Source organism: Bradyrhizobium brasilense (assembly GCF_029714345.1).
Classification (GTDB): domain Bacteria; phylum Pseudomonadota; class Alphaproteobacteria; order Rhizobiales; family Xanthobacteraceae; genus Bradyrhizobium; species Bradyrhizobium australafricanum.
Genome location: NZ_CP121669.1, coordinates 5,472,227 through 5,585,457 on the forward strand (window position 1 = coordinate 5,472,227; position 113,231 = coordinate 5,585,457).

Consider the following 113,231-nt stretch of genomic DNA (forward strand, 5'->3'; position numbering starts at 1 on the left):
TTCTCCAGCGCATCGCACAGCGCGCTGCCGACACCCTGCCCGACCGCGCTCGGATGCACATAGAGCATGTCGATGAGATCGGCGCCCTTCAGCGAAGCGAAACCGACCGGCGCGCCCTGCAAGGTCGCGATCAGCGTGAGCTGGCCGGCGAGCTTCTTGCCGAAAGCCTGCTCGTCGTCGGCGGCCATCGCCCAGGCTTCCTGCTGCGCCTCGCTGTAGTCGTCGCCGGTCAGGTCCATGATCGAGGCCGCGAAGATCGCCGCCAGAAGCGGCGCGTCGTCGGGCAGATACGGGCGCAAGGCGGGCGCGGAGCGGCTCATCGCGCGACCTCCCAGGTGGTGATCGGCTTTCCTTCGGCATCCTTTCCGTCCTTGATCGCCACGCCCATCGCGGCGAGCTGATCACGGATCCGATCGGATTCCTTGAAGTCCTTGCGGGCCCGCGCCGCAGTGCGCTCGGCGATCAGTGCTTCCACCGCGGCGGCATCGACACCGCTCGCCTGCTGCTTGCGGGCCTCCCACGCGGCCGCGCTCTCCGACAGGAAGCCGAGCAGCCGGAGCGAGCCGGCAAACTCCCTGCGGCTCTGCTCGCTGCTCGACGCAGCGCCGCGCAGGCCGTGCAGCACTGCCATCGCCTGCGCCGTGTTGAGGTCGTCGTAGAGCGCCTCGACCATCGCTGGCGACGGCGCGCCGGGCTCGGCGTCGGCCGCGACCGCGTACCAGTCGTCGAGTGTCTTCGCGGCCTCCTCGGTGGCCTTGGCGGTCCAGTCGAGCGGCGAACGATAATGCGTCTTCAGCATGGCAAGCCGCAGCACCTCGCCGGGCCAATCGGCCAAGAGATCGCGGATCGTGAAGAAGTTGCCGAGCGACTTCGACATCTTCTCGCTTTCGATCTGCAGGAAGCCGTTGTGCATCCAGACATTGGCCATGCGGTCGGAGTGGAACGCGCAGCAGGTCTGGGCGAGCTCGTTCTCATGGTGCGGGAACACCAGGTCGATGCCGCCGCCATGGATGTCGAACCTCTCGCCGAGATGCTTCCAGGCCATTGCCGAGCACTCGATGTGCCAGCCGGGCCGGCCCTCGACCCCGATGCCGGCGGGCGACGGCCATGACGGCTCGCCCGGCTTCGACGGCTTCCACAGCACGAAGTCGGTGTTGTCGCGCTTGTAGGGTGCGACATCGACCCGGGCGCCGGCGATCATCTCGTCGAGCGAACGCTTCGACAGCGCGCCGTAACGCGGCAGCATCGAATTGGCCGCGTTCATCGCCTGCGGCGAGAACAGCACGTGATCCTCGGCGACATAGGCAAAGCCACCGGCGACCAGCTTCTCGATGATTGCGCGCATCTCCGGGATATGCTCGGTGGCGCGCGGCTGCACGGTCGGCGGCAAGCAGCCGAGCGCGGTGACGTCGTCCTGATACTGCTGATAGGTCTGCTCGGTGACCTTGCGGATCGCCTCGTTCAGCGGCACGCCGGGATAATCCCGCGCGGCGCGGACATTGATCTTGTCGTCGACGTCGGTGATGTTGCGGACATAGGTCACGTGGTCAGCGCCATAGCGATGGCGCAGCAGGCGAAACAGCACGTCGAAAACGATGGCGGCGCGGCCGTTGCCGATATGGGCGAAGTCGTAGACCGTCGGTCCGCAGGCGTACATGCGGACGTTGTCGGCATCGAGCGGCACAAACGGCCGCTTCTCCCGTGTCAACGTATCGTAGAGGCGCAAATCCATGGAAACCGTTCCCTTGCGGCCGGGCGGTCCAATGCTCTCATGTGTTGAGAAAAGACGGCCTCAGCCAGCGAATCGCTAGCTCATAATCTCGCGGCAAATGCTGCAGATGGCGAGGTGGCCGTTCATGGTTCCACCATGTCTCATGGCCCCATTATTGCGTCAAGGGGCTGTTTTCGGGCGGTTTGACACCCGCCCCGCACCGAAAGCACGTCAACGCCCTCATGGTTAATCATTATTAAGGATTTGGGCGTATCCGGTCGCTTGCGGATTCCCTGCCATTTTCACTGGTGCACCATGCGGCCTGTTTCAGCATTGATTGCCTGCACGCTCTTTCTTGCTCCGTCCTTCCTTGTTTCCTCGGCCGCGCTGGCCGACAGCCGCGTCTTCATCGTCGCCAACCAGGCGGACGGCTACGGCATCGACCAGTGCCTCGCCCGCGGCGACCGCTGCGGTGCCTCCGCCGCCCGCGCCTACTGCCGCTCACGCGATTTTGTGCAGGCCACCAATTACCGCCGCGTCGATCCCGACGAGATCACCGGCGCGGTTCCGCACGCCGCGAATGAAAAATGCAACGGCAACAGCTGTGGTGAATTCGTCGCCATCACCTGCCAGCGCTGAGCCAAGCCGCTGGCCAGACGGGGTTATTGCCACACCGGCGCCCCGGAAACGACGTGACGCTGCCCCGAGAAACGGCTATTGCAGCGGCCTTGCCGCGCGCTTTGGCGTTGATCGCCGCGCGGCGTCGTTTTAATGGCCGGATATGCCCAATAGCTCCCGTTCTCGCTTCTCCCGCTGGTTTCTGAGTTGCGCCGTGCTGGCCGGTATGTCCCTGCCCGCCATGCATGCCTTGGCGCAAGTGCCGCCCGGCCCGCCCGGTCCGGCTCCGCAAGCCGCGCCACAGCCCAATCCGCAGGCCAATCCGATGTGCGGCCGGCTCGAAGGCCAGCTGGCGGCGATCGACCGCGGCGGCGGCTCCGGCGACCCGGCCAAGGACGAGCAGATCCGCCGCTATCAGGACGCGGCAACCCGGCAGCAGGGTGAGCTCGATCGCGTGACGGCGCAGGCCCGGCGCATGGGCTGCGACAGCTCCGGGTTCTTCTCGCTCTTCAATAACAATTCGGCGCAGTGCGGTCCGGTCAACACCCAGATCCAGCAGATGCGCGCCAATCTCGACCAGATCACCGCCAATCTCGAGCGGCTGCGTTCCGGCGGGCTCGGCGGCGCCGACCGCGAGAACCAGCGTCGCTCGGTCCTGACCGCGCTGGCGCAGAATAATTGCGGCCCGCAATATGCCGCGGCCGCGCGTGGCCCCGGCAACTTCCTCGAGAACCTGTTCGGCGGCGGTGGTGGCGGCAATCCCAACAATCCGCTGCCCCCGCCTGACGCGCAGTATGGCGCCCAGTCCGGCACCTTCCGCACCGTCTGCGTCCGCACCTGCGACGGCGCCTATTTCCCGATCTCGTTCGCGACGGTGCAGGCGCGCTTCGCCGCCGACGAGCAGATCTGCAAGGCGCAGTGCCCTGCCGCGGATGCCAGCCTGTTCACCTACCGAAATCCCGGCGAGGACATCAACCAGGCGGTCTCGATCAGCGGCGTGTCCTACTCGTCGCTGCCGAACGCCTTCAAGTACCGCACCGAGTTCAATCCGTCCTGCTCGTGCAAGCCGGCCGGCCAGAGCTGGGCCGAGGCGCTGAAGGCGGTCGACGACAAGGCGTCCGCCGAGCAGCAGGGTGACATCATCGTCACCGAGGAGAGCGCGCGGAAGATGCAGCAGCGCGCCCAGACCAAGGCCGCCGCCGGCAAGAAGGGCGCGCCCGCAGCCGCAGCTCAACAGCAGCCCGCCGCCGCTGACGCCGCGGCACCGGCCGCGCCGGCGAGCGACGGCCAGATCCGCACCGTCGGCCCGACCTTCATTCCCAAGCGGTAAAGAAGAGTTCAGCCCTCGAACGCTTCCGCCGACGCGCGCGAGGTGCGCGCCACCAGCGTCTCGTCGGGCGCCGGCAGCGCCTTGCCGAAATCGCGGAAGCGGTTGGTGATGGGATAGCGGCGGTCGCGGCCGAAATTCTTCCGCGTCACCTTCACCCCCGGCGCCGCCTGCCGCCGCTTGTATTCGGCGATGTTGAGCAGGCGATCGACCCGGGCCACCACGTCGCGGTCGAAGCCGGCTTCGATGATGGTCGCCAGCGGCTCTTCGCGCTCCACCAGCCGTTCGAGGATCGCGTCCAGCACCTCGTAGGGCGGCAGCGAATCCTGGTCGGTCTGGTTCTCGCGCAACTCGGCGGTCGGCGGCCGGATGATGATGTTGACCGGGATCACCTCGCCTGACGGGCCGAGTGCGCCGTCCGGCTTCCAGCCATTGCGCAGGCTCGACAGGCGGAACACCTCGGTCTTGTAGATGTCCTTGATCGGATTGAAGCCGCCGTTCATGTCGCCGTACAGCGTGGCATAGCCGACCGACATCTCCGACTTGTTGCCGGTGGTCACCACCATGGCGCCGGTCTTGTTGGAGATCGCCATCAACAGCGTGCCGCGGGCGCGCGCCTGCAAATTCTCCTCGGTGATGTCGCGGTCCAGCCCCTTGAACACCGGCGCCAGAATCGTCTCGAAGCCGTTCACGGCATCGGCGATCGGCAGGATCTCGTAGCGGATGCCGAGCGCCGCGGCGAGCTTGGCGGCATCGTCGAGCGACACCTGCGCGGTGTAGCGGAACGGCAGCATCACGCCGCGCACCTTGTCGGCGCCGAGCGCATCGACCGCGATCGCCGCGCACAGCGCCGAGTCGATGCCGCCGGAGACGCCGAGCAGCACGCCGGGAAAACCGTTCTTGCGGACATAGTCGCGCAGACCGAGCACGCAGGCCGCGTAATCGGCCTTGTCGCCCTCGAGCTGCGCCGTGATCGGCCCGTTGCAGCGCCAGCCGTCGGCGGTCTTGCGCCAGATCAGCGTCGTGATGTTCTCCTCGAACGCCGGAAGCTGCGCCGCGACGGAAAGATCGGCATTCAGCGCGAACGAGGCGCCGTCGAAGATCAGTTCGTCCTGGCCGCCGACCTCGTTGAGATAGACCAGCGGCAGCCCGCTCTCAGTGACGCGCGCGACGACGATCGACAGCCTGAGGTCGGCCTTGTCGCGGGCATAGGGCGAGCCGTTCGGCACCACGAGAATCTCGGCGCCGGTCTCGGCGAGACATTCGACGACGTTCTCGTATTCTTCGGACTCCTCGAGCCAGATGTCCTCGCAGATCGGCACGCCGATACGCACGCCGCGCACCGTCACCGGGCCCGGCGCCGGGCCGCGCGCGAACAGCCGCTTCTCGTCGAACACGCCGTAATTCGGCAGATTGGCCTTGAAGCGCAGCGCGGCGATGCGGCCGCCGTCGAGCAGCGCGCAGGCATTGTAGAGCTTGCCGTCCTCGACCCACGGCGTGCCGATCAGCATCGCTGGGCCACCATCCCTGGTCTCGCGCGCCAGTTCCTCGATCGCGGCGCGGCAGGCCGACTGGAACGCCGGCTTGAGCACCAGATCCTCCGGCGGGTAGCCGGCGATGAACAGTTCCGACAGCACCACGAGGTCGGCGCCGTCGGCCTTGGCTTTCTCGCGCGCGGCGCGCGCCCTCGCGGCGTTGCCGGTGACGTCACCGACCGTCGGATTGAGTTGCGCCAGGCTAATCTTGATCTGTTGTTCGCTCATACGCTTAAGTTGTCCTGCACAACAGCAAACTTCAATCACCTTCCGGTCATGGTGCGATTGCAGAAATCGCACCATGACCGGCGGGAGCTTCTTTTGAGCATGATCTGATCGGAAAACCGGTTCCCACGTTTCCGGATCATGCTCGGGAATCAGAACGCGCCCATGCGTTCGGCGAGGGCGAACAGCCAGAACAGGCCGGCCATGACGAGTGCGACGCCGACCGCGGCCGAGCCCATGTCCTTGACCCGCCCGATTTGCGGATCGTGATCCATGGTCAGCCGATCGGCGAGTTTCTCGATCGCGGTGTTGAGCAGCTCGATGACGAGCACCAGCACCACGGTCGCGACCAATTCGACCCGGCGCATCACGGTGGCGCCGACCAGCCAGGCCAGCGGCAGCGACAGCGCCAGCGCCACCACCTCCTCGCGAATCGCCTGCTCCGAGCGAATGGCGAATGCCAGCCCGTTGCGCGAGTTGATGGTGGCTCGCCAGAACCTCAGCAAGTCACGCCCCCAAGTCACAACCCTGCGGCGGCCGGCATCGGTTTGACCTTGCCGGCGCGCTCCTGCTTCAGGAGTTCGGCGATCAGGAAGGCCATGTCGATCGACTGTTCGGCATTAAGACGGGGATCGCAGACCGTGTGGTAGCGGTCGTTGAGGTCCTCATCGGTGATGGCGCGCGCGCCGCCGATGCATTCGGTGACGTCCTGTCCGGTCATCTCCAGGTGCACGCCGCCGGCATGGGTGCCTTCAGCAGCGTGGATCTGGAAGAACGACCGCACTTCCGACAGCACGCGATCGAACGGCCGCGTCTTGTAGCCCGAGGTCGAGGTGATGGTGTTGCCGTGCATCGGATCGCACGACCACACCACCTTGCGCCCTTCCCGCTGCACGGCGCGGATCAGGCCTGGCAGATGGTCGCCGACCTTGTCGGCGCCGAACCGGTTGATCAGGGTCAGGCGCCCCGGCTCATCGTCGGGATTGAGGATGTCGATCAGCTTCAACAGTTCGTCCGGCTTCAGCGACGGGCCGCATTTCAGGCCGATCGGGTTCTTGATGCCGCGGAAATATTCGACATGGCCGTGATCGAGCTGACGGGTTCGGTCGCCGATCCAGATCATGTGGCCGGAGGTCGCGTACCAGTCGCCGGTGGTGGAATCGACCCGCGTCATCGCCTGCTCGTAGCCGAGCAGCAGCGCCTCGTGGCTGGTGTAGAAATCCGTGGCGCGCAGCTCGGGATGGCTCTCGAGGTCGAGGCCGCAGGCGCGCATGAAGTTCAGCGCATCCGAGATACGGTCGGCCAGCTCCTTGTAGCGGCGTGATTGCGGCGAATCCTTCAGGAAGCCGAGCATCCACTGATGCACGCTGCCGAGATTGGCGAAACCACCGGTGGCGAACGCGCGCAGCAGGTTCAGCGTCGCCGCGGATTGCCGATAAGCCATCAGCTGGCGCTGCGGATCGGGAATGCGCGCTTCCGGGGTGAAGGCGATGTCGTTGACGATGTCGCCGCGATAGCTCGGCAGCTCGACGTCGCCCTGCTTCTCGGTCGGCGACGAGCGCGGCTTGGCGAACTGGCCGGCGATGCGGCCGACCTTCACCACCGGCAGCGCGCCGGCATAGGTCAGCACGACCGCCATCTGCAACAGGACGCGGAAGAAGTCGCGGATGTTGTTGGCGCCGTGCTCGGCAAAGCTCTCGGCGCAGTCGCCGCCCTGCAGCAGGAAGGCCTCGCCGGCGGCGACCCGCCCCAGCGCCTTCTTCAGGCTGCGCGCCTCGCCCGCGAACACCAGCGGCGGAAAAGTCGCCAGCTGGGCCTCGACATCGGCCAATGCCTTGGCATCGGGATAATCGGGCACCTGCAGCACCTTCTTGGCGCGCCAGCTATCGGGTGTCCACCGCTCGGACATGAGGTCAACTCCTGAGCAAAAACCGCAACTTAATCACGGCATGACGAAAGCCCGGCTTATACACAGGGCCCCGCTCTCCCGCTAGAAGGATTCCTGCAATCTGGTCAAGCCCTTGCAGGGAAATCCGAATTCGCATTTGGTAGAGCATAGCATGAATGCCGGGGAAATCGCCGTGGCCTCCGCCGCGCTGGACGACGTTTTTAGCGACGACATCGTCGTGCCGGCCGCAGATGGCTATCCGCTCGCCGCGACGCTGTTCCTGCCGCGCGGCACCCGGCGCCACGCTGTCCTGATCAATTCGGCGACCGCCGTGCCCCGCAAGGTCTATCGCGGCTTTGCCGGCTACCTCGCCCGCCGCGGCGCGGCGGTGCTGACCTACGACTACCGCGGCACCGGCGATAGCCGGCCGATGGCGGCGACCGGCCTCAACAAGCCGAAATCGCTGGCCGGCTTCAAGGCCACAATGGCCGACTGGGCCGCGCTCGACGCCACCGCGGCGGTGAGCTGGATGCGCGAGCGCTACCGCAACCTCCCCTTCGCCTATGTCGGCCACTCCTTCGGCGGCCAGGCGCTCGGGCTGTTGGCCAACAATGCCGAGATCCCGCGCGCGCTCCTGATCGCATCGCAGGCTGCCTATTGGAAGCTGATGGCCTCGCCCGAGCGCTACCGCGTCGTCGCCTTCATGAACGGCGTCGGCCTGCCGCTGGCGCGCACGCTCGGCTACCTCCCCGCCTGGGCGGCCTCGGCATGGACCTGCCGAGGGGCGCGTTCGAGCAATGGCGGAGCTGGGTGATGCGGGAGCGCTATCTGCTCGATGATGCCACGCTGACGGCGCGCGACAATTTTCCGAAGTTCAAGGGCAAGCTCCGCGCGCTTGTCATGACCGACGACACCTGGGCGACGCGGCCGGCCGTCGAATTGCTGTGCTCCGCCTTCACGTCGACCACGCCCGAGATCATCTCGATCCGCCCCGCCGACGCCGGCGCAAAAGCGATCGGCCATCTCGGCTTCTTCCGCAGCGAACACCGCGATGCGCTGTGGCGCGGCGCCGCGGAGTGGATTGAGGCGGAGGGGTAAGCGCAGCACTCTCCGGCGTCGTCCCTGCGAAAGCAGGGACCCATACGCCGCGGCCTTTGTTGTCGTCGGGACTCGTCGTTCCGGCGCCGCGCAACAATTGAGATTTGGGGTAATGGGTCCTGGCCTGCGCCAGGACGACGATGAGGATGGTTCTCGCACGATACGATGCACCTGATGCGTAGCTCATCTCGCGGTCATCGTCCGCCTCGACCGGCGATCCGGTATTCCAGAGACGCTGGTGCTTGAACCGAGAGGCCGCGGCGTACTGGATCGTCCGCATGCGCGGGGGATGACACCAAAGAGAATGAGAGCTTGCTGCTCTTTCCACACGTCGTCCCTGCGAAAGCAGGGACCCATAACCACAGGGCTTTGTTGTTGAAACGGGTTGTGGCTCCAGCGCAGCAAGCCAACTGACGTCGGCGGCTATGGGTCCCTGCTTTCGCAGGGACGACGCCGCATATATTGCGCTGCTGGTGAGTCATAATTTCGCATTCTCGCGACATGAATCGCGCGAGCTTTGCTCTTCAAACTCGGATTCGCGGTCAAGATGATGGGTATCGCTTCGCTCCACCCATCCTGCCAGCCTCACACCACCTTCCGCGGCGCCGCCGTCGCAGCATCGCCCGTGTTCGGTGTCCCGGTCGGCTCGATCAGCAGCAGATGCACCTCTTCCCGCGCGACGGGGCGATGCTCGACGCCTTTCGGCACGATGTACATCTGGCCGGGCGTTAGCGTCACGGTGCGGTCGCGCAGCTCGATGTCGAGGATGCCTTTCAGGACGAGGAAGAAGTCGTCGGTGTCATCATGCTTGTGCCAGACGAACTCGCCCTGCACCTTCACCACCATGACGTCGCAGGCGTTGAATTGCGCCACGGTGCGCGGCGACCAGTGATCGGAGGTTGTCGACAGTTTCTGCGAAAGATCGATCGCGCCGCTCATGATGCCTCCGGGTCCGGGCCAGCCTGCCGGACTCGTTAGCTCAGCCGTGCGACGCACTCAATGCACGCCCCTTAGCCTCTCCGGATACGCACTCGGCCCATTGTGCCTATTGATGTCGCAAGGCGCTTCGCCGTTGGTGGCCCGCCGCGCCAGCAGTTCCTTTTCGGCCTGATACCAGAGCTGATCCATCTTGCCCGGCGGCTCGCCGGCGTCCTTCCATAATTCGTAGGCGCGGGTCCGGATCTCCTGCTCGGTTGGGCCTCTCATGCGCGGCTCCCTCAATTTGAGACATCAAACTGTTTGAGAGTGGAACGGACAGCATAGCGCAAGGTTCCAGGGTGCGCGAGACGGCCGCGCGCCGATGGCGCATCGCCTGTGCACAAGCGCCGTTGCGCAGACCATTCGCCGGAAACCGCGTTCGATTTGAGCGCGCGAAGCGGCCCTGAGGAAAAGTCCCGGGTGGATGTGCATGTCAACAAGGGTGCCCTAATTCCCGGGCACGAAGCGCGGCCGTCGGCGCCGGTCTTGCGGAGGCGCGCTACCCCTTCTGAGGTATGAAACCTTTGCCCCGCTTCCGCAGACAAAAACTCATCAGGATTTTGCCAACCTTCCTGGGGCTAGAGACAGCGCCGTCCGCATGTATTTTAAGCGGGCGGCGTTGGGCTGTCAGGCAGGGCTCATTCCCCGTTCCCCATCGCCAGGAGAACACCAGGACGGCAGCGCCGGCCTGCGGGCTACCGCTACTCCGCCGCCTGGCGCACGTGGCGCGCGGTGGGCGTCCGCATCGTCACCAGCTCTTCGGAAGCGGTCGGATGCAGCGCGATGGTAGCGTCGAAATCGGCCTTGGTCGCCTTCATCTTGACGGCGATCGCGACGGCTTGGGTGATTTCGGCGGCGCCATCGCCGACGATGTGACAGCCGAGCACGCGGTCGCTCGCGCCGTCGACCACGAGCTTCATCAGCACGCGGGTGTCGCGGCCGGACATCGTCGCCTTGATCGGGCGGAAATCGGTCTTGTAGATGTCGACGTGGCTGAACTGCGCCCGCGCCTCCTCTTCCGTGAGTCCGACGGTGCCGACCTCCGGCTGCGAGAACACCGCGGTCGGGATCGTGGCGTGGTCGACCTCGACCGGGCGCTTGCCGAACACCGTGTCGGCGAAGGCATGGCCCTCGCGGATCGCAACCGGCGTCAGATTGGTGCGGTGGGTGACGTCGCCGACCGCGTAGATGTTGTCGACCGAGGTCTTCGACCAGCCGTCGACCTGGATGCCGCCATTGGCGGGATTGATGGCGACGCCGGCGGTCTCGAGCCCGAGATTGGCGACATTGGGATGCCGGCCGATCGCGAACATCACCTGGTCGGAGGCGATGCTCGAGCCGCTCGACAGATGCGTGGTGAAGTCACGGCCGTGCTTGTCGATCTTCGCCACCGTGCAGCCGGTGATGATGGTGATGCCGCGCTTCTCCATCTCGGCGCGGACATGCTTGCGCACGTCCTCGTCGAAACCGCGCAGGATGTTGTCGCCGCGATAGATCACCGTGACGTCTGAGCCGAAGCCGGCGAAGATGCCGGCGAATTCCAGCGCGATGTAGCCGCCGCCCTGGATCACGATCCGCTTCGGCAGCTCCTTGAGGTGAAACGCCTCGTTGGAGGAGATCACGTGCTCGATGCCGGGCACGATCGGTCCGTGATTGGGCGCGCCGCCGGTCGCGATCAGGATGTACTTCGCCGTCACCTTCTCGCCGGTGGCGAGTCTGATGGTGTGGGCATCCTCCAGCACCGCGCGGGTCTTCGCGATCCGTGCGCCCGACTTCTCGACGTTGCTGGTGTAGGCGCCCTCGAGCCGGGCGATCTCCTTGTCCTTGTTGGCGACGAGAGTGGCCCAGTCGAACGAGACCTGCCCGATGCTCCAGCCGAAGCCGGCCGCGTCCTCGATCTCGTCGTGGACGTGGCTGCCGATCACGAACAGCTTCTTCGGCACGCAGCCGCGGATCACGCAGGTGCCGCCCATCCGGTACTCTTCGGCGACCATGACCTTCGCGCCGTAACCCGCGGCGATGCGGGCAGCACGAACGCCGCCCGAACCACCACCGATGACAAACAGGTCAACGTCAAACTCGGCCATGGTAAATCTCAGCTCTAATCGCCGGAATTCGGCTTGATCAACTGCTTTCCCTCATCTTGAGGGCATCTAGTCTTTCACCGCCGTCATTGCGAGGAGCGATAGCGACGAAGCAATCCATCTCTCCGCTTGTGGGACAATGGATTGCTTCGCTTCGCTCGCAATGACGTAGATTAGTGCGGCGCACTCAACTTGACGCCCGTCATGCTGAGGCGTCGTTTAGATATCCTTGCCGCGCTTCTTCATCTCGGCCTTGAACTGGGCGTTGACGATCACGCCAAACTGCTGCGCCCACTGCTGCATATATTGCAGCGAATCGTTGATGGCCTTGGGCTCGGAGGTCAAAAGCTTCTGACCGAGCGGCGTCTTGTAGAAGATCACGAGATCCTTCAACTCCTGCTCGGTGAACTCGGCGGCGTAGAGCTGCGCCATGCCCTCGCCGATTTCCTTCTCGCTGCCAGCAAGATTCTTGGCGATGACCAGCGCGACCTCGTTGAGATCCTTCTGGTAGTTCAGGTACTGCTGCAGCAGGCCGGTCTTGGTCTTCTCGATGATGCCCGGAACGGCGCCGGCATACATCACCGAGACGTTCTTCATCGTCAGGATTTCCTTGGCGTATCCGATCGCCGCGGGGGTCGACTGCTTGACGTCCTTGGGCATGGGGGGCAGCTGCGGCTGCTGCGCCATCGCCGGTGCGAGCGCCAGTCCAGCCGCCAGGGCCGCAGCCGACAAAAGTCCCGAAAAACGCTTCATTCCAAGTCTCCTTGCTTGCGGCCTCATGGCCGTTCAACAACCCGAATTCCCTGCGCGCCGGCCAGCACGGCGACGCTGCCAAGCCCGATGAACAGGCCGTGTTCGACCACGCCCGGAATCACGCTGAGCAAACCGGCAAGACGCGGCGGATCGCCGATCCGGCCGAGATGGGCATCGACGATCCAGTGGCCGCCATCGGTGACAAAAACGTGACCGTCCTTGCCCTTCCGGATCAGCATTTCGCCGGACACGCCGGCCTCTGAAAACGCCCGTGCCATCGCGGCCTGCGTTGCGGCGAACCCGAACGGGATCACCTCGACCGGCAGCGGAAAGCGACCCAGCACGTCGACCCATTTGCTGTCGTCGGCGATCACGATCATGCGATCACTGGCGGCCGCGACGATCTTCTCGCGCAGCAGCGCCCCGCCGCCGCCCTTGATCAGGTTGAGCGCCGGGTCGATCTCGTCGGCGCCGTCGATGGTGAGGTCGAGATGGTCGATCTCGTCCAGCGTGGTCAGCGGAACGCCGCAGCGGATCGCATCCGCGCGGGTCGCTTCCGAGGTCGGCACGCCGATCACCTTCATGCCCGACCGGACCTTCTCGCCGAGCAGCTCGACGAAATGCTTCGCGGTCGATCCGGTGCCGAGCCCGAGCTTCATGCCGTCGCGTACCTCTTCGAGCGCGCGCGCCGCCGCCTGGCGTTTCAGTGCGTCCATGTCCACGTGCCGATAGCCCCTCGGTTGTCCGTTACGGGCCGCCATCGGGTGGCCCGGCGGGCGCATATCTAGCGTCGTTTTGCAGGCAGGAATAGCGGCAAGCGGACCAGTCTTTAGGCCGAAACGGCGTCCATCGCGGCCAAAATCGCCGAAAAGCGCTGTTCGACCTCGGCCCGCATCCCGGGGTGGGTGAAAATGTAGAACTGGTCGTCGCGGATCGCGGCCAGCACCTGCCCTGCAACCGACGCCGGATCGAGACCGGCCTCCAGGCGTCGCGCGATCTCGGCGACGACAGCGGCCATCGGGCTTGCCGGATCGAGCTGACGGGTCGGGCCGTACTGCTCCGGGCGGTTGCGCCCGCTCTCGCCGATTCGGGTCCGCACAAAGCTCGGACAGAGCACGCTGACGCCGATCCCGAGCGGCCTGAGCTGCATGGCGAGCCCTTCGGACAGGCTGACGACGGCGAACTTGGTCGCCGAATACGGGCTCAAGCCGAGCCCGGCATTCATCCCGGCCATCGAAGCCGTATTGACGATATGGCCACCCTCGCCGTGCCCGCGGATGTGTGGCAGGAAGCTCCTGATGCCGTGCACGACGCCCATCAGATTGACGTCGATCACCCAGCGCCAGTCGTCGACCGAGATCGGGTCAATGCCGCCGCCGGCCGCGACGCCGGCATTGTTGCAGACGACATGGACCTTGCCGAAGGCGCGGAACGACGCCTCCGCCGCGCGATCGACGCTTAGGGGATCGGCAACGTCGCAGACCACGCCATGAGCATCCGCACCGCCGGCGCGCAGCGCATCGACGGCCTTGTCCAGCGGACCGGTTTCAATGTCGGCGAGCATCACCTTCATGCCCTCGCGGGCAAAGGCGGTTGCCATCGCAAGTCCGATTCCGCTGGCCGCGCCGGTGACAAAAGCGGCTTTTCCGGCAAGTTCCCGCATCTCACCCTCCCTATCTCATGACGTGCCCACATCTACTCTTGCATCGCAGCGCCTGGCCCGATAGCCAAAAGCATCATGTCCGCCGCCTCTCCCCCCATCGTCGTATTCGATCTCGACGGCACGCTGGTCGACACCGCGCCCGATCTGATCGGCGCGCTGAACCATGTGCTCGACCGCGAGGGCCTGCGGCCGGTGCCGCTGGCGGCCGCGCGCAACATGATCGGCGCCGGCGCGCGCAAGCTGCTGGAACGCGGGCTCGAGGTGGAAGGACGCGCGGTCAGCGTCGGTGACCTCGACCGCTTGACCGCGGATTTCGTCGACTATTATGCCGAGCATATCGCCGACGGCTCGCGCCCGTTCGACGGGCTCGAGGCCGCGCTCGACCGGCTCGAGGCAAAGGGCCATCGCTTTGCGGTGTGCACCAACAAGCTGGAATGGCTGTCGAAGCTGCTGCTCGACCGGCTCGGCCTGACCAAGCGCTTCGCCGCGATCTGCGGCGCCGATACCTTCGGCATCGCAAAACCCGATCCGACGTTCCTGCGCGAGACGGTGGCCCGTGCTGGCGGCCGGCTGCCCCGCGCCATCATGGTCGGCGATGCCGGCCCCGATGTCGGGGTCGCAAGGCGCGCCCAGGTCCCGGTGATCGGCGTCGATTTTGGCTATACCGACGTTCCGATGACCGAGCTGAAGCCGGACCGGCTGATCAGCCATATGCGCGATCTGCCGGACGCCGTCGCCAGCCTGAGCGCGGCATAAACTTTCCGCAACACACTGATATCGCTTGGCAATATTTAGCCATGCGATTCCACCATTAACCATCCTTTAACGAGCAGGGCCCCCGCTGTTGCGCCTCTGTTCCGACGCACCTATGGTCCGCTCCGGGGATTGTGGCTGATTGCCGCAGTAGAGTGTGGATCATGCGTCGTATCATCGTAATTGCGGCCGCCGGGCTGAGCCTGGCCGGCTGCTCCTCCTTCTCATTGGATTCGTTCAAGTCGGCGCCACCGCCGATGCCGGTGCAGCTGGATTCGAACCCGCCGGGCGCCGACGCCGTGACCTCGCTCGGACCGGGCTGCAAGACGCCCTGCACCGTGTCGATCCCGGCGCCGGAGACCAACTTCTCCGTCACCTTCAACATGCCGAAGTTCCAGCCGGCGACGGTTCCGGTCACCGTGACCCGCGTTCCCGGCGACTTCACCACGCCGGCGACCACGACGCTGGATCCGAGTCCGGTGTTCGCCGAGTTGCAGCCGGCCGGACCGCCGCCGCGCGCGGCGAAGAAGCCGATACGGAAGAAGAAGCCGAAACCGGCTGCCGCTGCGGCGCCTGCCGCCGCTCCGGACTCCGCGTTCCCCGCCCCGAGCGCGGCTGCGCCGGCGCCGGCCGCGGCTCCGTCGCGCTAACGCGGGCGGCTGCACCGGATTTGCACTGCACAAGAGCCCGGCCCAAAGCCGGGTTTTTGTATTTGGCCTAGACACATCCGCGATTGCGATCATGCATCGCGCGATATGCCTCGCCTATCGCTTTGCATGTTGCGGATCATCCATACGATCATCCCTTGGGACGCATTGTGACCACGCGCCAACATGCATAGATTGCGGATGCCGGAGCCGATCACGGCGCGGCAGGCAGGAAACAGATTGCAAGGCCCGAACTAAATGAACGGATCCACGCAAGCACATTCCGACACGCTGTTTCGTCCGATGACCGATCCGTTCGGCCGGACCATCCGTTATTTGCGCGTCTCCGTCACCGACCGCTGCGACCTGCGCTGCTTCTACTGCATGTCGGAAGACATGACCTTCCTGCCGAAGGCAGATCTCTTGACGCTGGAAGAGCTCGACCGCCTCTGCTCGGCGTTCGTCGCCAAGGGCGTGCGCAAGATCCGCCTCACCGGCGGCGAGCCGCTGGTCCGCCGCAACGTGATGGGCCTGGTGCGTTCGCTGTCGCGGCATCTGACCACGGGCGCACTCGACGAATTGACGCTGACCACCAACGGTTCGCAGCTGGCGCGCTTCGCCCAGGAACTGGCCGATTGCGGCGTGCGCCGTGTCAACGTCTCGCTCGACACCCTCGACCCCGTAAAATTCCGGGCCATCACCCGCTGGGGCGACATCGACAAGGTGCTGTCGGGCATCGAGGCGGCGCGGTCGGCGGGACTCGCGGTCAAGATCAACGCGGTCGCGCTGAAGAACCTGAACGAGGACGAGATACCGGCGCTGATGGAATGGGCGCACGGCAAGGGCATGGGCCTCACCTTGATCGAGGTGATGCCGATGGGCGACATCGGCGAAGGCCGGATCGATCAGTACGTGCCGCTGTCCTTGCTGCGCGCGCGGCTCGAGAAGCACTACACGCTGACCGATCTGTCCGACGACACCGGCGGCCCCGCCCGCTACGTCCGGGTCGCCGAGACCGGCGGCAAGCTCGGCTTCATCACGCCGATGACCCATAATTTCTGCGAATCCTGCAACCGGGTGCGGATCACCTGCACCGGCACGCTGCACACCTGTCTCGGCCACGAGGACGCCTCCGACCTGCGCCGGCCGCTGCGTGCCTCCGCCGACAACGATTTGCTGGCGGCGGCCATCGACCGGGCCATCGGACTGAAGCCGAAGGGGCACGATTTCATCATCGACCGCCGCCACAACCGTCCGAGCGTCAGCCGCCACATGAGCGTGACCGGCGGCTAGTCTTCAAGCTCCCTCCCGACGCGCGGCCTGTCCCCCGATTACCAAGGCGGGACAACAGTTTGCCGCGGCGTCAATTTGTCCATTTTCCGATTGACGGCGTTCCATGGCGCTGATTTGGTGAATCAGCTTTCACGCTAGTCTGGCCAGCATAGGCCGCTGCCCTCCGTCGGCTCCTGTCGACGATTCCCGGCAGCCAAGAACGGCTGAAGCGGATTTCGGGGGAGGACGAACGTTTGCAACTGCTCCTGAAAGTGAGCCGTGGCTCCGTGCGCATGCGCGCGGCGGCCAGATGATGCTTGAAGAGATATTCGGCGCGCGGATGGCGCGACCGTGGAGATCGTGATGCGCCCATTGTTGGCATTAAGTCAGGCCATCGACCAACTCAACGAGAAGATCGGCTACATCTGCAACCTGCTCGTGCTGATCTCATGTCTGGTCAGCGCCGGCAACGCCATGATCCGCTACGCGTTCAGCTACTCCTCGAACGGCTGGCTCGAGGCGCAGTGGTACATGTTCGCGATCCTCGTGATGTTCGGCGCCTCCTACACCTTCAAGCGCAACGAGCATGTCCGCGTCGAGATCATGTATCTGATGCTGTCCGAACGCGGCCAGCTCTGGCTCGACCTGATCGGAACGCTGTTCTTCCTAATCCCGGCCTGCCTCCTGCTCGCCTATCTGTCCTGGCCGTTCTTCTACCAGGCCTATGCGGTCGGCGAGATGAGCGGCAACGCCGGCGGCCTCTTACGCTGGCCGATCAAGTTCGTTATCCCGTCCGGCTTCGTGATGCTTGCGCTGCAAGGCGTCTCAGAGGTGATCAAGCGGATCGCCGCGCTGCAGGGCTACGTGACCATCGACGCGAAGTATGAGAGGCCGACTCAATGATCACGCTGGAGATGATGCCGCCACTGATGTTCGGCGGCCTGATCGTAGCGATGCTGATCGGTTATCCGGTGGCGTTCACGCTCGCCGCGGTCGGCCTGTCGTTCGGGTTCCTCTCGATCTATCTCGGCTTCTTCGACCTCAACTTCCTGCAGGCGATCCCGGGCCGCATCTTCGGCAGCGTGCTGTCGAACGAGCTGCTGCTGGCGATCCCGTTCTTCACCTTCATGGGCGCGATATTGGAGAGATGCGGGCTCGCCGAGGACATGCTGGATTCGATGGGCCAGCTGTTCGGCCCGATCCGCGGCGGCCTCGGCTATTCCGTGATCATCGTCGGCTTCATCCTCGGCGCCATCACCGGCACGGTGGCGGCGCAGGTGATCGCGATGGCGCTGATTTCGATGCCGGTGATGATCCGCTACGGCTACAATATCCGCTACATCACGGGCGTGCTCGCCGCCTCCGGCACCATCACGCAACTTGTCCCTCCCTCTCTCGTCCTGATCGTGCTCGCCGACCAGCTCGGCAAGTCGGTCGGCGACATGTATCTCGGCGCCTGGGGCCCATCGGTGTTCCAGATCCTGCTGTTCGCCGGCTACACCTTCCTGCTCGGCATCTTCAAGCCGAGCCATGTCCCCGCGGTGCCGATCGAGGCGCGCACGTTGACCGGCTGGGCGCTGTGGAAGAAGTGCCTGCTCGGCATCATTCCCTCCGCCGTGCTGATCTTCGTCGTGCTCGGCACCATGATGATGGGCCTTGCGACCCCGACGGAGGCCGGCGCCATGGGCGCGGTCGGCGCCATCGTGCTCGCCGCCATCCACCACAAGGATTTCAGCGCCACCGGCAACAAGGTGCTGATAACAGGCGTGATCGCCGGCGGCATCGGCACCATCATCGCGATGCTCTACAGCGAGAACCTGATCTTCAAGCTCGCCTTCGCGATCACCTACGCCGCGGTGGTCTGGATCTGCCTCGAGGCCGTCAAGATCCGGGACCTGCGTGACCTGATCAAGCAGGGCTACGAGACCACCATGCGGATCACCTGCATGGTCACCTTCATCCTGATCGGCTCGACCTGCTTCTCGGTCGTGTTCCTCGGCGTATCCGGCGGCACCTGGCTCGAGCACCATCTGACCTCGCTGCCCGGCGGCGTCTGGGGCTTCCTGATCTTCATCAACCTGTTCATCTTCTTCCTGGCGTTCTTCCTCGACTTCTTCGAGATCGCCTTCATCATCCTGCCGATGATCGCGCCGATCGCGCAGAAGGTGCTGGCGCCGGTGGTCGGTCCCGACGCCGCACTGATCTGGTTCGGCGTGATGCTCTGCGTCAACATGCAGACCTCGTTCCTGCATCCGCCGTTCGGCTTCGCGCTGTTCTATCTGCGCGGCGTGGCGCCGAAGGAAGTGAAGAGCTCGGACATCTACTGGGGCGCAATGCCCTGGATCGGCCTGCAGGCGATCATGGTGGCGCTGGTGATCGCGTTCCCGGTCGTCGTCACCGGACTGCTCGACAAGCCGCTCGATGTCGACCTCAACAAGGTCAAGATCGAGGTGCCGCAGATCGACCTGCCGCCGCTCGACTTCGGACAGCCGAAGCAGTAGCCGGCATCAGCGCATTCGGCGTGCCTGGAGCATTTCGGTTCTGATTGAATCAGAACCGAAGCTCTGGATTCTTGTCTTGTCGCGTTTTCTTCACGCGAACCGGTGTCCACTTCGCTCGAAAACGCTCTTGCGGGCGCGAGGCACGCCGCTGTTGACGGCATCGGCGAGGCCTGTGAAGACGGGGATACGGATCGTCCTCCAACTCACAGATCGTCGCCCATGCCCCAATTGCGTCCCGCCCACTCGCTCATTCGCCCGCTGATGCTGTCGCTTGGTTTGGCGCTTGCCGCGCCCGCAGCGCATGCAGCCGACCTTCGCGCGCTGGCGCAACAGGAACAGCAGCCGCTGCTCGACACCCTGCGCGACCTCGTGCAGATCGAATCCGGCAGCAAGGACATCGAGGGCCTGAACCAGCTCGCCGAGCGGATCGCCGGCCAGCTCAAGCAGCTCAGCGGCACGGTCGATATCCTGCAGACCACCGATATCTACCGCCTCGACGACACGCCCGAGAAGATCGGTCCCGCCGTGCAGGCCGTCTTCAAGGGCACGGGCAGCGCGAAGATCATGCTGATCGCGCACATGGACACGGTGTATCTCAAGGGCATGCTGAAGGACCAACCCTTCCGCATCGATGGCGACAAGGCCTATGGGCTCGGCATCGCCGACGACAAGCAGGGCGTCGCCACCATCCTCCACGCCGTGGCGTTGCTGCAGAAGTTGAACTTCAAGAATTACGGCACGCTCACCGTGCTGATCAATGGCGACGAGGAGATCTCTTCGCCCGGCTGGCGCAGCACCATCACCCGCATCGCCGCGGAACAGGATGCAGTGTTCTCGTTCGAGGGCGGCGGCACTGACGGCACGCTGCGCCTCGCCACCAGCGGCATCGGCTCGGCCTACCTCACGGTGCACGGCAAGTCGTCACATGCCGGCGCCAGGCCCGAAGGCGGCGTGAATGCGCTCTATGAGTTGTCACACCAGGTGCTGCAGATGAAGGACCTGTCCAAGCCGGAGCAGGGTCTGAAGCTGAACTGGACGGTGTCCAAGTCCGGCACCAACCGCAACGTGATCCCCGCCGAAGCCACCGCCCAGGCCGACGCGCGCGCGCTCAAGGTGGCGGATTTCGACGAGCTCGAGAAAGCCCTGCAGGACAAGATCAAGAATCGCCTGCTGCCGGACTCCAGGGTGGACGTGAAGTTCGAGGTGCGCCGCCCGCCGCTCGAAGCGAGCGACGCCTCGCGCCGCGTGGCCGGCCACGGCAAGACGATTTATCAGGAACTCGGCATGTCGCTGAACGTCGCCGAGCGGGCCACCGGCGGCGGCACCGACGCCGCATTTGCCGCCCTCAAGACCAAGGGCTCCGTGGTGGAAGGCATGGGCCTGTCGGGCTTCGGCGCGCACTCCAACGATGCCGAATACGTGCAGATCAACAGCATCGTGCCGCGCCTCTATTTGACCACGCGCATGATCATGGACCTGTCCGACGGCAAGGTGAAGTAGACCGGCAAGGCCGCGGCACGTTCGCGGGCCGGCTCAGGACGCCGCCGGCTCCGCCTTGGCGAGGCGGAAGCGCAGCGTGAACTGGGCGCCGCCGGACGGCAAGTTCTCCACCCTCACCGTCGCATCGTGATCGTCGACGACGCCGCGCACGATCGAGAGCCCGAGCCCCGCGCCGTCGGTGCGCTGGCGATCGCTGCGCCAGAAGCGCTGGAAGATCAGGCCCTGCTCGGCGGGCGCAATCCCCGGCCCGCAGTCGCGCACCTGCACCGAACCATTGTCGTGCACCTCGACATCGACCGAGGTTCTCTCCGCGGTGTACTTGATGGCGTTCTCCGCCAGATTGAAGATCGCGCGCTGCAGCATCTCCGCATTGCCCCTGACCTGCACCGGACTGTCAGTGCCGCGCAACGCGATGTCCTTCTGCTGCGCCAGCGCGTAGGGCGCGATCGAGCCGACCACCTCGGCGCACACCGCGCGCAAATCCGCGGTCTCGCCGGGATCCAGCACCAGCGTGTCGAGCTCGGCGATCTCCAGCAGCTGGCTGACGATGCGGCTCATGCTCTCGATGTCGGCATGCAGCTCCCTGGTCCCCTTGGCCGCATCGAGCGTCTCGATCCGGGTCCTGAGGATCGCGAGCGGCGTGCGCAGCTGATGGGCGGCATCGGCCGTGAACTGGCGCTGCACGTGAAAGCCTTCCTCAAGGCGATCGAACGCTTGGTTGACGGCCGTCACCAGGGGCAGGATCTCGCTCGGAATTCCTTCCGTCGGAAGGCGGATATCGGTCCTTGCCGGTCCGATGCTCCTCGCCTCCTCCGAGGCCCGCAACAGCGGAATCACCGCGCGGCGGAAGATCAGGATGTCGGTGGCAAGCAGGATCAGAAGGATCGGGATGGTGATCCAGCCGACTCGCCGGAAGAAGTTGGAGACGATGTCGTCGATGATGACGTCGCGATGCGACAGGTCCTCGGCGACCAGGATGCGCAAGGTCTGGCCGCCGAGCAGCTTGGTGACGCTGGCACCGGAAATCCGGTTGGCGGACGCCGGCAGTCGCGGCGCCTCGCGATGCGACGAGAACAGCAGATGACCGTCGGCATCGTAGATGTCGTAGCGGTAGCGGCCGTAGGCGTCGGAATAGAGCCCCCTCAGGCTGTCCGGCAGGTTGAGCTGCACCTTGCCCGTGGCATCGACCGAGAGGTTCTGGCCGAGATCGGCGGCCTGGTCGCGCATCGCTTCGCGATGCAGCTGATTGATCTCCGAATTCAACAGCCACAGCAGCAGCAGCGGCAGGAAGATCGCCGCGACCGCGACCGCCACGATGTGCAGGAACACGATCCGCGACGTCAGCGACTTGAAGCGGAACACGCCTACTTCTCCTCCGCCATCAGATAACCGACGCCCCGAATGGTATGAATGATGACCCTGGCGCGGTGCTCGGCGAGCAGCTTGCGCAGCCGCGACACGTAAACCTCGACCGCGTTCGAGGCGACCTCGCCGGCGAGGCCGAAGATGTGGTCCTCGACATTCTTCTTCGGCACCACCCGCCCCTGCCGTCGCAACAGGATCTCCAGCACCGACGTCTCGCGCGCGGAGAACACGTGCGGAGCGCCGTCGACGAACACCTGCTTGCTCTCGGTGTCGTAGACCAGATTGGCGAGCTTCAGCGAGGAGCCGAGCAGCTGGCCGGGCCGACGCAGGATGGCTTCGAGCCGCGCCACCAGCTCCTCCAGCGCGAACGGCTTCGCCAGATAGTCATCCGCGCCGCTGCGCAGGCCGCTGACCCGATCCTGCAGGCCGCCCCGCGCAGTCAGTACCAGGACCGGCAGCGGGTCGGTCTTGCGGCGAAGCTCCGACAACACCGACAAGCCATCGCCGTCGGGCAGACCGAGATCGAGGATCATGGCGGCATAACTGACGCTGCGCAGCGCGTCGCGCGCCTCGGCAACGCTGTTGACGACATCGGACTCATATCCCGCCGCCATCAGCCCGCTGGCGAGCAGCCGCGAGAGCTCGACATTGTCCTCGACGATCAGAAGGCGCATCGCAGCAATCCTGACTTCATTCAATCGATCTTCTGCTTGCTGTCGTCAAAACAAGACGCATGCGAAGGTGACGTCTCGATGGCGACACAAGCGCATGTTGCTCCAGCTCGTGCTACTGCCCTGAAAACAGATACCGCCTCCCCGCTGCAATCAAAATCTACGCCAGGCGCCTTTGATTGCGCCCGTGTAAGGCTGACGTCAGCTAGCCATGATAACATAACGGATTGCGCGTTCGCGCCCGGAGATCGAGAACTGGCAGCTGCCGCCACGGCCAGCGACCGGCGGTCATGCGTCTTCGCAAGCCGCGTCGCGCCGCGGCCGCGATCGCGGCATGGAAAAGCCCCGGCGCTTTCGCTCCGAGGCTGATTTCCTGTCCAACTCGCAGCGGTCACGCCTGCGAGTGGCGCGCCATGAAGTTGTCGTAGCCGACCTCGGCGACCTGGAACCATTGATAGCCGTTGTTGGAGAACGAGGTCAGCGAGTCATAGACCTTCTTGAAGTTGGCGTTGGTCGCCGAAACCTCGGCATGCAGCTCCTTGGCGGCCTTGAAGGAAGCCTCCATCACCGCAGCCGGGAACGGACGCAGCTTGGTGCCGACCGCGAGCAGCTTCTTCAGTGCGATCGGATTGGCCTGGTCGTAACGCGCCATCATCCAGTTGTTGGCGAGATGGCCGGCCTGCTCGAGCACGAACTGATAATGCTTCGGCAGCGCGTTCCACTTGTCGAGATTGATCATCGCCACCAGCATGGGGCCGCCTTCCCACCAGCCGGGGAAGTAATAGTTCGGCGCGACCTTGTAGAAGCCGAGCTTCTCGTCGTCGTAGGGACCAACCCACTCGGCCGCATCGATGGTGCCCTTCTCGAGCGCCGGATAGATGTCGCCGCCGGCGAGCTGCTGCGGCACCGCGCCGAGCTTCTGCATCACCTTGCCGGCAAAGCCGCCGATGCGGAATTTGAGACCCTTGAGATCGTCGACGCTGGTGATCTCCTTGCGGAACCAGCCACCCATCTGGCAGCCGGTGTTGCCGGCGAGCAGCGAGGTCACGTTGTAGCTCTTGTAGAACTCGTTGAGCAGCTCCTTGCCGCCGCCCAGCATGAACCAGGCCTGGTTGAGGCGCATGTTGGGTCCGAACGGCACCGCGGAGCCGAAGGTGAAGGTCGGGTCCTTGCCGAAATAATAATAGGGCGCGGTGTGCCCCATCTCGACGGTGCCGTTCTGCACGGCGTCGAGCACCTGCAGGCCCGGTACGATCTCGCCCGCAGCAAAAGTCTGGATCTGGAATCTGTTGTCGGTGGCTTCGCCGACCGCCTTCGCCATCAGCTCGGCGCCGCCGTGCAGCGTGTCGAGCGACTTCGGCCAGCTCGTCGTCAAGCGCCACTTGAGCTCCGGCATCGACTGCGCGATCGCGGGAGCTGCGACCGTGGCGGCGCCGGCGACGCCCAGACCCGTGACCTTGATGAAATCTCTTCGCTTCATTTGAATCCTGCCCTGTTCGATTGTGTTGTCCGAGCGTCGACTGCTTTCGATCGTCGCGCCGCTTTTCTTTTTGCCGTCATGACCGGTGACCGATCAGACGCCGCCTTCGTGCCGAGGCTTCGGATGCGAGCATGGAACATCCCCTTCACGAATGCCAGACGCAAAAAACCCGGCCTCCTTGCGGAGGCCGGGCAATGCGTTCGCGTCGCGCGAACGCTCGTCCGAAAGGCTAGACGCCGATCAGCCGCGGGTGCGCGAGCGGATCATGAAGCTGTCGAAGGTGTATTCGGCGACCTGCCACCACAGATACTGGTCGGAGCGGTAGGCCTGCATGGCCTCGATCGACTTCTTGAAGTCGGCATTCTTGGCCGAGATTTCACCCCACAGCTCGTTGGTCGCCTTGAGGCAGGCCTCGAGCACCTCGTTGGTGAACGGACGCAGCTGCGTGCCGCCGGCAACCAGCCGCTTCAGCGCGGAGGGGTTCTGCATGTCGTAGCGCGCGGCCATCCAGCTGTTGGCGTTGGCGGCGCCGTTGGCCAGGATCGCCTGGTAGCTCTTCGGCAGCGCGTTCCACTTCTCCAGGTTGACGAAGGAGTGCACGGTCGGACCGCCTTCCCAGAAGCCCGGGTAGTAGTAGTACTTGGCGACCTTCTGGAAGCCGAGCTTCTCGTCGTCATAGGGACCGACCCACTCGGCCGCGTCGATGGTGCCCTTTTCGAGCGCCGGATAGATGTCGCCGCCGGCGAGCTGCTGCGGCACCACGCCGACCTTCTGCAGCACCTGGCCGGCAATGCCGCCGATGCGCATCTTCAGGCCCGACATGTCGGCGACGGTCTTGATCTCCTTGCGGAACCAGCCGCCCATCTGGGTGCCGGTGTTGCCGGTCGGGAAACCGATCACGCCGAACTTCTTGAAGAACTCGTTGCCGAGCTCCTGGCCACCGCCCTGGTACCACCAGGAGTTCTGCATGCGGGCATTGAGACCGAACGGCACCGACGCGTAGATCGCGAAGGTCGGGTCCTTGCCGACATAGTAGTAGGCGACGGTGTGCGACATCTCGACCGTGCCGTTGGAGGTCGCGTCCAGCGCCTGCAGGCCGGGGACGATTTCACCCGCCGCGAACACCTGGATCTGGAACTTGTTGTCGGTCATTTCGGCGACGTACTTCGACAGCTCGACGGCGCCGCCATAGATGGTGTCCAGCGACTTCGGGAAGCTCGAGGTCAGGCGCCACTTGATTTCAGGCGAGGACTGCGCGATCGCCGGCGCGGCAACCGCCGTCGCGGCAGCACCGGCCGCAGAAACTTTCAAAAAATCACGACGCTTCATCGTAAGACTTCTCCTTCAGGGGCGTTTCCCAGTGACCGCAAGCAGTTCTCCGGCAGGCGCGTGAAGGGCTTGCCGAGGCGCTCTGGGTCGGCCCTTTAACACGGAAGGTGGCGTCACGGAAACGCGACAATGGCATGACCGCGCCAATTAAACGAAAGTCTGATGAGGCTGGAAATCAGCCGGAAAATGCGCCTTCAGGCAGCGACGATGACGCCTGGCAGGTGGCCGCGGAGCCGCCGCCGACCGCGCGGTAAATCGCCGCGTGCGGACCGTCCGGCCCGCTCTCAACTGCCGGGTTACCCGGAGCAATCAGCGCCGCGTCGTCGCCCGCGCCTTCTTGGCTTGATCGGCCAAATACCGCCCGCGCCGGATCCAGCTTTGCGCGGTTGTCTTGCTGACGCCATACGTCTTGGCGATCGCCTCGGCAGCCTCGCCGATCGAGTCGGATTTCTTGGCCATGTTGAACGCCAGCCGGGAGGCCTCTGCGCGCTTCTCCCGCGTCAGATGTTTGCGGTGCTGTTTGTTTGCTTCGCGTGATGCTGCCATGTCGATGGTCGCCTCACGGCCCCTTCCAGCAGTTTTGGCTTCACCCGTGGCCGCCTTCCGCTGATCGAAGGGTGGTACGATTCGGCCACTCCTGCATAAACATACAGGCCGGAACCGATTCAGCAATCGTCCAGAGGCACCAAGGGCCACGGGCCTGTGAAGAAAGCCGCCGGGCTCCCGACACTTCGCGGCCGATCGGCTCGGCGGGACAGCAGCGCAGGCTCAGGCTGCCGCGATGACGCCTTGCAGCTGCTCGCGGACCTTGCCGCCGATCGCGCGGTAGATCGCCGCGTGCGGGCCGTCCGGTTCGCTCTCGACCACCGGGTTGCCGGCATCGGAGGCGGTGCGGATCGCGATGTGCAGGGGGATCTCGCCGAGGAACGGCACCCCCAGCTTCTCGGCTTCGTGGCGGGCGCCGCCATGGCCGAAGATATCCGAGCGGGTGCCGCAATGCGGGCACTGGAAATAGCTCATGTTCTCGACGATGCCGAGCACCGGCACGTTGACCTTCTTGAACATCGCAAGCCCGCGCCGGGCGTCGATCAGCGAGAGGTCCTGCGGGGTCGAGACGATGACGGCGCCCTTGAGCGGGACGTTCTGCGCCAGCGTGAGCTGGGCATCGCCGGTACCGGGCGGCATGTCGACCACAAGCACGTCGAGCGTGCCCCAGGCGACGTCGCGCAGCATCTGGGTGATCGCCGACATCACCATCGGTCCGCGCCAGATCATCGCGGTGTCCTCCTCGACCAGGAAGCCGATCGACATGATCGACAGGCCGAAGCGCTGCAGCGGGACCATCTTCTTGTCGTCATTGAGCTGCGGCTTCTCGCGGATGCCGGTCAGCCGCGGCACCGATGGGCCGTAGATGTCGGCGTCGAGCAGCCCGACGCGCAGGCCGAGGTCGCGCAGGCCGAGCGCGAGGTTGAGCGCCGTGGTCGACTTGCCGACACCGCCCTTGCCGGAGGCGACGGCGATGACGGCGGAGATGCCGGGGATCTCGGCCTGCCGGGCCATCGGCGATTGCCCGCCGGGCGGATGCGGATGGCGATGTGCGGCCGCCGGCGGGACGCCGCCTGAGGGCCGCGCCGCCGGCGCCGCAGCGCCCGCCTTGCGCTCGGCGGTCAGCGCGATCATCGCGACGCTGACGCCGGGAATGGCGCGCACGGCGTTCTCGGCCTGCGCACGCACGCTCTCCCAGGCGCGGGCCTCCGCGGCGTCGACATTGATCGAGAAGAACACCTTGCCGTCGGTGACCGTGATCGCCGACAGCACATTGGCGTTGGTCAAGGCCGTGCCGCGTGGCGACATCACCTTGGCAAGGCAATCGAGAACCTGTTGCTGCGTCACGCTCACCGCGCATCTCCTGGAAAGTTCAAGAGACCGACCCATAGAGCGTTGCAGCGCAAAAGGCTACCTCGCTCCGACGTCGTCCCGCCGCTCGGCTGGCGCAGCCGAGCCGCCTTCCTTGGCGGCCTCGTAGTTCAGCTCGATCATGACCCCGTTGGGGTCGTTGACGAAGATCTGCCAGAGATCGCCGCCGGGAACCTGGCGCGAGTCGAATTCCATCCCCTTGGACTGAAGCCGCTGCCGCATCCCATCAAAGCCCTGGCTGGCAAAGGCGACGTGATGGACGACGCCCGAGTCAGGCTTTTGTGCCTCGTCGGTCGCCGAAATATCGACCAGATGCACGACCGCCTTGCCCTCGCTGTACATCCACGCACCGGGGAACGCGAAGTTCGGCCGCGCGCCCTTTTCCAGGCCCAGGATGTCCTCATAGAACCGCACCGTGGCGGAGAGATTCCGGGTCCGGATATTGAAATGATCGAGCACACCGACGCTCATGCCCATGCGATACACTCCCTTTTTTGTGAAGTTCGTTGGTGGCCCAATCCTAGCACAAAACCGGGTTCTGCCATCCCACCAAGGCCGTTGCCCTCCGCTGCACAGGGGGTATGGTGCGGCTCCTTCCATGGACGGAATGCCCTGCCCGCCGCGAATTTGCCGGCAGGCGAAGGGCGATCACCACGGCAAATCACAAGGTAACAGATATGGCTAAAGTCGCTTTTCTCGGTCTCGGCGTGATGGGTTTCCCGATGGCGGGACACCTCGTGAAAAAAGGCGGCCATGAGGTCACCGTGTACAACCGGACCGCGGCGAAGGCGAAGGAATGGGCCGACAAGTTCGGCGGCAAGACGGCGCCGACCCCGAAGGCCGCCGCCGAAGGCCAGGATTTCGTGATGTGCTGCGTCGGCAACGACAACGACCTGCGCGCGGTCACGATCGGCCCCGACGGCGCCTTCGCCGGGATCAGGAAGGGCGCGACCTTCGTCGATCACACCACCGCCTCCGCCGAGGTCGCCCGCGAGCTCGATGCTGCCGCCACCAAGGCCGGCTTCAAATTCGTCGACGCGCCGGTGTCCGGCGGCCAGGCCGGCGCCGAGAACGGCGTGCTGACGGTGATGTGCGGCGGCAGCGAAGACGCCTACGCGGGCGCCGAGGCGATCATCACCGGCGCTTACGCGCGGATGTGCAAATTGCTCGGGCCGGCGGGCGCCGGCCAGCTCACCAAGATGGTCAACCAGATCTGCATCGCGGGTCTGGTTCAGGGGCTGTCGGAGGGCATCCACTTTGCCAAGAAGAGCGGCCTCGACGTCGCCGCCGTGATCGAGACCATCTCCAAGGGCGCGGCGCAGTCCTGGCAGATGGAGAACCGCTACAAGACCATGAACGAGGGCAAGTACGATTTCGGCTTCGCGGTCGAGTGGATGCGCAAGGACCTCTCGATTGCGCTGGCGGAGGCCCGCCGCAACGGCGCCACCCTGCCCGCCACCGCGCTGGTCGACCAGTTCTATGCCGAGGTCGAGAAGATGGGCGGCAAGCGTTGGGACACGTCGAGCCTGCTGGCCCGTCTGCAGCGCTAACGCTTCCCACCATCTCGTCATGCCCGGGCTTGTCCCGGGCATCCACGTCTTTGGATCCACGAAAAGCAAGACGTGGATGGCCGGGACAAGCCCGGCCATGACAACATGGAATTGTCAGACCCGGCATGCGCGTGTGCGCCTGCCATCGCGCCCCCGCGCAAAAGTTAATTTAACTCCCCGTTTACGCTTTTCCTTAGCTCTTTAAGGCAACGCTTAATGATTTAGCGTCACAGATAGACAATGCAAAAAGCCCGCGCGGTTCGTGGGCAGGATTTGTGTTGTTGATGAGTAATCCCGCAGAAAAGCCTGAAGTTGTAGCGCTTCCGGCAGGACCTCAGGTGACGGTGCCGGTGAACAGCCGGCGCGTCGCCGCGCAGCGGGTGCGCGAGGCGCGGGATCGGTTAACGTCAACCAGTGGAACCCGCCCGGCGTTCGACGCCGAACTGCTCCGCCAATACGCCCAGACCCGGATCTCGGCGTCCTACGTCGTGATGCTGCTCGTGGTGGCAACTGGCGTGCTGTTTGGCCTCTGGATGAAGCCGATCGTGGCCGGCGCCTGGACGGTCGGCATCCTTTGCGTCCATCTCGCGATCATCCGCAGTTGTTCCCGCTTCCTCGCCGAACCAACCTCCGTCGCGGTCACCCGCAAATGGCGGACCCGCTTCGTGCTGCTCGACTTGCTCTACGGCCTGTGCTGGACCGCGATCCTGATCCACCCCGCCGGGCGCGATCTCGCCTCCAACACCCTGATGATGTTCTTGATGCTGCTGGTGATCGCGGTCTCCAGCATGCTGGCCGCGAGCCTGCCGATCGCAGCCCTTGCGGCAACGGTTCCGGTGACGGTCGGGATCGCGCTCGACCTCGTGCTCAACGGCGCGTTCGACAATTACGTGCTGGCACTGCTGGCGCTTGCGGCCGAAGGTTATTTCGCCCTGCTCGCGCACCGCCTGCATTCGACCACGCTGGCGACGCTGGAGGCCCGCGCCGAAAAGGATGCGCTGATCGGCGAGTTGGAACAGGCCAAGGCGATCTCGGACGAGGCGCGGCACCGCGCCGAGTCCGCCAACGTCGCCAAGTCGCGCTTCCTCGCCCAGATGAGCCACGAACTGCGCACGCCGCTCAACGCCATCCTCGGCTTCTCCGAGGTGATGAAGAGCGAGATTTTCGGCGCGCATACCGTGCCCGTGTACAAGGAATATTCCGCCGACATCCATAATTCCGGCGTGCACCTGCTCAATCTCATCAACGAGATACTCGACCTGTCGCGGATCGAGGCCGGCCGCTACGAGCTGAACGAAGAGGCCGTAGCGCTGGTGCATGTCGTTGCCGACTGCCACCATCTCCTGAAGCTGCGCGCCTCCAGCCGCGGCATCACCATCCACGAGGTGTTCGAGCACGGCATGCCCAGGATCTGGGGCGACGAGCGCGCCATCCGCCAGGTCGTGCTCAACCTGCTCTCCAACTCGATCAAGTTCACCCCGCAGGGCGGCGAAATCTGGCTGAAGGTCGGCTGGACCGCGTCGGGCGGGCAATATCTGAGCGTCAAGGACACCGGCAGCGGCATCGCCGAGGACGAGATCCCGGTCGTGCTGGCCTCCTTCGGCCAGGGCTCCAACTCGATCAAGTCGGCGGAACAGGGCGCGGGCCTTGGCCTGCCGATCGCGAAAAGCCTGATCGACATGCATGGCGGCACCTTCACGCTGAAGTCGAAGCTGCGCATCGGCACCGAGGTGATCGTGACCTTGCCGCCGGAACGGGTGATGAGCGCGCTGGCGCCGATGGCAGAAGAAGCGCCGCCGATGCAGCCGCCGGAGCCCGTCGAGCCCGCGATGGGCGCCGACCGGAAACGCGTGCGCCGCAAGTCGATCATGAGTGCCGGCACCGGATTGTAGAGCATGTCGCGGAAGATCGTGACGCGGTTATCGCTAGAGCCCTTTCCGTTCCGATGGATTCGAAACGCTTTGGCAATAAACCCAAGGCGTTCGCGCCAGGACCATGCTCGCGACAAAAAGCCGAGGCGTGATGCAGCATCCCACGTCAGCCGGCTTGCACTGGCCGCCGAAACCGTTCAACACTTGAACAATGAGCTCAGAGACGCCGTGTATCGCAGTCTGCATGATGGACCCCAGAACGAAGCTCTGCTTCGGCTGTGGCCGCACGCTTCCGGAGATCGCGCGCTGGCACAAGATGGACCGCACGGAGCGGCTGTCGGTGATGGCGACGCTGCCGGCGCGCATGGCCGAGGCTGGGCTCGAGCGCATGGAGCCGCGTCCGAAGCGCGCGTGATCGGCGTTGCGGCGGGAGTGGCGCCGTGACCCGTATCCTCCTCGTCATCGTGCTGCTGATGGCAACCGCCGGCGCCGTCGTTGCCTATGGCGACCCCGAGCAGATCGCCCGCGCCAGGGAGAATCTGACCCAGATCTTCGGCCGCAGCATCACCGCCTCAGCCTCGACCTCCAGCTCCGCCCCCGCCGTGCAGATCGCGCGCGGCCAGGGCGGCGAGTTCGCGTTCCGCGCCAAGATCAACGGCGTCAGCGCCCCGATGGTGATCGACACCGGCGCGACCTCGGTCGTGCTGACCTGGGAAACCGCGAAAGCGATCGGGCTGCCGATCGATATGCTCGAATACAATGTCGACCTCGAGACCGCCGGCGGTCACACCAAGGCGGCGCGGCTGACGCTCGACCGGCTCGCGGTCGGCAAGCTGGTCGAGAAATCGGTGCCGGCGCTGGTGGTGCAGCGCGGGCAGATGAAGACCAACCTGCTCGGCATGAGCTTCCTCGACCGGCTCGAGAGCTGGGGCGTTCGCGCCGACACGCTGAGCCTGACCGGCTACCCCGACGTCACCGGCAGCATCAACACCTCAAGCCGCCACCGGCGCCCGCGCACGGCCGTCGACTAGCGCGACGGCGCCTACTCCACCGCTACCGGTCGTCGTCGTGGATCGACGACGGGTGCCGGCACAGCGGCGTGACCTGGATCTCCATGAACGGAAACAGCGGCAGGCTCGACAGGATGTCGTGCAATTCCTGCGCGCCGGACACGTCGAAGATGCTGACATTGGCGTAGCGCCCCGCCACCCGCCACAGATGGCGCCAGGCCCCCGTACGCTGCAGCTCCATGGCGCGGACTCGTTCCGCCTGTTTCAGAGCGTCGACCTTCTCGACCGGGAGATCGTGCGGAATCCGCACATCCATTTCGACGTGGAACAGCATGACAAGTGAACCCCTTCTGCGACAAGATGGAACGGCGTGGAGCCGCCACGCAACTGTGGCGGCTCCATTGATCCGTCTAACAGATCGTCAGCCCTGCACCAGACCGCGGCTGACGAGGTTGATGTCGTCAGGATTGACGAGATCCTTCGCCGTCCAACCGGAGACGTCGTAGTCGCTCATGCAATTGCGGACGAAATCCTGCATGGCGCCGAGATCGCCGGTGGCGCTCGCGGCCATCAGCGTCTCGACGCGCAGGTTCTCGTAATTGCCCGCATAGTTGCGCTCGTAGAGCTCATGCCGGCCGCCGAACTCGGAGCCGACAGCGTCCCAGAGCAGCTTCAGCAGCTTGATGCGGTCGATCGCGGCATAGCCGTTGGAGCCGCGCACGAAGCGGTCGAGATAGGGCCGGATCGCCTCGCTCTCCAGATCAGCCGAACTCGACGGCAGATAGATCAGGCCGCTCGCGACATGACGCTCGATCAATTCCTTGATCCGCGGATAGGCCATCGGCGCGAACACGCGATAGGCCAGCCCGTAGTTCAGGTTCGGCAGGTTGTAGCCATCGGTCCCCTGCCAGGCGATCGGCGATTTCACCATCGCATCCGCAATGCCGTGGAACAGATTGCGCCAGGCGATCACCTCGCCCACCGCCGTCTGCACGCCGCGAAAGTCCTTCGACCCGGTCGCCTCGACCGCCATCGAGAACAGGCCGGCGATGAAGTCGAGCTTGACGGCAAGCCGCGTCACGCCGTGCAGCGTGAACCGCGGGATGAAACCCGAGGCCGGGAAGAACTGGTTGATCTTGTCGACATCGCCATAGATGAAGACGTTCTCCCAGGGCACCAGCACCTTGTCGAACACGAGGATCGAGTCGTTCTCGTCGAAGCGGCTGGACAGCGGATAGTCGAACGGCGAGCCGGTCGCCGCCGCCGTGAATTCGTAGGACGAGCGGGCAATCAGCTTGATGCCCTTGGCATCCATCGGCGCCGTGAAGATCAGCGCGAACGACTTGTCCTTGATCGGAATACCGTAGTGGGCGATGAAGTTGTAGTGCGTCAGCGCCGAGCCGGTCGCGACCACCTTCGCGCCCGAAACGATCAGGCCGGCGTCGGTCTCCTTCTCGACATGCATGAAGACGTCGCGCACCTCCTCGATGGCGCGGTCGCGATCGATCGGCGGATTGACGATGGCATGATTCCAGAAGTCCAGACGCTCCTGGGTCCGGGCATACCACTTCTTCGCATTGCCGGCGTAATCGCCATAGAAGCTTGAATTCGCCCCCAGCGTGCCAAGGAACGACGCCTTGTAGTCCGGCGAGCGGCCCATCCAGCCGAACGCAACCTTCTGCAATTCGGCAATCGCATCGCGGCCCTTGACGAGGTCGTCGGCCGTCTTCGAGCCGAGGAAGAACGGATGGGTCAGCTGTCCCGAGCCGGTGTCGGTCAGGACGCCGATCTGATCCTTCTTCTCATGGAAACGGTCGTACCAGCGCGCCACCATCCGCGCCGAATTGCGGAAGGCTGGATGCTGGGTGACGTTCTTGACGCGCTCGCCGTAGATGTAGATTTCGCGGCCGTCCTGGATGCTGTCCAGGAATTCCGTGCCGGTATAGACGCTGGTGGTCGACGCAGGCACGTCGGCCCGCAGGGCTGCTGCAGTAGTCATGGGCTTCTCCTCCGCTTGTGTCGCTGGACCGGCGGCGTTGCCACACCGGCCTTAAGACCATCTCGTCACGCTCTTGAACGGCGTGACATCGGAGGAAACGCTACGCGCTCACCCGGAGCGGGCGAAAGGTATCACACCATACCGCGCAGACCGGCCCGGCTCGGGCTATGACTCGATGGCACGGACCGGACGGCAAGGATCGTTCGGCCGGCGCAAGGCCGCAGCTGATGCAGCACGGCAAGGGAGCGAACCATGGGCAAGGGTTTTGACAGCAGCGCTGTCGCTTTCCATCGCGATGGGGAATTGGCCCTCGACGCCTGCGTCGTGACCATCGGTGCATTTGACGGCGTTCACCGCGGCCATCAGGAACTGCTGCGGCAGACCATCGCGGCAGCGCGGCGCCGCAGCATTCCAGCCGTGGTCTACACCTTCGATCCGCCGCCAAAAGTGTATTTCGGCCAGGCCGAGCCGCTGATTTCGCTTCGCGAAAAGCTCGAGCGCATCGCAACATTCGCGCCCGACCACGTCGTCGTCGCCGATTTCAACCAGATCTACGTCCGGCGCACCGCACTCGATTTCCTCGCCGAGTTGCATAAGCTGCAACCGCGTGAAGTGATCGTTGGCGAGGATTTCCGCTTCGGGTCCTGCAAGGGCGGCACCGCCCTGCTGCTGCGGCAGCACTTCAACACGCGCATCCTGCCGCCGGTGCGCTGTGGCAATGGCGAGATCGTCTCCAGCAGCCGGATTCGCGCCTTGCGACGATCCGGCCTTGCCGCCGCCGCGGCAACGCTGGAAAACTGGAGAGATATCGTGACCGCGCCACCGGCCAACCGATCCGGTTTGGCCCAACTCGAGGTCGCAAGCCAATGACCGCCATCGATCCGCGAGAGTTGCGCAACGCCTGTGGCCAGTTCGGCACCGGCGTCACCATCATCACGACGCATTGCGAGGGCCGCGATCACGGCATGACGGCCAACGCCTTCATGTCGGTCTCGCTCGATCCGCCGCTGGTCGCGATCTCGATCGCGAAGAGCGCGAAGATGCTGTGCAACATCCAGAACACCGGCCGCTTTGCAGTCAGCATCCTCGCCGAGGGCATGGAGGATTTCGCCTGGCATTTCGCCGGCAAGCCAAGGCTCGACGTCTGCAACGTCTTCGAACGCCGCAGCGAGCTGCCTGTGATCGCCAACGCGGCGGCATACTTCGTGACCGATCTCGCCGATGAGATCGTCGCCGGAGACCACACGATCTTCCTTGGCCACGTCCGCGAGATGTCGCTGGAGCCCAGCAAGAAGCCGCTGCTGTTCTTCCGCGGCCGCTTCGGCGGCCTTGCCGATCCGCACCCTGCGCCCGCGACGCTGGAGAATGCCGCTTACGAATTTGTCTGGTGAGACCAGCAACCGATATTCCCGAAAACGGGAATGCAAGTTTGAGCAAACTGCAAGAAAAGGAGGAAACGACCATGCTGAACGTCAACAAGGACACCATCACCGACCACGTGATCGCCGCGCTCTCCAAGGACATTCCGGATCGCAACCGGCAGATCATGACGAGCCTGATCCGCCACATGCACGACTTCTGCAAGGAGGTCGACCTGACCTTCGCCGAGTGGTTCGCCGCATGCGAATTCCTGCGCCGCGCGGGCGACATCTCGGACGAGAAGCGCAACGAGTTCATCCTGATCGCCGACATCCTCGGCGTCGAGGTGCTGGTCGACATGCTTGACCATCGGGTCACCGACGGCGAGAGCGAGTCGACCGTGCTCGGACCGTTCTATCGGGAAAACCCGCCGGTGCTGCCCAAGGGCGCCTCCATCATCAAGAAGACGTTCGACAACGCGCAGACCGTCAAGGTCTCAGGGCGCATCAGCGACACCGCGGGGCGGCCGATCGAGGGCGTCACGATCGACGTCTGGGAAGACGCGCCGAACGGCCTCTACGACCTGCAGGATCCGGAACAGCCGGCCTACAATCTGCGCGGACGCTTCACGACCGACGCCAACGGCGAATATGCCTTCGTGGCGCTCCGCCCCGAGCCCTACCCGATCCCCTATGACGGCGCCGGCGGCGAGCTGCTGAAATACATGGGCCACCATCCCTGGCGTCCGGGCCACATCCATTTCATGCTTTCGAAGGACGGCTATCAATCGCTGATCTCGCAGATCTACGATTCCGAGACCAAGTACCTCGACAACGACTCGGTGTTCGCCGTGAAGCAGAGCCTGATCGGCAAGTTCGCCAAGGCCCCCGCCGGCGCCGACACCGATCTGGTTCTCAACTTCGACTTCAAGCTCAAGAAAGCCGCCGTCGAACGGCTCGTCGCGGCCGAGTAAGACCCGTTACGTCCTGCCAGGCCCATCTGCCTGGCAGGGCTCACTCTGAACTGACCTGCGAGGACATATGAGTCGTGCCGTGATCGAAATCGCCGAGCCCGTGGAGCGCGTGCAGGCTCACGCAAAGGACACTGCGATCCGCAGTATCCGCGCCACCATCGTGGAGGCGCCGACCCGCCGCCGGCACAAGCTCTCGAACACCGAAGTCACCCATCAGGGTTACGTGCTGGTGCGCGTCCTGCTCGACAACGGCGTGATGGGCATCGGCGAAGCATCGACGCTCGGCGGACCGCGCTGGGCCGAGGAGAGCGTGGAGTCGATCAACGCCGCGGTCACGAACTATCTGGCGCCGGCGCTGCTCGGACAGCCTGCGCTCGCCTTCGAAGCCAATGCCTTGCGCATGAGCAAGGCCGCCACCCGCAATTTCGCCGCTAAGGGCGCCATCGAGTCCGCCCTGCTCGACGCCACCGGCAAGACGCTGGGCCTGCCCGCCAGCGCGCTGCTCGGCGGCGCCGTGCGCGAACGCATGGAGGTGATCTGGGCGCTGGCCTCGGGCGACAGCGGCCAGGAGGTCGAGGAAGCCAAGGAGAAGCTGCGGCGCCGCGAACACCGCCAGTTCAAGATCAAGTTCGGCTTCAACCGCCCTCAGGTCGATCTGAAGCGGCTGCAAGCGTTGCGCGCCGGCCTCGGCGAGGAGGTGCGCCTGATCGTCGATGTCAACCAGGGCTGGACCGAGGCCGAATGCATCCGCTTCATGCCCGCGCTGGAGGAGCTGGATGTTGCCCTGATCGAACAGCCGGTGTCGGCGCTGCAACTGGAAGCGATGGCGCGGGTCGCGGCCCGCACTTCGATCCCGTTGCTAGTCGACGAAGCGGCTTTCACCAAGGAGGAAATCGCGCGCGCGGGCGCGATGGGCTGCGGCAGCGTCTACTCGCTGAAGCTCGTGAAGAGCGGCGGCCTGTTCGAGATGAAGCGCGCCGCTGCGGTCGCGGCCGCGCACGGGCTCGAGCTTTATGGCGGCTGCCTGCTGGAGAGCAGCATCGGCGCGGCGGCGCATCTCGCCGCCTTCGCCAGCCTGCCCAGGCTCGAATGGGGCACCGAGCATTTCGGTCCGCGAATCCTCGTGGAGGATCTGGTCGTCAACCCGATCAGGTTCGACGAGTTCGAAATCTGCGCCCCTGATGGCCCCGGTCTCGGCGTAGAGGTCGACGAGGACAAGATTCGCGCTTTCGCCCGGAAGGACTAGCCGGATGGCGTCGTTCCCGCGGACAATTGACAATCCACGGACCCACGCCCAGTCTTCGCGTCGGAACCATCGTCTCGATCGTGCGCACATGACCACGCGATATCGAACCCGGCAGGATTCTTCCGCCGCTTCCGCGGAAGCGCGCGAACAGGCGTTCGGCTAGCCGTGACCGATCGCGACGATGTCATGGATCTCAGGCGGCTGGTCTATTTCGTCGCCGTCGCCGAGGAATTGCATTTCGGCCGCGCCGCATCGCGGCTTGCGATTGCGCAGCCGCCGCTCAGCCGGCAGATTGCGCAACTCGAGAGCGATCTCGGCGTCATGCTGATCGACCGGAGCCGCAGCCAGATCCGGCTGACCCAGGCCGGCAGCGTTCTGCTGGAACGTGCGCGCGACGTGCTGGAACGGCTCGACCGGACGCACCGCGAGATCAAGCGGATCGGCGAAGGCTTTTCCGGGCACCTCCGCGTCGCCTTCGTCGGATCGGCGACCTATGGCGTGTTGCCGAGCGTGATCCAGGCGTTTCGGTCGGCCTATCCTGACGTCGAGCTCGCGCTGTCGGCGATGAACAACGCCGAGCAGAAGCGCGCGGTGATCCAGCGCGAGATCGATATCGCCATCGCCCGCCCCTCGCTCGACGACGAGGAGCTGAAGTCGGAGCCGCTGCTGCAGGAGCCGCTGATCCTCGCGCTCTCAGACACTTCGCCCTTGCTCGAGCAAAAGGTCCCGCGGCTGGCGGCGCTGAAGGCCGAGACGTTCGTCCTCTACCCGCGCAAGCCGCGCCCGAGCTTCGCCGACCACATCCTCAATATCTGCCTCGAAGAAGGCTTCATTCCGAAATCGCAGGTGCTGGCGCAGGACTACCAGACCGCGATCAGCCTGGTGTCGGTCGGCGTCGGCATCGCGCTGGTGCCGAAATCGGTCTCGGAGGCGGAGCGGCCCGGCGTCGCCTACCGTGCCTATGAGGGACACAATCCGGGTACTGCGCTGTCGCTGAACTACCGGCGCGACAACCGGATGCCACATCTGTTCAATTTCCTGAAGGTCGCACAGGACGTCACGCGGCGTCAGCGCAAGCCGTAGAGCGTTTTCGAGCGAAGTGGATACCGGTTCGCGTGAAGAAAACGCGTCAAAACAAGGAATCTGGCGCCCTCAGGCAGCGACCGCCGCCGGCGCGCGATCGTCAACGCGTGCGATCGCCTCGCGCAGCACGTCGATGTCAGCCCCCGGCCGAACGCCGTTCTCCGCGAGGTGCCTGCGGAACGCACGCGCACCGGGGACGCCATGGAAGGCGCCGACGAAATGCCGCGTGATCGAATGCAGCCGCGTGCCCTCGGCAAGCTGCCGCTCGATATAGGGCAGCATCTCCGCGAACACGTCCTTCATCGTCGCGTGCGGCGCAGTCTCGCCGAACAGCTCGGAATCGACGGTGAGCAGCCGCCACGGCTCCTGATAGGCCGCCCGCCCCAGCATCACGCCATCGACATGCGCCAGATGCCGCATTGCCTCGGCAAGGCTGGTGATGCCGCCGTTGATGATGATGGGTACATCCGGCAACGCCGCCTTGAGGCGATAGACCCGATCGTAGTCGAGCGGCGGGATGTCGCGGTTCTCCTTCGGCGACAATCCGTTGAGCCAGGCCTTGCGCGCGTGCACGACGAGCGCATCCGCGCCGGCGGCAATCACCCCGCGCGCCAGCGTGTCGAGCGCGACCTCCGGATCCTGGTCGTCGATGCCGATCCGGCACTTCAGCGTGACGGGAATCCGCACCGCACGCTTCATCGCCGCAACGCCTTCGGCGACCAGCGCGGGCTCGGCCATCAGGCAAGCGCCGAAGCGGCCATCCTTCACCCGATCGGAGGGACAGCCGACATTGAGATTGATCTCGTCGTAACCGAACTGCTCGCCGATCTCTGCGGCGGTCACGAGATCGCGCGGATCGGAACCGCCGAGCTGCAGCGCCACCGGATGCTCGCTGGCATCGAAGCCGAGCAGCCGGGCCCGGTCGCCGTGGATGATGGCGCCGGTCGTCAGCATCTCCGTATAGAGCCGCGCCCGCCGCGACATCAGCCGATGGAAGACCCGGCAATGCCGGTCGGTCCAGTCCATCATCGGGGCGACGGAAAATTTCCATGTCATCTCAATTGCCTAGCCGCAACATCGGTTCAATGCAACATGATGTTTCGGAGCGCTGCCCGGCCGAAACAGGCCCGGCCCAACCAAAATATCGAAAACAACCCCATGCAAAGTAGCTTCGCCATTGCAGGGAGCTCAACGGAGGCGGTCAGAACTGTACCGGCTACCCGGGAAGTCGACAGACATCCGGATGCAGCAGCGGCGCCTCCTTGATCCAGATTTTCGCGCCCTGCGGGCCCACCGTCGCCTTCAGGTCGACGCCGGCGGGTAGCCGACCCCAGCCCTGCGGCTGCAGCGTCTCGCCCCCGATCGTTAGTCCCCCCGATAGAATAAAGAACTCGAGCCCGCGCGCGTTCGCAAGGCTGATCGTCTCACCCGGTCGCCAGTCTTCAAGGCGGACCTCTTCGTCGCCGTCCTTAAATAGAATGCTGACGCTGCTTGCACCGGGGCGCGGCGCAACCTGCTGGCCCTCACCTGGCTGACGCACGACCTGGGTCTGGTCCTCGTCCCGGAACTGCCAGAGCCGCACGAAGATGGTGCAGCCGTCCTTCGAGGCGGGGACATGTGACGTCCCCGGAGGGTTGCGGAAGTAGCTGCCCGCGGGATAGTCGCCATGCTCATCCTGAAAGGTACCTTCAAGGACGACAATCTCTTCTCCGCCGCCATGCGTATGACGCGGGAAGGCGCTACCGGGAGCATAGCGCACGATCGAGGTGGCGTGCGCGACTTCGCCGCCAATGCGGAACAGCATGCGCCGATCCACGCCGGCCGACGGACTGGCCACCCAGTCCAGCTTCGAGGCGTGAACGATAACGGGCTTCGACAGATCATCGTTGATGCGCATCGTTACTCTCCCTCAGCTAGCGCCATCCGAAACCCACCGCTTCGCCATTTCGGATCTCTTGGCCAGTGCAGGTCCCTAAACCAGGACGACCCGTGTCCAGTCGCCCTTGGCCAAACCATCGAAGCCGCGCGCGATGGGCACCACCATGTCCGCGGCGGGTCCCTTCGGGTTCTCGATGATCCTCGCCAAGGCCTCCGCGTCGCCGGCCATTGCAAAGGCGAGCGCGCTGTGCATGTCGGCAAAGATGATCCCCGAGTTGGGAAACCACTTCGCCGCATACTGGCTGATCTCGCTCCACAGTTCCGGATATCGCGGCTCGCCCGCCATCTCGGCGCGCGCAAGGAACGAGGCGCAATCCGTGAGGACATTGATTTGCGGCCCCCACGAGCCGCCCGGATGCAGCGCCTCACGATAGATCTGCCAAGCTTGATCCCGCCTGCCGGTCTCCAGCGACCACAGGGCAAGATGCCAACTGATATGGCAATGCAGTTGCGCCTCGCGCGGGTAAGCGGCGTTCCATTGCTCGAGATAAGCCAGCCCCTCCTCGCGCTGTCCTTTCTCATAGAACAGATGGGCCTTGATATGCGCAGCGTGAGCGTTGCGGGGACAACCACGAAGTGCGGTCTCGATATTCCTGAAACCACTGTCGAGCCTGTGCAGCTCGATTTCGGCAAACGCGAGCACCGTTCGAAACCACCAGTCATCGCCGTAATGGCTTGCAAGCGGCTCCAGCATCGCCAGTTGCTCAACCTCGCGGCCTGACTTGCCCGAGAAGCCGATCAAGCCGAAGACACCGGTGGCCGGTGCCAGCACCATGGCATCGCGCGGCCACTGCTTGATATGTTCGGCGATCGCCGAAACCGCCGCAGCGCCTTGACCACTCAGGATCTTGGCAAAGATCGCAATATGACCTTGCTCGCGCGAAGTCGTCGCCGGCGCTAGCGCGATCGCGCGTTCGCGCGGCGCTTTGACTTCGTTGCCGCGACCGAGCAGTTGCAGGGTTCGCGCAAGCGCGATGTGCGCCAGAGCGAAACCTTCGTCGGCGGCGATCGCGTCGCGGAATGCCTGGTCAATTCCCGATCCGGCCGAGAGCAGCTTGTCGACGCCGGCGACATATGCGTCGCGGGCGGCGGCAGAGCTTGTGCTCAAGGGGTTACCGTACCGGTCTTCAAGAATGCGCACCCGATTTCCCATCGAACTCTCGGTCATTTTGATGACACTCCCTCCATGGAAACCTGCTTGGCCTTGGCTTGCCGCCGGCGGCGCTCGTCACCCAGCTTGAGCAGCCGCTCTCGATCCTCTGGATTTACTCTTCCATACCGGGGCCGCCAAAGGGAACCCTCCTCCTTCCACGCAAATGGCGCTTTCACAGTCGTTCGCGGCGCCGTCGCCGTGTCAAAAAGGGCGAGCGCCTGGCGCATGATTTCGCGCTGCATGTCCGGTCGCCAGGGATGCCCGCAAGGATTGCCCAGCGGGAAATCCGTGAAAAAGAACCGTGGCGCGCCGCAGTGCTCCACGACATCCTGCGCCGAGCCGACAATGACCGTCGGGATGCCGTTCGCTTCCAGATGCCGGGCCACCAAGCTTACGGTCTGATGACACACGGGGCAAAGGGGGCAAAGGATCGCAGCATCAGCCCCGTCTTTTCGAACCCTTGCCAGGATTTCAGGTGCATCCTCCGCGTTCGTTTTCCGTTGGCTGTATTCTGTCGGCACGCCGTGAAAATGCCGGGTCAGTCCAACGAGGGCGCCTTCGCCGACCAGTCCGAAGGCGGCTTCTACCGGCAGGAAGCTGCCCGGGTCGTTGGTGTGGGTCGACTCCTTGTCCCACGCAACGTTGTCGGTAAACAGCTTCCTCGGCGGCGGCGAAACCACACCCGACCACACCCGTTTGACGCCGTCAAAATCCGGCGGACTGGCCGTGGTAATCAGTGCGATACGCAGGTCCGACGACGGTTTGGCAGGTTTGGTGAAGGGGACATCATCATAGGTCGCCCAGACATAGTCGTTGTCGTAACCAAGGGCACGGTAATATTGGCGCGTTCGCTCCATATATTGAACTGGGGATTCCGCTACGCTCATGTGGATTCTCCTCGAGACGCTAACTTGGTCGTGCGGCGGGCCGGTATGAAAAGCCGATGAGTGCCAGCAACGCGGCAAGCAGTGGTGCGAACGACAGCATCAGGACGGTCGACCAGCCGAAGGACGACAGCAGCCCGCCCGAAAGGAAGGAGCCGACGGTCATCGTGCCGAAGACCACGAAGTCATTGAGCGACTGAACGCGCGCCTTTTCCTCGGGACGATGGCACTCCAGAACCATCGCGGAGGCGCCGATGAAGCCGAAGTTCCAGCCGATCCCGAGCAGGCTCAGCGTCGCCCAGAAATGCACAACATCGATGCCGAGCAGGCCCACCGACGAAGAGGCCGCAATCAGCATCAGCCCGACCGCGACGATCGCGGATGCGCCGAAGCGCGTGATCAGGCGGCCGGTCCAGAAACTCGGGGCATACATCGCGATGACGTGCCACTGCAGACCGACATTGGCCGATTCCTGAGGCAGCCCGCAGAGCTTCATCGCCAGCGGGGCAGCGGTCATGAGGAAATTCATGAGCAGGTAGGAGACGACCCCGCAGATCACGGCCAGGATAAAGCGCGGCTGCCGGGCAATGACAGCGAGCGGCCTTCCGGCGTTGAGATGCGTTGCAGTCAGTGGAGGAAGCTCAACGCCCGCCAGAATGACCGCGGAGAGCGCGGCAACCGTCGCCTGGCCGACAAACGTCGCGGCAAAGAGGTACGGCGCCCACAGGTTCATGGTGTGCGTCACAAGCTGTGGACCGATCACACCGGCGAACACACCGCCAGCCATCACGGCCGAGAGCGCGCGCGGACGCCGTTCAGGTGCTGCGCAATCGGCCGCCGCAAAGCGGAAAGAGAGCACCACGGCCGCATAGACGCCGCCAAAGAAGGTCCCGGTGCAGAATAGCGGGAACGACGCGTTGAGTACCGCCAGGAGCGCAATCAAGCCTGCGAGGACGCCGCTGCCTGCACCGAGCAGGAATGTCGTGCGCCGGCCGTAGCGCTGCGCGACAACGCCCGCCGGCAGCGTGCACAGAGCCATGCCGACGACAAAAACCGAGACCGGCAGCGTCGCAAGTGCTTTGGTGGGCGCCAGCATGTCGCCGACCACGGCCCCGGTTGCGTAGACGACCGTGGAATTGGCGCCTGCGAGGGCCTGGGCGACAGCCAGCCTTGCGACATTGTTGCGCTCTCGGCGAATGGCGGTCGGCGCCTCATGGCTGGGAGCGGAAAAATTGAAGTTCACGCTGCGGCTTGCTCCGCCGTTAGATGTCCGTCGACGGGACGTCGCCGATCAGACCGGTGGCCGGTCCACCGGGCCGTGGATCACCGCGTGGGAGTTAAGGAGAAATCGCTGGACTTTTCCTTCTACAGATTGCCAATTTATGTCGATGAAACGTCACATTTCGCCAAGGAACGCCGGCTGGAGGACGGTCGATGCCCCGCAGGGCCTCGGATCACCGAAGCCTTTGATCGTTCGGGTGCAGTCCCTTCCCGCGAGGAGCTACTTCGCCGAACACAGTCACAGCTGGAATCAGCTGGTCTACGCGATCTCAGGCGCGCTCACCGTGAAGGCGGATGGACGGCGCGTCGTCATTTCTCCGGAACAGGCCGTCTGGCTGCCGGCCGGTACGAAGCATTCGGTCGGCTCGCTGATGGGAGCGGAATTCCGGAGCCTCTGGGTCGCCAATACTGCCAGCCAAGGCATGACGTCCGGCACGACCGTCATCCATGTGTCCCCGCTCCTGCGGACGCTCATCGTGGAAGCCGCGTCGCTGAAAGGTGAGGATCATTGCTACGCCGCTCGCGTTATCGCGCTCATCCTCGATCAGTTGCGGCGGGCGACGCCGATCTCGGCAGCGTTACCTTGGCCCACCCACCCGGGCTTGCTGGCCCTCTGTGAAACCCTCTACGCCGATCCTGCGAATCCGCGCCACGCCGATAGATGGGGGCGTGAGATTGGCATGTCGCAGCGAACCTTGACGCGACACTTCGAGCGCGAAGTCGGCATGAGCTTGCGTGCATGGCGTCAGCGTCTGCGCCTGCTCAAGGCTATCGAATTGTTGGGCAGTGACCTGCCGATCACGGAGATCGCGTTGCGTCTGGGTTATTCATCGGCCTCAGCATTCATATTCATGTTTCGCTCTGAAATGCGCGTTAGTCCCCTGCAACATCGGCGCAATCTAAGCCACGCAGCCAGCAGAGGGACTTCATCAAGGCATCGATCCGGACCTCAAGGTTCGCCCCACCGATCGCGCTGACCCTTCAGCCGCAGGGACTCGTTGGAAACCGCGGTTCAGTTCGGAACAGGCGGAATACGGTCGTCCGGACCAGGGGGACGCTCGCTTGTGCGCCGCTCTCAATGGCGAGGTAAGCGCGAGCCGTCCCTGCCCCGTCATCCAGCGAAAACGACGACCATGATCGATCCCCAGGTTGTCAGCAGAATATTGGAGATCGGATAGGCGGGCGTGTAGCCAAGCACCACAACGGAGCTGCCCGAGCGCTCCTGAATGGCCGCCATCGCGGCCGTCACCGTCTGTGCGCCGGTCAATGCACCGAGCAGGAGGATCGGGTTCATGCGCAACACGAAATGGCCGAAGCAGAAGCCGGCGATCTGCGGCAACAGGGTGACGATCATGCCGCCCAGCAGCAGCCCGATGCCCGACTCGCGTATCGCGGAAAGGAAGATCGGCCCGGCATGAATCCCGGTCAGACCGACGAACGCAGCCAGTCCGAGCGACGTCATCAGGCTGATGGCGCCGTCGGGGATCCGGCCGAAATAGGGCAGACGCGTACGGAGGTAGCCGACCAGAAGTCCGGCGAGCAGCGTGCCGACGCTGGTGCTCAGCGAGATGGTGATGCCGCCGACCGAAAAGCTTATGAGAACGCCAAGGAGGCCGCCGAGGAAAATCGCGAGCCCCAGCACCACGAAATCGATCGTGGTGCTCGGCGCGACGATGACGCCGATGCTCTTGGCCGCGTTCTGCACCACGGCTTCGGGACCCACGATGCCCAGCAGATCGCCGCGCTCCAGAACCGTGCCCGCAGCGATCGGAAGCGCTTCACCGCCCCGGCTCACGGAGCGCAGATAAAGGCCGCGCGTCCAGTCTTGTTCAGACGCCTGCTGGAGGCTGCTGCCCGCGAGCTTCGCGTTGATCAGGAACACGTCCGCCGCGACCACGGGGATATCGAGGAGCTCCCGGTCCTCGACCTCCTCCCCGCGCGGTCCGATCAGTTCGACGATGATCTGGCGCGGCGCCGACAGCGCGACGACATCGCCTGCCGCCAGCACCGTTGCAGGCTCCGCCTCGAGGACGCGCTCGCCGCGACGGATACGGTGGATGAATACACGTTGCCCGGGCACGCGCGTTTCGGCGGCCGCAACTGTCAGTCCGACGATCGCAGCGTGAGCATCCAGCCGGTAGGCGCGCAGTTCGAACTTGCGCCAGGCCGACGCGAGGCCGGGCTTGGCGCGCGTGATGCCCAAGGTCTGCTCCAGCTTGAGCGCCTCCGCCTTCAGATCGATTTTCAGCAGCGCCGGAACGACAATGGTGCAAAACGTGATCACGCCGGCATAGCCGAAGATGTAGCAGACCGCATCCGCGACCGCGATATGCGAGACAAACAACGCGCGCTGTGCCTCGGACACAGGCAGGGAATTGACCGCGTCGGTCGCCGTACCCATTGCAGCGCTCTGGCTGAGCGCGCCCGACAGGAGCCCGGCGGCAAAGCCGGGGTCGAGCCGCAGCACGCGTGCCACGACGATCGCCGCCGCAAGACCGGTGAGGCTCACGACAACGGCCATCAGCATCGGCTTCAGCCCGTCGCGCTTCATCGCCAGCACGAATTGCGGACCGACCGAATAGCCGACCCCGAACAGGAACAGCAGGAACAGGAACGATTTGGTCATGCTCGAGACGGGCACATGCGCGAAATCGCCGACCGCGAGTCCTGCGAACAGCGCGCCCGTCACCGGGCCAAGGCTGAACGCGCCGATCTTGAAGCTCCCGATCCAGTAGCCCGCCGCGATCACCAGGAACAGCGCGAGCTCCGGATAACGAACGAGAAATTGCGCCAGCCAGCTCAACATCGTCTCAACACGGTCCCGGGCCGCGACTATGTCATCATCATCACCAGCACCATGCCCCAGATCGTCAGCAGCGTGTTTCCGACCGCGTAGGTGACGGTGTAGCCAAGACCGGGAATCTGGCTCTTCGCTCGGTCGTTGATCATGCCGAGCGAAGCGGTCGTGGTGCGCGCGCCGGAGCAGCATCCGAGCAGGATCGCGTCGTGGAAGCGGAACACGTATTTGCCGACGAACATCGCCAGGATCAGCGGCACGGTGGTCACGACGACGCCCCAGAGGAACAGGCTGAAGCCGAGCTTTTGCAGGCCGGCGACAAATCCCGGGCCCGAGGAGATTCCGACTATGGCAATGAAGACGTTCAGGCCGACCGAGTTCATGAACCACACGGTGGGTGACGGGATGCGGCCGAAGGTCGGATGCACGGACCGGAGCCAGCCGAAGAACAGGCCGGAGATCAGCGCGCCGCCGGAGGTGGACAGCGTCAGCGGCACGCTTCCGATCTTGTAGACGAAGGCGCCGACCAGGGCGCCGATCGCAATCGCGGCGCCGATGAAGGCGACGTCGGCAACGTCGGTCGCGCGGTCGGGCCGGCCCAGCATCCTTGTGGTGGCGGCGACGTCGGCCGTGCGGCCGACCAGCGTCACGATATCGCCCCGATTGATCTTGGTGTTCGGCAGGATCGGAATCTCGGTCGCGATCGCGCCGCGGACGATCCTGCGCAGGAACACGCCGCGGGCGCCCGGTGCCTTCGCCAGTTCCTCCAGCGTCTTGCCGTCAACGTCCTTGCTGGTCACGTAAACATCGACGCCCTCGATCGGAACCGCCAGCAGCTCGCGATCGTCAACTTCCTCGGCCTGCTCGCCGATCAGTTGCACCAGCACATCGCGGCGGCCGGCCACGGCTACGACATCGCCTGCATGAATCACGGTGTCGGAGGTCGCCTCCACGATCTTCCCGCCTTGCCGGAGCCGGAGGACGAAGATGCGATGATCGGGGATCAGCGCCTCAGCCTGCTCGACGGTCTTGCCGACGACGGGCCCACGCTCGCGAACGCGGAAGGCACGCAGATCGAACTGGTGCCAGGCCGTGCCTGGCCCGCCCAGCTCCTTCTTGCCGCCATGCTCCTCCTCATATTGCTTGCATGCGGTCTCGAGATCGATCCCGAGCAGCGCAGGCCCGAGCAGCGCCAGCACGATCGCCGACCCAACTGTGCCGAAAATATAGGTCACGGCATAGGCGACCGGCATGGCATCGAGCAGCTTCTTGGCTTCGTCGGCGGGCAGACCAAGGCGATTGATGGCGTCGGTCGCGAGCCCCATCGACGCGGAAATCGTCTGCGAGCCGGCATAGAGCCCGATGGCCGATCCGACGTCGTAACCGGCGAGCTTGGCGCCGAGATACGCAGACAGCAGACAGAAGACGCAGACCACCGCCGCGAAAACCGCCTGCGGGACGCCGTCCTGCGCGATGCCGCGCACGAATTGCGGTCCGACACCGTAACCGATTGCAAACAGGAACATCAGAAAGAAGAACGGCTTAAGCGGCCCTGATATGGTGATCCCGATCTGGCCGATGATGACAGCGGCGACCAGTGTCGCGGTGACCGCGCCCAGTCCAAGCCCCTTGTAGGTGAAGGAACCGAAATAGTAGCCCAGGGCCAGCGAGAGGAAGATCGCAATTTCGGGATAGGTGCGGAGCGTCTGGAAGAGCCAATCGATCATGATGTCACCCGTTCATGCTGTCCCGGGGCTTCGGCGTGCGCCCGCTTCGATCTCGTGCGGGGGTGCCGAAAAGGGCGAGCAACCGTATCGGTCGACATCAGACGGCGGTTGGCGAGCTGGATGTTGATCTATGTCAACTGCCGCTGCGAGAGCCTCGCGATTTCATGATCTTGCCGACACTACGCATGCGCCGCGCACTTGCATCGTGAGCGGCGATCCGTCGCAGCGATCGCATCGCCTGTTGACTTAGATCAAGGCTCGTAACCGGTCGCCGATCATGCTGCGCGCGATTGCGCAGGCAACAGAGCCTGTCGCCTCCATTCCAACAGCCTGCATCGCCCCCGGGAGTGTCAAATGGCCGATCTTCTGACCCTGAAGAAATTCGAGGCGTTGAGCCCCTTCGAGATCAAGGACGAACTGATCAACCTCGCCAAGAGCAATTCGAAGCGGAGCCAGATGCCGTTCCTGAACGCCGGGCGGGGCAATCCAAACTGGGTGGCCACGACGCCGCGCGAAGGCTTCTTCCTGCTGGGACAATTCGCCATCACCGAGAGCAAGCGGGTGATGGAACATCCGGCGGGCATCGGCGGCATGCCCCAGGCAAACGGCATTGCCGCGCGGTTCGAGGCCTGGCTCAAGCAGCACAAGGACATGCCGGGCGCGAGCTTCCTGACCGAGATGCTGCCCTTTGCGGTCAAGAAATTCGGCTTCGCCCCCGACGCCTTCGTCCACGAGCTGGTGGATTCGATCATCGGCGACAATTACCCGGTGCCGGACCGTATGCTGGTGCACAACGAAAAGATCGTGCACGAATACCTGATGTGGGCGGTTTGCGGCGAGCCCCGGCCGGCCGGGAAGTTCGACATCTATGCGGTCGAGGGCGGCACGGCGGCGATGTGCTACCTCTTCAAGTCGCTGAAGGCCAACCGGCTGCTGGTGCCCGGCGATACGATCGCGCTGGCGACGCCGATTTTCACGCCCTACATCGAGATGACGCACCTGGAAGACTACGACCTGAAGGTGGTTCAGATCAGGGCTCCGCAGGAGAACAAGTTCCAGTTCACCGACGAGGAGATCAAGAAGCTGGAGGATCCGAAGATCAAGGCCTTCTTCGTGGTCAATCCGTCCAACCCTCCGGGGATGGCGTTGAGCAAGGAGACGGTTGCCAAGCTGGCCAATCTGGTCAAGACCAAGCGCCCCGACCTGATGATCCTCACCGACGACGTCTACGGCACCTTCGTGCACGGCTTCCGTTCGCTGCTGGGCGAGCTGCCGCACAACACCATCGGCGTCTACTCCTATTCGAAGTATTTCGGCTGCACGGGATGGCGGTTGGGGGCCATCGCCATCAACGAGGACAACATCTTCGACAAGATGATCGCCAAGCTTCCGGACGAGGCCGTCAAGGCGCTCGACAAGCGCTACGGGCCGCTTACGCTCGAACCGCGCAAGCTCAAGCTGATCGACCGCATCGTCGCCGACAGCCGCGACGTGGCGCTCAATCACACCGCAGGATTGTCGTTGCCGCAGCAGGTGATGATGAGCCTGTTCTCGCTCGCGGAGATGATGGACGTGAACAAGGCCTATCAGGCGGCCTGCATGGAGATCGTCAACAAGCGCCTGTGGTCGATGCTCGACGGCCTCGGGCTGGCCGACAAGCTGAGCCCGAATCCCAACTATGATGCCTACTACGCCCTGATCGATTTCGAGTTCTGGGCCCGAAAGAACATCGGCGACGATGCGGTCGAATACCTGAAGAAGACCGTCCATCCGCTGGACCTGGCGTTCAGGCTGGCCGAAGCCCACGGGATCGTGCTGTTGAACGGCGGCGGATTCGATGCGCCCGAATGGTCGCTTCGCGTGTCGCTCGCGAATCTGCCTGACGATGTCTATGATGATATCGGGCGCGGCGTTCGGACGATCGCCAGAGGCTATCGCGACGCCTACGAGGCAGCGAAGGGCGGAGCCGCAAAGCGCTGACAGCGGCGCTTGCCGCGCATTGAGCGTCTGATCCGGCAGTGATGAAGCAAAGCAAGAGCCCCGGCGATGGTGCCGGGGCTCAATTTACATGGGATCGCGAAGATCAGTATCTCGCGACGACCGGCCCGCCGAACCGATAGTTCAGGCGTATCGTCAGCAGATCCACGTCCTGTCCGATCCGGTTGGCAGCACCCGCCACGATGGGATTGACGACCGAGAACGTGTTGTTCGCATCGCCCATGAAGAGGCGGTCATATTCGAGCCCGACGGACCAGTTCGGGGTGAAGCCGTATTCGAAGCCGACGCCGACCGAGCCGCCCCAACGGGTCGATGTCGCCGACGCGACCCCAATTCCGCCGACCGTGGTCCAGATGTCATAGCGATTGCTGGTGACCGCGGCACCGCCCTTCACGTAGAACAGCGCGGCATCCCAGGCCCAGCCGAGCTGGCCGGTGAAGAGACCCAGTCCGTCGGTCTTCGTTGTCGTCGAGAACCTCGGATCGATCAGGCTGAGGCGCGAGCTCTTCAGGTCCGCCCAATCACCCTGTCCTTCCAGGCCGAAGACAAACTGCCCTGCCTGCCAGCGATAGCCGAGTTGTCCGCCGAAAACGCCACCGGAGCGCGAGCTGCACCCGTCGGCCACGACACCTCCCAGGGCGGGGAGGAAATCCCAGCAGGTGCGGCTCTCACCCCAACCGCCATTCGCACCGATATAGAAGCCGGTCCAGTTGTAGACCGGCGGAGGGACCGGCACAGGCGCCGCCTTGACGGCCATGTCAGCCGACAATGCCGGCGTGGCCATGCCGACAATCGCGGCGACAGAAAGCAAGAATCTCTTCATGGAACGATCTCCGGGTCTCTTCGCGTTAATCGAGAAAAGCAGTCCTTGCGCCCACCCAATCGGGGCAATGGTTGAAGCCTAGATGTGAGTCACGAATAAGCACGTGCCAAAATGGCAACACTCAAGGGCAATCGAACAGCGTGCTCGGGCTCCGCGTTCAACTTCGGTGCAGCACGAAGCTCGTTCTGGCGAAGAGGAGCCGGCTCACTGTTCGACGAGCCAATCGGCGATGTTCTGCGAGGGGATCAATTGCCTGGGGAGGTGAGGATTGATGGTGCCGGCAAACACGACCAGCCCTTCGTCCAGTTTTGACCGTGCGAATGCCTTGGCTTCCGATTCGCTGGCAAATGTCCTGGTCTCGCGAGGACTGCGCGCCCTTCGAGCCAATAGACCACGTCGGCGAATTTCATAAGTGACATACCAGATGGCCGACACCGCGACACCGGGCAAGAGCAAACAGCCCTAGCGACACACCATCAGGCCGGTGGCCGCGCCTTGACCTCGGTCAAGGGCGCGGTCCGTAAAAATACGGGCGCCGCAGCCCGGGTTGAGGGAGAAGCGGTTCGATCGGAAGCGCGCGTGAACCGCGACCAGCCTGCCGACCGCTGGCATTGCCGGCTTCACCTCCGACCAAGAAGGACAGGGATGCTGTCCGCTGCCTGCGCGTTCGCAACGACGATGATCAGCGCCAGTTCTTTTGCATCGCATTCATCACGGTGTCTGTCTTGTGCGACTTGCAGTACTTGCCGATGACCTTGCCGTTCCGCTCGACGTAGCGAAAATCGACGACGGTCAGGTTCTTCGATGCGCTGAAATAGCCCGACATCCAGGAGCTGATCAGCGTTTGTCGTTCCTGGTCCGACTCCAGCAGTTGCTTGCAGGTAATGAGGGACAGATCGACGACGACTTGCGCTTTGGCCACGACGCTCGTGGCGAGGAATGCAACGGTCGCAATTGCAAGAATCGATGGTTTCATTGTTATCTTCCAACCCTGTTTGATCACTGGCCGGCCGTAGAGCGCTCAAGGCCGGCCATCACGGTCTGAGTGGGATTGGTGGCGCACCACGCCTTTACGCTTGCGACATTTCGCGCATACGCGTTGAGATCGACGAAGACGTATCCCTTCTTTTGATTGAACCAGCCACTCATCCAGGCAGAAAATACGGAAGAATCGCCCGGGGACATGGCGAGGTATTGCGAGCAAGTGATCCGCGCCATATCGATGCTGGTCTGCGCTTGCAGCGGACCCGACAACGCCGCACCGGCAAGAGCCAGGCACACAGTGATTTTGTTCATTCGATTTCTCCCAAGCTCCGTGCACAGTGATTTCTATCCAGCGATCTGCGCCCTCACTGACAGACAAGGACCGGAGTCTTTGCTTGCGTCAGCACCTTGTTTGTCACACTGCCGATGAGAAGCTTGGAGAGCCCGCTCCGCCCGTGCGATGACATAACGATGAGATCGCAGCCCTTATCCGCGGCTGCTGCGATGATGGCTTGATGGGGTTGCCCGCTCTCGGCCTGGCTTGCCTCGCAGGGAACGCCGGCCTCCCTGGCCGCGTGTGCGGCGCGATCCAGCGCGCTCGTGGCCTCTTCCTTGCGTATCTCGGCAAATCTCGCGAGCAGATCACGGTACCGCCCTCCTATTTCCGAGAGCGGCTCAACGACGAAGATGACCGATACTTTGGCTCCGACGGATTTCGCCAGCGCCAACCCGTGCTTCACCCCTTGCTCCGCCAGTTCCGACCCATCTGTCGGAATGAGAATGTGCCGGTACATGCCTTCACCTCGCGGTTATCTGGATTATCGCCGCCCGCCGAATGCAAGCTGAACCTGAGCCTCGGACCTGGCCTTGAGATAGATCAATCCATCGCTCAGCGCCGCACACCGGACGCTGGTCGTCGCGCGGCGGAGGCACCTTCCACCTGCGGCCATCTGAGGCAGGGCGAATCGAGCCCGAGCTCAGCGCAGCGAGATCGTGAGCCCGCCCAGATTGGCGGCGAATTCCAATCCTGCCTTCGGCCCTTTGAGCATCAGAGCCACGCCGTGTTCATTTCGCAGGCTCACCCCGCCTACGCCACCGGCCCATGCGCCACCCGCTCCGACCAGCGCGTAGCTGCCGGCGAAATCGTTGACGTCCCTGATGCCTGAGGCGGTGCCCTCCAGCCAGGTCACCGACGCACCGGCGGTCACGCCGAGGCTGAAGCCGGACGCGATGAACCGATAGTGCCGCCCGCGATAGGTCAACGTGCCGCTGCCGCCGCCGCCGCCCACGACGAGCGCGGCCTTCACGAACTTGACCTGGACGTGGCCAACGGCCTGGGCGAAGCATGGCGCGACCAGCAGGACCATCGCGACAAACGCCAGTATGACGGAACGGATCATGGATCGCGTCACTGAAGCCCCCTCCTCGCTCAGGGATTTGTCGGATCCACTTTCTTCCAGGTCTGGTCCGGATCGAAAGCGATCATGCGCTTGGCGAGGAAATCGGTGCGTGAGCCGAGATCCTTTTGGTAGACCGTGCCTGCGTGGTTGACCAGGAAGGTCATGACGCCGGAATTGCCGTACTCGGCGGGATAGGCGACCAGCGCGAATCCACCGATCATCTTGCCCTTCACGACATAGTTCAGCGCGCCGCCCGGGGCGTCGGAGCCCTGTGCCTTCAGGATCCGATAGTAGTAGCCGTGGTACGGCATGCTCTGCTCGCCGACCTTGTAGCCTTCCGCGGCGGCCTGGGCCGCCAGTTCGCCGAGCGGGCTTGGATCCTTGTCGTCGCGCCAGAACAGCCCGTCCGTCTTGCCCGGCCTGCTGACGATGCGCTGGGCATAGGCGCCCACACCCTCGCCGCGATCCTTCTCTGCGTATTCGTTCTGTGCGTCGACATAGGCAAGAGAGGTCTGGATCGCGGCCAGCTCGTTGCGGCCGATCCTGCGGTAGAGGATTTCGCGACGTCCCGCGGCGGCGTCGAAACTCCAGCCGTCATTGTTGTTGACGAGCGGGATCGGGAACGGGAAATCGTCCCTCCCCAGAATCAAGGTGGCTTTCTTGTTGCCGTCAGCCTTGATCGAATGCTTAGCGTCGTAGGCAGAAAGAAAGCTCTCTCGCGCATTGGCGTCGGCGACGTCGTCGCCCGACTCGATGATATCGGCGGCATCGCGGCCCAGCACCTTCAGCATGGCCCGGCTGGTGCCGGTCTTGACGGCGGTTGCCAAGGCGGACGCCGCGTCTTCCGGATTGGGGAAGCCTTGCTGCGCGCGCGCCGGAGTCAGCAGCAAGGCGAGTGCTGTTGCCGTGGCCACGCCGATGGAGGCAATACGATCCAGTCGCGAGTATGAGGGGCCTGTCATCGTGATGCCTCCGACGGGGATGGAATCTTCGCGCCGGCGGCAAGCCAATCGTTGTAGCTGCGGAACTTGAGTCCGAGCTTGTCGTAATAGACCCTGAGATAGCCGTCGGCACCGCGCGTCACCGCCGCCGGCATGACCTGCTCGACCTCCTGCGCCATCACGCCGACATAGGCTTTGCTGCTACCGAGATAGCTGAAGCGATAGTAGCCGAGGCCGTTGGCGAGATGTCCAAGCAGTTCGATATCGTGCTTGAGCGCGATGTCGGAGCGTCGTCCACCGCCACCGCCGCCGCGGAAGCCGCCACCTCCGCCACCACCGCGGAAGCCGCCTCCGCCCCCGCCACGGCCGGCAAAACTTGCGCCGCCGCCGCCGCGCGGCATGCTGGCCATACTCGATCGCCCGCGCGCCGATGCCGCCGCAGCTGCCCGTCCGGACGATACGTTCATGGCGCCACCGCGACTGCCACCGCCACGATTCGCCGCAGCTGCGCGGTTACCGGCATTGCCGCGGCTGGCGGCCTTGGCGCGATCGCCGCCGCCCTTGGCCTTGTTGCCGGCACCGGCGCGGTCGCCGCCCTTGGCGCGATCGGCGGCACCGGCACGGTCACCGCCTTTGCCGCGATCGCCCGCACGGTCTCCGCCGCGGTCGCCTCCACGGTCTCCAGCCCGATCTCCCGCACGATCTCCGGCGCGATCTCCGCGATCTCCTGCCCGGTCACCGGCGCGATCTGCGCCCGGGCGATCGCCGCCCGGCTTGAGAACCTGCTGACCATCGCGGCCGCGAAAATCCATCCGATCGCCGGCACCGGCCCGATTGGCGTTGCCGCCGAAGCGCTGCTGGACGTTGCTGTTGTTGTAGCGGACGCCCTGGCGATGCGCCGGATTATGCTGCCAGCTGTTCCCGATATTGTTGACCCGGTTGAAATTGTTCACATAGACGTTGCGATTGCCCCAGTTGAAGCCGCCGCCCCAATAATTACCCCAGCGTCCGATCGCCCATCCGGCGCCGAAGGCAAGACCTGCCGCGATCACCCCGGCGCCGATATAGGACGGATAGCCGAAATAATACGGCGGATAGTCTGCATAGGGCCACGCGCCATAGACCGTCGCGGGATCGTAATAGGGCACGTAGACGGTGTTCGGATCGGTCTGCTCGATGACGATGACCTGCTTGCTCTCCTGGGTCTGGACGCTGACCTTCTGCTGCTTGGTCGTCACCAGCTTGTTGTTGGCCTGCGCCTTGCTGCGCAGCCGCTGGATCGCATCCATGACGTCGGGCTGCTGCGCCAGCACGGCATCGCCCAGATTCTTCGTCCAATCGATCTTGTCGCTCATCATCGCGAGCACGTCGGCGGTGCTTGCGAGCGCCTTCACGCTGTCATCCCAGGCCTGCTTGTCGACCTCGGCCTTCAGGGCATCCCCTTTCAGGCTCTTCCGCTCCTTGAGCCAGCGATCGGCCTGCACGACCTCGAGCGGATAGGTCGACGCCGCCAGCACGTTGGCGAGTAGCGAGTCCGGGTAAAGCGCGATCGGCGCCACCAGGGCTTCCAGCTGTTCCGGCTTCAGGAGCTGATCGGCAGGCTGCGTCGTCGTCGCCGCGGCCGGCTGGCTGGTCTGGGCCGGCGGCTTGTCGGCAGTCTGCGCGAATGCGGCAACGGACGTCACCGACACCAGCAAAACCGCCAGCAGAGTCTTGCCCCAACGAAACATCGCGACCTCCATCGACACCAACGGTCAACAGCATCGGCCACGGTCCCGTCCCCTCCTTGATCAAGATCAAGGAAATGCCCTTCCGTTCAGCTTTCGGTTCAGCTTTCGACTTGATCCGGCTGTCGCGACGCAAGGTGGATGCGGCGATCGTGAATCAGGTTCTCGAGCCGATGGGCCGCAACGTTCACCGCCGTGACGGCGCGCTCGGCCTTGTCGTCCGCGACCGGCTGGTCGCGCTGCGTTCGCAGCAGCTGGTCGATTTCGTGCTCGATCTCTGCCAGCTCCGACTCACGCCCGGCCGCCCGGACCCGAGGCCCCAGCGCGTAAAGCGTGTCGAGCGCCTCCTCGCGGCTCGGTGTCTCGACCGGTCGGAGGAATTTCCACGCGGCCGCAAGCACGGACGCCAGTCCACCGGCGATCATCGGCGCCAGGAAGATCGCATTGCCCCACTGGTCGAGAAAACTCTCCCTGGTCCCCTCATAGACCGCCGCCGCCCCCGGATGCACCGGGATGTAGGCGCCTGCGTCGGTATCGGGCGTAGCGATCTGGGAGAGTGCCGGCAGCTCGGCAAGCAAATCCCGTCGCGCATTCATGATCGACTGCGTCAGGTCGCCGATCAGGTCATTCCCGAGCTTCTTCTGCGCCACCAGATAGAACGACGTCTGCAGCGTCGTCAGGTCGTCGGCAGGAACAGGCGGCGAGCCGCGCAGGGTCCCCTTCGGCACGTCGAAGCTTTCATAGGCGCGCTCTTTTTCGGCGATGGCTCCGGCGGACTCGATGGCGATCATCACCGGGCCGGCTCGCGTGGTGCGCGAGAAGACATTGCGCAGCTGCGAAAGATACTTTTCGGTCAAAGGTATGACGAGCAGAATCGCCCGTACTTCCTTGGTGTCGAGCGCCCGGCGCGCGTCCGCGGGGGCGAGCGGCTTGAACGTCACGCCCGCGCGCGTCAGATCGTATTCGTCGGTCAGCACCTTGATCAGCTTCTGATTGGCTTCGGCGCCGATCACACCGATCGCGGCGCGTTTCAGCTCCCCCACGTCAGATATCGCAGCGCCGGGCGGCGCGACCAACAGGACGGTGGCGTGGGCCAACACGATGACGGCCTGGGCCTGCGAGAGATCGCCGACGTCTCCACGGACGACCGCAAGGTCCACCTTTCCGGACGCGAATGCCTTTGCGGACTCGAGCGGTCCCGGCGTCTGGACCAGGCTGAGCCGGACTGGCGCTTTCGACTGGGCGAACTTTCCCGCGATCGCCGAGACCAGCCTCCCGGCCTCGCCGTCCAGCGACCCGACGGCGATCGTCAAGGTCGTCGGCTGCTCGTACCAGCGATAGGCCAGCAAGCCTGCGCCCCCAACCAAAAGGACGAGGCCGGCCACCAGGGCGATGCGCAATGACCTCGGCAACCTGCTGGGATCCACGACACGCTACCCAATCGGTCCGGCGTCAGCCGACAACGGTCCGGCGGCGCTGAGCCAGCGCGGGGAGCGGACGCCTCTAGATCTTGCAACGATGATAGTTGACCTCCATCCCCTCGATGCCCGGGAACTGGCGCGTGATCGTATCGTCGTCGACGGCCTTAAGGAAGAACTGCACATTCGATACCATGATTCCGGATGCGCAGCCGACGATGATGTTGATGTTCTGGCCGTCGTCCTTGCGCGATTTGATCTTGCAGTTCTCGAACTTGCCCCGCAGGCGATCGGGCTCGGCGATGAATCCGCCGCCATAGACGCCAGAGAAGTTCGTGAAGGTCAGCTGGTTCGCCCTGCCCTTGTGGGCGAACACCTTTCGGCATTGCTCGGCGCTCGTGGCCCAGGCGCCCGTGAGATCGAAAGCGTGCGCGTAACCCGGCAATCCGAAGATCATGCCCGTCACCACGATGGCGCGAAACTTACAGTCCGGTTTCATATCTGTCTCCCTGTTCGCGCCCGTCAGTGACCGCTTAACACCAGCGTCTTGATCGGCAGCAGCAGAGCCTGGATCCGAAGCAGCAAGGCATGAACGAGTGCAGTCGCGTCGACGGCGTGCAGGGCAAAGCCTTTCAACGTGCCGGTTTTCGGATCGTCAATCACGTCATGATTGCTGGTGTAGGCATTGACGATGCAAGTGCTGCCCGGTGTCACGCCATCAAGGCCGCCCTTGTAAAGCGGCTCCAGGAACACGAGGATCGAACCTGGCTTTTGCAGGTTCTGCGGGTCGATCAACAGCTCGCTGGCCCGAAACTGGCCGGCGGCGATGAAATCCTGCACGCTGGTGACGACCAGCGGAATGATCACCCAGGGTTTCGACATACAGGTGGCTTCCGCGACCATGCCGGGCTTCATCACCTGGGCCTCGATCTGCCCGAATCCCGCCTGCAATCTGTTGCGGCCCGCCTCGTCCGGTATCAGGATTCCGGCCGGCCGCATGATCTGGGCGACGAGGTCCCCGGGGCGAACCAGGAATTGTTCGACGCGGCCGTCGACGCCGGCACGGACGAAAGTCTTGTCGAGATCCACCTGCGCCTGCGCCCGCGCGGCCTCGGCGCTCGCCTTCTCGGCCGGCAGCAGCGTGGAGACCCGTAGCGTCGCCGATTCCTTGACGGCGCTGGCGGCATCGACGCCGGACTGCCGCTGATCAACCAGCACCTGCAGTTTCTCGATGTCACGTTGCGGCACAATGCCGGGATTGCGGCGCTGCAACTCGCTCTTCACGTCCAGCTCGTCCTTGGCCTGCTGCAAGGAAGCTTTCGCCTCCCCGATCTGAGCGTCCGCCTTGACGACGTCGGCCTGCGCCGCGATCAAAGACGCATCGACCTCGGCGATCTTTCGCTTGGCGGTCTCGAGCGCGGCCTCCTGCTTCGAACTGTCGAGCCGGAACAGAACGTCACCCTTCTTCACCGGCGCGGTGAAGTCGACATTGACCTCGACGACACGGCCGGAGCCTTCGGGCAGGATCGGCACGGTCCTGAAGTAGATCGCTGCGGAGGTTGTCGAGGGATGAAAGTAGAAGATCATCGTGATCAGCGAGATCGTGAGCATCAGGCAGCCGGTAATTCCCCATCTCAGTTCGTACCAGACAGAGAAGAACGTGATCTCCTTGCCGAACCGCTTGCCTTGCCGATAGCGGCGGTAGAGGTAATCCGGCAGGATCGTCACCAGCGAGCAGATCATCAGCTCAAGCATGGTTGTGCACCTCTTGCTTCGCGGCCGTCCGGACTTCGGGACTGCCGCCAGGTACGGACTCGGCTTCCGGTTCGGCAGCGCCCGGCGTGGCGTCTGCGATGCGCTCGACGGAATCGGCGATGCTGCGCATCGGCGTGCCGAAATCCGGCAGGTCGATGAGTGCCAGCAACAGGCCGGCGACCCAGAAGATATGCATGTGGGTGAAAAGCGATATCAGGCCGAGGACGGCGACGATCTCAAACTGAAGCTTCTGGCTCTTGTGCGCCATGCGCTCCGGCAGGCTGTGCAGCTTCCAGTACAGAGTGCCAACCCACAAGACGGTGGCTACGAGGAAAATGCCCATCACCACCATCAGGGTGTCCGACCCGTCGGCGCCGGGAATGAAAAACGGCAAATGATGGGGGGCCGCCGGATGCATCTGCTCGCTCAAGCCAAGTCTCCCGGTCGCAATAACACCGCAAGCGAATCTTGATCGACACTGCTGACGATCCTATCGCGCTTGCTTGATCTGGATCAAGGAAGCCGGTCGGCTCATCTCTACCGTTCCGGGGGCAAGGTGGAAGATCGGGCTTAGGAGTCCCCAGCCATGCGAGACAAGATCGATGATCTGATCCCCAAGGCACACGAGATCCAGAAGCAGGCAGCGCTGAAGGAAGCGGAGAAAGCCGGGGAGGATGCCAAGCGTGCGGCCGCTATCGAGGCCGAGAAGCGCGCGTTGATCGAGCGGCTGAGCAAGCCCTCCGGGCTTAGCGAGGACGAGAAGGTCAAGCTGGCGTCGACGGTGATTCAGCGGGCGGTGCGCAACGGGTTGAGCGAAGTACAGGTCTATCGCTTTCCCAATACGCTGTGCACCGACAAGGGGCGAGCCATCAATCAGATGGAGTCCGGCTGGGAGAAGACGCTGACGGGTATCCCTAAGGAAATATACCAGCTTTGGGCTGACTACCTGCAGCCGCGCGGCTATCGCATCCGCTATCAGATCGTCGATTACCCCGGCGGCATGCCCGGCGACATCGGAATCGTCATTTCCTGGGGCGACTAGTTGAAAACGATGGACGGATATCCATGGCGAAAGACAAGCCCGCTGGGAAGATGAAGCGCAAGGACTATGAGGAAGAACTGAACAAGCTGCAGATCCAGCTCTGCCATCTCCAGGAATGGGTGAAAGCGAACAATCTCAGGGTCATCATCCTGTTCGAGGGACGCGATGCGGCCGGCAAGGGCGGAACGATCAAGGCCTTGACCGAGAAGGTCAGCCCGCGCGTGTTTCGCGTGGTCGCCCTGCCCGCGCCCTCGGATCGTGAAAAGTCTCAACTTTTTATCCAGCGCTATATGCAGCAGTTTCCGGCGGCCGGCGAGATCGTGATCTTCGATCGCAGCTGGTACAATCGCGCAGGCGTCGAATATGTGATGGGGTTCTGCTCGCCGGCGGAGCACAAGCGGTTTCTCTCGCTCTGCCCGCAGATGGAGCAATACATCATCGAGGGCGGCATCATCCTGATCAAGCTGTGGCTCGAGGTCGGGATGGACGAGCAGGAGCGCCGCTTCAGGGCGCGGATCGACGATCCGCTGCGGCAGTGGAAGCTGAGCCCGATGGACACGGAATCTTACCGCCGCTGGTATGATTACTCCCGTGCGCGCGATCTGATGTTCAAGGCGACGAGCTCGAAGCACGCGCCCTGGAACGTCATCCGTTCCGACGACAAGCGGCGGGCGCGGCTGAACTGCATCTCGTTCCTGCTGAAGACAATCCCTCACGGACGGGTCAAGCGCGACAAGGTCAAGCTCCCCAAGCGCTCCAGCAAGGGTCGCTACAATGATCAGACCGGACTGCGCGGAATGAAATTCGTCGAGGAACGCTACTAAAGCTCCAGGCCGCGCCGTGCGCGGCCTGGACTACTCCGGACCTACTTCAAGCGGATGGAAACCCCACCCACGGCGGCCGAGACTTCGGCGCCGACCTTCGGACCGCTGAGCTGCAGGATCACGCCATTGGCGTTCTGCAGTTGCACGCCGCCGGCGCCCGCGGCGATCGCCCCACCGGCGCCTGCGGCACTGTAGGAGCCTTCGATCGAGGCGGGCCCTCTGAGATTGAGGGCACGCCCGACCAGCTTGGTGGTCGAAGCGCCGATCGTGAAGCCGACGCTCATGCCCGATACCGTGAACGGATAGTGCTTGCCGCGCAGCGTCAATACGCCCTCGCCGCCTCCGACACCAACGATGAATCCACCCTTGGTGAAGATGACGGCGACCGAGCCGGTCTCAGCCAGTGACGGCGTGCTGAAGCCGGCCAATCCAACCGCCAGCGTAGCAAGAACTCCGATCAAACTCACTTTCCTCATCATGTCCCTCCAGGAACCGGTTGCGTTACGACTTGTTGCGCAAGACTCATCGCCGCAAGAATGCGAAGACGCCTTGCGGACTCTCCTTCGTCTATGATGCAGCCTTGAACTTCGGCGCGGCCGCTCGCGGCTTGCCCATCCTGGCCAGTGCCTCGGTCGTCACGAGCTTCAAGCCCTCGGCCGCGTCGTAGCCATGGATCTCCTTCACGTCCAGCTTGCGCATGAAATCGATGGTCTCCTGCGTGATGACCTGGCCAGGGACCATGATCGGGAAGCCCGGCGGATAGGGAATCACGAAGTTGGCGGAGACGAGAGCGGGCCCGTTCTTCAGGCGCCTGTCGATCTCGGGATCGTTCAGGCGAATATATTCGCATCCTGCGGCGTCGTAGGCCGAATAGAACCCGCCGCGGATGTCGCCCTCATTCGTCTTCGCGCCGGCATCGCCGCGATAGGCGTCGTGGAAATGCGAGAAGTTCGGCAGATCGGGGACGTCCTTCATCAGGCTGGTGACCCGCATGTCGAAGTCGACCCTGGCGTTCGCGCCGCCCTTGGCCAGGCCGCGATCGATTTCGCCGGAGATTTCGGCCAACACCCGGACGAGATGCGCGACGTCGCTTCGGGTATTGTTGATGTTGGACTGGATCAGGACCGAGTTGCGCGAGGTCTTGTTGACCTGGATGTTGTAGCGGCTGGCGAGCAGCCCCTTGAACGACGTTCCGTCGTACCCGGCGGTGCCGCAGACCAGCGTCATGCGGGTCGGATCGAGGCAGAACTCATCGTCGTTCAGGCTCTTCAGGGCGCTTGCCCAATTGGTCCCGGCCGCCAGATAGTCGGTGAAGCCGCTCTGGCGGTATTGCTTCGGCACCATGGCATCCGCGCCGAGAACGCGGAAATATCTCGAAATCAACGGATTGGTGTTGACCGCGTTGCGGATGGCGAACGCGATCTCCATGGCATTGGCCACCAGTCCATAGCCCTCGAGCTCCATCTGCCGGCGCGAGACATCGAGGCTCGCGATCAGCTGCTGGTTCGGGCTGGTCGAGGCGTGCGTGAATACGGCCTCCTTGAACTGCGCTTCGACGGTGTGAAATTCGATGTCCTTGACCGCCAGCATCGAGCCCTGGCGGATCGCCGACATCGACTTGTGCGTCGAGTTGGTCTGGTAGACGCGCAGCCGGATCTGGCGCGGATCGGGGATCAGCCTGGTCTTGAGCAGAACCTCGTCGGACGGATTCTTGCCGAACTCGGCCTGCTGCTTCTCATAGGCGGCGACCGACTTGGGATCGCGCATCCAGGCTTCGATCTCGTTCGCCGCACCCATCGCGGTTCGCCGCCTCAGGAACGGCGAAAACCGCGCGAAGCCGAACCAGGCCTCGTCCCAGAGGAAGATCAGGTCAGGCTTGATCGCGAGGCATTCCTCCATCACCCGCCGCGTGTTGTAGATGTGGCCGTCGAAGGTGCAATTGGTCAGGTCGATCAGCTTGACCCGGTCGAGCCGGCCGTCCGCCTTCGCGTTCAGAAGCGCCTGCTTGATCGTCTGCAGCGGCACCGCGCCATACATCGAGTATTCCGTCATCGGGAATGCCTCGACGTAGAGCGGCTGTGCGCCCGCGAGCACCATGCCGTAATGGTGCGACTTGTGGCAATTGCGGTCGACGATTGCGATGTCGCCGGGACCCAGCAGCGCCTGCACCGCCATCTTGTTGGACGTCGAGGTGCCGTTGGTCACGAAGTAGACGCGGTCGGCGCCGAGCGCGCGCGCGGCCTTCTCCTGCGCCTTCTTGATGTTGCCGGTCGGCTCCAGCATGCTGTCGAGGCCGCCGGTGGTCGCGCTGCTTTCGGCAAGGAACAGGTTCAGCCCGTAGAATTCGCCCATGTCGCGGATCCAGTCCGACTTGAACACGGACTTGCCGCGCGCGATCGGCAGCGCGTGGAAGGTGCCGATCGGCCGCTGCGCATATTTCTTCAGATTGTCGAAGAACGGCGTGTCGAAGCGATCCTGCACGCCCTCCAGAATTGAAAGGTGCAGTTCGAGGATATCCTCGACCGAGTAGAACACCCGGCGCACCACATCGGCTTCGGGATTGCCGGCCAACTCCTCGACGTCGCGGTTGGACATGAGGTAGAGGTCAAGCTCGGGACGGACCCGCTTCAGGATATGGGCCAACCGTAGCGCGGACGCATCGGACTCGTCGCTGAGCCCCATGGCGCCGGTCATGGCGCGAAGCACCGGCGCATCGTGGCGCGAGCGCAGCCCGAAGCCTTCATTGATCACCACCGCCGCAATATTGGGGTTCAGCATTGCCGCGCAGAAGGCGTCCTCGAGGTTGCCCACGACCACGGGCTCATAGATGAAGGCGTCGACCGGACGCCGCAGCTTGCGCCATTCAGCCAGGAGCCCGGGCCAGTTGCTGGCTGGCACCCCGGTCACGATCAGGGTCTCGAAGTAAGGACGGCGCGCCGCCGATTGTCCGAGAGTTGGCGGAAGCAGATCGGGAACGTCGCCATTGCCCTCGTCCTGCGTGCTCCAGTCACCTGCATGCTGGCGGAAGGATTTTGTCTGAAGTGCCTGCGCGATCCGCGTCGCAAGCATATGCGAGGTGGCGGCGTCGCCGGCCGCCGCGGCTTCCTTCAGCGCCGCCATCAAACGAAGGCCCGGATAACCGTGAAACTCCTCCGTCACCGCAAGCGCCGACAGCGCCGCGTCGTACGCCGCACGGTCGCCGCCCCTGCTCCACGTCTTCGCCGCCTCAACCAGATCGCGCCAATTGTCGGCCCGTCCGCCGGGCCCGGAGAAGAACTGGTCGATACGCTGCTGTGCCGGCTTCGCGTCGTTGGCCATGGGTGTCTCCCGATCTCGTGATCTCAGCGCTGGTTCTGTCCAATCGTACAAACCGGGCCCATTGCGCCCTTTGATCCAAGTCAAGCTGCAAGCCGGATTGAGACAGCCCCCAAGCGTGATCGCGACGTCTTGCGACGCAACAAGGCTGGAATGTCGCAGCAGTCCGCACCGCCGCGCACGCTAGTCGCTTGCCTGCGGCTTTCTGTTGCTCAATACGCTGTCGAGCGTACGCGTCCAGTCGCCGCTATCGGTCTTGTCGGCAAGACCATCGGCCCGAAGCAGATCCCGCAACTGCGCGTGCGCGCCCACAATGCAGAATGTGATCTGGCGCGATGCGAGCTCCTGGTGAAGGTCATGCAGCATGCGCGAGCCCGCAAGGTCGATGAACGGCGAGGCCGACAGGTCACAAGCCACCAGCTTGACGTCGGGCGACGTCCGAAGCGCCGCCAGCACCGTTTCCAAGATCGTCTCGGCGTTTACATAAAGCAGCGAGGTCTCCGGGCGGAACGCGATGATCCCGGTCAGGGGCTCGACGTCATCGTGTCGCGCCCGGTCGGAATAGCGCCCGCTGCCGGCTTGACGGCCCAGAAACGCGATATTGGGCTGGGAAGCCCGCAACAGCAGCAGGAAGATCGAGGCGACGGCCGCCAGCAACACGCCCTGCAATATCCCGAGGAACAGCACGGACACCAGCGCGATGATAGCGGCATAGAAATCGATCCGGCTGATCCGCCACATTCTGGCGAGCGCCGCAATATCGACCAATTTGTAGACGGCTGAGAAAACGATCGCGGCAAGCACGGTCTTCGGCAGATTGGTCAAGAGGCCCGTGAAGAACAGCAGGCAGAGCGCGAGGGTTGCCGAACAGAACACCAGCGCCAGCGGCGTGCGTGCGCCGGCGGCGTCATTCACGGCCGACTGCGACAACCCGCCGGCGACGGGATAGCCATGCCCGAAGGCTGCGGCGAGATTGGCCGCGCCGAGTCCCAGAAACTCCTGCCTGACATCCAGCGGGTAGCCGTGCTTTGCCGCAAAGCTGCGCGCGGCAGACACCCCTTCCACATAGGCCAGCACGAGGCATCCGGCAGCGATCGGAAAGAGATCGTCAAATTCGAGCAGACCAAATGTCGGGAGCGACATCGTCGGCACCCCGGTCGGGATCGGCCCGGTCACCGGCAGTCCCATTTGCGCGAGCCCGAGCGTGGAGACCATCAGGATCGAGAGCGCGACCACCGCCAACCCGATGGGCTTTCCGGGCAGTCTCTTCTCGCCGAGCAGGAGCAGCACCGTCGCAGTCACACCGAAGCCGAGCACCAGCGGCCTGGTATCGCCGAGCTGGCCGGCAAGCTTGATCACGCGGTCGAAGAAGTTGTGGCCGCCTCCAGCGACGCCGAACAGGCTGGGCAGCTGGCTCATGATGATGGTGAGCCCCGCTCCGGCCTTGAAGCCCACCAGAATACTGTCGCTGATCAACCGCACCAGCAGACTGAGCTTGAACAGCCAGGCAATCAGGCAGAGCACTGCGACGCTGAAGGCCACGAGACTGGCAATCTGCCCGTAACGCGTGGCGTCGCCGCCGGCCAGTATGCCGACGGCGCCGGCGATCATCAGCGAGATCGCCGACGTGGGTCCGACCGCGAGCTGCCGGGACGAGCCCAGCAGGGCGTAGCCCACGCCGCCGAGCAGATAGCCATAGACGCCGATCTGCGGCGGCAGACCCGCGAGCCCGGCATAGGCCAGCGACACCGGAATCGCGTAGGCCGCCAGCGTGACCCCGGCGATTGCGTCCGCCCCAAGCCAGGATGCGCGGTAGTCGGCGAGCCAGTTCGCCGCCGGAAACCAGCGCATCCGACTCGTCTCTACCTGGATCGACATCAAGCCCGCCGTATGACGCCACAATGGTCGCATGTGGTTGCGCCGGCGGGCCCGATGCGCGTTGATTCAGATCAAGCTTCGCAGTCCTCAATGTGCTTCTGATCTTGCGCGGCTCGATCGCCGTGACCTGCAGATTTGCCAGATGACTGCCGGAGCGCATGGCATGCGTCAGCACCGCTTACGGACCCTCGCAACCGCAGCGCTGCTGTTGCTTGGCCTGATCGCTCCGGCGCGCGCGGAGGACCAAGCCACATCCCAGCGCATCCAGGAAGAGATCTGGGCGTTGCCGACCCCGCTGCCCATGTTCGCTTATCTGGTCCGTCCGCTCGGCGATGGCCCTTTCCCACTGGTCATCATGAACCACGGCGTGTCACTGAATGCCAGGGATCGCAGCTTCTTCCCGCTGGTCGAATTTCGCGATGCCGCAATGTGGTTCGCACGGCGCGGCTATCTCGTGGTGGCACCGGTGGGGACCGGCTATGGCGCGGCGGCCATCGATATTCCCGAACGCGGTCTTTATGGCCCGTTCTTCTCGAAGATCGGCAAATGCACCAATCCGAATTTCCTCGATGCGGGCCTCGCCGTCGCGCAGGTCGATCTCTGGATCATCGATTACATGGCCGCCGAAAAGCGCACCTTGCCGAAGGACGTCATCGTCGTCGGACAGTCGGCCGGCGGCTGGGCTGCGATCGCGTTATCGAGCCTCAACCCGCCGCAGGTCAAGGCCATCATCACCTTCGCGGCAGGCCGCGGCGGCCGTGTCGATGGCAAACCCAACAATAATTGCGGCCCCGACAGACTGGTCGAGGCCACCGGCAAGTTTGGCCATACATCGCGGGTGCCGATGCTGTGGTTCTACATTGAGAACGACACATTCTTCGGCCCGGCCCTGTCGAAGCGAATGCACGAGGCCCTCACGCGCGCCGGCGGTCGTGCCGAGTACCATCTTTTGCCGCCGTTCGGCGACGAAGGGCATTTCCTGATCGGCTCTCCCGATTCCATTCCCACATGGTCGCCTTTGGTCGAACGATTTCTCGACAAGGTCCGCTAGGCGGCCGTTCCCGCTGGAGGAGCATCCATGGTCCGATATGGTGCCTTGGCGAAGTTAGCGCTGTTTGCGGCCGGCATCAGTGCTGCCCACGGTCAACAGACGCCCTCACCACCGGCTACAACGAAGGACGGTGGCGAGGTGGCCCCACGCGGGGCACGCCCGCCGGTGCGAGATATCAAGTATGGCGAGTGGCGGAAGCTCTGCTTCAACGCTGCCGGTGCCAAGACATTATGCCGAACGACGGTCACCGGCACCTTCCCAACCGGGCAGACGGCCGTTCGCGTCGATCTGATCGAGCGAGAGGACGGCACCGATCGCTTCCAGCTATTCCTGCCGGTCGGGATGTATCTGCAGGCCGGCGTCAAACTATCGGTAGACCAGAAGCAAGCCTATCGCCTGCCCTATACCTGGTGCGTAACCAACATGTGCATTGCCGCCGATGTCGCCGATCCCAAGCTCCTCGAGGAGATGGACGGCGGAAAGGCGCTCTCGATCGAGGTCGTCGACACCAGCATTCTGACGATGACGACATCGGTCCCGCTCGACCGCTTTGCAAGCGTGCGCAAGGGGGCGCCCGCGCTGACACTCGATCAAGTGATCGATGAATGATTGAGACCGGCGGCCGCTAGACCACGCCGGCCAACAGCCGTTCAATCGGCTGGATCAGCGAATTGGCGGTGAATGGCTTGGTCAGATAGGCCACGCATCCCGATGCCGTTGCCGCCATGCGCGTCGCCGGGCTGTCATTTCCGGTGATGTAGATGATAGGGATTTTTATGCCCTGATCCGCCAGGCGATGCCGCAGTTCGATCCCGGACCCATCGCTGAGATTGATGTCCAATATCAGGCAGACCGCACTGTCAAAGCTGCCATGTTTCAGTAACGCGCTTCCGGTCTCGAACAACCTGGATGCAAATCCACACTGCCGTAGAAGCCGTCCGATTCCACGGAGCATGGAGGGATTATCATCCACGACGAAAACGAGTTTCGCGGTCGGCAAATCCTGAAGCCTCTACCTATCGCTGAATGACCTTCGCCCGCGTATGGATAAGGGCACGTCAAGCGGCTACCGGCGCGCAATATTCTCGCGGCCAAGATCGGAGATACGCCGCGTCACAGAGCTTTCATATTGTACCATGGGACAGGAGGGGCAGAGCTGCCCGGCCGATCAAGCCTTGACCTCGCCACCGGATGCGCGCGTGCCGAGCTGCTCCGCGATCGAAACCAGCTCGGCAAGTGACTGCACCTGCATCTTCTCCATGACCTGGTGACGATGCGCCTTGATCGTGCGTTCGGTCGTGCCAAGCTCGTGCGCAATCTGTTTGTTGATCCGGCCGCACACAATCAGATCGAACACCTGCCGCTCGCGCGGGGTCAACTTCGCCAGCAGCGCGCGCAGCGAATCGAGCCTGGTTCGCCGGCCGCGGGCCAGTTCGTGCCGCGCAAGGGCGCGATTGATCGCCTCGATCAGCTGTTCCGACGCGATCGGCTTGGTCAAAAAATCTTCGGCACCTGCCTTGATCGCCTGGACGGTGGTCGCCGTGTCGGCATGTCCGGTCAGGAATACGATCGGAAGCGTCGACCCCAGCTCGTTGAGGCGACGCTGCAGCTCCGGACCACTCATTCCGGGAATGCGGACGTCCAGCAGGATACAGCCGGCCCCTTCGTCGTCAGGCAATTGGTCGAGCAATTCCCGGGCCGATGCGTAGGTGACCACGCGATAACCTGCGAGCTTGAGCCGGCGCTCCAGCGCTGCGCGAAACGAGGCGTCGTCGTCGACTATGTGCACGTAAGCGTGCATTGCTGCTCCATCGCCGGGTGATCGCCGCTACCTGTAGAATGTTCATCAGCGGCGATCTGAAAATGCTGCGTTCGTCGTAAATCGAACCTTGCACCGCGGCAAACAAGACCCAAACGCGCTACGCCGCCAGCGGCAGCGAAAGGTGGAATACCGCCCCTCCTCCGGACTGATTCTCGGCCCAGAGCTGGCCGCTATGTGCCAGCACGATCGTCCGTGCGATGGACAGGCCGATGCCCATGCCCTGCTCCTTTGTGGTGAAGAACGGATCGAAGATGTCGTTCAGCCTGTCCTGGGGAATTCCCGGACCGGAATCGCTGATGGAAATCACCGCCGATGCGTCCCCATTGACCTCCGTACGACCGATGATGGTGCGCCCGTAGGGCATTTTGGCCATCGCGTCCATGCTATTGACCACGAGGTTGAGAATGACCTGCTGCAACTGCACCGGGTCGCCCTTCACCCGCAGGGTCTGCGGCGAGGTCTGCAGGTAGATTGCGACGTTGCGTGCCGAGGCCTGCAGCTTGAGGAAATCGAACGCTTCCCGCATGGTCTGGTTGAGGTCGATCTCCTTCTTCTCAAATGGCGCACGCTTGAGCAGGCTGCGCATCCTGCGGATCACCTCGCTTGCACGCAGATCATCGCGCTTAATGTCCGAAATGATTTCCCGCACCTCCTGAAGGTCGGGCGTCGGCGACGCGAGGATCAGCTCCGCGCTCTCGGCATTGGTCAGGATCGAGCCCAGCGGCTGGTTGAGTTCATGGGCGATCGAGGACGAGAGTTCTCCGGCAGTCGCCTGCCGATTGATATGGGCGAGCTCGGACAGGCGACTGCGGGCTTCGACCTCGGCACTCCGCCGCATGTGACGCTCGTGCAGCAGGAACGCAATCAGCGCGGTTTGAACCAGCAGCGCCAGCACCAGCGCAACGGCCCGCCAACGATATTTTTCCAGGAAGGACGGCTCACGAAAGCGAATTTCGCTGCCTTTTGGCAGACTGGCTTGGCCGACGTTCCAACGCTGCATCTGCCGCCAGTTGAAGATCGGCTTCACCGCATCGATGACCGACGGTGGCAGGCTTTCCGGTGCCTCGCCATCCAGAATCCGCAGCGCCCTGCCTGCTGCTTCGGCACCGACCCGGGATGGGACGATGACAAATCCGCCGATGCCGCCCGGTTCGAGGAACGTCTCCGCCGCAACCACGATGGGACGATTTGCTTTCGCTGCGACAAATGAGAGGGCATCCGAGGGCGGATAGTAGTTGCCTTTGCCGTCGCTGTAGAGGCCGGTGTAGATGATCGCGCTATGGTCGGGAAGCGCTGCGACCCGCTCAACGATCTCCGGCATCGGACGTCCGATGATCTCGACGATGTCGAGGCCCGGAATGCCGGCCGCTGCCTGGTCTTTCCAATTCCGAAACAGAACCTGCTGCTCCCAGTCTGCGCCAACGAGCACGACGGTCTTGAGCTCCGGAACGACGGCGCGGGCGGCCGTGGCGGCATCCTGGAGCTTCGATGCCACGATGCCGCCGGTCACGGAGGCCGGCGGTCGCAATCGCTTGAAATCGGCCTCTTCGACCAGCGCAAACACGATTGGCGTATCGGGCCAAAGCTGCGGACGCCAGCGGAGCGCCAGTTCAAGCGCAGCCGCTCCAATGGTGACCACGACGCCGATCGGTCGATCGCGATATTTCGCCTCGAGAAACTGCCGGAAATTCTCCTGATAGGCTTGGCCACCGAAACGATTGAGATCGAGGCTCTCCGTGTAGACGGTGGTCGGCGCGTGACCGTGAGCGCTCACCGCATCCCTCAAGCCGACGAACACCTGGTAGTAGAAGGGGCCACGTCGATCGGATTGGTCCAGCACCAGCATGGAATGCGGGCGCATCTGTTGCGCCTGGAGGCCGACCGGCGCCAATAACGCAGCCAGGAAGATGACCAGGCCAGAGAGCCGAATTGCCTTGCCCATAGCGTTCGGAGCCGGAGACCAACGGGTTGGAAAGCTAGCACCCGGTTATCATCGTGAAAATTGAAAAGTGATCTAAGACGGTGCGCATCAATTTACGAACAAATTGCCGCATTTCGCGCACCCTGTCCTTTAGGACAATGACCTCAAGACCAATAGAGACCGGCCGGACTCCGTCGTAGTCATTGCTCGCGGGACAAGCATTTCGAGCCGCCACGGACGCCGCACCCGTCGTCACCCGAGAGAGTTAGTCCATGTTCGCTCGCGTCAATGTCAGACCGGCCAATGTGCCGAGCATCCTCGGTGGGTTGACCGTCCGGCACGCCAACTGCAGCACCAGCGAATTCCACTACAGGAAAGGCACCGAGATCTACGGGGAGAAGGAGCCGGCAGAGTACGTCTACCAGGTCGTTTCGGGGGCGGTCCGCAGCTACAAGCTGCTTTCCGACGGACGCCGCCAGATCGGTGCCTTTCACCTCGTCGGGGATATTTTCGGCCTCGAGAATGCCGAAACCCATCGCTTTACCGCGGAAGCCATCGTCGACACGAACGTGCACCTGATCAGGCGGATCAGCCTCGAACGCGTGGCCGACTCCGATTTCGCCCTGGCTCGCAACCTGCTGGTCATGACGACCAGCAACCTGCGGCATGCCGAGGAGCACATGCTGCTGCTCGGCCGCAAGACCGCATTGGAGCGGGTAGCCGCGTTTCTGCTCGAAATGGATCGCCGGCTGACCGGAGTCGGCGTCGTCGCCTTGCCGATGTGCCGGCGTGATATTGCCGACTATCTCGGACTGACGCTCGAAACCGTGTCACGTGCGCTATCCAAGCTGCACGCCTACGGCGCGCTCAACTTCCTTGGCTCGAACCAGCGCGAGATCATGCTGGTTGACCGCGACCAGCTGTCCAGACTGGACAACTAGCCGACGTCAGGGAGATTTCGTCGGCGCCGCCTGGCGCTCGATGGTCTTTTGCAACACTTCGAACAAGACCGCGGTCGACCACCCGAACATGAGAATGCCGTTCATGGCCGCCATCGGTCCGATCAACAGCCACTGCTTGACCGGGATGACGTCGCCATAGCCGAGCGTGGTGTAGTTCACGAAGGCGAAATACAGCAGATTGCTGCCGGCAGGCGCGGCGCCGAGCACCCAATAGGCCAGGCTCCACACCACGATCTCGAGCGTGTGAGCCAGCATCAGCGCAAGCGCGGTTGCGACCATCACGCCGCTGAGCTGTAGCCCCGCCCGGCCGGCCGCGCTCAAGGCAACGTTGCGAAGCAACCCGATCGCCGCGACGGTCCACAGCGAATGGATCGCGATGTTGATCGCGCTCACCGCCGATCCCACGAGGAGCTGAAACAGCATTATCGCTCTCCCGCCAGCCGGGCGCGGTCGTCCCGGATCCATGCCGTGAGCAATTCCCAGGCGACCGCGAGAATGATTGGACCGATGAACAGGCCCACGATGCCGTGGGCAAGCGTGCCGCCGATCACGCCGACAAAGATGACGAGCGCCGGCGTGGTCAGGCCCCGCCCCATCACCAGCGGCTTCAGCACATTGTCGAGGACGCCGACGACCAGGAAGAAGAACGTAAGGGCGAGTGCGGTCGTGAAATCCTTGGCCGACCATAGCCAGATGATGACCGGAAACAGCACAATTGCCGCCCCGATCTGCACGATCGCGAGCAGCATCACGACAAACGCCAGCAGCCCCGCGCTCGGGATCCCCGCCAGCTTGAAGCCAATGCCGGCCAGCAGCGATTGCAGGACGGCGACGCCGATGACGCCGCGGGAAACCGCCCGGATGGTCGCACCTGCAAGGTCGAGGAAGTGCTCGCTCTGCTCCGGCACGATGCGGGACAGGAAGCTCCGGCACGCCGCCGCAAGCTGCGAGCCATAGGGAAACAGAAACCCTGCCACGACGACCGCCAGCAGAAACTTCAGCATCCCGATCCCGGCATCGCTGGCAAATGCAAACAGGGTCCCGGCCAACGGCTTCAGTTGCGGCACGACCTCGCGCAGCACGGCACGCAGATTGGTCGACGCCCGATCCCAGATCTCATGGAGCGGGCCGCCGATCAGCGGCCAATCCTTGATCTCGGGCGGCGGCGACGGCACGACAACGTGGCCGGCGCCGAGCTGTTCGGCGAGCTCCCTCACCCCCTCTACCGCTCCGATTCCGAGCCAGGTCGCCGGCCCGATGACGACTCCCAGAGAGATCAGGGTCAGCACGAGCGCCGCGATGCCGGTATGGCCGCCGAGCATTGCTGCGAGCCAGGTGAAGACGGGATAGAGCGCGACCGCGAGCACCACGCTCCAGGCTAGGATCGGCACGAACGGGCTGACCAGAACGAACGACCAGTAGATCAACAGTGCCAGCAATCCGAGGCGAATTGCGAGCTGGACGAACTCGTCTCCGGTCACGAGCTGGCGAAGGGTCTTCAAGAGCGTGCTTTCGAATCGAGCATCAGCAGCTACGCGGGAAGCGATGCCATCGCCTTGCTGCGCACGGCTTGATTCAGATCAAGCGTGACGCGTCCGGACTTTCACCGAGGAAGCGGCCCGGTTCGGGGGCAGGAATCGGGGGCCGCTCCGACTTCTCCGGGATGCATTCGCGGTCGGGATCACGAGCGCGATCGCGCCCCATCAGGCGGCGTCCTGCCTATCCGCGGCAATTGTCCCAGGCGCAGGATCAATCGCCCGCACCGCCCTCTTGCCACTTTGATTCAAATCAAGCTTCGGGCCGGCCGCGGCTGACAGGCTCGGCGTCCTTATGGATCGGAAAGCCGCTCTCGATTTGGCTGCCTTTCGATCGCGACTGCCTGTGTCACCCCGATGTGGAGGACGTCATGAAGAACACCAAGACCCTGCCGGCCTTGATCCTGCTTGCGAGCATGGTCGGCATTGGCGCGAGCCACGCGGCCCCGTTGCCGACCAACGTCGCGGCCATGAAGGGCATGGTCGAGAGCAACACCGCCCTTCAGGTGCGCTGGGGCGGCTGGGGCGGCTGGCGCGGCGGCGGCTGGGGCTATCGCGGTTGGCGCGGCTACGGCGGCTGGGGAGGCTATCGTGGATGGGGCTATCGAGGCTGGGGCGCCGCAGCCGCCGGTGCGATCGTTGGCGGAGCCATCGCGAGCTCGGCCTACTATGGCGGGTATCCCTACTATGGCGGTGGATACGGCTATGGCGGCGGCTATGGCTACGACTATTGCCCGCCGGGCGGAGGCTACGGCTATTACGCTCGGCCACGCTACTATGACGGATGGTAGTGCCGGCTTTACGTGACAGGCCGGCCTTCGGTGATGTCACCGAAGGCCGAGCAGCGAGCGCCGATAGCCGCTCTCGCGCGCTTCATTCCTGCACACGAAGCCGCCATCGAAGCCCCTGGCATAGCGGCTTTGCCCTTTGAGGTAGTAGCGTCCACGCCGAAAATCGAGCCAGACCACGCTATCGCCGGGGCAATGCCGCTGAGCCTGGGCTTCATAGCGGAAAGGCGTCAGCGGCAGCGCAGCGGTCTGTTGCGCGCAGCAAAACAGGAAGGTCGCGGCGCAGGCCCCGACGCCCAACCTGGCCGCCAGACGGTCTCGACGTCCGCTCGATTTTTCAGCTAATTCGAAGTGCATTCATTGCCGCCGGGAATGATCCGTGTCGTGCTGAAAACGATAGCTCATATTGTCAGAGCTTCGCGGGCGGAGCACCTCAGAACGACGATTCCAGCATCACGCGCGGCAAACGAGAGGCGCGCTCAGGACGATAGCAATCCAAAGGCGATCGCCGCGGTCGACAGCATCCCGGCCGTCACGACCACGACCTTGAAGGCAATATCGCCGTCGGCCGCTTCAAGCCAGCGACGCAGCCAATTGCGAGCGCCAGCCGGCCGGCTTGCGCCACGCACTCGCCGAAATCTGTCGCTGGTATACCCCATGGCTGCGATTGTAGATCGCGGTGGAATGGAGAGACCAGTGCAGCTTGTGCCAAGCAGTCAGGGTCACGTGCGACGGCTTGACTGACCCAATTGGGCTATACGAGCCGGTTCGGCGCCGAGGCCCGCTCAACCAGCGCACTAGCTTCCCTTCGAGCCGGCGGCGTTCCGCATCGGCCGCTCCTCCTCCGACGCGCTCTTCGAGGGCGCCGCGCCGCACATGGAGCCACTCCTTGATTCCGCGGTCGCCGCGCGAGCGGTGCGATCAAACGGATTCCGCTCCATGACCTTTAGCGAAGCGAGCTCCTCCTTGTTCAAATAGGAGATCTTTCCCGGCGGAGTCATCACCATCCTGCCGATGGCCGACGGAGGAATACGGAGCTTGGCCGACAACCTCGCAAGCTTGATCGTGTCACGAATCGTTCGACTGTCCTCGTTGCCGTGTAAATTGGAAACCGAATGGACGCCGATCCTGGCATTTGGCGCCACATAACGCTTCCTGCTCGCCAGGAAAATGAAAGCGCATGCCGAGTCGCATTCTCCGGAAACGTAACTGGCGATTTGCTTCTGGTGCGCGAGCATGGCGATTCGGAAGCCTTCGTAGAGGGACCCACCTCGGGAATCGAGATCGAGGCCAACGACCCGGCGCTCAGTCGCCAGATATCCGCGAAAGCGGACAAAGTCCCCATCCCTGATATCTCCGCTGAGCTTCAAGACATCTCCAAAGCACCCCTGGACACGGGAGAACTCCATCGCGAGACAGTTCGTCGAGGTCAGCACGACCGCGATGCTCAAAACGCATCCTGCAATCCGCATCGAGCGAATTGCAGGCGCTCGAGAATGAAGCTGACCCGTTGCGACATCGCTTCGGGGTGGCCGCAACCCATGCGTGGCGCACCGGCTGTTTGCGTCGCCGTCGATAAATGTCGCGCGGAGGACCCTCAAAGCGTGCTTCCAGGCTGCCACGGCGCTCCCCATTGGACCCGGGACCTCACACGATAAACAGAGCATCGACGCGCATCGTGGGTTGATCTGAATCAAAGCCAACTCAGCAAGCGCGCAGCGGCAGCGCCATTTCGACGTCTGGAAGCGCACGCTCTGTGCCGAGAGCAAACATCATCTACCGTGACCCTGGGATCAGCCAGTCCAATCCAGCATCGGGGTCACCGACAATCTCTACCTTAAGTCATTCATTTCATTTATTTCTTTTTGCCCCCGATCCTTGAGGGACCGGACCGCCTGAGGAATCCCATTAAGGCTCGACATGCGCGATCAATCCACGCTCCACGCGAACTGCTGGTCGCCAAGGCAACCTAACGCGGGATGCGGCGTCTCGATGGTGCAGCGTCCCGAAAGCCGCCGCTTGCGCCCCATGGCTTGAGCGATGGCCGCCCACACGCGCCGGACAACGCTGTCCGCGACGCGTCATCTTGTGTAAACTCCCACGGCATCCCGATCGATTTGGGAGAACGACAATGAAAGTCTTCTTGCTCGCCTGCGTGGCCGCCGTCGTCGTGTCGGCATTCGGGGCCCTGGCGTTAAACCGCGTGCAAGAACCGGTCGCACAGGCCTTTGCAACGACGGGCGTACGGCTGTAGCAAGTTCGCGTTCAACGGCTGCGCGCCCCCCTACTCCGCCGCGGTGACGGAGGGCTGGGATGATCGAGCATCGCGCGCATTCTCCTCTTCCAGCCAGAGGCTGTGGTGCTCCCTGGCCCAATTGACATCGACGGTGCCGCTTCCCATCGCCTCGAACGCGCCTTCCATGCCGACCGTGCCGATATAGATGTGCGCCAGCATCACTGCCGTGAAGAGCATCGCGACGATGGAGTGGACGATCTGCGCGAGCTGCATCCCTTCGATGCCTGACAGGTAGAACGGGAACATCAGCGCATATCCCGTCGCCGCCACCAGACCTCCGCCGATGACCACGATCCAGTAGATCGCCTTCTGGCCGGCGTTGAAACGATAGGCCGGCGGATGATCGTGCCCGACGATGCCGCCGCCGCGCTTGATCCAGTCGACATCCGCCTTGTTCGGGATATTGCCGGCGATCCACATCAGGAAGATCAGCACGACGCCAATGGTGAACGGGAAGCTGAGATAGTTGTGAACATATTTCGCCCATTGCGACCATTCGGAAAACGCTTCGTGGCCGATCAACGGCAGAAGCAGTGGACGTCCAAAAGTGACGTTCAACCCCGAGATCGCCAGAATGATGAAGCAAGTCGCCGTCATCCAGTGCACGAAGCGCTCGAATGCGGAAAAGCGCACGATGGTCCGGCCGGAACGACCGCTCTGCAGCCGCACCATCCCGCGGCTGAGATAGAAGATGACCAGCGCCGCGAGCATGCCAAGAATGGCGATGCCGCCGATCCAGCGTAGCGTCACGTTCCGGAACTCGCGCCATTCACGGCCGGCCGGCTGTTCGAGAACGCCCGAGCGCTGGTCGGGAATGCTGACGCGTCCCTGCACCCGGTTCAGTTCCTGCAGGAGCTGTTGCTCCTTGACCGCGCTTGCGGTCGGGTTGACCTGCTGGGCTATGGACGGGGAAGCCGCGGAGACAAGCAGCAGGAGTCCAGCCACACCAATGACGAGCCGAACACATCGTGCAAAACACGCCATAAGGTCCTCCCGATATCGACGCGACCCGCGCCAGGTCGTCGTCAGGACTCGATCGTCTCGCGATAGGCGGTCTTCCAGCCCCATGCGCCTGAGCCGTAGCCGCGCTTCAGCACGCGCTCTTTATAGATCTGGGCAATGATCTCGCCGTCGCCGGCGAGCAGCGACTTGGTCGAGCACATCTCCGCACACAGCGGCAGCTTGCCTTCGGCAAGCCGGTTCGCGCCGTATTTCTCGTACTCTTCCTTGCTGCCATCGGCCTCGGGGCCGCCGGCACAATAGGTGCATTTGTCCATTTTTCCGCGCGAGCCGAAATTGCCGACCTTCGGATATTGCGGCGCGCCGAACGGACAGGCGTAGAAGCAGTAGCCGCAGCCGATGCAGAGATCCTTGGAGTGCAGAACCACGCCGTCGGCGGTGGTATAGAAACAATTCACCGGGCACACCGCCGCACAGGGCGCATCGGTGCAGTGCATGCAGGCCATCGAGACCGATCGTTCGCCCGGCTTGCCGTCGGCGATAGTGACGACCCGGCGGCGGTTGATGCCCCAGGGCACCTCGTGCTCGTTCTTGCAGGCCGTGACGCAGGCGTTGCACTCGATGCAACGGTCGGCGTCGCAGAGAAATTTCATACGTGCCATCGTCGTTGCTCCTTATGCCGCCGCGATCTGGCAGAGAGTGACCTTGGGCTCCTGCATGCCCGTCGCGGGATCGTATCCGTAGGTGGTGATCGTGTTCGCGCTTTCGCCGAGCACGATCGGATCGGTGCCCTTCGGGTAGTTGCCGCGAAGATCCTTGCCTGCAAGCCAGCCGCCGAAATGGAAGGGCATCCAGGCGACGCCCTTGCCGACCCGCTCGGTGACGAGCGCCTTCATCCTTGCCCTGGAATTGTTCTCGGCGCCGGTGACCCAGACCCAGCCGCCGTCCTTGACACCGCGATCGGCGGCATCGGCGGGATTGATCTCGATGAACATGTCCTGCTGCAACTCGGCGAGCCACGGGTTCGTGCGCGTCTCCTCGCCGCCGCCCTCATATTCGACCAGACGGCCGGACGACAGGATGAGCGGAAACTGCTTTGCAATGCCCTTCTCCACCGCGGCCTTCTGCACGGAGAATCCGATATTGGGCATCCGGAACTGCTTGGCGTCGGGCAGCGTCGGGTATTTGGCGACGAGATCGACGCGTGGCGTATAGATCGGCTCGCGGTGAACCGGGATCGGATCCGGCAAGCCGAAGGCATTCATGCGCGCCTTGCCGTTGCCGTAGGGTACGCAGCCGTGCGCCAGCGCGACGCGCTGAATGCCGCCCGACAGATCGAGCGACCACGACACCGTGTCCGGATTGGCCGGATTGATCTTGTTGATCACGGCCATTTCCGCCTCGGTGAGCTCGGTGTCCCAGCCGAGCTTCTTCAGGCTCGCCAGCGTGAATTCCGGATAGCCATCCTGGATTCCCGACCCCAACGAATACGAGCCGTCCGCGAGCAGGCTCACCTTCCGCGTCGTGCCGTCCGGCAGCTTCTCCTCGCGCTCAACGCCGAACCGCGGCCGGAACGTGCCGCCGCCGTCCATCACGTGCAGATTGGTATTGTAGAGCAGCGGCGTGCCGGGGTGCTTGACCTCGGGTGATCCCCAGCACGGCCAAGGCAGGCCGTAATAGTCGCCGCCAACCTCGGGATCGTCCTTCGGCGCCCGCATCGTCAGCATGTCGAACTTCGCCTGGTTCTTCATGTGCGCCTTGAGGCGCTCGGGCGATTGTCCGCAATAGCCGGTCGACCAGCTACCGCGGTTCATCTCGCGCAGCACGTCCTCGGCCTCGGGCAGGTTGTTCTCTACCTTGATCTTCTTGAACATCTGATCGGCGAAGCCGAGCTTCTTCGCCATCAGATAGATGATTTCGAGATCGTCCTTCGACTCGAAGATCGGCTTCACGATCTGCTCGCCCCATTGCAGCGAGCGGTTGGAAGCGACGCGCGAGCCCTTGCATTCGAACTGGGTGGCGACCGGGAGAATGTAGACGCCCTCCGTGCGTCCCGCCTCGACCGCGAGCGAGGCCCAGGTCGTCGGATGCGGATCGGCGATGACGAGCAGTTCCAGCGCCTTCAGGCCGTTGAGGGATTCAGGGATACGGGTGATGCTGTTGGAGGCGTGCCCCTGCACGAACACCGCCTTCACATTGTCTTTCTGCGCAACCTGCTCCTTCGGCAACGTCACCGCTTCGAACCAGCGGGTCAGCGGAATGCCGGGGGTTTCCATGATCTGCTTGGAATCGAACCGCGACTTCAGGAAGTCATAGTCGACCTCCCAGACCCGCGACCAGTGCTTCCAGGCGCCTTCGGCGAGACCGTAGTAGAACGGCAGCGTGACGATATCGAGCCCGACATCGGTCGCGCCCTGCACGTTGTCGTGGCCTCGGAAGATGTTGGCGCCGGCGCCGGCCTTGCCGACATTGCCGGTCATCAGCAGCGCGATGCAGCTCGCCCGCACATTGGCGGTGCCGACCGTCTTCTGCGTCTGGCCCATGGCCCAGATCAGCGTTGCCGGCTTCTCGGTGGCGAACATCTTGGCGACGCGCTTGAGCTGCTCGCCGGGAATCCCGGTGACGCGCTCGACTTCCTCCGGAGGCCATTTCTCGACCTCCTTCTTGAGGTCGTCGAAACCGAAGACGCGCTGCCGGATGAACTCCTTGTCCTCCCAGCCGTTCTGCAGGATGTGCCACATCATGCCGTAGAGCACCGGAATGTCGGTACCCGGCCGCATCCGCACATATTCGGTCGCGTGCGCGGCGGTGCGCGTCAGGCGCGGGTCGATGACGATGAAGTTGGCCTTTTGCAGCTCCTTGCCCTCGAGCAGATGCTGCAGCGAGACGGGATGCGCCTCGGCCGGATTGCCGCCCAGGATGACTTGCGTCTTCGCATTGCGGATGTCGTTGTAGCTGTTGGTCATCGCGCCGTAGCCCCAGGTGTTGGCGACGCCGGTGACGGTGGTTGAATGGCAGATGCGGGCCTGGTGATCGGTATTGTTGGTGCCCCAGAACGCGCCGAGCTTGCGGAACAGGTAGGCGCCTTCGTTGGTCATCTTGGCCGAGCCGAGCCAATAGACGGAATCGGGACCCGACTTCTCACGTACCGCCTGAATCTTGTCGCCGATCTCATTGATCGCGGTGTCCCAGGAGACGCGGGTCCACTGCCCGCCCACCAGCTTCATCGGATAGCGCAGCCGCCGCTCGCTGTGCACGAGCTCACGCACGGAAGCGCCCTTGGCGCAATGCGAGCCGCGATTGATCGGCGAATCCCAGCTCGGCTCCTGGCCGATCCATACCCCGTTCAAGACCTCGGCCGTCACCGTGCACCCAACCGAACAATGCGTGCAGATGCTCTTGCGGACGGTCGCCCCCGCCGTGAGCGGACCGGCCGCCGCGGCTTCCGCCTTGCGCACGCTGCCGAGCGGCAAGGTGCCGAATGCGGCAAGCGCGCCGCCGGCAAGACCGGATTTGCGCAGGAAGCTGCGGCGGTCGAGGCCACCAGCCTGATCTGCAAGGGAGCTGGCGGCGGAGCCTTGGCGCAGGGAACGCTGGTTTGTTCGCTTGATCAGCACGGTCAACCTCCCTTGGCCGGATAACGATTGACGCGGTAGAAGGCCTTGACGTGATCGGTTTCCTTGTAGCGCGCCTTGCGCTTCTCATCGTTGGTTTCGCTGTCGGCTTGCGCCGCCCCGACCAGCGGCGTTGCGAGGGTCGCGCCGGCGCCCACCGTGCCGACGCCGACCTTGCGCAGGAAATCGCGGCGCCCGACTGTGGTAGTCCTGTCTTCACTCATCGCATCTCTCCTGGACCTGCGGATGCAGGTCAGTTCGCGAACGTGAATGCTTCTGTCTCGATCTCGATAAAGGCGCGACCGAGCGCACCGACCGCACGATAGAAGACGGCGCTCTCCGCGCGCTCGATGTCGACGAACAGCCGCCCCATCCAGGGCGCGATGTGTTTGCCGAAGAAGGCGCGCTGCGCGTCGAAGGACGCCGGGAAACGCCCTCCCGCGAAGCCCGCCATGATCTCGCACAGGATAGCCGCGTGATCTTCCGGCTCGGAATTGTTCGCGATGCGCTCGATGCCGCACGCAGCGAGATCGGCGCGCAGACGCGACAGCGGCCGCTCGTTGAGAAAGCCGGTCAGATAGTAGGAGGCATAGGGCAAGAGTTCGCCGCGGCCGAGACCTGTGAACAGATCGAAATATTCGCGTTCGACCTTCGCCGCGACCGCATTGGCGGCGGATTCGGCCAGCGCGGCATGCGCGCGCCCAAGCGGCGTCGCATCGACGGTCAATGCAGCCAGTTGTTCGAGCAGTTTCTTCGATGGTGCAGCGGACAACAGCGTCGCGAGCAGCAGATATTCCTGCGCACGCGCGACATCGACAGAATCGATCGGCGCTTCGGAGAGGAGCGGCTCGCTGTACAGATCAGGCCGCAAATGATCGCGCGAGATGCCGGTGGCGGCTTCGACAGCGATCACCCGTTGCGCGGGCACCTTGTTCCAGTTCGAAACAGAGGGCTGGCTGATGCCGATTTTGCGCGCAAGCTCTGCAACGCCGCCGGCGGCGTCAATGGCTCGCTCAAGGCCAGCATCGCGCACGTGGACCTCCATCCAAGTCCCGGGTGCTGATTTTGCTTTTCTTACAAAGCGCTAGCGGAGCCTAGTCCCGGCCCAACGGGGGGTCAATCGGCGCCATAGTCTGAGGCTATGGCCTTTCGTCGCGGTCCCTAGTGGGGCAGCGCACTGCCGTGCGTGCGGCGCTCAACCGACGGCCGTTCGCTTTCGGTGCTGTCGGCGAGCGTTCGTTGCGTTGCAGCAGGATCAGGTGCGGATCCCGTGGTCGCGGCTTCTTCGGCCGCGATGCCCGGCAACTCGACCTCGCGCAATTCCTGCGAAGAATCCACGACTTCAACCGAACGCTCAGGCGGCGCCTCAGCCGGCTTGCCGAGGCCGCCGACGATCTTGTCGATGAGCGCGGTGAGCTCAGCCTCGGAGCAATCCAGCGGGCCAAAGCCCGGCATCGCGGTCGGGTCGTTGAAGTCCCAGGCATTCTCGGCAAGCCCGACAAAGTCGCGGATGACGGGATCGGCGCTCCAGGCGCGACGAAGCGCCGCACGCGTCAGCTCCTGCGGGATTCCCTTGCGCAGGAACGCCGTGATGTCGGTCGCCGACGTGATCGAGTCAATCGAAGGCAGGCTCGCAAGGTCGAACTCCGCGTCGTCGTCTTTGACGGCTGGTGGCGGCAACTGCATGTCGTCGCGCATGGCCGGGTCCGGTTGCGTGGCGTTCGCCTTTGCCTCCTGCTTGCGACGGGACCAGCGCGTCAGGAACTTGTCCTCACTCATTCGTGTCCGCCTTCATGCTGCCGGCGCGCGAGCGCCTCCGGATCGGCCTGCCGTCGCTTGCGCTTGAAGAACTCACGTTCGACGTGGTGCTCGGCAACGAAGCTTTCAATCTGCTCACGCAGCATCTCCGGCATGGGGACGGCCTCGACCAGATTCGCACCGGCCTCCGTGAACGCCTCGCCCTCCGAAGGATCGGCGGTCGCGGCAGCCACCGTGTAGGGCCAGGCGCCTTCCGCCGGCGACAATACGGTCCAGATGGCCGGACTGCCCGAGGCGAGATTGTCGCGATAGCGCGCCGTCTCGGAACCATAGAGATCGACCATGGCGCTGCCGGCATAAAACAGCGTCGTCCCATTCTCTTCGCGAAGCACCGTCCAGGGCTTTGTGTCCGGCTCGTCGGGCAGCACGGCAACCGCGCGCCAGACAAAGTCGGTCCACGGCGAATCCGCCTGGTGCCGCTCGACCACAACGCCGACGGGGACGCGCACAAGCGGCAGCGCGGCCGGACTCATGTCGCCAACTCCAGATGTTTGACCGGCAGCCCCGTCAGCAAATTCTGCGGCTTCATCCGGAGCTTCTGGTCGGCGTTCATCGACAGGATGAGATAGACCGGCTCGCCCCGCATCTCGTCCGCGGCCACGCTGGTGTCCGCAAACGTCAGGCGGAACAATGAGAGCACGCGTCCGGCGCTGCGGTCGTCGAGCTGCTCGCCATGCCAGAGACGGTCGCCGAGCCTGGTCGCATCGGCGTCGAGCCCGACATACCAGGTGAGACGTGCATCACGCAGCTCGCGCAGCGGCTCAATGCTGACGTCGATCCCGAGCAGATGGGAGGTCCAGCGCACCATCGCCTGCGCCAGCGCCGCCGGCCCGCGGCCGCCTGCGGTGAGGTCGAATGCCATGTCGAACTGATCGCTCCGGCGCCAGTAATCGCCGGCATTGTCCTCGCGCAAGACGTCGAGCTCAGCATCGGTCACCGCCCCCAGCATCGACATCAGCGAGAGCACAGGGGTCGGAGTCTGTCCACCGACGACCTCTTCATCGCCGAGCAGCAGGGCCTGCTCCTGCGGCAGGATGCGCTGCGGGCGGAAGAACAGTTCGGCTGCGCGCAGCACGAACGGATCATCGCAGCCGTCGAACGCATTGCGCAGGATCACGTGGACGAGCTGATTGACGAACAGCGGCGGCAAATCGTTCGTCCCGGACCGGACGGTTGCAAGATAGGCCTGCTCCAGCGTCGGATGCCGCACGAGGAGATCGCGGAAGGCAAGCACGAGCCGCCAGTTCTCCCGGGCATCCGCATCGACAATCGCTTCGATTTCTTCCGCGCCGACCGGCCTGCGGGGAGCCGCGAGCAGCGCGCGGTGCAGCCGCCGCTCGACCGGGCATGCTTCGTCTGGCGGAACCAGCTCCGGACGAACAAAATAGGCCTTCAGGAACTCGTCGGTGACGCAAAGCCCCCCGCTCTCGTCGCGATCGAGCAGATGGTGGCCGCACGCGATCCAGAAATCATTCATCGGTGCCGCGGCTCCCCGCTCATATCGGCAAGCCTGAGATCACCGTCAGGCTCGACATCGTCTTCGACTTCCATGAACGAGAACGCCTTGCCGTGTCCCTGACCCTGACGCAGTTGCAGCCTGCGGAACGACTCCCGGACTTCGCCGTCGCTCACCGAACGGTGAACGGCAATGAGCGAGCTGACCGGATGGTTGCAGAGCGACTGCGCGAAGGCGACCTCCTCTTCCGCCGCCGTCCGCGCGGTCGCCAGATCCGGCGCTCCGAAACGATCGACGAGCTGCCTGGCAAGGCGGTCGATCAGCGCGCTGCAATCGTTCTCGGTCGCAGGCACGATCTGCACCAGCGTCGACCAGCCCCAGGACTGCACCCCGAGGAAGCCACTGCGGAACGCGACGCGGGCCTTGCCGGTCAGCTTCGTCGGATCCTGATCGCAGAAGCGGAAGGCGCCGGAGACGGCCCATTCGCCCGGCTCGGCCGCCACATCGAATACGAAGGTGTCGGAGGGATCGAGCGCGATGCTGCGGAGCAGTTTCACAGCCGCGGCCCTCCGAGCTTCGGATCGAACCAGGACGGCGTTCCGAGCGCCTTGACGAGTACGCTGCGTTCGATCCTGTCGGCACCGATGCGGCGCGTGAGGAGATCGCCGCCGTCATCGATCCGCAGCACGGCTCGCCGCTCGCGGGGAATCCGGCTGAGATAATCGCGCGCGAGGCTGCCAAAGCCGTCGGTCTGCCAGCTATCGATCGCCCGCATCAGGTGCCGCGCAAAACTCTCGGTCACCTGCACGGCTCCTGCTTCGCCAAACCCCTCCTCATCCAGCGCGGACGCGAGCGGATGGACGCCCGGTCCCTGATCGGCCATTGCGACCGTCCGGATCATGGCGCCGAACACCAGCCAGGCAGGCGGCTCGTCCTCGCGCGCTGACGTCGGCCATCCCATCCGTCCGCCGCCGACCAGCCCACCGTCGATCGCGACGGTGTCGGGCCAGCCGATCGCGACCGTCTTGTGCGGCGGCGCGTAGGCGCGCAGGGCGTCGGTGAGCGCGACCATGCCGGCATAGAAGGCGCGCCGCGCGGTGGCCAAGGGCTCGCCCGGCTCGAGCACCACGGCGAATTCGGCAAGATCGAACCGCCCGACGCACACCAGCGTGCCGGCACCGCTTTTAGGTGCAATGCGGCAAGCGTGAGCAAAGGCGTCTCCGCTCTCACGCAACCGGACGAGCGTGAATGGCGGCGGCAGATGGATCGCTTCCGTCACGGAGACGCGGCTGGTCGGGGTCGACCGCAAGGGCCGTCCTCCACTTTCCTTTTCCTTCCGATAGTGAATATCTATACGAGGTGAAGGAATGGCGCGAGTCCGCAAGACGGCGCCGCACCCGCGGAGGGATCGACCTGGAGCAGCCAGCGAAGACCGTCCTGATCTGCTCGTGTGAAGACACGATGCGCCTTGACGTGCCCGCGATCCAGCGTGGATGTCCCAACTGCGAGATCAGGAGCCATCGTCATCTCTGCGGCGCCGAGCTCGAACATTTCCGCAACGCCGCGAAAGCCGACGGCCCGCTGACCGTCGCCTGCACGCAGCAGGCCGGCCAGTTCACCAATGAGATGGGCGAACGCGCCGGCCCGATCAGCTTCGTCAACATCCGCGAGACGGCGGGCTGGTCGCGCGACGGTGCGAAGGCGGGCCCGAAGATGGCGGCGCTGCTTGCAGCGGCGGCGGTTCCCGCGCCGGACTATCCGCTGGTCACATTGTCGAGCGATGGCATCATCCTGATCTATGGGCGCGACGAGACCGCGATCGAGGCTGGCCGGCTGCTGGCGGACCATCTCGACGTCACGGTCATGCTCAGGAAGCCGGCAGACGTCGTGCCGCCTGCCGCGGCCGTGTTCCCGATCGTGCAGGGCACGATCCGCAATGCGCGGGGGCACTTTGGCGGCTTCGAGCTCACGATCGACGACTACGCGCAGCCACGCCCGTCCTCACGCGCCCGCTTCGAGTTCGAAGCCCCGCGCAACGGCGCGATCTCGCGCTGCGATCTCGTGCTCGACCTCTCCGGCGAGCCGCCTCTGTTCCCCGCACACGATCTGCGGGACGGCTATCTCCGCGCGGATCCGAGAGATCCCGCGGCCATGCTGCGCGCGGTGCTTGCGGCCCGAGATCTCGTCGGAAGCTTCGACAAGCCGAGATATGTCGACTTCACACCCAGTCTCTGCGCGCATTCCCGCTCGAATCTAATCGGATGCCATCGCTGCCTCGATTTGTGCCCGACCGGCGCGATCACGCCGGACGGCGACCATGTCGCAATCAACGCGGAGGTGTGCGCAGGCTGCGGGCAATGTGCGGCCGCCTGCCCCACCGGAGCGGCATCCTACGCGCTGCCACCCGCCGATACCCAGTTGCAGATCCTACGCGCCATGTTGCGCGCCTATCGCGCGGCCGGCGGCACGCATCCAGTCCTGCTGCTGCATGACAGCCAGCACGGCACGCCGCTGATCGATGCGCTCGCCCGCCATGGCGACGGATTGCCGGCCAACGTGCTTCCCCTCGCCGTCAACGAGCTGACGCAGGTCGGCCTGGAAGCCATCATCGGCGCCTTCGCCTATGGCGCGGCTGCCGTGCGGCTCCTGCTGCGCGCCAAGCCACGACACGACGTGACCGGATCGTTGCTGACGATCCGGATGGCCGAGACCATTCTCGCCGGACTCGGATTTGACGGCCGCCGCGTGAGCACGATCGAAACCGACGATCCCGACACTCTGGCCGAGCAACTGACGGGGATTGGCCCCCTCGCCGGCCTCGACAATCCCGCGACTTTCCTGACGGTCGGCAAGCGCGGCGATCTGCTTCGCTTCGGCCTGAGCGAACTGCATCGCCTCGCCCCCAAGCCGGTTGACGTGATCGCCTTGCCCGAGGGTGCCCCCATCGGGGCGATCACCGTCGATATCGGCGGTTGCACGCTGTGCCTGTCCTGCGTTTCGGCCTGCCCAACCGGCGCGCTCCGCGCCGATCCCGACCGCCCGGTCCTCAAATTCGTGGAAGACGCCTGCGTCCAGTGCGGTTTGTGTCAGAGCACCTGTCCTGAAAAAGTCATCAGGCTCACCCCGCAGATCGACTTCCGGGCGAGACGCGCGCCGGCGCGGGTGATCAAGGAAGAAGAACCGGCCCTGTGTGTTCGCTGTGGCACGCCATTCGGCGTCAAGAGCACAATCGATCGGATCGCGACCAAACTCGAGGGACGGCATTGGATGTACCCTGCCGGGGACCGCCGGACCGAGGCCTTGCGGATGTGCGCCGATTGCCGGGTCATCGTCATGAGCGAACAGCAGTTCGATCCGATCCAGAACATGCCGGAACGCGCGCCGCCACGGACGACGGATGACTACCTGCGTCAACGCGAGAACAAGGACTAGCCGCATGCCTCGATTCATGAAGGTTCTGTCGACGTGCCTTGTCACCACCGCCCTTGGCGGCACAGCCGTCGAGGCCGCCGCCCTTACCAAAGCCGAAAAGGTTGCACTCAAGCAGGCGGTGGTCGCCTGCAAGGCCGAGGCGAAGGGCAAGAAGATCAAGTGGCTGTCCCGCCGCAAATACGTCAACCAGTGCGTCGTGGCGGCGCTCAAGGAACATCCCAGCATTAATATCGCCCACATGCTCAAGGAGAATCCGGAGCTGACGAAAATTCCAGTGGAACAATGGCCGGGGTATTAAAGTCTCATATCCTCGCTTGAGGACGCCGCGAGGCGGCTAGCGCCAACTCGGACTATTTCGACGTCGCACGCGCCAGGAAGTCCGTGAGCGCGCGGCGATCTTCGGCCGAGCCGATCTGCTGCTCCGGCATCTTCGTGCCGGGCGTATAGGCGTTCGGCCCGATCTCGAACAATTTTGAGACGGTCTCCGGCGTCCAGACGATGTCCATCGTCTTGAGTGCGTCGGAGAAGCGATAGCCCGGCAGCGAGGCGATCTTCCGACCGAACAGTCCGGCAAGCGTCGGACCGGCACGCTGCACCTCCGTCTCCGACAATGTGTGGCAGGCGACGCAGGCCCTGAAGACTTCGGCGCCGTGATCGCCGGCAAAGCCGGCGAGCGGGTCCCCCGGCGTGCCCACCACGTTCGATCCAGCCGCCGCGCCGGTCAGTGCATTCCAGCGCCTGATCTTGCCGTCGGCGCCGCCGGTCAGGAGCGTGACGCCATCGGGCAGGAATGCCACCGACCAAACCGGCCCGCCCAGCCCGGCGGGCGAGCGCAGCACGCTGCGCGCCTTGCGATCGACGATCGCCACCGTGCCGTCAATTGCCGCCGCGGCGATCAAGGCGCCGTCATGCGAGACTGCCAAGGCGACGATCGGCGTGGCGCCGGCCGTGACCTCGCCGCTTGCCTTGCCGCCGGCCGTCATCATGCGCAGCTTGCCGTCTGCTGCGCCGGTGACGATTTCGCCATCAGGCGAGATCGCTACGGCATTCAGCGGCGACGGCACCGTGACGATCTCGGCGCTGCCGTCCGGCAGGCGCCAGATCCGCACCGTCAGATCGTAGCCCACGCTCACCAGCGATTGTCCGTCGGGGGCAAAGGCCACGCCATTCACGTTTTGCGAGTGACCTTGCAGCACGCGCGAGCCCCCGTCGGACAACGACGAGAGCCGCACGGTGTGGTCCCACGAGGCGGATGCGAGCTTCGATGCATCCGGCGAGACGGCGAGCCCGACAATGGGTCCCGCATGGTCCGCGAAGACCCGGTCCGGCTGCGACCGGCCCGACGTCCAGATCGCAATCCGGCCATCCGCACCGGCCGTTGCCATTCTTCCATCGCCGAGGAACGCGACCGCATTCACCGCACCCGAATGGAAGCGAAGCACCTGCTCCGCGGACTCGGTTGCCAGCGACCATCGGATCGCCGCAGTGTCAAAGCTGCCCGACAGAACCGTCCTGCCGTCGCCTGAAACGGCGATCGCGCGGACAGCTCCGCCGTGTCCGGCCAATTGCGCTTCCGCGGGTTGCAGCGCAAGAAGCAACGATGCCGTCACAAGGAACAGGGCGAGACGCAAAATCAAATCCATGGCCGTCGGAGACACTCGCAGCGAAGCCCCGGGCCATTCTGCCCGTTTTTGCTGCCCGGCCAAAGTGCTCCCCTGGCGTCCATCGGCCCCGCCGGCGATCATTCTGGAAATCTGGCGTGTCCATGGGCGACGGGCTTGGCCCCTGGCAACAACGTGCCCATTTCACCAGTAATCAACAAGGGAGCTCGTATTCGGTTCGGGGTGCGACAAGCGGCGCCTTGAAGAGCGGCCCACGCGGTCGCAGTCTTGGTAAAGGCGCCTCACAATCGAGGTCGAACATGCAAATACATCCGAAAGCATATCTGCAGTTCATCTCGCGCATTTGGCATTCTCGCGTGTTGCCGCCGCGGGATCGCAATCCCACCAGCCGGGACGCGTCGCCACTGCTGATCTACATCGCTGCGGTGTTGGCGCTGCTACTGGCAATTCTGATAGTCGATCGCCACGGTGCGCCGTTTCAATTCCCAGAACATGTCGGCGATCCCGCTGAGATCAACCCGATCTTCATGAGTTTTTGAAAACACAGCGCGCGACGGGGGCTGCGCAAGCGAACAAGCCGTCCGACGCGTCGCGCTGTTCAACGCCAGACGATTTCCAGCCCGCTCATCCCGAACCGAATGCGTTCGAATGCGACGGCACCATTCTCTCTATTGCTGAGTTCCCCTCGGAAACACCAGCGAACGATCTTCGAAATCTTCAACCGGCAGCTTGTCTTGTTCTTGTACAGCGGGCATCCCTGCCACCGATGTGTGGCTCACGGACGATGGATGCGATCTCGGGACATTCGTCGCGGCCAGAAAAAGCGCGAGGGCGGTCAGGCCGGCGATCATCAGGAGCTTCATGCGAACCTCCGTTGGTTCTGGGAGAGTCCTGACTAGTGCAGGACTCGACGTCCCCCTGTGAGATCGCTCACAACTCTCCTTTTGTTGATCATCGCTGGAGCCGATGCGCTCCGGCTCCAGCCCCTTCCCAACCCGCCTATGGCAAATCTTTCGGGCGCGGCCACAAGCCGCCTTCGGACCAGGATTCGGATTCATCGGGCGACAACGGATCCGCGCCACCGCCGGTTCGTGCGGGATCGACGTTGAGCCATCGGCGCAATTCGAGCTTGCCGATCTGGTTGCGGTGGACCTCGTCGGGGCCATCGGCCAGTCGCAACAAGCGAGTCGTTGCGAGTGCTGCCGAAAGGAAATGGTCGTTATTGGTGCCGCCTCCCCCGAACGCCTGGATCGCCCAGTCAACAATGGTCTGCGCCATGTTCGGCGCGACGACCTTGATCATCGCGATTTCCTGCCGCGCGGCCTTGTTGCCGACCGTGTCCATCATGTAGGCAGCTCTGAGCGTCAGCAGTCGCGCCTGGTCGATCTTCATGCGCGCTTCGGCCACGCGCTCGAGCGTCACGGTTTGCTCGGCGAGAGGCTTGCCGAAGGCGACGCGTTTCAGCGCGCGTCGGCACATGCGCTCGAGCACGCGCTCGGAGAGGCCGATCAGCCGCATGCAATGATGAATGCGTCCGGGTCCGAGCCGACCCTGCGCGATCTCGAACCCACGCCCCTCGCCGAGCAGCATGTTGGCGGCCGGCACGCGTACATTGGTGAATATCACCTCGGATGCACGATCGGGCACGCCGTAGAAGCCAAGCACGGGCAGCGAACGGACGACATGCACGCCGGGCGTCTCCTTCGGCACGAGGATCATCGACTGACGCTTGTGACGATCCGGATTCTGCGGATCGGTCTGCCCCATGAAGATGATGATCTTGCATCGCGGATCGGTGGCGCCGGTGGTGTACCATTTGCGACCGTTGATCACATAATCGTCGCCATCACGGACGATCGAGCTGGCCACATTGGTCGCGTCGGACGAGGCAACGTCGGGCTCCGTCATCGCAAAGGAAGAACGGATCTCGCCGGCCAGCAAGGGCTTCAGCCAGCGTTCCTTCTGCGTCTCGGTACCGTAGCGCAGGATGGTCTCCATGTTGCCCGTGTCAGGGGCGCTGCAATTGAAGACCTCGGGAGCAAGATGCGAGCGCCCCATGATCTCGCAAAGCGGGGCATATTCGAGATTGGTCAGCCCGTCCTCGTGAGCGGGCAGAAACAGGTTCCACAGGCCGGCCTGTTGTGCGAGCGGCTTCAGTTCCTCGACAACCGGGTGCACAGCCCAGGGCCCGAGCCGCTCGGCCTCCTGATAGTATCGGCGCTCATTCGCATAGATGTGCTCCATCATGAAGCGCTGGAGACGCGCGGCCAGTTGCTGGCTGCGCTCGCTTTGGGTGATATCCACGTAGATTCTCCTTACCGGCCGCGTAGGCCGTCCCTGAGCGTGTTTCGGGTGATTTTTCCGGATTCCGTCTTCGGCAGATCGTCCAGCACGCGAATGTCGACCGGGCACTTGTAGGCCGCCAGTCGCTCGCGGCAGAAGCGTGAGAGCGCGGCAACATCGATCACGGTGCCGGGTTGAGCGGAGACGAAGGCGACCACCGTCTCGCCGCGATAGGGATCGGCGGCGCCGACGACGGCTGCCTCGCGCACGCCCGGAAAGCTGTAGATCACGTCTTCGACTTCACGCGGCCAGACCTTGAAGCCGGAGGCGGAGATCATGTCCTTCTTGCGATCCACGAGGTAGAACCAGCCGCTCTCGTCAAAGAAGCCGACGTCGCCGCTATACAGCCAGCCGTTGGTCAGCACCTCGTCGGTTTCCGCCGGCTTTCTCCAGTAGCCGGCCATCACGCCTGAGCCACGCACAACCACCTCGCCATGCACGCCGGGTCCGAGCGGGCGGCGCTCGTCGTCGACGACGATCGCATCGGCGCCCGAAGTCGGCCTGCCGATCGACAGCGCGCCTGAGTCAGGATCGACCGGAATCCGACCTTCGTTGGGCGCAAGATGGCTTGCAGAGGTCAGTTCGGTCATTCCATAGGAACTGCGGATCGCCCGTCCAAACCGTTTCGCAAAGGCATCGATGACCGAGGGCGCGATCGGCGCGCCGCCGGAATAAATATGTACGAAGCTCTCGAAATGCCGGCTCGTTGCGTCAGCCTGGTTCATCAGCGCGATGTACGCGGTGATGGCACCGACGATGAATGTCGGCCGCCATTCAAGGAAGGCATCGAGCGCGACCTGGGGCTGGAAGCGATAGGTCAGCACCATCGCCGCACGCGCGGCAAACGCCGCGACCATCTGGATTTCAAAGCCGGTGATGTGGAACAGCGGCGCGACCCCAAAGATGCGCGACATGCCGTTCAATTCGAAATGATCGCAACAGATCAGCGCGGTCGCCACCAGATTGCGATGCGTGAGCATGGCGCCCTTTGGAACGCCCGTGGTTCCGGAGGTGTACAAGAGAAGGGCGATGTCGTCGGACGTCAGAACCGGTGCCGGTGGAGCGGCTGCGTTGTCGGCGAAAACCGTCGCCAGCGCCTGGGCCGGCGGCGCTGCGCCCGGCACCGGCAGCACCCGGACATCGTTCCGCGTCTGGAATTCGCCAGCGCCGGTCCAGAACACCAGTTCGGAATCGACCGAACCGGCGGCCGGGACAACGTTCTCCCATTGATCGTCGTGGCAGATCACCGCCTTCGGTTCGCAATCGCCGAACAGCTTGCGAAGCTCTGGCGTGCGGTACATCGGGTTGAGGCTGACGACGATGGCCCCGACCTTCCAGGCCGCTACGCTGACGATGACGAACTGCGGCACATTCTGAAGAATGACGGCGACCCGATCGCCGCGCCCGACCCCTTTCTGTGCGAAGCGGGCAGCGAGCCGGTCGCTGAGCCGATCGATATCGGCATAGGTCTGCGTCGCATCGAAATAGAACACGGCCGGCGCCTCGCGCGGCGCGGCTCGAAACAGATCGAGCGCCGTTCGCCTTCCGGGATCGGGCGGAGCGACCGGCGATTCGCCGAGCCGCGCGCGCAGCCGGCCCGCGGCTTCCTCGTAAGCGTGCGCACGCGACACGGAATCCAGGTCGACAGTCATCGCCGCTTGCCACCAGTGTCGTAACGATGGCAGCCCCGTCCGGCCCGGCGGGCGCTATAGCCCGTCGCCGCCGCCACCTGGCGCAGCAGGAACCGTGGCAAAAGGCGTTCGCCGCCACTACTCATTGGCACTTTTTCCTCGATAGACAGAGCCGAGACGCGCATGCGGTAGCGCGGCACGGCTTGCAAGGGGCGGTTGGGCCGCCCCACTCTCTTTTGCTTGAATGACAACGCGAGTGCGCCGGATGTGGAGGCGCACCAGCACCTGTGCAGCTTCGACATCGCGCGCCCGGATCGCGTCCATGATCAGGACATGCTGGGGATCGGAGAACGGAAACCCGTCCTTGGCATAGGTCTCGCTCACAAACTGTCGCCGGAAATGCTGCGTGCTGTTCCAGAAGCGTTCGACCATCGCGAGCAGTTGCGGCATCCGCGCCCGCGAATAGGTCCGTAGATGAAACTCCCGATCAAGCTGGATGTATTCCTCGAGCGTGGTGACCTGCTCAAGTTCGCGCACAATGCGGTCAAGCGTCTCGATATCCTCGTCGGTCAGATTTGGAACGCTTTCGCCGATGGCAAGCGGCTCGACCGCTTCACGGATCTTGTAGATCTCGATCGATTCTTCCGAATTGACGTCCGCAATCCAGGCGCCACGGTTCGGCGCCATCACGACGAGCCCCTCGTTCTCGAGCTGCTTCAGCGCCTCGCGCACGGGAATGCGGCTGGCTCCGAAATGGGCCGCAAGAAGCTCCTGCCGAATCCGCGTGCCTGGCCGCATCTCGCCGCTCAGCACCGCGCTGCGAATCTCGCTTGCGATCCTCTCGCTCATCAGGCGACGGGACTCCGGATCGTCCTCATTGCCGTCCCGCGTCATGTCCTTCCAATGGGGAGGCCGCTGATAAGGACTCATGAAAGGCCCTCCTTCAATGAATGGCCGCGTACATGATCTTGTCCTCGGTCGCATCAGCCCGAGCCATTTCCTCGACGATACGTCCGCCGCGAGCGACAAGGATCCGATCCGAGATAGCCAGAATCTCCGGCAGATAGGAAGAGATAACGACAACCGCCTTGTTCTCGCGCGCCAGCCTGCGAATCGCCTCGTGAATTTGTGGAATGGCGCTCACATCGACGCCTCGCGTCGGTTCGTCGAAGATGACCACCGTAGGCTCCTGGGCCAGAGACTTTCCCACCACGACTTTCTGCTGGTTGCCGCCGGAATATTCGACAATTTTCAGCGTCCGCTTCAATGCGGAGATCGAGAGCGCCGAGATCCATTGATCGGCGATCCGCTTCATCTCGCGCGTAGAGTAAAGGAACCGCTTGACGCGCGGCGACGACAGATAGCCAAGATAGATATTCTGATCCACCGTCATCGTCTCGAAGAAGCCGTCGACCTTGCGGTCCTCGGTGATATAGGCGATTCCGTCGCGCACCGCCTGCCGCGGCACCCGGTAGCGGATCGGCTTGTCCCGCAGATAGATCATCCCGCCGCGCAGGAAGTTGCGCTTGCGGGCGCCGCTGACGATCTGCGCGATCTCGGAGCGTCCTGCCCCGACCAGCCCGAAGATGCCGACGACTTCTCCATTGAACACCGAGAACGACATGTTCTTGACGATGCTGCCCATCGTCACGTTTTCGACCGAAAGCACCTTCTCACCGCGGGAGGCATGCGGCTTCGGCGCATCCGGATCAGCCCCGTGGGTCGCGTACTGCGCTGCCGTTTCCTCACGGCCAACCATCATCCGCACCAGGGCGTCACGCGTGACGTCCTTCGCCGGTACAGTGGCGACCAGCTTGCCATCGCGCAGCACGGTGATGCGATCGGCAATGTTCAATGCTTCTTCCAGCGCATGCGAGATGAAGATGATCCCGGCGCCCTTCTCCTTCAGGGTGTTGAGAAGATGGAACAGATGCTGGGTCTCTTCAGGGGTCAGCGATGCGGTCGGCTCATCGAAGATGAAGACCTGGGCGTTGTGGCGAACCGCACGCACGATTTCGACCATCTGCCGCTTGGCGGTTCCGAGATTCTCCACCAGCACCAGCGGGTCGACGTTGAAGTTCATCGACTGCAGCGACTGGGTCGCCGCGATGTTGATCTTGCTGTAGACCGTGACCCATTTCTCCATGCCGAGTTCAAGGTTCTGCGCCACCGTCATCGACGGGACCAGGCTGGATTCCTGGTAGACCATCGCGACCCCACCCTCGAGCGCTTCCTTCGGCGACACGAACGAAACCTTGCGTCCCTGGATCAGGTAGTCGCCGGAGGTCAGCACGATCGCACCGGCAATCGCCTTGCACAGCGTCGATTTCCCCGCGCCGTTCTCGCCCAGCAGCGCGTGGATTTCGCCCGGCCGCAGATCGAAATTGACGCCATCGATGGCGTGCAGACCGCCATAAACCTTGCTGCCGTTGACGATCTGAAGCAGCGGGGTCCCTGCCTGTTGTTCCGCCGGCATGGCGTTCATCCTTCCTGCATGCCGCGACCAGGCGGCAGTTCGACGAGGCAATCGCGTCCCTTGGACACCGCCAGCACGCGCGAGCCGATCGGGCGGACGGCGGTGATGCCATGAACCCGACCATCGACCCGGCTGTGCAGCGTCTCGGTCGCCGCGCCCCTGGCGTCGAGCCGGGCGACAAGGCCATAGGAACGCGGCGGGGCCCACGGCTTCTGGATACCGAGTTTCTTGATGCGGCCGATCTGGGTCGGTTCGCGCGGATTGAGTCGGCCATCCAGCGCTGGCCCGATCCAAAGCTCAGGTGGCACCGTCCGCATCATCTCTTCGCAGAATGCCCGCTCGCGCAGGACGAATTCGGTCAATTGCGTGCGCAGCGCGAGGAAGGCCATCCAGACCTCACCGTTCGCGCCTCGGGCAAGACGCGCCGGATAGCCGGTATGATTCTTGACGATCACGCGCCTGTCGTCACCCGTGCGTGAAAAAGCGGTCAGGCGGTGGGCCCAGGATTCGGCGACCCAGACCTCCTTGCCGTCACCGGACACGACCACGCCGAGCGGCCATGCGAGCTTGTCCGCACGCGCGCTCGCACTGCCGAGCGAGGAATTGCAGGCGATGAGCCGGCCCGACGGGGCGCGGTTCTGCATCAGATCGGTCAGCCAATGCTCTGCCCGATTGTTTCGCGAACCGTCGGTCAGGTAGATCGCCCCGTCCGGCGCGACCGTCACCGACAACGGACAGGCAATCCTCTCACCACCGACGCTTTCGAGCTTGCCGATGGTCTCGCCAGTTGGCGAAAGCGCCACCAGCCCCACGCCGGAGACGCAGGCGAGCAGCCTGCCGTCCGGCGTGCAGGCAAGCCCGCCGACCGGGCCGCCGAGCGTCGCGAACGCCGCGCGCGTATTGAAGTCGTCTCCCGTGCAACGCAGGACGCGGTTGCCGGTCGAGACATAGAGCGCCCCGTCCTGCCCGAGCGCGATGTCGTCCGGTCGCTCGATCTCGTCGCCGAGCTGGCGGGCCTGATCGAGCCGCTGGTTCGGCGAGAAGGCGCCGTCGAGCACCGGAATGCCGTGAATTTCCCGGTTCGGGGACAACACGCGATCGATGATATCGCCAAGCAGAGACATGGCTCAGGCCCTTCCCCAATAGGACTTGTGCGCTTCCCAGGTCGGGTCGGCGTCCTGCAGGCGGATACGGCCGATGCGGTTGTTCTCCAGACCCCCGATATAGAGATGGCCCTTGTGTTCACGGACCGAGGTGATGGTCGGATGCGAAAGCCCGCCCGGATCCCAGAGCGATTCCGTCACCACGCCGTTGTCGTCGAACTTGACCACGCAGCCGTAGTTGATGCCCGGACACAGCCACTCGTCCGGCGGGATTTGCTTGACCATGCGGGTGCGGAAAACAGGGTTGCGCATCGCAAGGTCGTAGACCGGCGTGCGCAGGCCGACGAAGGCGAGCCAGTACTTGCCGTCGGAGGCGCGGTTGATGTTGTCGCAATAGCCCGGAAGGTTGTCGATCAGGATTTCGCTGGTGCCCGCCTTCGGGCCGGCGATCCAGAAGCGGTTGATCTGGCATAGCCAGGTGCTCGCCCACAGCACCGACTGACCGTCATGCGAAATGCAGATGCCGTTCGGGAACGTCAGGTTCTTGAGGACCGTCCTGGTGGTGCCGGTGTTCGGATCGTGGCAGATCAGCCGGCCGTTGCCGCGCCCCTCAAAGCCGTCGAGCGCCCAGTCGGTGAGTTCATAGCGGGTCGAGGCCTCGCTGAAATAGATCTTGCCGTCGGGCGCGACGTCGAGGTCGTCAGCGAGATAGAGCCGCGAATCGTCCTTGAGGCGTGTGCGCGTGCGCGTGGTGCGGTCGGTGACCTTGAAGACCGAGCGATCGGGCTTCACACCGTAAACGCCCATGCCCGCGATGCAGACGAGGAGGTTCTGATCCCGATCGAACGCCAACCCGAGCGGCCGGCCGCCGATGCGCGCGAACTCCTCACGCACGGTATAGTCCGGTGCGAGAAAGCGGATGATCGAGCCGTTGCGGTTGACGGTGTAGAGGTTGTCCTTGCGGTCAAGGATGATGTCTTCCGGGCCTTCGATCATGTTGAGCGCGATCGCTTCCGCGTTCTTCAGGCGATCGTTCTCCGCGAACGGCGTGCCGCTGCCCCGCTCGACCGACGGCGGCGGCTCGAAATCAACCCAGCTTGGGGTGACGTAGACCTTTTGCAGCACCTTGCCCTTGTTCTTGACCCACTTCACGTTGAAGCCGACCGCAAGCAGCAGGATGATGCCGATGATGGCGGTGGTCAGGTTGCCGGAGATGCCGAGCCGAACCATGCCGCTGGTGAGCATGAAGATGATCGCCGCGCCCATGACGGCGCGCGCGATGGTACCGCGGCCGCCGGCCAGGCTGATGCCGCCGAGCACCACCGCGGCCAGCGCGTTGATCTCCCAGCCGACGCCGGTGTCGGTGCCCGAGCTGCTCTGCCGCGCGGCATAGAGGATTCCCGCCAGCGCCGCGATCGCGCCCGACATCACATAGGCCGAGAACAGCACGCGCTTGACGTTGACGCCGGCGTGGCGGGCCGCCTTGCGGCTCGACCCGACCGCCATGATGTGGACGCCGGGCTTGATGCGCGTGAGAAAGAAGTGGGTTCCGACCGCAAGCAGGATCAACACCAGCATGTTGAAGGGAATGCCGAGAACCCTCCCCGATCCCATGAAATCCCAGGTGCTGGACCCGCTGTCGATGCTGGCGAGTTCGTTCGTGAACGCGACCGTCACCTTGTTGTAGGCGGCGCGGACGATGATGAGGACGACCAGCGTCGTCAGGAACGGCCGGGTCTTGCCGTAGGCGATCAGGCCGCCGTTGATCGCGCCCATCGCCGCGCCGAACAGGACGACGAGCACGATGGTCAGGGGCAGCGGCAGCCCGAGGATGAGGTACAGATAGAGCGCGAGGAAGTTCGACATCGCGAACACCGCGCCGACCGACAGGTCGATGCCACCCGACAGCACGGAGAAGGCCATCGCGACCGCGACCATGCCCTGCTCCGCGAAATTCCGCATCAGCTCCTGCAGGCTGCCCGCCGTCAGGTAGCGCGGGATCATGATCGCGAAGGCCAGGAAAACCGCGATCGTCAGCGTGAATGGAATGATCGGCTCCATCCAGCGCTTCTCAAGCAGTTCGCCCAGGAACAACTGGGGCGAATGGCGGTGCCAGGCTCGTTGCAGGCTCTTCATCAACAGACTCCGGCGGGCCCGGCGCGAAAGCGGCCGAACGGCGGGACGACGCAGGGGATTGGGATCGACAGCTCCGGCCTGCCCGCGCCGCGGTGGGCGCGGGCGCCGGAACGACTTACTTCGCGCCCTTCGGGATGCTGAAGCAGTACATGCGATCGTCCTTCGACTTCACCCAGGCGGGGGTCGTGTAATAGGCGATGTTCTTCGCGCCCGGCTTGTCGCCGCTCTGCAACAGCGCAATCACCGCGTCGGCGATGGTCTGGCCCTGCACGTCGGCGCGATACGACAGGTTCGCGGAGAACGCGCCTTGCTCGAGCAGATCGCAATCCGCAGGCTGGCCGTCGCTGGCGACGAACACCTTCACCTTGTCGCCCATGTTGGCCGCCTTGATCGCCTGCGCCGCGCCCGCGGTTTGCGGTCCCCAGACGCTGAGGATCCCGCACAGCTTGGGATGCTGCTGCAACACGGTGGTCGTGATGTCGCCGGCCTTGTTGGCGTCCCAGCTGGTCGGCTGCGACGACACGACCTTGATCGACGGGTCGGTCTTGAACACCTCCATCGCGCCATTCTTCATGTCGAGCGAATAGGCTGCGGTCGCCTCACCTTCAAGGATCGCGACCTCGCCGGAGCCCTTGCCGCCGCCACACTGATTGATGACCTCGCGCGCGATCTTGGTGCCGAGATCCTTGGCGTCGACGCCGACATAGGCGTCGGTCAGGGTGTTCGATGCCATGTTGACCTGCACGACATAGATGCCCGCATCCATCGCACGCTTCAGCTCCTTGGCGAGCAGCGTGACGTTCGGATTTTGCACCACGATCACATCGGGCTTGTCGTTGATATAGTCGCTGACGGTCTGAAGCTGGATGTCAGACTTCATGTTGGCGTCGCGGGTGACGAGCTTGATGCCGTAATCGTCGAAACGATCTTTCATCACGCGCGTCCATTCGGATTCCAGAACGCCCATCCAAACCGGCGACCAAGCCACCGTCTTGCCCTTGAGCGACTTGTCGAATTTCTCGCGCAGCTGGTCGCGCGGCCCGGCCGCCTGCGATGGCGCCGCCACCAGCGCGGCGGTTGCCACCATCGCGGCCAGCCCGATGCCGGCAAACGCCCTTCTGTGCACAGCTTTCGTCATGTCAATTCCTCCCCTGTTATGTCGGCCGACTGTTGCGGCCCGTTGGTTGATGCAGAGCCTTAATCGCCCTGCTTCGACGTCTCCTCGTCGCGCGGATGCAGCCGGGAATCGAGCAGGATCGCGATCAGCAGCACGACACCCTTGACGATGTTCTGGGTCTGCACGTCCATGTCCATGATGGTCATGCCATTCAGCAGCACGCCGATCAGCAACGTTCCGGCGATGACGCTCATCACGTTGCCGCGGCCGCCCACGAGGCTGACGCCGCCGAGCACCACAACCATGATGACGTCGAAAATGATCGTCGATTCCGCGACCTGGAGATGCATCAGCGCCGTCTGCGCGACCATCACGACACCGCCGACATACCCGATCGCGGCGCACAGCGCGTACTCGATCATGGTCAGCGGGCGGGTCGGCAGACCGGTCTGACGCGCGGCGTCGGGATTGTCGCCATGGGCATAGACGAAGCGCCCGGTCACGGTGCGCGACAGGAAAAGATGCACGACGACCGCGGTGGCCGCGAAGATCAGGATCGAGATCGGAACGCCGCCCCAGATGTTGCCGCCGAGCCGCAGGAATTCGTCATGCCCCTTGGAAAGATAGACGACATAGTGCTGCACCGCTGTGGTGCGCACGATTCCCAGCACCGCAAGGCTCGACGCCAGCGTCGTCAGCAACGGCGGCATCTCGATCACCGAGATCAGAAACCCGTTCAGGATGCCGATGGCGATCGCCATCACGAAGCCGATCAGCAGCGCGACCGGCGTCGCGTAGCCCGAGTTCATCAGGATGATCGCGATCGCGGTGGAGGCGGCAAAGGAGGCGACTTGCGACAGATCCAGTCCACGCCCGATCACGACCACGGCCATGCCGAGCGCGAGAATGCCGAGTATCGAAATATTGCGCGCCAGCGCGAACAGATTGCCCAGCGTCAGGAAGCCCTTCAGGAAGATCGAAAAAATGACGATCAGAACCGCGCACATCACCAGCACGGCCGTCGTCTGCGTCAATTTCGCCCCGCGCGCGCCCGAACTGCCGGTCACCGGGTCCTCCCAGGATTGATTTTATTGTGGGCGGAAATTGAACAGAATGTATCCAGAAGTCAATCTCCGTATCCAAGATTTGGACAGCAAGTGGTTTGATCCTAGGACGCATTCACGCCAGACACTCGCATAACTATCTGTAGATACTTCGATACACTTACCTTGGAGCGACTGTAATCGAAACGCATCTTCCGAGTTCGACCGGCTCTTTTGAAGCCGACATAGCATCATTGGATACATTTGACCTGAGAGTTTGTCCCTGAGGTCGACTGATCCTCACAGCGCCATCAGCCGCGACGACGGGACGAAGCCGACGACGTTGTGGCAATCGCTCCCCGGCCAAGGCGCCTGAAGATCATGGCGAAAGAGGATGCCGCGACCGCACGTTGACGCCGTCTTCCGCCCATCGAAGCCGCGCCAGGTGGAAACCCGACTGACCTGACGGCCGGTTTAAATTCCGTCTCGGCGCGCCCATATTCGTGACAGGTTCGCAAACACTGACGGCACCAGATTGTCCGAACAATTGTCGATGTTCGATGCGCCCGCCGCAGGACCGGCGGGTCTGCACTACGCGCCGGATTTCATCTCCAAAGCGGCCGAGGGCGAACTCATCCGCCACATCCGGGCACTTCCGCTTGCCCCCTTCCAGTTCGGACAGTTCGAAGGCAAGCGCCGCGTGGCTTCGTTCGGTTACCGGTACGACTATGGGTCGCGCCGACTGGAATGTGCCGAACCGATCCCCTCCTGGTTAAACGGCATCGTCGCCGCGATCCAATCCTTCGGCGGCGTGTCGACCGAGATCGGGCAGATCCTGTGCACCGAGTATGATTGCGGCGTCGGTATCGGCTGGCACCGCGACAAGCCGCATTTCGACAGGATTTTCGGACTGTCCCTGGGATCCGCATGCAAGTTCCGCTTTCGTCGTCGGACGGAAAACGGATGGGAGCGGTTCACGCTCGATGCGGCGCCCCGATCACTCTACCTGATGGCCGGTGATGCACGGCAGATATGGGAGCACAGCATTCCGCCGGTCGAGGCCCCCAGATATTCGATCACCTTTCGAACCATGGTCGAAACGGCGCGGGGCGCCAAAGCGTCGCGATGACCTTGGATTGCCGGTTCCAGCGATCCGCTGCGCATCGCCGCATCAACCCTGATCGAGCGCTACTTCGATCCGATCGGAAGACGCAATCATGAGCGGAAGGTGCGACCAACGCCGCGCGAATGGTTGATGGGACGGGGGCGGACGAACTTGGGAAGTTCGTCCGCCGAGAGATCGCGCGTCCCCGGAGTCGATCGCGGGGAACGCACCGGGCGTCTCACGCCGCTTTCGCAGCAGCCTTGTCCGCTGGTGCCGTTTCCATGGCGCGCATATAGAGATCGAGCAAGGATTCGCGCTCGTCACGCTCATCCTGATCCTGCTTTCGCAGTTTGACGATCTCCTTGAGGATCTTCACGTCGAAACCCTCACCCTTGGCTTCCGAAAACACTTCCTTCTTCTGCTCGTTCAGTTCCTGCAGTTCAGCGTCCAGATTCTCGATCCGCTCGATGAAGGAACGAATTTTTCCGCCGGGAATGGTGATGTCAGACATGGTGCCTCTTTGTTGAATGAGGCGGTGAAAATGAAAGCAAAGTGATAACCAATGTCTTAAGCTTCATCGGTTCCTGTAGCGCATCTATCCCGCGGCTTGCCGCGGTATTTCAGACCGCGATCCAGCTGATCACGGCCGCGGCCGACGTCCAGAGCGTCCATCCAAGGCCAAGCAGGGACATCACCGCGGCCGCCATTGCTACAGCCAGCAGCAGACCATCTTCCTGCAGGTAAGCGATCGCGATCAGGACGACCACAATCCCGGGAATGACGTTGACCAGAGGCAGGGGCCAGCCCGCCAGCAGACCCAACAGGAACACGACCAACCCAACAAGCCGGTCAGTCACGTCATGGCGCGCGTTCCAGCGCGGCCGGCTGATGTTCTCGATCGCGCGCAGCAGCGGACCCGCCTTGACGGTGAACCGCTTGAATCGCTTGAAGTCGAACGGCCGCTTCGACAGGAAGCGAGGAAAAGATGGAGCACTGTGCCCCAACATCATCTCGACCGCCGGAAACAAGAGGGCCAGCGTCGCAATTGTGGCGACGCCGGGGACGATCACGAGCAGCCCCAGCAACAGCAGGAGCAGCCCGAACGAGCGCCTGTCCAGATGGCTGAGGAGCCATTCGAGGTCGACGGGGCCGTCAGGTGCTTGCGCGACGAGTTCTTCGAGGAGCTGGGAAGTACGGGTAGGCGCTGAGAGGGGAGCGGGCAAATGAAGCATTACCCGGTAACATGGTCGAACTCCGTATCGATTGCAACGAATGCCAGAGGCGCCTAGGAAGCATTGATGGACAACGATTCCGACCAGGCGTGGCACGGCCATGCGCCGAACAGCCCCCTGCCCGCCGGTCGCCGCCGCTGGCCGTGGTTTCTTCTGATCGTCGTCGTCGCCCTTGTCGGCGCCGGCAGCGTCTACGCCTGGCCCGAAGTCGCGGCATTGGTCCCCGCCATCAGCCACGAATCGTCCGGCGAGGCGATGACGACGAGCGACAAGGAGGCGTTGCCAACTCTCCTCGCGGCCCAACAGAAGCTCGAGGAAGACCTCGCCGCACTCGATCGGTCGGTAGCCGACGGGCAGGCGCAGTTGAAGGCCATTACCGACCAGTTGGCGGTCCTGACCTCGAAGGTCGAAGAGTTGCAGCACCTGCCCCCGCCGGCAGCGCCGCCGCCACCGGTTGCGGCCGAGGCGCCGCGCGCCTCGATCGCGCCACCCGCCCCGCAGCCGAGAAAGCCGCCGCTTCGGGCCGCCAGGCCTTCGGGTCCCGTTTCGATTGGCGGCGCACCGCTCAATGCCGCGCCCGGCAGCATGGCCCGTTGAGCTCAGAAATGCCCCAAACCGCATTCCGATTTTTGGCTTGGGGTTTGATCCTCGGCCTCTTCATCGTCACCGATACGACGATGGCATTTCGTCCCCACACGTTGATATCGCCAAACGCCGATCGCTTTGCCGCGCTCTTCGTTGTCGGAGCCGTCTTTTCGCTCGCCTATCCGAAGCATGTCCTGCCGATCCTGCTGGCACTGCTCGCCGTCATTGTCGGCTTCGAACTCATTCAAAAGCTGCTAGCCGGCAGGCATGGCTACATAAAAGACATATTCGTCAAAGGTGCCGGCTGCTGCGCAGGCGTTGTCGCCGCCACTGCCCTGAGACGCGCGCTTTCAGCGATGTCCAAGCCGACAGGGACCTCCTGACGTCCTGCGCCGCCTTTGCCCTGTTCGACGTTGGCGCAGAGGCACGTGTCGGCAACCTTCGGTCCAATCCATCATCAAACCTGCCTTGGCACGGGCAAGTCCGCTATTCAAATTGGACCGGCTCGGATCCGGGATAGGAATGAGCGACGAACTCGCAGAACGCGCGAGCCGCCGGAGAAAGCTTCGCCTTGTCCTTCCAGGCAAGCCCGACATCCATGGTGTGGACATCGTCATCGAGCGTCTTGAGATCGATGCGATGTCCTTCGAGCGACCAGGGTCGGTAGACCATGTCGGACAGGATTGTAATTCCCATGCCGGTTGCGACCATGCTGCGAACCGCTTCGACCGACAGGGTCCGGAAGATGACGTTCGGCACGTACGCGGTATGCTGCCAGTAACGCATCGCGGAGCGTTCGGCTTCATCGACGGTCAACATCAGATAGGGCTCGCTCACCAGGTCCGCCAGCTTGATGCTGTCCTTGCGAAGCAGCGGATGATTGACGCAGGTCCACAAGCGACGCGGCGAGCGCAACAAGAGCCGCGAGCGAATGGAGTGCCGGTCATGCAAGTTCGCAACCAGCATGATGGCCGCATCGACGCTACCGCTGATCAAGCTCTGCTCGATCGCGTCGCGCGGAAACTCGTGGAGACGCACCGTGATGCCTGGGAATGATCGCCAGAAGCGCGACAACAAGGGCGGCAGAAAATATCCGGCGATGGTGTAGCTGACGGCGACATCGACGGTGCCGTCCACCTGCATTCCCCAGCGATGCGGCCCGCGTATGGCATCCGATACGCTGGCTTCGATGGCGCGGGCACGCTGCAAGAACTCCCGTCCGTCAAAGGTCAGCGTCACGCCGTTCGAGTGACGGTCGAACAGCTTGTGGCCGAGCTCGGCCTCGAGCGCCTTGATGGACGCGGTGACCGCAGACTGCGTCACGCTGAGCGCCGCCGCGGCAGCCGAAACGCGCCCGGTCTCGGCGGTTGCGATGAAATGCCGAACCTGACGGAACGTCAGAGACATAAAAATTTCCGATATCAGCGAACGATATTTCGAATTTTACAATCCCCCGGCGGACCGGAAAAATCAATCCATCGGTTCGCGAGTGAGAGGCATTGAGGTCATGTCCGATGGTTTGGAGTTGGTCGCTCGCGATATCAGCGTCCAATTCGAAGGCCTGAAGGCGCTGTCCAACGTGACCTTGACCGTACCGCGGGGACGTATCGCCGGACTGATCGGTCCGAACGGAGCCGGCAAGACCACCCTTATCAATGTGCTGACCGGTTTCCAGCCGGTTGGCGCCGGAACCGTGGAACTGGAAGGCGAGACGCTGAGTGGCATTGCAGCGCACAAGTTGCGCCGCAAAGGCGTGGCGCGGACCTTCCAGTCGGGCCGACTTTTCCGCGACCTGCCGGTGATCGACAACCTTGAGGTCACCGGCGTCGGCCTGGGCCAATCCCGTCCGGAGGCGATCGGTGAAGCCGAGCGCGTCATGGCCTGGCTCGGCATTTCGCATCTATCCAATACCATCGCCGGCGCCCTGCCCATACCGACGAGCGCCGCGTCGCGATCGGCCGCGCCATCATGTGCACACCGCGCTATCTGCTGCTCGACGAACCGGCGGCAGGAATGTCGGAGCATGAGAGTCGCGAACTTGCCGCCATCATCCGGCGGATCGCCGGCGAGCTCAATGTCGGGGTGCTGCTGATCGAGCACAATATCGGCCTCGTGCTCGAGCTCTGCGAGCGCATCTACGTCCTCGATTCCGGCGAGGTCATCGAAGCCGGCCCGCCCGCTCAGATCCGTGACAGCGATGCGGTGCGGCACGCCTATATGGGTACGCAGCGCGACGAGCTGCTTCCGGTCGCCGCCGAAGAGGCCGTCGCGTCATGACGCTGCTTGCCGTCGACGACATCACCGTCAGCTATGGGCGCCTGACGGCCCTCCGCGGCCTGACGCTGAAGATCGACGAAGGCGAAATCCTGTTCGTGACCGGCCCGAACGGCGCCGGCAAGTCGACCTTGCTCAACGCCATCGCCGGCGTCGTGCCACCGGGTTCCGGGTCCATCATGATCGATGGCGCAAAGATCACGGGTGCCGCACCCGAAGACATCGCCCGGCGTGGATTCTCCCTGGTTCCGGAGGGACGCAATGTCTTTGGCGCGCTGACGATCGAGGAGAATCTGAAGGTCGGAACCGGCATGCGCGCCGACCGCAAGAAGATCGCCGACGATCTGGATCAGGTCTACGAGGAATTCCCGATGTTGGCCGAGCGCCGCCACACCCCGGCGGGCATGCTCTCCGGCGGCCAGCAGCAGATGCTCGTCATTGGCCGCGCCTTGATGGCCGCGCCCCGCATCATGGCGATCGACGAGCCGTCGCTCGGCCTTGCGCCAAAGATCATCGACCAAGTCTATGAGATCCTGGTGCGGCTGCGGACGCAGCGCAAGCTCACACTTCTAATCGTCGAGCAGAGCTCGACACGCGCCATGATGACGGGCGGACGGATGGTCCTGATCCGCGGCGGCCGCATTGTGCTCGAGGGCCCAGCGGCCGATATGGTCAGGGATGATCGTCTGAAGCAGTCCTATTTCGGCTTCGGAGATCATTGAGATGCGCGAGCTGCTCCAGATCATCTTCGATGCCCTCAGCCTCGGCGGCCTCTACGCCCTTGGTGCGCTCGGCATCGCCCTGATCTTCGGCGTGATGCGGCTCGTCAACTTCGCCCACGGCGATTTCATCGCGTTTTGCGTCTTCGCCATGCTGTGGCCGTCGATCGATGCGGCGGCGATCGTCTTTGCCGGGCAGCTGCCGTTCTATCTGTTGATCCCGCTGCTGCTCTTGATCGGCGCCGCGCTGTCGATCCTGTCGGAGATCGTCGTCTTCCGCCGCTTCCGCAATGCCAATCCGGCGACGATGATGATCGCTTCCTTCGCGCTCGGCTTCGTGATCCGGCATCTCCTGCTGATGCTGTTTTCCAGCCGGCCGAAGTCGATCACGCTGTGGCCGAGCCTCGGCCTGCCGGTCGAATTCCTCGGCGCTCACATCCCGATGCTCCAGGTCGTGACCATCATCATCACGCTGGCCGTGCTGGTGGTCCTCGTCCTGTTCCTCAAGCGCACGCGCTACGGGCTCGAGATGCGCGCGGCCGCCGACAATTTCACCATGGCGCGCATGCTCGGGGTCCGCGCCAACGGCGTGATCCTGCTGGCCTTCGCCATCAGCGGCATGCTGGCGGCGGCGATCGGCCTGATCCTGGCGACCAATTCCGGCACCGCCGACATCGGCATGGGCGCCAACGTGATGCTGATCGCGTTCATCGCGACCGTGATCGGCGGCCTCGGCAGCATTCCCGGCGCCGTTGCCGCCGGCTTCCTGATCGGTGCGGCAAGCGTCGTGTTCCAGGCGACCCTGCCACACGACGCCAGGGTGTTCCGCGACGCCTTCGTCTACGGCGCCGTCATCGTCGTCCTTCTGGTGCGGCCGCAGGGCCTGTTCGCACCGAAATCCGCCAAGCAGAGGGTCTGATCGATGTCGCAGCGGCCGTCCGTCATCCGGCAAACGATCATCACGCCGATCGTGCTGATCGTGGCGCTGCTCATCATGGCGGCCCTCTCCTATCAATTCGGCAGCCGGGCCTTCAACCGCACCGTGGTCGAGATGTTCATCAACATCATGGTGGTGGTCGGGCTCTACGTCTTCGTCGGCAATTCGGGCCTGCTGTCGTTCGGCCATATCAGCTTCATGTGCCTCGGCGCCTACATGACCGCCTGGCTCACGATTCCGCCGGTGATGAAGTCGATCACGCTCAAGGGATTGCCGGCGTGGCTGCTCCACACCCAACTGCCGATGTGGGTGGCGACGCCGATATCCGGATTGATTGCGGCACTGTTCGCGCTGATCGTCGGGCGCGTCATCATGCGCCTGTCGGGCATTGCCGCATCGATCGCGACCTTCGGCCTGCTCGGCGTCATCAACAATGTCTATTCGAACTGGGATTCGGTGACGGGCGGACAGGGTTCGATCGTCGGCATTCCGCCCACCATGAATGTCTGGACCGGATGGATCGGCGGCGCCGTGGCCATAGCGATCGCCTATCTCTACTCGATCTCGCGCTCCGGACTGGCACTTCGCGCCACGCGAGACGAAGCGGTCGCGGCCAGCGCCTCCGGCATCGACATCGTCCGTGAACGGCTGATCGCCTTTGTCGTCAGCGCCTTCATCATCGGGCTCGCGGGCGCGCTGTACGCGCATTTCCTGAGCATCGTCAATCCCGGCGCATTCTATCTGCGGACGACGTTCATCACGCTGTCGATGCTGGTGGTCGGCGGCATGTACAGCCTCAGCGGAGCCGTCTCTGGCGTGGTCGCGATATCCGTGCTGATCGAGCTGTTCCGCAATCTCGAGAAGGGCATCAGCCTCGGCGGTCACACCGTCGGCCTGCCGAACGGTGTCCAGGAGATCGCGATCGGCATCATCACCATCGCGATCCTGATGTACTTGCCGACGGGACTGACCCGCAACCAGGAATTCTCCTGGCGTCGATGGCCGTTGCAGCGCCGCCTGACGCCACCGGTCCAGACCGCGCTGAAGGAACTGCACTGACGCTTGTTTGTACAATTGGAGGAGTGGGGATATGCGCTTTACGACATTACTCAGCATCTTGGCCGGAGCATCCGCGCTCTGGTTCACGCCGGCCCGGGCAGCCAACGAGATCGTTGTTGGGTTTGCGACCGCGGCATCCGGATTCATGCAAGCCTACGACAAGCCGGCGCAGGACGCGGCGCTGATCCGGATCGAGGAGATCAACAAGGCCGGCGGCCTGCTCGGCAAGAAGATCAAGCCCGTCTTTGCCGACACCAAGACCGATCAGGCCGAGGGCGCCAAAGCCGGCCTTGCGGTGCTCGACCAGGGTGCCGACCTCGTCATCGTCTCCTGCGACTACGATTTCGGCGCGCCCGCGGCGCTGCAGGCGCAGGCTGCCGGCAAGGTTTCCTTCTTCCTCTGCGCCGAATCGATCAAGGCCGGCATCCCCGGCGTCGGCCCGTTCTCGTTCTCGGCCTCGGTGCTGGCACCGGTGCAGGGAGCGACCATGTCGGAATGGGCTTACACCAAGAAGAACGCGCGCAGCTTCTATCGGCTGCTCGACAGCTGGACCGTCTACAACAAGGGCATCTGCGACGGCTTCGACTGGATGCTGCCGCGCCTCAAGGAGGCCAAGCTGGTCGGCAGCGACACCTTCAAGAACGACGATGCCTCGATCGCTTCGCAGATCACGCGCATCAAGAGCCTGCCGAAGGAGCCCGACGCCATCATGCTCTGTACGATGATGCCGGGCGCTGTCTCCGCCATCAAGCAGATCCGCGCCGCCGGCATCAAGTCGATGATCCTCAACGGGTCGGGTGTCGACGGCAGCTACTGGATGAACGCCGTTCCTGACCTCTCGAACTTCTACGTCCCGGTGCAGGGCTCGGTCTATGGCGACGATCCGAACCCGAAGGTCAACGAGTTCAACAAGAAGTACAAGGAGGTCACCGGCGGTGACCCCTCCAGCCAGTACGTCTATCCGGGTTACGTCCTGATCGACGTCTGGGCCAAGGCGGTCGAACGCGCCAAATCGACCGATGCGGCAGCCGTCGTGGCCGAGCTCGAGAAGATGAACAACGAGTCCACGCTGTTCGGGCCGCGCACCTTCACCAAGGACATCCACCACCAGAACCAGGGTCGTTACCTGATCGTCGACACCGAGGCCGGCAAGCCGCAGGTGATCGACCAGTGGACGATCTCGGAGAAGATCCCGCTCGACTATCTGGTGTCCAAGTAACCCGGCAAAGCGCCGCCCTGGGTGCGCCAGTCATACCCGGGGCGGCCTTCGCCGGTCATATGCAAAGCCAGTTGGAAGGAAATCAGGAGATGGTCGTGATCAACTGCGACATGGGCGAGGCCTACGGCCTCTACAAGATGGGCGACGACAAGGCATTGATGCCTCATATCGACGTCGCGAACGTCGCCTGCGGCTTTCATGCGTCCGACTTCAATCACATGCGCAAGACCGTGCAGCTCGCCAAGCAATTTGGCGTCAAGGTCGGGGCGCACCCGTCGCTGCCCGATCTGCAGGGATTTGGTCGCCGGGAGATGAAGATCGACCGCGAAGAGCTGGCCAATTGCCTGCTCTATCAGATCGGCGCACTCAAGGCCTTCCTGGATGCCGAAGGCATGGCGCTCAATCACATCAAGCCACACGGCGCACTTTACGGCATGGCATCGCGCAACGAGGAGATCGCGGAAGCCGTGGCTGATGCCGCCGACGTCTACAAGGTGCCGCTGCTCGGCATGAAGGGAACGCTGCACCAGAAGGTCTACGAGCGGCGCGGTCATGCCTTCGTCGCCGAATACTATGCCGACCTCGACTACAATGCCGACGGCAGCCTGATCATCACCCGCGAGCACGAGGCGAAGGATCCGGCCGACGCCGCCACCCGATGCGCAAGGGCGGTCAATGAAGGCAAGACGCGCACGGTGGCCGGAAACGACATCGTGGTCGGCGCCGATTCGATCTGCATCCACTCCGACACGCCGAACGCCGTCGCCATCGCCGAAGCCGTCCGCGAGGCGGTGCGCCCTTATCTCACCGCGCGCTGAACCGTCGCGGCAACGAACCAAAGACTCTCAAGAGGAAACAATGGCAACGCAGCAGATCTTCTCGCCGCTCCCAGGCATCTTTTATCGCAAGCCCGCACCCGACAAGCCGGTTTACAAGAACGACGGCGACGCCGTCGCCGAGAGCGACACGATCGGGCTTATCGAGGTGATGAAATCGTTCAACGAGGTGAAAGCCGGCATCGCCGGCAAGATCGTCCGCTTCCTGGCCGAGAATGAAGATGCCGTGATGGCCGGCCAGCCGATCGCCGAAATCGACGTTTAGGACTCTCCGACCAGCCATGGCGATCAAGAAGCTTCTCATAGCCAATCGCGGCGAGATCGCGGTGCGCATCATCCGCGCGGCGCGCGATCTCGGCATTGCAACCGTGCAGGTCTACAGCAAGGCCGACCAGGATTCGCTTGCGGTCAGGCTCGCCGACGAGGCGGTCGATATCGGTCCGCCGCAGGCGTCGAAATCCTATCTCAACCAGGCCGCGATCCTCGCCGCGGCGCGGAGCACCGGCGCCGACGCCATCCATCCCGGCTACGGCTTCCTCGCCGAGAACGCCGAGTTCGCCGCCGCAGTCGAAGCGGCGGGATTGATCTTTGTCGGCCCGACCGCGCAATCGATCCGGCTGATGGGCGATAAGGTCGCGGCACGCGAGGCCGCCGCCGCGGCCGGCGTGCCGACCGTCCCTGGCAGCCAGGGGCGGCTGGAGTCGGCAGAAGCGGCCTTCGCGCTGGTCGAGAAAACCGGCTTCCCCGTGATGATCAAGGCTGCCGCCGGAGGCGGCGGACGCGGCATCCGCATCGCACGGTCGCCAGAGGAGTTTCAGCATCTGATGCCGCAGGCACAGGCCGAGGCGCTCGCGGCCTTTGGCGATGGCGGGCTTTACGTCGAAAAGCTGATCGAAGGCGCGCGGCATATCGAGGTGCAGGTGCTCGGCGACGGACACGACGTGATCCATTGCTTCGAACGCGAATGCTCTTTGCAGCGCCGCCGCCAGAAGGTCTGGGAAGAAGCCCCCTCGCCCTCGCTCAACCAGGCCGTGCGGGACAGGCTCTGCACCTCGGCTGTGGCACTCGCCCGAGCGGTCAATTATCGCGGCGCCGGGACGCTCGAATATCTCTACGACGACGCCACCGGCGAATTCTATTTCCTGGAGATGAACACCCGCATCCAGGTCGAGCATCCGGTCACGGAAATGATCACGGGCATCGACCTCGTCCGCGAGATGATCCAGATCGCCGGCGGCGAACGCTTGCGCTTCATCCAGAACGAGGTGCGCGTCGGCGGCCATTCGATCGAGGTCCGTATCAACGCCGAGGATCCCGCCAGAAACTTCCTGCCGAACCCGGGCACGGTGAGCGCGCTCAGCCTGCCCGTCGGCGACGGCGTTCGCTTCGACAGCATGCTCTATCAGGGCTACACGGTGCCTCCCTTCTACGACAGCCTGCTCGGCAAGCTGATCGTGCACGACAAGGATCGGCCGAGCGCCATGAAGAAACTCGAGCGCGCGCTTGCCGAGCTCACCGTCGAAGGCATTTTCACGACCAAGCCCCTGCACCAGGCGCTGGCGCGCGACGCCGACGTCCAGGCTGGACGCTTCCATACAGCATGGCTCGAACCCTGGCTTGAGTCCCATGCCGCTACGCTTGCCACCGCTCAGCCGCCATCAGCCGCGAAGGTCGCCTCATGATGGCGAGAGAATCCGCCCCGTCAGCAACAGGAGGCCGCTAGCATGCAAACTCGATTTTCCTTCGGCGGCGATGAGCACATTTTCGCCGAGGTCGGCGAAGCGATGTCGCTCGAGGCCTTTTTCAAGAGCCTGTTCATCACCAACGCGGTGCGCGATGCCAGGATCA

General features: G+C 63.9%; 114 protein-coding genes and 1 pseudogene (2 of these 115 running past the window's edge). 43 read left to right on the forward strand and 72 right to left on the reverse strand.

All coding sequences use genetic code 11. The features are described from left to right. Both QA635_RS25840 and cysS read right to left on the reverse strand, forming a co-directional pair. A protein-coding gene (locus QA635_RS25840) for a GNAT family N-acetyltransferase (RefSeq protein WP_168859235.1) crosses the window boundary here: on the reverse strand, positions 1-320 show its 5' portion. 187 nt of this gene lie to the left of the window's left edge; the window shows 320 of its 507 coding nt (coding positions 1-320); it begins with the start codon at positions 318-320; its stop codon lies beyond the left edge, outside the window. Then, positions 317-1,732: a cysteine--tRNA ligase gene (cysS, locus tag QA635_RS25845; RefSeq protein WP_283062123.1), complete on the reverse strand. Its 1,416-nt coding sequence runs from the start codon at positions 1,730-1,732 to the stop codon at positions 317-319. The genes QA635_RS25840 and cysS overlap by 4 nt, the downstream gene beginning before the upstream one ends. Before the next feature lie 294 nt (positions 1,733-2,026). Here cysS and QA635_RS25850 point away from each other — a divergent pair, with 294 nt between their 5' ends. Continuing rightward, positions 2,027-2,350, forward strand: coding sequence for a hypothetical protein (locus QA635_RS25850; protein WP_283062125.1), 324 nt, complete (start codon positions 2,027-2,029; stop codon positions 2,348-2,350). 142 nt (positions 2,351-2,492) lie between these two features. Further along, complete coding sequence (locus QA635_RS25855) at positions 2,493-3,659, forward strand: DUF2865 domain-containing protein (RefSeq protein WP_425249051.1); 1,167 nt, start codon at positions 2,493-2,495, stop codon at positions 3,657-3,659. 8 nt (positions 3,660-3,667) lie between these two features. Here QA635_RS25855 and QA635_RS25860 read toward each other — a convergent pair whose 3' ends face one another. The 3 genes from QA635_RS25860 to QA635_RS25870 form a co-directional block, all read right to left on the reverse strand. Beyond that, complete coding sequence (locus tag QA635_RS25860) at positions 3,668-5,419, reverse strand: NAD+ synthase (protein WP_283062129.1); 1,752 nt, start codon at positions 5,417-5,419, stop codon at positions 3,668-3,670. 149 nt (positions 5,420-5,568) lie between these two features. After that, on the reverse strand, positions 5,569-5,922 hold the full coding sequence (locus tag QA635_RS25865; protein WP_028334253.1) for a diacylglycerol kinase: 354 nt from the start codon (positions 5,920-5,922) through the stop codon (positions 5,569-5,571). 14 nt (positions 5,923-5,936) lie between these two features. Then, positions 5,937-7,325: a class II 3-deoxy-7-phosphoheptulonate synthase gene (locus tag QA635_RS25870; protein WP_028334252.1), complete on the reverse strand. Its 1,389-nt coding sequence runs from the start codon at positions 7,323-7,325 to the stop codon at positions 5,937-5,939. 151 nt (positions 7,326-7,476) lie between these two features. Between QA635_RS25870 and QA635_RS25875 the strand changes: the two are divergent. Continuing rightward, positions 7,477-8,402, forward strand: a pseudogene (locus QA635_RS25875) (alpha/beta hydrolase family protein). A 585-nt stretch (positions 8,403-8,987) separates the two neighbouring features. Here QA635_RS25875 and QA635_RS25880 read toward each other — a convergent pair. The 6 genes from QA635_RS25880 to QA635_RS25905 all read right to left on the reverse strand — a co-directional run bounded on the left by QA635_RS25880 (position 8,988) and on the right by QA635_RS25905 (position 13,880). Continuing rightward, positions 8,988-9,341, reverse strand: coding sequence for a cupin domain-containing protein (locus QA635_RS25880; RefSeq protein ID WP_283062133.1), 354 nt, complete (start codon positions 9,339-9,341; stop codon positions 8,988-8,990). A gap of 57 nt (positions 9,342-9,398) precedes the next feature. Continuing rightward, on the reverse strand, positions 9,399-9,608 hold the full coding sequence (locus QA635_RS25885) for a DUF2934 domain-containing protein (RefSeq protein ID WP_092084379.1): 210 nt from the start codon (positions 9,606-9,608) through the stop codon (positions 9,399-9,401). Positions 9,609-10,081: 473 nt separating this feature from the next. Continuing rightward, the gene (gor, locus tag QA635_RS25890; protein ID WP_283062135.1) at positions 10,082-11,467 is read right to left on the reverse strand and encodes a glutathione-disulfide reductase; all 1,386 of its coding nucleotides are present in this window, start codon (positions 11,465-11,467) and stop codon (positions 10,082-10,084) included. Between the two features lie 216 nt (positions 11,468-11,683). Beyond that, on the reverse strand, positions 11,684-12,217 hold the full coding sequence (locus QA635_RS25895; protein ID WP_225162313.1) for a DUF2059 domain-containing protein: 534 nt from the start codon (positions 12,215-12,217) through the stop codon (positions 11,684-11,686). Between the two features lie 23 nt (positions 12,218-12,240). Continuing rightward, positions 12,241-12,933, reverse strand: a complete 693-nt coding sequence (rpiA, locus tag QA635_RS25900; RefSeq protein WP_283062138.1) for a ribose-5-phosphate isomerase RpiA — start codon at positions 12,931-12,933, stop codon at positions 12,241-12,243. A gap of 113 nt (positions 12,934-13,046) precedes the next feature. Then, the gene (locus QA635_RS25905; RefSeq protein ID WP_283062140.1) at positions 13,047-13,880 is read right to left on the reverse strand and encodes an SDR family NAD(P)-dependent oxidoreductase; all 834 of its coding nucleotides are present in this window, start codon (positions 13,878-13,880) and stop codon (positions 13,047-13,049) included. 75 nt (positions 13,881-13,955) lie between these two features. Here QA635_RS25905 and QA635_RS25910 point away from each other — a divergent pair, with 75 nt between their 5' ends. The 6 genes from QA635_RS25910 to QA635_RS25935 all read left to right on the forward strand — a co-directional run bounded on the left by QA635_RS25910 (position 13,956) and on the right by QA635_RS25935 (position 20,553). Next, positions 13,956-14,636 carry an HAD-IA family hydrolase gene (locus tag QA635_RS25910; RefSeq protein WP_225641486.1) on the forward strand — a complete coding sequence of 227 codons (681 nt, stop codon included), beginning with the start codon at positions 13,956-13,958 and terminating at the stop codon, positions 14,634-14,636. A gap of 161 nt (positions 14,637-14,797) precedes the next feature. Then, positions 14,798-15,283: a PEGA domain-containing protein gene (locus QA635_RS25915; RefSeq protein ID WP_076826447.1), complete on the forward strand. Its 486-nt coding sequence runs from the start codon at positions 14,798-14,800 to the stop codon at positions 15,281-15,283. Between the two features lie 255 nt (positions 15,284-15,538). Beyond that, entirely contained in the window at positions 15,539-16,573 is a 1,035-nt protein-coding gene (gene moaA, locus QA635_RS25920; RefSeq protein ID WP_283062145.1) for a GTP 3',8-cyclase MoaA, read from the forward strand. Positions 16,574-16,915: 342 nt separating this feature from the next. After that, positions 16,916-17,455, forward strand: a complete 540-nt coding sequence (locus QA635_RS25925; RefSeq protein WP_028334243.1) for a TRAP transporter small permease subunit — start codon at positions 16,916-16,918, stop codon at positions 17,453-17,455. Then, positions 17,452-19,053: a TRAP transporter large permease gene (locus QA635_RS25930; protein WP_225162307.1), complete on the forward strand. Its 1,602-nt coding sequence runs from the start codon at positions 17,452-17,454 to the stop codon at positions 19,051-19,053. Before QA635_RS25925 ends, QA635_RS25930 begins: the two co-directional genes overlap by 4 nt. A 219-nt stretch (positions 19,054-19,272) precedes the next feature. Continuing rightward, complete coding sequence (locus tag QA635_RS25935; protein ID WP_283062147.1) at positions 19,273-20,553, forward strand: M20/M25/M40 family metallo-hydrolase; 1,281 nt, start codon at positions 19,273-19,275, stop codon at positions 20,551-20,553. A 33-nt stretch (positions 20,554-20,586) separates the two neighbouring features. Here the strand turns inward: QA635_RS25935 and QA635_RS25940 are convergent, their stop codons facing one another. The 7 genes from QA635_RS25940 to QA635_RS25970 form a co-directional block, all read right to left on the reverse strand. Continuing rightward, positions 20,587-21,915 carry a sensor histidine kinase gene (locus QA635_RS25940; RefSeq protein WP_283062149.1) on the reverse strand — a complete coding sequence of 443 codons (1,329 nt, stop codon included), beginning with the start codon at positions 21,913-21,915 and terminating at the stop codon, positions 20,587-20,589. Positions 21,916-21,917: 2 nt separating this feature from the next. Further along, entirely contained in the window at positions 21,918-22,592 is a 675-nt protein-coding gene (locus tag QA635_RS25945; protein ID WP_225641498.1) for a response regulator transcription factor, read from the reverse strand. A 388-nt stretch (positions 22,593-22,980) separates the two neighbouring features. After that, a complete protein-coding gene (locus QA635_RS25950; RefSeq protein ID WP_225162303.1) occupies positions 22,981-24,069 on the reverse strand; it encodes a TRAP transporter substrate-binding protein in 1,089 nt (362 codons plus the stop codon). Positions 24,070-24,309: 240 nt separating this feature from the next. Beyond that, the gene (locus tag QA635_RS25955; protein WP_283062152.1) at positions 24,310-25,398 is read right to left on the reverse strand and encodes a TRAP transporter substrate-binding protein; all 1,089 of its coding nucleotides are present in this window, start codon (positions 25,396-25,398) and stop codon (positions 24,310-24,312) included. A gap of 309 nt (positions 25,399-25,707) precedes the next feature. Then, the gene (locus tag QA635_RS25960; RefSeq protein ID WP_283062154.1) at positions 25,708-25,944 is read right to left on the reverse strand and encodes a hypothetical protein; all 237 of its coding nucleotides are present in this window, start codon (positions 25,942-25,944) and stop codon (positions 25,708-25,710) included. Positions 25,945-26,166: 222 nt separating this feature from the next. Next, entirely contained in the window at positions 26,167-27,297 is a 1,131-nt protein-coding gene (locus QA635_RS25965) for an Mrp/NBP35 family ATP-binding protein (RefSeq protein ID WP_283062156.1), read from the reverse strand. 57 nt (positions 27,298-27,354) lie between these two features. Then, a complete protein-coding gene (locus tag QA635_RS25970) occupies positions 27,355-27,792 on the reverse strand; it encodes a VOC family protein (RefSeq protein WP_016843272.1) in 438 nt (145 codons plus the stop codon). A gap of 200 nt (positions 27,793-27,992) precedes the next feature. Between QA635_RS25970 and QA635_RS25975 the strand changes: the two genes are divergently transcribed. The 4 genes from QA635_RS25975 (at position 27,993) to QA635_RS25990 (ending at position 31,767) form a co-directional block, all read left to right on the forward strand. Next, entirely contained in the window at positions 27,993-28,865 is an 873-nt protein-coding gene (locus tag QA635_RS25975) for an NAD(P)-dependent oxidoreductase (protein WP_283062159.1), read from the forward strand. Positions 28,866-29,149: 284 nt separating this feature from the next. Then, entirely contained in the window at positions 29,150-30,757 is a 1,608-nt protein-coding gene (locus QA635_RS25980; protein WP_057017245.1) for a sensor histidine kinase, read from the forward strand. Positions 30,758-30,947: 190 nt separating this feature from the next. After that, positions 30,948-31,151: a DUF1289 domain-containing protein gene (locus QA635_RS25985; RefSeq protein WP_026192618.1), complete on the forward strand. Its 204-nt coding sequence runs from the start codon at positions 30,948-30,950 to the stop codon at positions 31,149-31,151. Positions 31,152-31,176: 25 nt separating this feature from the next. Continuing rightward, positions 31,177-31,767 carry a TIGR02281 family clan AA aspartic protease gene (locus QA635_RS25990; protein WP_028344537.1) on the forward strand — a complete coding sequence of 197 codons (591 nt, stop codon included), beginning with the start codon at positions 31,177-31,179 and terminating at the stop codon, positions 31,765-31,767. A gap of 22 nt (positions 31,768-31,789) precedes the next feature. On the opposite strand, the gene catC is transcribed toward QA635_RS25990, so the two are convergent. Continuing rightward, the gene (gene catC / locus QA635_RS25995) at positions 31,790-32,080 is read right to left on the reverse strand and encodes a muconolactone Delta-isomerase (protein WP_253587165.1); all 291 of its coding nucleotides are present in this window, start codon (positions 32,078-32,080) and stop codon (positions 31,790-31,792) included. A gap of 87 nt (positions 32,081-32,167) precedes the next feature. Further along, complete coding sequence (locus tag QA635_RS26000; RefSeq protein ID WP_076826432.1) at positions 32,168-33,745, reverse strand: 4-hydroxyphenylacetate 3-hydroxylase N-terminal domain-containing protein; 1,578 nt, start codon at positions 33,743-33,745, stop codon at positions 32,168-32,170. A 252-nt stretch (positions 33,746-33,997) separates the two neighbouring features. Here QA635_RS26000 and QA635_RS26005 point away from each other — a divergent pair, with 252 nt between their 5' ends. The 5 genes from QA635_RS26005 to QA635_RS26025 all read left to right on the forward strand — a co-directional run bounded on the left by QA635_RS26005 (position 33,998) and on the right by QA635_RS26025 (position 38,406). Next, complete coding sequence (locus QA635_RS26005) at positions 33,998-34,615, forward strand: FAD synthetase (RefSeq protein ID WP_283062163.1); 618 nt, start codon at positions 33,998-34,000, stop codon at positions 34,613-34,615. Beyond that, positions 34,612-35,136: a flavin reductase family protein gene (locus QA635_RS26010; protein WP_283062165.1), complete on the forward strand. Its 525-nt coding sequence runs from the start codon at positions 34,612-34,614 to the stop codon at positions 35,134-35,136. The genes QA635_RS26005 and QA635_RS26010 overlap by 4 nt, the downstream gene beginning before the upstream one ends. Before the next feature lie 71 nt (positions 35,137-35,207). Then, positions 35,208-36,077 (forward strand): intradiol ring-cleavage dioxygenase, encoded by an 870-nt coding sequence (locus QA635_RS26015; RefSeq protein WP_026192615.1) that lies wholly within the window; start codon positions 35,208-35,210, stop codon positions 36,075-36,077. Positions 36,078-36,144: 67 nt separating this feature from the next. Then, a complete protein-coding gene (locus QA635_RS26020) occupies positions 36,145-37,323 on the forward strand; it encodes a muconate/chloromuconate family cycloisomerase (protein ID WP_283062170.1) in 1,179 nt (392 codons plus the stop codon). Between the two features lie 165 nt (positions 37,324-37,488). After that, complete coding sequence (locus QA635_RS26025) at positions 37,489-38,406, forward strand: LysR family transcriptional regulator (protein WP_283062172.1); 918 nt, start codon at positions 37,489-37,491, stop codon at positions 38,404-38,406. Between the two features lie 69 nt (positions 38,407-38,475). On the opposite strand, the gene dusA is transcribed toward QA635_RS26025, so the two are convergent. The 5 genes from dusA to QA635_RS26050 form a co-directional block, all read right to left on the reverse strand. Continuing rightward, a complete protein-coding gene (dusA, locus tag QA635_RS26030) occupies positions 38,476-39,462 on the reverse strand; it encodes a tRNA dihydrouridine(20/20a) synthase DusA (RefSeq protein ID WP_283062175.1) in 987 nt (328 codons plus the stop codon). Positions 39,463-39,622: 160 nt separating this feature from the next. Next, a complete protein-coding gene (locus QA635_RS26035; protein ID WP_283062177.1) occupies positions 39,623-40,303 on the reverse strand; it encodes a cupin domain-containing protein in 681 nt (226 codons plus the stop codon). Positions 40,304-40,378: 75 nt separating this feature from the next. Further along, entirely contained in the window at positions 40,379-41,512 is a 1,134-nt protein-coding gene (locus tag QA635_RS26040; protein WP_283062179.1) for a tetratricopeptide repeat protein, read from the reverse strand. Continuing rightward, the gene (locus tag QA635_RS26045) at positions 41,509-42,384 is read right to left on the reverse strand and encodes a glycine reductase (RefSeq protein WP_283062181.1); all 876 of its coding nucleotides are present in this window, start codon (positions 42,382-42,384) and stop codon (positions 41,509-41,511) included. The genes QA635_RS26040 and QA635_RS26045 overlap by 4 nt, the downstream gene beginning before the upstream one ends. Before the next feature lie 19 nt (positions 42,385-42,403). Beyond that, a complete protein-coding gene (locus tag QA635_RS26050) occupies positions 42,404-43,579 on the reverse strand; it encodes an MFS transporter (protein ID WP_283071809.1) in 1,176 nt (391 codons plus the stop codon). A 34-nt stretch (positions 43,580-43,613) separates the two neighbouring features. Here QA635_RS26050 and QA635_RS26055 point away from each other — a divergent pair, with 34 nt between their 5' ends. Further along, complete coding sequence (locus tag QA635_RS26055; RefSeq protein WP_283062183.1) at positions 43,614-44,639, forward strand: AraC family transcriptional regulator; 1,026 nt, start codon at positions 43,614-43,616, stop codon at positions 44,637-44,639. A gap of 134 nt (positions 44,640-44,773) precedes the next feature. On the opposite strand, the gene aspT (QA635_RS26060) is transcribed toward QA635_RS26055, so the two are convergent. Further along, on the reverse strand, positions 44,774-46,468 hold the full coding sequence (gene aspT, locus QA635_RS26060) for an aspartate-alanine antiporter (protein ID WP_283071811.1): 1,695 nt from the start codon (positions 46,466-46,468) through the stop codon (positions 44,774-44,776). A gap of 26 nt (positions 46,469-46,494) precedes the next feature. Then, a complete protein-coding gene (gene aspT / locus QA635_RS26065; RefSeq protein WP_283062185.1) occupies positions 46,495-48,186 on the reverse strand; it encodes an aspartate-alanine antiporter in 1,692 nt (563 codons plus the stop codon). Positions 48,187-48,540: 354 nt separating this feature from the next. On the opposite strand from aspT (QA635_RS26065), the gene aspD reads away from it, so the two are divergent. After that, positions 48,541-50,166: an aspartate 4-decarboxylase gene (aspD, locus tag QA635_RS26070; RefSeq protein WP_283062186.1), complete on the forward strand. Its 1,626-nt coding sequence runs from the start codon at positions 48,541-48,543 to the stop codon at positions 50,164-50,166. A gap of 103 nt (positions 50,167-50,269) precedes the next feature. On the opposite strand, the gene QA635_RS26075 is transcribed toward aspD, so the two are convergent. From QA635_RS26075 to QA635_RS26130, 12 genes are all read right to left on the reverse strand, one after another. Beyond that, a complete protein-coding gene (locus QA635_RS26075) occupies positions 50,270-51,007 on the reverse strand; it encodes an outer membrane protein (protein ID WP_283062188.1) in 738 nt (245 codons plus the stop codon). A 204-nt stretch (positions 51,008-51,211) separates the two neighbouring features. Continuing rightward, the gene (locus tag QA635_RS26080; protein ID WP_028344998.1) at positions 51,212-51,442 is read right to left on the reverse strand and encodes a hypothetical protein; all 231 of its coding nucleotides are present in this window, start codon (positions 51,440-51,442) and stop codon (positions 51,212-51,214) included. Between the two features lie 247 nt (positions 51,443-51,689). Continuing rightward, positions 51,690-51,983, reverse strand: a complete 294-nt coding sequence (locus tag QA635_RS26085; protein WP_283062190.1) for an HdeA/HdeB family chaperone — start codon at positions 51,981-51,983, stop codon at positions 51,690-51,692. A 23-nt stretch (positions 51,984-52,006) separates the two neighbouring features. Further along, the gene (locus QA635_RS26090) at positions 52,007-52,303 is read right to left on the reverse strand and encodes an HdeA/HdeB family chaperone (RefSeq protein ID WP_028334156.1); all 297 of its coding nucleotides are present in this window, start codon (positions 52,301-52,303) and stop codon (positions 52,007-52,009) included. 53 nt (positions 52,304-52,356) lie between these two features. Continuing rightward, entirely contained in the window at positions 52,357-52,785 is a 429-nt protein-coding gene (locus tag QA635_RS26095; protein ID WP_283062192.1) for a universal stress protein, read from the reverse strand. A 183-nt stretch (positions 52,786-52,968) separates the two neighbouring features. Next, positions 52,969-53,391 carry a hypothetical protein gene (locus QA635_RS26100; protein ID WP_283062194.1) on the reverse strand — a complete coding sequence of 141 codons (423 nt, stop codon included), beginning with the start codon at positions 53,389-53,391 and terminating at the stop codon, positions 52,969-52,971. Between the two features lie 29 nt (positions 53,392-53,420). Then, positions 53,421-54,353 carry a DUF2950 domain-containing protein gene (locus tag QA635_RS26105; RefSeq protein ID WP_283062196.1) on the reverse strand — a complete coding sequence of 311 codons (933 nt, stop codon included), beginning with the start codon at positions 54,351-54,353 and terminating at the stop codon, positions 53,421-53,423. Continuing rightward, the gene (locus QA635_RS26110) at positions 54,350-56,062 is read right to left on the reverse strand and encodes a DUF3300 domain-containing protein (RefSeq protein WP_283062198.1); all 1,713 of its coding nucleotides are present in this window, start codon (positions 56,060-56,062) and stop codon (positions 54,350-54,352) included. Before QA635_RS26110 ends, QA635_RS26105 begins: the two co-directional genes overlap by 4 nt. 98 nt (positions 56,063-56,160) lie before the next feature. Next, positions 56,161-57,471, reverse strand: coding sequence for a TAXI family TRAP transporter solute-binding subunit (locus QA635_RS26115; RefSeq protein WP_283062200.1), 1,311 nt, complete (start codon positions 57,469-57,471; stop codon positions 56,161-56,163). A 91-nt stretch (positions 57,472-57,562) separates the two neighbouring features. Further along, on the reverse strand, positions 57,563-57,976 hold the full coding sequence (locus QA635_RS26120; protein WP_283062202.1) for a hypothetical protein: 414 nt from the start codon (positions 57,974-57,976) through the stop codon (positions 57,563-57,565). Positions 57,977-57,999: 23 nt separating this feature from the next. Beyond that, positions 58,000-59,232, reverse strand: a complete 1,233-nt coding sequence (locus tag QA635_RS26125) for an HlyD family secretion protein (protein WP_283062203.1) — start codon at positions 59,230-59,232, stop codon at positions 58,000-58,002. After that, positions 59,225-59,662, reverse strand: coding sequence for a hypothetical protein (locus tag QA635_RS26130; RefSeq protein ID WP_283062206.1), 438 nt, complete (start codon positions 59,660-59,662; stop codon positions 59,225-59,227). Before QA635_RS26130 ends, QA635_RS26125 begins: the two co-directional genes overlap by 8 nt. A gap of 156 nt (positions 59,663-59,818) precedes the next feature. Between QA635_RS26130 and QA635_RS26135 the strand changes: the two genes are divergently transcribed. Both QA635_RS26135 and ppk2 read left to right on the forward strand, forming a co-directional pair. Then, positions 59,819-60,274 carry a hypothetical protein gene (locus QA635_RS26135; protein WP_283062208.1) on the forward strand — a complete coding sequence of 152 codons (456 nt, stop codon included), beginning with the start codon at positions 59,819-59,821 and terminating at the stop codon, positions 60,272-60,274. Between the two features lie 23 nt (positions 60,275-60,297). Further along, positions 60,298-61,098, forward strand: a complete 801-nt coding sequence (gene ppk2 / locus QA635_RS26140; RefSeq protein WP_283062210.1) for a polyphosphate kinase 2 — start codon at positions 60,298-60,300, stop codon at positions 61,096-61,098. A 41-nt stretch (positions 61,099-61,139) separates the two neighbouring features. Here the strand turns inward: ppk2 and QA635_RS26145 are convergent, their stop codons facing one another. The 3 genes from QA635_RS26145 to QA635_RS26155 all read right to left on the reverse strand — a co-directional run bounded on the left by QA635_RS26145 (position 61,140) and on the right by QA635_RS26155 (position 66,291). Then, on the reverse strand, positions 61,140-61,574 hold the full coding sequence (locus QA635_RS26145; protein ID WP_283071813.1) for a hypothetical protein: 435 nt from the start codon (positions 61,572-61,574) through the stop codon (positions 61,140-61,142). 91 nt (positions 61,575-61,665) lie between these two features. Then, positions 61,666-64,416, reverse strand: coding sequence for a decarboxylase (locus tag QA635_RS26150; protein WP_283062212.1), 2,751 nt, complete (start codon positions 64,414-64,416; stop codon positions 61,666-61,668). A 180-nt stretch (positions 64,417-64,596) separates the two neighbouring features. Beyond that, positions 64,597-66,291 carry a SulP family inorganic anion transporter gene (locus QA635_RS26155; protein WP_283062214.1) on the reverse strand — a complete coding sequence of 565 codons (1,695 nt, stop codon included), beginning with the start codon at positions 66,289-66,291 and terminating at the stop codon, positions 64,597-64,599. A gap of 163 nt (positions 66,292-66,454) precedes the next feature. On the opposite strand from QA635_RS26155, the gene QA635_RS26160 reads away from it, so the two are divergent. Further along, a complete protein-coding gene (locus tag QA635_RS26160; RefSeq protein ID WP_283062215.1) occupies positions 66,455-67,342 on the forward strand; it encodes an alpha/beta hydrolase family protein in 888 nt (295 codons plus the stop codon). 45 nt (positions 67,343-67,387) lie between these two features. Next, a complete protein-coding gene (locus QA635_RS26165) occupies positions 67,388-67,951 on the forward strand; it encodes an invasion associated locus B family protein (protein ID WP_425249052.1) in 564 nt (187 codons plus the stop codon). A 16-nt stretch (positions 67,952-67,967) separates the two neighbouring features. On the opposite strand, the gene QA635_RS26170 is transcribed toward QA635_RS26165, so the two are convergent. The 3 genes from QA635_RS26170 to QA635_RS26180 form a co-directional block, all read right to left on the reverse strand. After that, entirely contained in the window at positions 67,968-68,297 is a 330-nt protein-coding gene (locus tag QA635_RS26170) for a response regulator (protein ID WP_341850444.1), read from the reverse strand. A gap of 213 nt (positions 68,298-68,510) precedes the next feature. Then, positions 68,511-69,143: a response regulator transcription factor gene (locus QA635_RS26175; protein ID WP_168856818.1), complete on the reverse strand. Its 633-nt coding sequence runs from the start codon at positions 69,141-69,143 to the stop codon at positions 68,511-68,513. A 118-nt stretch (positions 69,144-69,261) separates the two neighbouring features. Further along, complete coding sequence (locus QA635_RS26180) at positions 69,262-70,728, reverse strand: sensor histidine kinase (RefSeq protein WP_283062223.1); 1,467 nt, start codon at positions 70,726-70,728, stop codon at positions 69,262-69,264. Between the two features lie 629 nt (positions 70,729-71,357). Here QA635_RS26180 and QA635_RS26185 point away from each other — a divergent pair. Beyond that, on the forward strand, positions 71,358-72,026 hold the full coding sequence (locus tag QA635_RS26185) for a helix-turn-helix domain-containing protein (RefSeq protein WP_283062225.1): 669 nt from the start codon (positions 71,358-71,360) through the stop codon (positions 72,024-72,026). Between the two features lie 6 nt (positions 72,027-72,032). Here the strand turns inward: QA635_RS26185 and QA635_RS26190 are convergent, their stop codons facing one another. Together QA635_RS26190 and QA635_RS26195 are read right to left on the reverse strand one after the other, a co-directional pair. After that, entirely contained in the window at positions 72,033-72,470 is a 438-nt protein-coding gene (locus QA635_RS26190) for a potassium channel family protein (protein ID WP_283062227.1), read from the reverse strand. After that, entirely contained in the window at positions 72,470-73,549 is a 1,080-nt protein-coding gene (locus QA635_RS26195; RefSeq protein ID WP_225159414.1) for an AI-2E family transporter, read from the reverse strand. The genes QA635_RS26190 and QA635_RS26195 overlap by 1 nt, the downstream gene beginning before the upstream one ends. Positions 73,550-73,953: 404 nt before the next feature. Between QA635_RS26195 and QA635_RS26200 the strand changes: the two genes are divergently transcribed. Then, positions 73,954-74,373: a hypothetical protein gene (locus QA635_RS26200; protein WP_283062231.1), complete on the forward strand. Its 420-nt coding sequence runs from the start codon at positions 73,954-73,956 to the stop codon at positions 74,371-74,373. Between the two features lie 36 nt (positions 74,374-74,409). On the opposite strand, the gene QA635_RS26205 is transcribed toward QA635_RS26200, so the two are convergent. Together QA635_RS26205 and QA635_RS26210 are read right to left on the reverse strand one after the other, a co-directional pair. Continuing rightward, positions 74,410-74,727 carry a hypothetical protein gene (locus QA635_RS26205; protein ID WP_028334134.1) on the reverse strand — a complete coding sequence of 106 codons (318 nt, stop codon included), beginning with the start codon at positions 74,725-74,727 and terminating at the stop codon, positions 74,410-74,412. Between the two features lie 440 nt (positions 74,728-75,167). Next, positions 75,168-75,821, reverse strand: a complete 654-nt coding sequence (locus QA635_RS26210) for an ATP-dependent Clp protease proteolytic subunit (protein ID WP_283062233.1) — start codon at positions 75,819-75,821, stop codon at positions 75,168-75,170. A gap of 680 nt (positions 75,822-76,501) precedes the next feature. Here QA635_RS26210 and QA635_RS26215 point away from each other — a divergent pair. Continuing rightward, positions 76,502-76,624 carry a hypothetical protein gene (locus QA635_RS26215; protein ID WP_256520575.1) on the forward strand — a complete coding sequence of 41 codons (123 nt, stop codon included), beginning with the start codon at positions 76,502-76,504 and terminating at the stop codon, positions 76,622-76,624. A 30-nt stretch (positions 76,625-76,654) separates the two neighbouring features. Here QA635_RS26215 and QA635_RS26220 read toward each other — a convergent pair whose 3' ends face one another. From QA635_RS26220 to QA635_RS26265, 10 genes are all read right to left on the reverse strand, one after another. Next, positions 76,655-77,650, reverse strand: a complete 996-nt coding sequence (locus QA635_RS26220) for a formate dehydrogenase subunit gamma (RefSeq protein ID WP_283062235.1) — start codon at positions 77,648-77,650, stop codon at positions 76,655-76,657. A 41-nt stretch (positions 77,651-77,691) separates the two neighbouring features. Beyond that, positions 77,692-78,288 carry a formate dehydrogenase FDH3 subunit beta gene (gene fdh3B / locus QA635_RS26225; protein WP_011088224.1) on the reverse strand — a complete coding sequence of 199 codons (597 nt, stop codon included), beginning with the start codon at positions 78,286-78,288 and terminating at the stop codon, positions 77,692-77,694. Positions 78,289-78,300: 12 nt separating this feature from the next. After that, on the reverse strand, positions 78,301-81,243 hold the full coding sequence (locus QA635_RS26230; RefSeq protein ID WP_283062236.1) for a formate dehydrogenase subunit alpha: 2,943 nt from the start codon (positions 81,241-81,243) through the stop codon (positions 78,301-78,303). Positions 81,244-81,245: 2 nt separating this feature from the next. After that, positions 81,246-81,464, reverse strand: a complete 219-nt coding sequence (locus QA635_RS26235) for a twin-arginine translocation signal domain-containing protein (protein WP_028345027.1) — start codon at positions 81,462-81,464, stop codon at positions 81,246-81,248. Positions 81,465-81,493: 29 nt separating this feature from the next. Then, positions 81,494-82,273 carry a Cro/CI family transcriptional regulator gene (locus tag QA635_RS26240; protein ID WP_283062238.1) on the reverse strand — a complete coding sequence of 260 codons (780 nt, stop codon included), beginning with the start codon at positions 82,271-82,273 and terminating at the stop codon, positions 81,494-81,496. 128 nt (positions 82,274-82,401) lie between these two features. Continuing rightward, positions 82,402-83,019, reverse strand: a complete 618-nt coding sequence (locus QA635_RS26245; RefSeq protein ID WP_283062239.1) for a DUF3306 domain-containing protein — start codon at positions 83,017-83,019, stop codon at positions 82,402-82,404. Further along, entirely contained in the window at positions 83,016-83,531 is a 516-nt protein-coding gene (locus QA635_RS26250; protein WP_283062241.1) for a DUF3305 domain-containing protein, read from the reverse strand. The genes QA635_RS26245 and QA635_RS26250 overlap by 4 nt, the downstream gene beginning before the upstream one ends. After that, entirely contained in the window at positions 83,528-84,535 is a 1,008-nt protein-coding gene (locus tag QA635_RS26255; RefSeq protein ID WP_283062243.1) for a DUF6352 family protein, read from the reverse strand. The genes QA635_RS26250 and QA635_RS26255 overlap by 4 nt, the downstream gene beginning before the upstream one ends. Next, complete coding sequence (locus tag QA635_RS26260) at positions 84,532-85,071, reverse strand: DUF6505 family protein (protein ID WP_283062245.1); 540 nt, start codon at positions 85,069-85,071, stop codon at positions 84,532-84,534. Before QA635_RS26260 ends, QA635_RS26255 begins: the two co-directional genes overlap by 4 nt. Next, complete coding sequence (locus QA635_RS26265; RefSeq protein WP_283062247.1) at positions 85,068-85,823, reverse strand: biotin/lipoate--protein ligase family protein; 756 nt, start codon at positions 85,821-85,823, stop codon at positions 85,068-85,070. The genes QA635_RS26260 and QA635_RS26265 overlap by 4 nt, the downstream gene beginning before the upstream one ends. A 152-nt stretch (positions 85,824-85,975) precedes the next feature. Between QA635_RS26265 and QA635_RS26270 the strand changes: the two genes are divergently transcribed. Both QA635_RS26270 and QA635_RS26275 read left to right on the forward strand, forming a co-directional pair. Further along, complete coding sequence (locus tag QA635_RS26270; protein ID WP_283062249.1) at positions 85,976-87,946, forward strand: 4Fe-4S binding protein; 1,971 nt, start codon at positions 85,976-85,978, stop codon at positions 87,944-87,946. A 4-nt stretch (positions 87,947-87,950) separates the two neighbouring features. After that, positions 87,951-88,244, forward strand: coding sequence for a hypothetical protein (locus QA635_RS26275; RefSeq protein ID WP_283062251.1), 294 nt, complete (start codon positions 87,951-87,953; stop codon positions 88,242-88,244). Between the two features lie 52 nt (positions 88,245-88,296). Here QA635_RS26275 and QA635_RS26280 read toward each other — a convergent pair whose 3' ends face one another. Continuing rightward, positions 88,297-89,589 carry a c-type cytochrome gene (locus QA635_RS26280; protein ID WP_283062253.1) on the reverse strand — a complete coding sequence of 431 codons (1,293 nt, stop codon included), beginning with the start codon at positions 89,587-89,589 and terminating at the stop codon, positions 88,297-88,299. A gap of 278 nt (positions 89,590-89,867) precedes the next feature. Between QA635_RS26280 and QA635_RS26285 the strand changes: the two genes are divergently transcribed. After that, positions 89,868-90,107, forward strand: a complete 240-nt coding sequence (locus QA635_RS26285) for a hypothetical protein (RefSeq protein ID WP_057017128.1) — start codon at positions 89,868-89,870, stop codon at positions 90,105-90,107. Positions 90,108-90,236: 129 nt separating this feature from the next. Here the strand turns inward: QA635_RS26285 and QA635_RS26290 are convergent, their stop codons facing one another. The 9 genes from QA635_RS26290 to QA635_RS26330 form a co-directional block, all read right to left on the reverse strand. Further along, positions 90,237-90,431: a hypothetical protein gene (locus tag QA635_RS26290; protein WP_283062256.1), complete on the reverse strand. Its 195-nt coding sequence runs from the start codon at positions 90,429-90,431 to the stop codon at positions 90,237-90,239. 136 nt (positions 90,432-90,567) lie between these two features. Beyond that, the gene (locus tag QA635_RS26295) at positions 90,568-91,815 is read right to left on the reverse strand and encodes an acyl-CoA dehydrogenase family protein (RefSeq protein WP_283071816.1); all 1,248 of its coding nucleotides are present in this window, start codon (positions 91,813-91,815) and stop codon (positions 90,568-90,570) included. Positions 91,816-91,883: 68 nt separating this feature from the next. Continuing rightward, positions 91,884-93,563, reverse strand: a complete 1,680-nt coding sequence (locus QA635_RS26300) for an AMP-binding protein (protein WP_283062258.1) — start codon at positions 93,561-93,563, stop codon at positions 91,884-91,886. 117 nt (positions 93,564-93,680) lie between these two features. Beyond that, positions 93,681-94,436: a GntR family transcriptional regulator gene (locus QA635_RS26305; RefSeq protein WP_028345041.1), complete on the reverse strand. Its 756-nt coding sequence runs from the start codon at positions 94,434-94,436 to the stop codon at positions 93,681-93,683. Positions 94,437-94,485: 49 nt separating this feature from the next. Next, positions 94,486-96,027: a sugar ABC transporter ATP-binding protein gene (locus tag QA635_RS26310; RefSeq protein WP_283071817.1), complete on the reverse strand. Its 1,542-nt coding sequence runs from the start codon at positions 96,025-96,027 to the stop codon at positions 94,486-94,488. Continuing rightward, entirely contained in the window at positions 96,024-97,142 is a 1,119-nt protein-coding gene (locus tag QA635_RS26315) for an SMP-30/gluconolactonase/LRE family protein (RefSeq protein ID WP_283062262.1), read from the reverse strand. The genes QA635_RS26310 and QA635_RS26315 overlap by 4 nt, the downstream gene beginning before the upstream one ends. Before the next feature lie 3 nt (positions 97,143-97,145). Beyond that, positions 97,146-99,257 (reverse strand): ABC transporter permease, encoded by a 2,112-nt coding sequence (locus QA635_RS26320; RefSeq protein ID WP_283062264.1) that lies wholly within the window; start codon positions 99,255-99,257, stop codon positions 97,146-97,148. A 115-nt stretch (positions 99,258-99,372) separates the two neighbouring features. Beyond that, on the reverse strand, positions 99,373-100,395 hold the full coding sequence (locus QA635_RS26325; protein ID WP_028334112.1) for a sugar ABC transporter substrate-binding protein: 1,023 nt from the start codon (positions 100,393-100,395) through the stop codon (positions 99,373-99,375). Positions 100,396-100,454: 59 nt separating this feature from the next. Next, positions 100,455-101,441 (reverse strand): ABC transporter permease, encoded by a 987-nt coding sequence (locus QA635_RS26330; protein WP_092084499.1) that lies wholly within the window; start codon positions 101,439-101,441, stop codon positions 100,455-100,457. Between the two features lie 511 nt (positions 101,442-101,952). Here QA635_RS26330 and QA635_RS26335 point away from each other — a divergent pair. After that, positions 101,953-102,546, forward strand: a complete 594-nt coding sequence (locus QA635_RS26335; protein WP_341850388.1) for an alpha-ketoglutarate-dependent dioxygenase AlkB — start codon at positions 101,953-101,955, stop codon at positions 102,544-102,546. A 214-nt stretch (positions 102,547-102,760) separates the two neighbouring features. Here QA635_RS26335 and QA635_RS26340 read toward each other — a convergent pair whose 3' ends face one another. Next, positions 102,761-103,033 carry a DUF2312 domain-containing protein gene (locus QA635_RS26340; protein ID WP_016842183.1) on the reverse strand — a complete coding sequence of 91 codons (273 nt, stop codon included), beginning with the start codon at positions 103,031-103,033 and terminating at the stop codon, positions 102,761-102,763. Positions 103,034-103,142: 109 nt separating this feature from the next. Further along, complete coding sequence (locus QA635_RS26345) at positions 103,143-103,754, reverse strand: exopolysaccharide biosynthesis protein (protein ID WP_283062271.1); 612 nt, start codon at positions 103,752-103,754, stop codon at positions 103,143-103,145. A gap of 66 nt (positions 103,755-103,820) precedes the next feature. Here QA635_RS26345 and QA635_RS26350 point away from each other — a divergent pair, with 66 nt between their 5' ends. Continuing rightward, on the forward strand, positions 103,821-104,351 hold the full coding sequence (locus QA635_RS26350; protein ID WP_283062272.1) for a hypothetical protein: 531 nt from the start codon (positions 103,821-103,823) through the stop codon (positions 104,349-104,351). A gap of 8 nt (positions 104,352-104,359) precedes the next feature. Beyond that, positions 104,360-104,722 (forward strand): hypothetical protein, encoded by a 363-nt coding sequence (locus QA635_RS26355; RefSeq protein WP_225159392.1) that lies wholly within the window; start codon positions 104,360-104,362, stop codon positions 104,720-104,722. Positions 104,723-104,825: 103 nt separating this feature from the next. Here QA635_RS26355 and QA635_RS26360 read toward each other — a convergent pair whose 3' ends face one another. Next, positions 104,826-105,746: a LysR substrate-binding domain-containing protein gene (locus tag QA635_RS26360; RefSeq protein ID WP_092084505.1), complete on the reverse strand. Its 921-nt coding sequence runs from the start codon at positions 105,744-105,746 to the stop codon at positions 104,826-104,828. Between the two features lie 100 nt (positions 105,747-105,846). Here QA635_RS26360 and QA635_RS26365 point away from each other — a divergent pair, with 100 nt between their 5' ends. The 10 genes from QA635_RS26365 to QA635_RS26410 all read left to right on the forward strand — a co-directional run. After that, entirely contained in the window at positions 105,847-106,431 is a 585-nt protein-coding gene (locus tag QA635_RS26365) for an ATP-binding cassette domain-containing protein (RefSeq protein WP_283062273.1), read from the forward strand. Further along, the gene (locus QA635_RS26370; protein ID WP_283062275.1) at positions 106,422-106,616 is read left to right on the forward strand and encodes a hypothetical protein; all 195 of its coding nucleotides are present in this window, start codon (positions 106,422-106,424) and stop codon (positions 106,614-106,616) included. The genes QA635_RS26365 and QA635_RS26370 overlap by 10 nt, the downstream gene beginning before the upstream one ends. Next, complete coding sequence (locus tag QA635_RS26375; protein WP_225159390.1) at positions 106,613-107,335, forward strand: ABC transporter ATP-binding protein; 723 nt, start codon at positions 106,613-106,615, stop codon at positions 107,333-107,335. The genes QA635_RS26370 and QA635_RS26375 overlap by 4 nt, the downstream gene beginning before the upstream one ends. Before the next feature lies 1 nt (position 107,336). Further along, positions 107,337-108,251: a branched-chain amino acid ABC transporter permease gene (locus QA635_RS26380; RefSeq protein WP_283062278.1), complete on the forward strand. Its 915-nt coding sequence runs from the start codon at positions 107,337-107,339 to the stop codon at positions 108,249-108,251. A 3-nt stretch (positions 108,252-108,254) separates the two neighbouring features. Next, on the forward strand, positions 108,255-109,328 hold the full coding sequence (locus tag QA635_RS26385; RefSeq protein ID WP_092084513.1) for a branched-chain amino acid ABC transporter permease: 1,074 nt from the start codon (positions 108,255-108,257) through the stop codon (positions 109,326-109,328). Positions 109,329-109,359: 31 nt separating this feature from the next. Then, on the forward strand, positions 109,360-110,547 hold the full coding sequence (locus tag QA635_RS26390) for an ABC transporter substrate-binding protein (protein ID WP_028345052.1): 1,188 nt from the start codon (positions 109,360-109,362) through the stop codon (positions 110,545-110,547). A gap of 89 nt (positions 110,548-110,636) precedes the next feature. Beyond that, complete coding sequence (gene pxpA, locus QA635_RS26395) at positions 110,637-111,365, forward strand: 5-oxoprolinase subunit PxpA (RefSeq protein WP_283062281.1); 729 nt, start codon at positions 110,637-110,639, stop codon at positions 111,363-111,365. A gap of 40 nt (positions 111,366-111,405) precedes the next feature. After that, positions 111,406-111,648, forward strand: a complete 243-nt coding sequence (locus QA635_RS26400; protein ID WP_018270951.1) for an acetyl-CoA carboxylase — start codon at positions 111,406-111,408, stop codon at positions 111,646-111,648. A gap of 16 nt (positions 111,649-111,664) precedes the next feature. Further along, positions 111,665-113,065 (forward strand): acetyl-CoA carboxylase biotin carboxylase subunit, encoded by a 1,401-nt coding sequence (locus QA635_RS26405; protein ID WP_283062283.1) that lies wholly within the window; start codon positions 111,665-111,667, stop codon positions 113,063-113,065. Between the two features lie 42 nt (positions 113,066-113,107). Beyond that, positions 113,108-113,231, forward strand: the start of a protein-coding gene (locus QA635_RS26410) for a 5-oxoprolinase subunit B family protein (RefSeq protein WP_225646064.1). It continues 752 nt past the right edge of the window; only the first 124 of its 876 coding nucleotides appear in the window; its start codon is at positions 113,108-113,110; its stop codon lies off the right edge, out of view.

Excerpts from the sequence above, each read along its gene's own strand:
- cysS (WP_283062123.1), bottom strand. The coding sequence starts at position 1,732 with ATGGATTTGCGCCTCTACGATACGTTGACACGGGAGAAGCGGCCGTTT.
- QA635_RS25850 (WP_283062125.1), top strand. The coding sequence starts at position 2,027 with ATGCGGCCTGTTTCAGCATTGATTGCCTGCACGCTCTTTCTTGCTCCG.
- QA635_RS25855 (WP_425249051.1), top strand. The coding sequence starts at position 2,493 with ATGCCCAATAGCTCCCGTTCTCGCTTCTCCCGCTGGTTTCTGAGTTGC.
- QA635_RS25860 (WP_283062129.1), bottom strand. The coding sequence starts at position 5,419 with ATGAGCGAACAACAGATCAAGATTAGCCTGGCGCAACTCAATCCGACG.
- QA635_RS25870 (WP_028334252.1), bottom strand. The coding sequence starts at position 7,325 with ATGTCCGAGCGGTGGACACCCGATAGCTGGCGCGCCAAGAAGGTGCTG.
- QA635_RS25880 (WP_283062133.1), bottom strand. The coding sequence starts at position 9,341 with ATGAGCGGCGCGATCGATCTTTCGCAGAAACTGTCGACAACCTCCGAT.
- QA635_RS25885 (WP_092084379.1), bottom strand. The coding sequence starts at position 9,608 with ATGAGAGGCCCAACCGAGCAGGAGATCCGGACCCGCGCCTACGAATTA.
- gor (WP_283062135.1), bottom strand. The coding sequence starts at position 11,467 with ATGGCCGAGTTTGACGTTGACCTGTTTGTCATCGGTGGTGGTTCGGGC.
- QA635_RS25895 (WP_225162313.1), bottom strand. The coding sequence starts at position 12,217 with ATGAAGCGTTTTTCGGGACTTTTGTCGGCTGCGGCCCTGGCGGCTGGA.
- rpiA (WP_283062138.1), bottom strand. The coding sequence starts at position 12,933 with ATGGACGCACTGAAACGCCAGGCGGCGGCGCGCGCGCTCGAAGAGGTA.
- QA635_RS25905 (WP_283062140.1), bottom strand. The coding sequence starts at position 13,880 with ATGCGGGAACTTGCCGGAAAAGCCGCTTTTGTCACCGGCGCGGCCAGC.
- QA635_RS25910 (WP_225641486.1), top strand. The coding sequence starts at position 13,956 with ATGTCCGCCGCCTCTCCCCCCATCGTCGTATTCGATCTCGACGGCACG.
- QA635_RS25915 (WP_076826447.1), top strand. The coding sequence starts at position 14,798 with ATGCGTCGTATCATCGTAATTGCGGCCGCCGGGCTGAGCCTGGCCGGC.
- moaA (WP_283062145.1), top strand. The coding sequence starts at position 15,539 with ATGAACGGATCCACGCAAGCACATTCCGACACGCTGTTTCGTCCGATG.
- QA635_RS25925 (WP_028334243.1), top strand. The coding sequence starts at position 16,916 with ATGCGCCCATTGTTGGCATTAAGTCAGGCCATCGACCAACTCAACGAG.
- QA635_RS25930 (WP_225162307.1), top strand. The coding sequence starts at position 17,452 with ATGATCACGCTGGAGATGATGCCGCCACTGATGTTCGGCGGCCTGATC.
- QA635_RS25935 (WP_283062147.1), top strand. The coding sequence starts at position 19,273 with ATGCCCCAATTGCGTCCCGCCCACTCGCTCATTCGCCCGCTGATGCTG.
- QA635_RS25945 (WP_225641498.1), bottom strand. The coding sequence starts at position 22,592 with ATGCGCCTTCTGATCGTCGAGGACAATGTCGAGCTCTCGCGGCTGCTC.
- QA635_RS25950 (WP_225162303.1), bottom strand. The coding sequence starts at position 24,069 with ATGAAGCGAAGAGATTTCATCAAGGTCACGGGTCTGGGCGTCGCCGGC.
- QA635_RS25955 (WP_283062152.1), bottom strand. The coding sequence starts at position 25,398 with ATGAAGCGTCGTGATTTTTTGAAAGTTTCTGCGGCCGGTGCTGCCGCG.
- QA635_RS25960 (WP_283062154.1), bottom strand. The coding sequence starts at position 25,944 with ATGGCAGCATCACGCGAAGCAAACAAACAGCACCGCAAACATCTGACG.
- QA635_RS25970 (WP_016843272.1), bottom strand. The coding sequence starts at position 27,792 with ATGGGCATGAGCGTCGGTGTGCTCGATCATTTCAATATCCGGACCCGG.
- QA635_RS25975 (WP_283062159.1), top strand. The coding sequence starts at position 27,993 with ATGGCTAAAGTCGCTTTTCTCGGTCTCGGCGTGATGGGTTTCCCGATG.
- QA635_RS25980 (WP_057017245.1), top strand. The coding sequence starts at position 29,150 with ATGAGTAATCCCGCAGAAAAGCCTGAAGTTGTAGCGCTTCCGGCAGGA.
- QA635_RS25985 (WP_026192618.1), top strand. The coding sequence starts at position 30,948 with ATGAGCTCAGAGACGCCGTGTATCGCAGTCTGCATGATGGACCCCAGA.
- catC (WP_253587165.1), bottom strand. The coding sequence starts at position 32,080 with ATGCTGTTCCACGTCGAAATGGATGTGCGGATTCCGCACGATCTCCCG.
- QA635_RS26000 (WP_076826432.1), bottom strand. The coding sequence starts at position 33,745 with ATGACTACTGCAGCAGCCCTGCGGGCCGACGTGCCTGCGTCGACCACC.
- QA635_RS26005 (WP_283062163.1), top strand. The coding sequence starts at position 33,998 with ATGGGCAAGGGTTTTGACAGCAGCGCTGTCGCTTTCCATCGCGATGGG.
- QA635_RS26010 (WP_283062165.1), top strand. The coding sequence starts at position 34,612 with ATGACCGCCATCGATCCGCGAGAGTTGCGCAACGCCTGTGGCCAGTTC.
- QA635_RS26015 (WP_026192615.1), top strand. The coding sequence starts at position 35,208 with ATGCTGAACGTCAACAAGGACACCATCACCGACCACGTGATCGCCGCG.
- QA635_RS26020 (WP_283062170.1), top strand. The coding sequence starts at position 36,145 with ATGAGTCGTGCCGTGATCGAAATCGCCGAGCCCGTGGAGCGCGTGCAG.
- dusA (WP_283062175.1), bottom strand. The coding sequence starts at position 39,462 with ATGACATGGAAATTTTCCGTCGCCCCGATGATGGACTGGACCGACCGG.
- QA635_RS26035 (WP_283062177.1), bottom strand. The coding sequence starts at position 40,303 with ATGCGCATCAACGATGATCTGTCGAAGCCCGTTATCGTTCACGCCTCG.
- QA635_RS26040 (WP_283062179.1), bottom strand. The coding sequence starts at position 41,512 with ATGACCGAGAGTTCGATGGGAAATCGGGTGCGCATTCTTGAAGACCGG.
- QA635_RS26045 (WP_283062181.1), bottom strand. The coding sequence starts at position 42,384 with ATGAGCGTAGCGGAATCCCCAGTTCAATATATGGAGCGAACGCGCCAA.
- aspT (WP_283071811.1), bottom strand. The coding sequence starts at position 46,468 with ATGTTGAGCTGGCTGGCGCAATTTCTCGTTCGTTATCCGGAGCTCGCG.
- aspT (WP_283062185.1), bottom strand. The coding sequence starts at position 48,186 with ATGATCGATTGGCTCTTCCAGACGCTCCGCACCTATCCCGAAATTGCG.
- aspD (WP_283062186.1), top strand. The coding sequence starts at position 48,541 with ATGGCCGATCTTCTGACCCTGAAGAAATTCGAGGCGTTGAGCCCCTTC.
- QA635_RS26075 (WP_283062188.1), bottom strand. The coding sequence starts at position 51,007 with ATGAAGAGATTCTTGCTTTCTGTCGCCGCGATTGTCGGCATGGCCACG.
- QA635_RS26085 (WP_283062190.1), bottom strand. The coding sequence starts at position 51,983 with ATGAAACCATCGATTCTTGCAATTGCGACCGTTGCATTCCTCGCCACG.
- QA635_RS26090 (WP_028334156.1), bottom strand. The coding sequence starts at position 52,303 with ATGAACAAAATCACTGTGTGCCTGGCTCTTGCCGGTGCGGCGTTGTCG.
- QA635_RS26095 (WP_283062192.1), bottom strand. The coding sequence starts at position 52,785 with ATGTACCGGCACATTCTCATTCCGACAGATGGGTCGGAACTGGCGGAG.
- QA635_RS26100 (WP_283062194.1), bottom strand. The coding sequence starts at position 53,391 with ATGATCCGTTCCGTCATACTGGCGTTTGTCGCGATGGTCCTGCTGGTC.
- QA635_RS26105 (WP_283062196.1), bottom strand. The coding sequence starts at position 54,353 with ATGACAGGCCCCTCATACTCGCGACTGGATCGTATTGCCTCCATCGGC.
- QA635_RS26110 (WP_283062198.1), bottom strand. The coding sequence starts at position 56,062 with ATGTTTCGTTGGGGCAAGACTCTGCTGGCGGTTTTGCTGGTGTCGGTG.
- QA635_RS26120 (WP_283062202.1), bottom strand. The coding sequence starts at position 57,976 with ATGAAACCGGACTGTAAGTTTCGCGCCATCGTGGTGACGGGCATGATC.
- QA635_RS26125 (WP_283062203.1), bottom strand. The coding sequence starts at position 59,232 with ATGCTTGAGCTGATGATCTGCTCGCTGGTGACGATCCTGCCGGATTAC.
- QA635_RS26135 (WP_283062208.1), top strand. The coding sequence starts at position 59,819 with ATGCGAGACAAGATCGATGATCTGATCCCCAAGGCACACGAGATCCAG.
- ppk2 (WP_283062210.1), top strand. The coding sequence starts at position 60,298 with ATGGCGAAAGACAAGCCCGCTGGGAAGATGAAGCGCAAGGACTATGAG.
- QA635_RS26145 (WP_283071813.1), bottom strand. The coding sequence starts at position 61,574 with ATGAGGAAAGTGAGTTTGATCGGAGTTCTTGCTACGCTGGCGGTTGGA.
- QA635_RS26150 (WP_283062212.1), bottom strand. The coding sequence starts at position 64,416 with ATGGCCAACGACGCGAAGCCGGCACAGCAGCGTATCGACCAGTTCTTC.
- QA635_RS26155 (WP_283062214.1), bottom strand. The coding sequence starts at position 66,291 with ATGTCGATCCAGGTAGAGACGAGTCGGATGCGCTGGTTTCCGGCGGCG.
- QA635_RS26160 (WP_283062215.1), top strand. The coding sequence starts at position 66,455 with ATGCGTCAGCACCGCTTACGGACCCTCGCAACCGCAGCGCTGCTGTTG.
- QA635_RS26170 (WP_341850444.1), bottom strand. The coding sequence starts at position 68,297 with ATGCTCCGTGGAATCGGACGGCTTCTACGGCAGTGTGGATTTGCATCC.
- QA635_RS26175 (WP_168856818.1), bottom strand. The coding sequence starts at position 69,143 with ATGCACGCTTACGTGCACATAGTCGACGACGACGCCTCGTTTCGCGCA.
- QA635_RS26185 (WP_283062225.1), top strand. The coding sequence starts at position 71,358 with ATGTTCGCTCGCGTCAATGTCAGACCGGCCAATGTGCCGAGCATCCTC.
- QA635_RS26190 (WP_283062227.1), bottom strand. The coding sequence starts at position 72,470 with ATGCTGTTTCAGCTCCTCGTGGGATCGGCGGTGAGCGCGATCAACATC.
- QA635_RS26200 (WP_283062231.1), top strand. The coding sequence starts at position 73,954 with ATGAAGAACACCAAGACCCTGCCGGCCTTGATCCTGCTTGCGAGCATG.
- QA635_RS26205 (WP_028334134.1), bottom strand. The coding sequence starts at position 74,727 with ATGCACTTCGAATTAGCTGAAAAATCGAGCGGACGTCGAGACCGTCTG.
- QA635_RS26215 (WP_256520575.1), top strand. The coding sequence starts at position 76,502 with ATGAAAGTCTTCTTGCTCGCCTGCGTGGCCGCCGTCGTCGTGTCGGCA.
- QA635_RS26220 (WP_283062235.1), bottom strand. The coding sequence starts at position 77,650 with ATGGCGTGTTTTGCACGATGTGTTCGGCTCGTCATTGGTGTGGCTGGA.
- fdh3B (WP_011088224.1), bottom strand. The coding sequence starts at position 78,288 with ATGGCACGTATGAAATTTCTCTGCGACGCCGACCGTTGCATCGAGTGC.
- QA635_RS26235 (WP_028345027.1), bottom strand. The coding sequence starts at position 81,464 with ATGAGTGAAGACAGGACTACCACAGTCGGGCGCCGCGATTTCCTGCGC.
- QA635_RS26245 (WP_283062239.1), bottom strand. The coding sequence starts at position 83,019 with ATGAGTGAGGACAAGTTCCTGACGCGCTGGTCCCGTCGCAAGCAGGAG.
- QA635_RS26250 (WP_283062241.1), bottom strand. The coding sequence starts at position 83,531 with ATGAGTCCGGCCGCGCTGCCGCTTGTGCGCGTCCCCGTCGGCGTTGTG.
- QA635_RS26255 (WP_283062243.1), bottom strand. The coding sequence starts at position 84,535 with ATGAATGATTTCTGGATCGCGTGCGGCCACCATCTGCTCGATCGCGAC.
- QA635_RS26270 (WP_283062249.1), top strand. The coding sequence starts at position 85,976 with ATGCGCCTTGACGTGCCCGCGATCCAGCGTGGATGTCCCAACTGCGAG.
- QA635_RS26275 (WP_283062251.1), top strand. The coding sequence starts at position 87,951 with ATGCCTCGATTCATGAAGGTTCTGTCGACGTGCCTTGTCACCACCGCC.
- QA635_RS26280 (WP_283062253.1), bottom strand. The coding sequence starts at position 89,589 with ATGGATTTGATTTTGCGTCTCGCCCTGTTCCTTGTGACGGCATCGTTG.
- QA635_RS26285 (WP_057017128.1), top strand. The coding sequence starts at position 89,868 with ATGCAAATACATCCGAAAGCATATCTGCAGTTCATCTCGCGCATTTGG.
- QA635_RS26290 (WP_283062256.1), bottom strand. The coding sequence starts at position 90,431 with ATGAAGCTCCTGATGATCGCCGGCCTGACCGCCCTCGCGCTTTTTCTG.
- QA635_RS26295 (WP_283071816.1), bottom strand. The coding sequence starts at position 91,815 with ATGATGGAGCACATCTATGCGAATGAGCGCCGATACTATCAGGAGGCC.
- QA635_RS26300 (WP_283062258.1), bottom strand. The coding sequence starts at position 93,563 with ATGACTGTCGACCTGGATTCCGTGTCGCGTGCGCACGCTTACGAGGAA.
- QA635_RS26305 (WP_028345041.1), bottom strand. The coding sequence starts at position 94,436 with ATGACGCGGGACGGCAATGAGGACGATCCGGAGTCCCGTCGCCTGATG.
- QA635_RS26310 (WP_283071817.1), bottom strand. The coding sequence starts at position 96,027 with ATGAACGCCATGCCGGCGGAACAACAGGCAGGGACCCCGCTGCTTCAG.
- QA635_RS26315 (WP_283062262.1), bottom strand. The coding sequence starts at position 97,142 with ATGTCTCTGCTTGGCGATATCATCGATCGCGTGTTGTCCCCGAACCGG.
- QA635_RS26320 (WP_283062264.1), bottom strand. The coding sequence starts at position 99,257 with ATGAAGAGCCTGCAACGAGCCTGGCACCGCCATTCGCCCCAGTTGTTC.
- QA635_RS26325 (WP_028334112.1), bottom strand. The coding sequence starts at position 100,395 with ATGACGAAAGCTGTGCACAGAAGGGCGTTTGCCGGCATCGGGCTGGCC.
- QA635_RS26340 (WP_016842183.1), bottom strand. The coding sequence starts at position 103,033 with ATGTCTGACATCACCATTCCCGGCGGAAAAATTCGTTCCTTCATCGAG.
- QA635_RS26345 (WP_283062271.1), bottom strand. The coding sequence starts at position 103,754 with ATGCTTCATTTGCCCGCTCCCCTCTCAGCGCCTACCCGTACTTCCCAG.
- QA635_RS26350 (WP_283062272.1), top strand. The coding sequence starts at position 103,821 with ATGGACAACGATTCCGACCAGGCGTGGCACGGCCATGCGCCGAACAGC.
- QA635_RS26355 (WP_225159392.1), top strand. The coding sequence starts at position 104,360 with ATGCCCCAAACCGCATTCCGATTTTTGGCTTGGGGTTTGATCCTCGGC.
- QA635_RS26360 (WP_092084505.1), bottom strand. The coding sequence starts at position 105,746 with ATGTCTCTGACGTTCCGTCAGGTTCGGCATTTCATCGCAACCGCCGAG.
- QA635_RS26365 (WP_283062273.1), top strand. The coding sequence starts at position 105,847 with ATGTCCGATGGTTTGGAGTTGGTCGCTCGCGATATCAGCGTCCAATTC.
- QA635_RS26375 (WP_225159390.1), top strand. The coding sequence starts at position 106,613 with ATGACGCTGCTTGCCGTCGACGACATCACCGTCAGCTATGGGCGCCTG.
- QA635_RS26380 (WP_283062278.1), top strand. The coding sequence starts at position 107,337 with ATGCGCGAGCTGCTCCAGATCATCTTCGATGCCCTCAGCCTCGGCGGC.
- QA635_RS26385 (WP_092084513.1), top strand. The coding sequence starts at position 108,255 with ATGTCGCAGCGGCCGTCCGTCATCCGGCAAACGATCATCACGCCGATC.
- QA635_RS26390 (WP_028345052.1), top strand. The coding sequence starts at position 109,360 with ATGCGCTTTACGACATTACTCAGCATCTTGGCCGGAGCATCCGCGCTC.
- pxpA (WP_283062281.1), top strand. The coding sequence starts at position 110,637 with ATGGTCGTGATCAACTGCGACATGGGCGAGGCCTACGGCCTCTACAAG.
- QA635_RS26400 (WP_018270951.1), top strand. The coding sequence starts at position 111,406 with ATGGCAACGCAGCAGATCTTCTCGCCGCTCCCAGGCATCTTTTATCGC.
- QA635_RS26405 (WP_283062283.1), top strand. The coding sequence starts at position 111,665 with ATGGCGATCAAGAAGCTTCTCATAGCCAATCGCGGCGAGATCGCGGTG.